The 114883-nt window shown below is 61.3% G+C and carries 96 protein-coding genes and 1 tRNA gene (1 of these 97 cut by a window edge); 35 read left to right on the forward strand and 62 right to left on the reverse strand.

The window, feature by feature from the left end; translation table 11 throughout:
• Nucleotides 1-733: 733 nt before the first annotated feature.
• Complete coding sequence (locus tag PRZ01_RS13650; protein ID WP_273597352.1) at nucleotides 734-1381, reverse strand: NUDIX hydrolase; 648 nt, start codon at nucleotides 1379-1381, stop codon at nucleotides 734-736.
• A gap of 240 nt (nucleotides 1382-1621) precedes the next feature.
• On the opposite strand from PRZ01_RS13650, the gene PRZ01_RS13655 reads away from it, so the two are divergent.
• Entirely contained in the window at nucleotides 1622-2560 is a 939-nt protein-coding gene (locus tag PRZ01_RS13655) for a metallophosphoesterase (RefSeq protein ID WP_273597353.1), read from the forward strand.
• Nucleotides 2557-3675: a hypothetical protein gene (locus tag PRZ01_RS13660; protein ID WP_273597354.1), complete on the forward strand. Its 1119-nt coding sequence runs from the start codon at nucleotides 2557-2559 to the stop codon at nucleotides 3673-3675. The genes PRZ01_RS13655 and PRZ01_RS13660 overlap by 4 nt, the downstream gene beginning before the upstream one ends.
• Before the next feature lie 99 nt (nucleotides 3676-3774).
• Here the strand turns inward: PRZ01_RS13660 and PRZ01_RS13665 are convergent, their stop codons facing one another.
• The 4 genes from PRZ01_RS13665 to PRZ01_RS13680 all read right to left on the reverse strand — a co-directional run bounded on the left by PRZ01_RS13665 (nucleotide 3775) and on the right by PRZ01_RS13680 (nucleotide 7411).
• A complete protein-coding gene (locus PRZ01_RS13665) occupies nucleotides 3775-4185 on the reverse strand; it encodes a hypothetical protein (protein WP_273597355.1) in 411 nt (136 codons plus the stop codon).
• A 326-nt stretch (nucleotides 4186-4511) separates the two neighbouring features.
• Nucleotides 4512-6329 (reverse strand): site-specific integrase, encoded by a 1818-nt coding sequence (locus tag PRZ01_RS13670; protein ID WP_273597356.1) that lies wholly within the window; start codon nucleotides 6327-6329, stop codon nucleotides 4512-4514.
• A gap of 65 nt (nucleotides 6330-6394) precedes the next feature.
• A tRNA-Ser gene (locus PRZ01_RS13675) sits at nucleotides 6395-6484 on the reverse strand.
• A gap of 99 nt (nucleotides 6485-6583) precedes the next feature.
• A complete protein-coding gene (locus PRZ01_RS13680) occupies nucleotides 6584-7411 on the reverse strand; it encodes a symmetrical bis(5'-nucleosyl)-tetraphosphatase (protein WP_273597357.1) in 828 nt (275 codons plus the stop codon).
• Between the two features lie 119 nt (nucleotides 7412-7530).
• Here PRZ01_RS13680 and PRZ01_RS13685 point away from each other — a divergent pair, with 119 nt between their 5' ends.
• Together PRZ01_RS13685 and PRZ01_RS13690 are read left to right on the forward strand one after the other, a co-directional pair.
• Complete coding sequence (locus tag PRZ01_RS13685; protein WP_273597358.1) at nucleotides 7531-8835, forward strand: hemolysin family protein; 1305 nt, start codon at nucleotides 7531-7533, stop codon at nucleotides 8833-8835.
• A complete protein-coding gene (locus tag PRZ01_RS13690) occupies nucleotides 8832-9578 on the forward strand; it encodes a SapC family protein (protein ID WP_273597359.1) in 747 nt (248 codons plus the stop codon). Before PRZ01_RS13685 ends, PRZ01_RS13690 begins: the two co-directional genes overlap by 4 nt.
• A gap of 80 nt (nucleotides 9579-9658) precedes the next feature.
• On the opposite strand, the gene PRZ01_RS13695 is transcribed toward PRZ01_RS13690, so the two are convergent.
• From PRZ01_RS13695 to ydiK, 5 genes are all read right to left on the reverse strand, one after another.
• Nucleotides 9659-11122 carry a polysaccharide deacetylase family protein gene (locus PRZ01_RS13695; RefSeq protein ID WP_273597360.1) on the reverse strand — a complete coding sequence of 488 codons (1464 nt, stop codon included), beginning with the start codon at nucleotides 11120-11122 and terminating at the stop codon, nucleotides 9659-9661.
• Between the two features lie 108 nt (nucleotides 11123-11230).
• Nucleotides 11231-12559 (reverse strand): cytochrome-c peroxidase, encoded by a 1329-nt coding sequence (locus PRZ01_RS13700; RefSeq protein ID WP_273597361.1) that lies wholly within the window; start codon nucleotides 12557-12559, stop codon nucleotides 11231-11233.
• Nucleotides 12556-13182, reverse strand: coding sequence for a PEP-CTERM sorting domain-containing protein (locus PRZ01_RS13705; RefSeq protein WP_273597362.1), 627 nt, complete (start codon nucleotides 13180-13182; stop codon nucleotides 12556-12558). Before PRZ01_RS13705 ends, PRZ01_RS13700 begins: the two co-directional genes overlap by 4 nt.
• A 20-nt stretch (nucleotides 13183-13202) precedes the next feature.
• The gene (locus tag PRZ01_RS13710) at nucleotides 13203-14429 is read right to left on the reverse strand and encodes a metallophosphoesterase family protein (RefSeq protein ID WP_273597363.1); all 1227 of its coding nucleotides are present in this window, start codon (nucleotides 14427-14429) and stop codon (nucleotides 13203-13205) included.
• A gap of 156 nt (nucleotides 14430-14585) precedes the next feature.
• Nucleotides 14586-15677: an AI-2E family transporter YdiK gene (gene ydiK / locus PRZ01_RS13715; RefSeq protein WP_273597364.1), complete on the reverse strand. Its 1092-nt coding sequence runs from the start codon at nucleotides 15675-15677 to the stop codon at nucleotides 14586-14588.
• 84 nt (nucleotides 15678-15761) lie between these two features.
• Here ydiK and PRZ01_RS13720 point away from each other — a divergent pair, with 84 nt between their 5' ends.
• From PRZ01_RS13720 to PRZ01_RS13735, 4 genes are read left to right on the forward strand one after another with little or no spacing between them, the layout of a single operon-like run.
• Entirely contained in the window at nucleotides 15762-16256 is a 495-nt protein-coding gene (locus tag PRZ01_RS13720) for an aminoacyl-tRNA deacylase (RefSeq protein WP_273597365.1), read from the forward strand.
• A gap of 6 nt (nucleotides 16257-16262) precedes the next feature.
• Nucleotides 16263-16997, forward strand: a complete 735-nt coding sequence (gene plsY, locus PRZ01_RS13725; RefSeq protein ID WP_273597366.1) for a glycerol-3-phosphate 1-O-acyltransferase PlsY — start codon at nucleotides 16263-16265, stop codon at nucleotides 16995-16997.
• Nucleotide 16998: 1 nt separating this feature from the next.
• The gene (locus PRZ01_RS13730) at nucleotides 16999-17355 is read left to right on the forward strand and encodes a RidA family protein (protein WP_273597367.1); all 357 of its coding nucleotides are present in this window, start codon (nucleotides 16999-17001) and stop codon (nucleotides 17353-17355) included.
• A 35-nt stretch (nucleotides 17356-17390) separates the two neighbouring features.
• A complete protein-coding gene (locus PRZ01_RS13735) occupies nucleotides 17391-17753 on the forward strand; it encodes a glutaredoxin family protein (RefSeq protein WP_273597368.1) in 363 nt (120 codons plus the stop codon).
• On the opposite strand, the gene PRZ01_RS13740 is transcribed toward PRZ01_RS13735, so the two are convergent.
• The 9 genes from PRZ01_RS13740 to PRZ01_RS13780 all read right to left on the reverse strand — a co-directional run bounded on the left by PRZ01_RS13740 (nucleotide 17740) and on the right by PRZ01_RS13780 (nucleotide 29960).
• Complete coding sequence (locus PRZ01_RS13740; protein ID WP_273597369.1) at nucleotides 17740-18378, reverse strand: L-threonylcarbamoyladenylate synthase; 639 nt, start codon at nucleotides 18376-18378, stop codon at nucleotides 17740-17742. The two genes, PRZ01_RS13735 and PRZ01_RS13740, sit on opposite strands and share 14 nt — an antisense overlap.
• Nucleotides 18379-18442: 64 nt before the next feature.
• Nucleotides 18443-19351 (reverse strand): 3',5'-nucleoside bisphosphate phosphatase, encoded by a 909-nt coding sequence (locus PRZ01_RS13745; RefSeq protein ID WP_273597370.1) that lies wholly within the window; start codon nucleotides 19349-19351, stop codon nucleotides 18443-18445.
• 140 nt (nucleotides 19352-19491) lie between these two features.
• Entirely contained in the window at nucleotides 19492-21387 is a 1896-nt protein-coding gene (locus PRZ01_RS13750; protein ID WP_273597371.1) for a methyl-accepting chemotaxis protein, read from the reverse strand.
• A gap of 360 nt (nucleotides 21388-21747) precedes the next feature.
• Nucleotides 21748-24387: a fused MFS/spermidine synthase gene (locus PRZ01_RS13755; protein ID WP_273597372.1), complete on the reverse strand. Its 2640-nt coding sequence runs from the start codon at nucleotides 24385-24387 to the stop codon at nucleotides 21748-21750.
• Complete coding sequence (locus PRZ01_RS13760; protein WP_273597373.1) at nucleotides 24388-25011, reverse strand: TIGR02466 family protein; 624 nt, start codon at nucleotides 25009-25011, stop codon at nucleotides 24388-24390.
• 11 nt (nucleotides 25012-25022) lie between these two features.
• On the reverse strand, nucleotides 25023-26039 hold the full coding sequence (locus PRZ01_RS13765; protein ID WP_273597374.1) for a HupE/UreJ family protein: 1017 nt from the start codon (nucleotides 26037-26039) through the stop codon (nucleotides 25023-25025).
• The gene (locus tag PRZ01_RS13770) at nucleotides 26036-26989 is read right to left on the reverse strand and encodes a peptidylprolyl isomerase (RefSeq protein ID WP_273597375.1); all 954 of its coding nucleotides are present in this window, start codon (nucleotides 26987-26989) and stop codon (nucleotides 26036-26038) included. Before PRZ01_RS13770 ends, PRZ01_RS13765 begins: the two co-directional genes overlap by 4 nt.
• Before the next feature lie 87 nt (nucleotides 26990-27076).
• Complete coding sequence (locus PRZ01_RS13775) at nucleotides 27077-29329, reverse strand: CehA/McbA family metallohydrolase domain-containing protein (RefSeq protein ID WP_273597376.1); 2253 nt, start codon at nucleotides 29327-29329, stop codon at nucleotides 27077-27079.
• A 154-nt stretch (nucleotides 29330-29483) separates the two neighbouring features.
• Nucleotides 29484-29960 carry a copper chaperone PCu(A)C gene (locus PRZ01_RS13780; RefSeq protein ID WP_273597377.1) on the reverse strand — a complete coding sequence of 159 codons (477 nt, stop codon included), beginning with the start codon at nucleotides 29958-29960 and terminating at the stop codon, nucleotides 29484-29486.
• A gap of 302 nt (nucleotides 29961-30262) precedes the next feature.
• On the opposite strand from PRZ01_RS13780, the gene PRZ01_RS13785 reads away from it, so the two are divergent.
• The gene (locus PRZ01_RS13785) at nucleotides 30263-30889 is read left to right on the forward strand and encodes a PEP-CTERM sorting domain-containing protein (RefSeq protein WP_273597378.1); all 627 of its coding nucleotides are present in this window, start codon (nucleotides 30263-30265) and stop codon (nucleotides 30887-30889) included.
• 264 nt (nucleotides 30890-31153) lie between these two features.
• Here the strand turns inward: PRZ01_RS13785 and recJ are convergent, their stop codons facing one another.
• Together recJ and PRZ01_RS13795 are read right to left on the reverse strand one after the other, a co-directional pair.
• Nucleotides 31154-32887 carry a single-stranded-DNA-specific exonuclease RecJ gene (recJ, locus tag PRZ01_RS13790; protein ID WP_273597379.1) on the reverse strand — a complete coding sequence of 578 codons (1734 nt, stop codon included), beginning with the start codon at nucleotides 32885-32887 and terminating at the stop codon, nucleotides 31154-31156.
• Entirely contained in the window at nucleotides 32887-33936 is a 1050-nt protein-coding gene (locus tag PRZ01_RS13795; protein WP_273597380.1) for a hypothetical protein, read from the reverse strand. Before PRZ01_RS13795 ends, recJ begins: the two co-directional genes overlap by 1 nt.
• A 118-nt stretch (nucleotides 33937-34054) precedes the next feature.
• Here PRZ01_RS13795 and PRZ01_RS13800 point away from each other — a divergent pair, with 118 nt between their 5' ends.
• From PRZ01_RS13800 to PRZ01_RS13810, 3 genes are read left to right on the forward strand one after another with little or no spacing between them, the layout of a single operon-like run.
• Nucleotides 34055-34966: a UDP-2,3-diacylglucosamine diphosphatase gene (locus PRZ01_RS13800; RefSeq protein WP_273597381.1), complete on the forward strand. Its 912-nt coding sequence runs from the start codon at nucleotides 34055-34057 to the stop codon at nucleotides 34964-34966.
• Nucleotides 34963-37041, forward strand: a complete 2079-nt coding sequence (gene ppk1 / locus PRZ01_RS13805; RefSeq protein WP_273597382.1) for a polyphosphate kinase 1 — start codon at nucleotides 34963-34965, stop codon at nucleotides 37039-37041. The genes PRZ01_RS13800 and ppk1 overlap by 4 nt, the downstream gene beginning before the upstream one ends.
• 16 nt (nucleotides 37042-37057) lie before the next feature.
• Entirely contained in the window at nucleotides 37058-37519 is a 462-nt protein-coding gene (locus PRZ01_RS13810; protein ID WP_273597383.1) for a SixA phosphatase family protein, read from the forward strand.
• Nucleotides 37520-37569: 50 nt separating this feature from the next.
• Here PRZ01_RS13810 and ppx read toward each other — a convergent pair whose 3' ends face one another.
• The gene (gene ppx, locus PRZ01_RS13815; protein WP_273597384.1) at nucleotides 37570-39096 is read right to left on the reverse strand and encodes an exopolyphosphatase; all 1527 of its coding nucleotides are present in this window, start codon (nucleotides 39094-39096) and stop codon (nucleotides 37570-37572) included.
• 172 nt (nucleotides 39097-39268) lie between these two features.
• Between ppx and PRZ01_RS13820 the strand changes: the two genes are divergently transcribed.
• Together PRZ01_RS13820 and PRZ01_RS13825 are read left to right on the forward strand one after the other, a co-directional pair.
• Nucleotides 39269-40129 (forward strand): dienelactone hydrolase family protein, encoded by an 861-nt coding sequence (locus PRZ01_RS13820; RefSeq protein WP_273597385.1) that lies wholly within the window; start codon nucleotides 39269-39271, stop codon nucleotides 40127-40129.
• A 119-nt stretch (nucleotides 40130-40248) separates the two neighbouring features.
• Nucleotides 40249-41022, forward strand: a complete 774-nt coding sequence (locus PRZ01_RS13825; protein WP_273597386.1) for a ZIP family metal transporter — start codon at nucleotides 40249-40251, stop codon at nucleotides 41020-41022.
• Between the two features lie 19 nt (nucleotides 41023-41041).
• On the opposite strand, the gene PRZ01_RS13830 is transcribed toward PRZ01_RS13825, so the two are convergent.
• From PRZ01_RS13830 to PRZ01_RS13840, 3 genes are all read right to left on the reverse strand, one after another.
• Nucleotides 41042-41476, reverse strand: coding sequence for a universal stress protein (locus tag PRZ01_RS13830; RefSeq protein WP_273597387.1), 435 nt, complete (start codon nucleotides 41474-41476; stop codon nucleotides 41042-41044).
• A gap of 149 nt (nucleotides 41477-41625) precedes the next feature.
• Complete coding sequence (locus tag PRZ01_RS13835) at nucleotides 41626-42477, reverse strand: sulfurtransferase (protein ID WP_273597388.1); 852 nt, start codon at nucleotides 42475-42477, stop codon at nucleotides 41626-41628.
• Nucleotides 42478-42539: 62 nt separating this feature from the next.
• Nucleotides 42540-43646 carry an aromatic ring-hydroxylating oxygenase subunit alpha gene (locus PRZ01_RS13840; protein WP_273597389.1) on the reverse strand — a complete coding sequence of 369 codons (1107 nt, stop codon included), beginning with the start codon at nucleotides 43644-43646 and terminating at the stop codon, nucleotides 42540-42542.
• Between the two features lie 519 nt (nucleotides 43647-44165).
• On the opposite strand from PRZ01_RS13840, the gene PRZ01_RS13845 reads away from it, so the two are divergent.
• The 4 genes from PRZ01_RS13845 to folE2 all read left to right on the forward strand — a co-directional run bounded on the left by PRZ01_RS13845 (nucleotide 44166) and on the right by folE2 (nucleotide 48235).
• Complete coding sequence (locus PRZ01_RS13845; RefSeq protein ID WP_273597390.1) at nucleotides 44166-44417, forward strand: exodeoxyribonuclease VII small subunit; 252 nt, start codon at nucleotides 44166-44168, stop codon at nucleotides 44415-44417.
• Nucleotides 44402-45316 carry a polyprenyl synthetase family protein gene (locus PRZ01_RS13850; RefSeq protein WP_273597391.1) on the forward strand — a complete coding sequence of 305 codons (915 nt, stop codon included), beginning with the start codon at nucleotides 44402-44404 and terminating at the stop codon, nucleotides 45314-45316. Before PRZ01_RS13845 ends, PRZ01_RS13850 begins: the two co-directional genes overlap by 16 nt.
• A 36-nt stretch (nucleotides 45317-45352) precedes the next feature.
• Nucleotides 45353-47314, forward strand: a complete 1962-nt coding sequence (gene dxs / locus PRZ01_RS13855) for a 1-deoxy-D-xylulose-5-phosphate synthase (RefSeq protein ID WP_273597392.1) — start codon at nucleotides 45353-45355, stop codon at nucleotides 47312-47314.
• A 117-nt stretch (nucleotides 47315-47431) separates the two neighbouring features.
• Nucleotides 47432-48235, forward strand: a complete 804-nt coding sequence (folE2, locus tag PRZ01_RS13860; protein WP_273597393.1) for a GTP cyclohydrolase FolE2 — start codon at nucleotides 47432-47434, stop codon at nucleotides 48233-48235.
• 36 nt (nucleotides 48236-48271) lie between these two features.
• Here the strand turns inward: folE2 and PRZ01_RS13865 are convergent, their stop codons facing one another.
• Nucleotides 48272-49207, reverse strand: a complete 936-nt coding sequence (locus PRZ01_RS13865) for a LysR family transcriptional regulator (protein WP_273597394.1) — start codon at nucleotides 49205-49207, stop codon at nucleotides 48272-48274.
• 105 nt (nucleotides 49208-49312) lie between these two features.
• Between PRZ01_RS13865 and lysA the strand changes: the two genes are divergently transcribed.
• From lysA to ahpF, 3 genes are all read left to right on the forward strand, one after another.
• Nucleotides 49313-50596 (forward strand): diaminopimelate decarboxylase, encoded by a 1284-nt coding sequence (gene lysA, locus PRZ01_RS13870; protein ID WP_273597395.1) that lies wholly within the window; start codon nucleotides 49313-49315, stop codon nucleotides 50594-50596.
• Between the two features lie 152 nt (nucleotides 50597-50748).
• Complete coding sequence (gene ahpC, locus PRZ01_RS13875; protein ID WP_273597396.1) at nucleotides 50749-51312, forward strand: alkyl hydroperoxide reductase subunit C; 564 nt, start codon at nucleotides 50749-50751, stop codon at nucleotides 51310-51312.
• A 292-nt stretch (nucleotides 51313-51604) separates the two neighbouring features.
• Nucleotides 51605-53164 carry an alkyl hydroperoxide reductase subunit F gene (gene ahpF / locus PRZ01_RS13880; RefSeq protein WP_273597397.1) on the forward strand — a complete coding sequence of 520 codons (1560 nt, stop codon included), beginning with the start codon at nucleotides 51605-51607 and terminating at the stop codon, nucleotides 53162-53164.
• A gap of 17 nt (nucleotides 53165-53181) precedes the next feature.
• On the opposite strand, the gene rarD is transcribed toward ahpF, so the two are convergent.
• Nucleotides 53182-54063: an EamA family transporter RarD gene (gene rarD / locus PRZ01_RS13885; protein ID WP_273597490.1), complete on the reverse strand. Its 882-nt coding sequence runs from the start codon at nucleotides 54061-54063 to the stop codon at nucleotides 53182-53184.
• 5 nt (nucleotides 54064-54068) lie between these two features.
• Entirely contained in the window at nucleotides 54069-54827 is a 759-nt protein-coding gene (locus tag PRZ01_RS13890) for a pseudouridine synthase (protein ID WP_273597398.1), read from the reverse strand.
• A 131-nt stretch (nucleotides 54828-54958) separates the two neighbouring features.
• Here PRZ01_RS13890 and PRZ01_RS13895 point away from each other — a divergent pair, with 131 nt between their 5' ends.
• Entirely contained in the window at nucleotides 54959-55408 is a 450-nt protein-coding gene (locus PRZ01_RS13895; RefSeq protein WP_273597399.1) for a hypothetical protein, read from the forward strand.
• Nucleotides 55409-55438: 30 nt separating this feature from the next.
• On the opposite strand, the gene PRZ01_RS13900 is transcribed toward PRZ01_RS13895, so the two are convergent.
• Nucleotides 55439-55843, reverse strand: coding sequence for a YchJ family protein (locus PRZ01_RS13900; protein ID WP_273597400.1), 405 nt, complete (start codon nucleotides 55841-55843; stop codon nucleotides 55439-55441).
• A 75-nt stretch (nucleotides 55844-55918) separates the two neighbouring features.
• On the opposite strand from PRZ01_RS13900, the gene PRZ01_RS13905 reads away from it, so the two are divergent.
• Entirely contained in the window at nucleotides 55919-58330 is a 2412-nt protein-coding gene (locus tag PRZ01_RS13905; protein ID WP_273597401.1) for a UvrD-helicase domain-containing protein, read from the forward strand.
• Between the two features lie 57 nt (nucleotides 58331-58387).
• Here PRZ01_RS13905 and PRZ01_RS13910 read toward each other — a convergent pair whose 3' ends face one another.
• The 4 genes from PRZ01_RS13910 to PRZ01_RS13925 form a co-directional block, all read right to left on the reverse strand.
• Complete coding sequence (locus PRZ01_RS13910) at nucleotides 58388-59329, reverse strand: class I SAM-dependent methyltransferase (RefSeq protein WP_273597402.1); 942 nt, start codon at nucleotides 59327-59329, stop codon at nucleotides 58388-58390.
• Between the two features lie 48 nt (nucleotides 59330-59377).
• Entirely contained in the window at nucleotides 59378-60193 is an 816-nt protein-coding gene (locus tag PRZ01_RS13915; RefSeq protein ID WP_273597403.1) for a BPSS1780 family membrane protein, read from the reverse strand.
• A gap of 62 nt (nucleotides 60194-60255) precedes the next feature.
• Entirely contained in the window at nucleotides 60256-61239 is a 984-nt protein-coding gene (locus tag PRZ01_RS13920) for a homoserine kinase (RefSeq protein WP_273597404.1), read from the reverse strand.
• Between the two features lie 105 nt (nucleotides 61240-61344).
• Nucleotides 61345-61683 (reverse strand): hypothetical protein, encoded by a 339-nt coding sequence (locus PRZ01_RS13925; protein ID WP_273597405.1) that lies wholly within the window; start codon nucleotides 61681-61683, stop codon nucleotides 61345-61347.
• 166 nt (nucleotides 61684-61849) lie between these two features.
• Here PRZ01_RS13925 and polA point away from each other — a divergent pair, with 166 nt between their 5' ends.
• Both polA and PRZ01_RS13935 read left to right on the forward strand, forming a co-directional pair.
• Nucleotides 61850-64630, forward strand: coding sequence for a DNA polymerase I (polA, locus tag PRZ01_RS13930; RefSeq protein ID WP_273597406.1), 2781 nt, complete (start codon nucleotides 61850-61852; stop codon nucleotides 64628-64630).
• Nucleotides 64630-67776, forward strand: coding sequence for a discoidin domain-containing protein (locus tag PRZ01_RS13935; protein WP_273597407.1), 3147 nt, complete (start codon nucleotides 64630-64632; stop codon nucleotides 67774-67776). The genes polA and PRZ01_RS13935 overlap by 1 nt, the downstream gene beginning before the upstream one ends.
• Nucleotides 67777-67804: 28 nt before the next feature.
• On the opposite strand, the gene PRZ01_RS13940 is transcribed toward PRZ01_RS13935, so the two are convergent.
• On the reverse strand, nucleotides 67805-68725 hold the full coding sequence (locus PRZ01_RS13940; RefSeq protein ID WP_273597408.1) for a J domain-containing protein: 921 nt from the start codon (nucleotides 68723-68725) through the stop codon (nucleotides 67805-67807).
• 124 nt (nucleotides 68726-68849) lie between these two features.
• Nucleotides 68850-71003, reverse strand: a complete 2154-nt coding sequence (locus tag PRZ01_RS13945) for a sodium-translocating pyrophosphatase (RefSeq protein WP_273597409.1) — start codon at nucleotides 71001-71003, stop codon at nucleotides 68850-68852.
• A gap of 259 nt (nucleotides 71004-71262) precedes the next feature.
• Here PRZ01_RS13945 and ppa point away from each other — a divergent pair, with 259 nt between their 5' ends.
• Nucleotides 71263-71802: an inorganic diphosphatase gene (gene ppa, locus PRZ01_RS13950; RefSeq protein WP_273597410.1), complete on the forward strand. Its 540-nt coding sequence runs from the start codon at nucleotides 71263-71265 to the stop codon at nucleotides 71800-71802.
• Nucleotides 71803-71921: 119 nt separating this feature from the next.
• Here the strand turns inward: ppa and PRZ01_RS13955 are convergent, their stop codons facing one another.
• The 11 genes from PRZ01_RS13955 to PRZ01_RS14005 form a co-directional block, all read right to left on the reverse strand.
• On the reverse strand, nucleotides 71922-72851 hold the full coding sequence (locus PRZ01_RS13955; protein WP_276598317.1) for a GNAT family N-acetyltransferase: 930 nt from the start codon (nucleotides 72849-72851) through the stop codon (nucleotides 71922-71924).
• A 247-nt stretch (nucleotides 72852-73098) separates the two neighbouring features.
• Nucleotides 73099-73809, reverse strand: a complete 711-nt coding sequence (locus tag PRZ01_RS13960; protein WP_273597411.1) for a M48 family metallopeptidase — start codon at nucleotides 73807-73809, stop codon at nucleotides 73099-73101.
• 9 nt (nucleotides 73810-73818) lie between these two features.
• Complete coding sequence (locus tag PRZ01_RS13965) at nucleotides 73819-77127, reverse strand: type I restriction endonuclease subunit R (protein WP_273597412.1); 3309 nt, start codon at nucleotides 77125-77127, stop codon at nucleotides 73819-73821.
• Between the two features lie 27 nt (nucleotides 77128-77154).
• Nucleotides 77155-78054: an OST-HTH/LOTUS domain-containing protein gene (locus PRZ01_RS13970; RefSeq protein WP_273597413.1), complete on the reverse strand. Its 900-nt coding sequence runs from the start codon at nucleotides 78052-78054 to the stop codon at nucleotides 77155-77157.
• Nucleotides 78055-78061: 7 nt separating this feature from the next.
• Nucleotides 78062-79345: a restriction endonuclease subunit S gene (locus PRZ01_RS13975; RefSeq protein ID WP_273597414.1), complete on the reverse strand. Its 1284-nt coding sequence runs from the start codon at nucleotides 79343-79345 to the stop codon at nucleotides 78062-78064.
• The gene (locus PRZ01_RS13980; RefSeq protein WP_273597415.1) at nucleotides 79342-80958 is read right to left on the reverse strand and encodes a type I restriction-modification system subunit M; all 1617 of its coding nucleotides are present in this window, start codon (nucleotides 80956-80958) and stop codon (nucleotides 79342-79344) included. Before PRZ01_RS13980 ends, PRZ01_RS13975 begins: the two co-directional genes overlap by 4 nt.
• A gap of 212 nt (nucleotides 80959-81170) precedes the next feature.
• The gene (locus tag PRZ01_RS13985) at nucleotides 81171-81467 is read right to left on the reverse strand and encodes an H-NS histone family protein (RefSeq protein ID WP_273597416.1); all 297 of its coding nucleotides are present in this window, start codon (nucleotides 81465-81467) and stop codon (nucleotides 81171-81173) included.
• 445 nt (nucleotides 81468-81912) lie between these two features.
• Entirely contained in the window at nucleotides 81913-82230 is a 318-nt protein-coding gene (locus PRZ01_RS13990; protein ID WP_273597417.1) for a hypothetical protein, read from the reverse strand.
• Nucleotides 82231-82398: 168 nt separating this feature from the next.
• Nucleotides 82399-83121: an HNH endonuclease family protein gene (locus PRZ01_RS13995; RefSeq protein WP_273597418.1), complete on the reverse strand. Its 723-nt coding sequence runs from the start codon at nucleotides 83119-83121 to the stop codon at nucleotides 82399-82401.
• Nucleotides 83121-84593: an ATP-binding protein gene (locus PRZ01_RS14000; RefSeq protein ID WP_273597419.1), complete on the reverse strand. Its 1473-nt coding sequence runs from the start codon at nucleotides 84591-84593 to the stop codon at nucleotides 83121-83123. Before PRZ01_RS14000 ends, PRZ01_RS13995 begins: the two co-directional genes overlap by 1 nt.
• Nucleotides 84594-84714: 121 nt before the next feature.
• The gene (locus PRZ01_RS14005) at nucleotides 84715-85245 is read right to left on the reverse strand and encodes an OB-fold nucleic acid binding domain-containing protein (protein WP_273597420.1); all 531 of its coding nucleotides are present in this window, start codon (nucleotides 85243-85245) and stop codon (nucleotides 84715-84717) included.
• A gap of 432 nt (nucleotides 85246-85677) precedes the next feature.
• On the opposite strand from PRZ01_RS14005, the gene PRZ01_RS14010 reads away from it, so the two are divergent.
• The 4 genes from PRZ01_RS14010 to PRZ01_RS14025 all read left to right on the forward strand — a co-directional run bounded on the left by PRZ01_RS14010 (nucleotide 85678) and on the right by PRZ01_RS14025 (nucleotide 95800).
• Nucleotides 85678-87825: a helix-turn-helix domain-containing protein gene (locus tag PRZ01_RS14010; protein WP_273597421.1), complete on the forward strand. Its 2148-nt coding sequence runs from the start codon at nucleotides 85678-85680 to the stop codon at nucleotides 87823-87825.
• Nucleotides 87822-88352 carry a hypothetical protein gene (locus PRZ01_RS14015; RefSeq protein WP_273597422.1) on the forward strand — a complete coding sequence of 177 codons (531 nt, stop codon included), beginning with the start codon at nucleotides 87822-87824 and terminating at the stop codon, nucleotides 88350-88352. Before PRZ01_RS14010 ends, PRZ01_RS14015 begins: the two co-directional genes overlap by 4 nt.
• A gap of 56 nt (nucleotides 88353-88408) precedes the next feature.
• Nucleotides 88409-92383, forward strand: a complete 3975-nt coding sequence (locus tag PRZ01_RS14020; protein ID WP_273597423.1) for a PIN domain-containing protein — start codon at nucleotides 88409-88411, stop codon at nucleotides 92381-92383.
• 189 nt (nucleotides 92384-92572) lie between these two features.
• Nucleotides 92573-95800 (forward strand): DEAD/DEAH box helicase, encoded by a 3228-nt coding sequence (locus PRZ01_RS14025; protein ID WP_273597492.1) that lies wholly within the window; start codon nucleotides 92573-92575, stop codon nucleotides 95798-95800.
• Nucleotides 95801-95833: 33 nt separating this feature from the next.
• Here PRZ01_RS14025 and PRZ01_RS14030 read toward each other — a convergent pair whose 3' ends face one another.
• From PRZ01_RS14030 to PRZ01_RS14050, 5 genes are all read right to left on the reverse strand, one after another.
• Complete coding sequence (locus PRZ01_RS14030) at nucleotides 95834-96214, reverse strand: hypothetical protein (protein ID WP_273597424.1); 381 nt, start codon at nucleotides 96212-96214, stop codon at nucleotides 95834-95836.
• Between the two features lie 482 nt (nucleotides 96215-96696).
• Nucleotides 96697-97851: a hypothetical protein gene (locus PRZ01_RS14035; RefSeq protein WP_273597425.1), complete on the reverse strand. Its 1155-nt coding sequence runs from the start codon at nucleotides 97849-97851 to the stop codon at nucleotides 96697-96699.
• A 26-nt stretch (nucleotides 97852-97877) separates the two neighbouring features.
• Nucleotides 97878-98432: an HAD domain-containing protein gene (locus PRZ01_RS14040; protein ID WP_273597426.1), complete on the reverse strand. Its 555-nt coding sequence runs from the start codon at nucleotides 98430-98432 to the stop codon at nucleotides 97878-97880.
• Nucleotides 98429-98920: an HAD domain-containing protein gene (locus tag PRZ01_RS14045; protein WP_273597427.1), complete on the reverse strand. Its 492-nt coding sequence runs from the start codon at nucleotides 98918-98920 to the stop codon at nucleotides 98429-98431. The genes PRZ01_RS14040 and PRZ01_RS14045 overlap by 4 nt, the downstream gene beginning before the upstream one ends.
• Before the next feature lie 33 nt (nucleotides 98921-98953).
• A complete protein-coding gene (locus PRZ01_RS14050; RefSeq protein WP_273597428.1) occupies nucleotides 98954-99322 on the reverse strand; it encodes a hypothetical protein in 369 nt (122 codons plus the stop codon).
• A gap of 178 nt (nucleotides 99323-99500) precedes the next feature.
• Here PRZ01_RS14050 and PRZ01_RS14055 point away from each other — a divergent pair, with 178 nt between their 5' ends.
• Nucleotides 99501-99764 carry a helix-turn-helix domain-containing protein gene (locus tag PRZ01_RS14055; RefSeq protein ID WP_273597429.1) on the forward strand — a complete coding sequence of 88 codons (264 nt, stop codon included), beginning with the start codon at nucleotides 99501-99503 and terminating at the stop codon, nucleotides 99762-99764.
• Between the two features lie 129 nt (nucleotides 99765-99893).
• Entirely contained in the window at nucleotides 99894-101033 is a 1140-nt protein-coding gene (locus PRZ01_RS14060) for a GNAT family N-acetyltransferase (RefSeq protein WP_273597430.1), read from the forward strand.
• Between the two features lie 5 nt (nucleotides 101034-101038).
• On the opposite strand, the gene PRZ01_RS14065 is transcribed toward PRZ01_RS14060, so the two are convergent.
• From PRZ01_RS14065 to PRZ01_RS14095, 7 genes are all read right to left on the reverse strand, one after another.
• Entirely contained in the window at nucleotides 101039-102367 is a 1329-nt protein-coding gene (locus PRZ01_RS14065; RefSeq protein ID WP_273597431.1) for a hypothetical protein, read from the reverse strand.
• The gene (locus PRZ01_RS14070) at nucleotides 102303-104243 is read right to left on the reverse strand and encodes a hypothetical protein (RefSeq protein WP_273597432.1); all 1941 of its coding nucleotides are present in this window, start codon (nucleotides 104241-104243) and stop codon (nucleotides 102303-102305) included. Before PRZ01_RS14070 ends, PRZ01_RS14065 begins: the two co-directional genes overlap by 65 nt.
• On the reverse strand, nucleotides 104240-104584 hold the full coding sequence (locus tag PRZ01_RS14075) for a hypothetical protein (protein ID WP_273597433.1): 345 nt from the start codon (nucleotides 104582-104584) through the stop codon (nucleotides 104240-104242). Before PRZ01_RS14075 ends, PRZ01_RS14070 begins: the two co-directional genes overlap by 4 nt.
• The gene (locus tag PRZ01_RS14080) at nucleotides 104562-105206 is read right to left on the reverse strand and encodes a hypothetical protein (RefSeq protein WP_273597434.1); all 645 of its coding nucleotides are present in this window, start codon (nucleotides 105204-105206) and stop codon (nucleotides 104562-104564) included. The genes PRZ01_RS14075 and PRZ01_RS14080 overlap by 23 nt, the downstream gene beginning before the upstream one ends.
• Nucleotides 105199-107406: a hypothetical protein gene (locus PRZ01_RS14085; RefSeq protein WP_273597435.1), complete on the reverse strand. Its 2208-nt coding sequence runs from the start codon at nucleotides 107404-107406 to the stop codon at nucleotides 105199-105201. Before PRZ01_RS14085 ends, PRZ01_RS14080 begins: the two co-directional genes overlap by 8 nt.
• Before the next feature lie 106 nt (nucleotides 107407-107512).
• Nucleotides 107513-109480, reverse strand: a complete 1968-nt coding sequence (locus PRZ01_RS14090; RefSeq protein WP_273597436.1) for a hypothetical protein — start codon at nucleotides 109478-109480, stop codon at nucleotides 107513-107515.
• Nucleotides 109481-109625: 145 nt separating this feature from the next.
• Nucleotides 109626-109922, reverse strand: a complete 297-nt coding sequence (locus tag PRZ01_RS14095; protein WP_273597437.1) for a peptidogalycan biosysnthesis protein — start codon at nucleotides 109920-109922, stop codon at nucleotides 109626-109628.
• 11 nt (nucleotides 109923-109933) lie between these two features.
• Here PRZ01_RS14095 and PRZ01_RS14100 point away from each other — a divergent pair, with 11 nt between their 5' ends.
• Both PRZ01_RS14100 and PRZ01_RS14105 read left to right on the forward strand, forming a co-directional pair.
• Nucleotides 109934-111622: an NAD+ synthase gene (locus PRZ01_RS14100; RefSeq protein WP_273597438.1), complete on the forward strand. Its 1689-nt coding sequence runs from the start codon at nucleotides 109934-109936 to the stop codon at nucleotides 111620-111622.
• 68 nt (nucleotides 111623-111690) lie between these two features.
• Nucleotides 111691-112029, forward strand: a complete 339-nt coding sequence (locus PRZ01_RS14105) for a P-II family nitrogen regulator (protein ID WP_273597439.1) — start codon at nucleotides 111691-111693, stop codon at nucleotides 112027-112029.
• A 52-nt stretch (nucleotides 112030-112081) separates the two neighbouring features.
• Here PRZ01_RS14105 and PRZ01_RS14110 read toward each other — a convergent pair whose 3' ends face one another.
• From PRZ01_RS14110 to PRZ01_RS14125, 4 genes are read right to left on the reverse strand one after another with little or no spacing between them, the layout of a single operon-like run.
• The gene (locus tag PRZ01_RS14110) at nucleotides 112082-112609 is read right to left on the reverse strand and encodes an RDD family protein (RefSeq protein WP_273597440.1); all 528 of its coding nucleotides are present in this window, start codon (nucleotides 112607-112609) and stop codon (nucleotides 112082-112084) included.
• Nucleotides 112606-113547, reverse strand: coding sequence for a DUF3106 domain-containing protein (locus PRZ01_RS14115; RefSeq protein WP_273597441.1), 942 nt, complete (start codon nucleotides 113545-113547; stop codon nucleotides 112606-112608). Before PRZ01_RS14115 ends, PRZ01_RS14110 begins: the two co-directional genes overlap by 4 nt.
• A 10-nt stretch (nucleotides 113548-113557) precedes the next feature.
• The gene (locus tag PRZ01_RS14120; RefSeq protein ID WP_273597442.1) at nucleotides 113558-114013 is read right to left on the reverse strand and encodes a DUF3619 family protein; all 456 of its coding nucleotides are present in this window, start codon (nucleotides 114011-114013) and stop codon (nucleotides 113558-113560) included.
• On the reverse strand, nucleotides 114010-114576 hold the full coding sequence (locus PRZ01_RS14125) for an RNA polymerase sigma factor (protein WP_273597443.1): 567 nt from the start codon (nucleotides 114574-114576) through the stop codon (nucleotides 114010-114012). The genes PRZ01_RS14120 and PRZ01_RS14125 overlap by 4 nt, the downstream gene beginning before the upstream one ends.
• A gap of 255 nt (nucleotides 114577-114831) precedes the next feature.
• Here PRZ01_RS14125 and PRZ01_RS14130 point away from each other — a divergent pair, with 255 nt between their 5' ends.
• Nucleotides 114832-114883: the beginning of an acetolactate synthase 3 catalytic subunit gene (locus PRZ01_RS14130; RefSeq protein WP_273597444.1), read on the forward strand. It continues 1742 nt past the right edge of the window; only the first 52 of its 1794 coding nucleotides appear in the window; its start codon is at nucleotides 114832-114834; its stop codon lies off the right edge, out of view.

The following is a 114883-nucleotide window of genomic DNA, read 5'->3' on the forward strand; positions in this document are numbered from 1 at the left end:
CTCAACGGCGCCATGGCCCACCAGAATGTCCGTCGCATTCAACTCGCTCCCTAACGGCGCAGACAGAGACGACCTCGTTCAGCCACACGCTGGGAAAAACGAATTTTGCAGGTCCGACTACGTCACAACACCGAACACAACACCGGATTTCGAGTTTCTGTGCTACATCGCCGGGGTCCTTTTGCTTAAACCCCGCGAGGGCGGGGACGCAAAATTCGGCCTGCACGGCCTCACCCCTCTTGAGCGCGCCGCTCCCTGCACTCCGTGCCGGGGCTACCCGGGGTATTTGCCCCGTCCTTGCCCCATTCGGGGCTCGTTCGGGACGTGTCCACTCGTCTGCGACTCGGGCACTGCAAAACCCCGGGTAGCCCCGGCCCTTGGCCGTGGCGGCGGGGAGCTAAGGCGCTCCCCCACTGGCGGCTGCGAGCGAAGCTCTTGCTCTTGGACACGTTCGTATCCAAGAGGGCCGCTGCTGTCGCAGCGGCTCCCTGGCGGCGCCCCCTCCGGTCTACGGGACCCAGCGAAGCCGGGCCTCGTCGGCTGGACGCCTCCGCCTGCTTTCGCAGCCTATTCTTTCGACTCTTCTTCAGAGCGTAAGCTCACCCACCAAGTAGACAACTGAATTCAGAGAATGCGGCCCAACCCGAAAGTAACCTTCCGCCGATTTGCCAACCCGCCGTCATCTAGCCAGGCAAAAAACCTCGCCACACCTGCTGTTTGAGGCCAAGCGATTTCATGCCTCCATGGCTCGCAAGCGGTGAAGCTGCGCCGGCCTGAATGCCCCGGTTCGCATCGCCCCTGGAACTTCACTGACCACACCGGCATCATCAAGCCTGCGCCGGAAACTCGACTTATCCAATCGTCGGCCGAGCAGCGCTTCACACATGGACTGCAATTCACCCAGAGTGAACTCGGCAGGCAAGTAGCCGGCCGGCAGCTGCAGGTTTTGCACCTCAGCGCGGGTTGAGGCGACAGCTTGGTCGATCAATTGCGCATGGTCAAAGGCTAAAGTCTGGTCGGCCATCGCCTCTTCAACCGGCACCCATTTCAGTGCTTCCACACGCTTGCCCGGCTCGGCCTCGAAGGAGCCCAGAGGAACCAGGGCTCGATAGACCACGCTGAGCGCCCAAGGCGCGCGGGGGTCGCGAATGGCCGAACCTTCTGCGCATTGCTGGCGCAGATAAGGCAGCGACACACCCAAGCGCTCTTGCGCCACCCGCTGTGCGGCAGCCTCCAAGTCCTTGTCGATATCGATGCGCAGCACGCCACCCGGCAAGGCCCAGCTGCCGGCATAGGGCGCTTGCTCACGCTTGATCAGCAATACGTGCAAGGCATCATTCAGCACCGACATCACCGCCAACTCGATACGAACGAAGGGCATGGGATGCAACGGCGGGGACGTCCCAGAGGAGCGCGAACTAACGAGCTGTGGTTGATGATTTGCACGCATAGTTGCACTGTACTACTAACCGGCATATACTTTGTTGCAAGATGCAACGAAGGGCGGGGTAATGCGGTAAGTTTCATCAGAACCGCTTAGTCGCTTGGAACTGCATAGGTGGAGGCGGCCGAGCTCTATTGCCGCAAGACTCGACAAATCAAGTAGCGAAAGGGACGAGATATGTACGACATCATTGGTGACATCCACGGCCATGCCGAGAAGCTCGAAGGTCTGCTGCTGCAAATGGGCTACGTGCCCGATGGATGCGCCTACCTTGCCCCCACCGGCCGCAAGGCGATCTTCCTTGGCGACCTGATTGATCGAGGGCCAGGGCAGATGCGGGTGTTGGAAATCGTGCGGCAGATGGTCGACAGTGGCAACGCTTTGTGCATCATGGGCAACCATGAATTCAACGCGATTGGCTGGGCAACGCCGGACCCGGCCAACGCAGGCCAATACCTGCGCCCCAGGTCGCCAAAGAACCTCGCACAGCATGCAGAATTTTTAAAGCAGGTCGGCCAAGACTCGGCCCTGCATGCGGAGTTGATTGCCTGGTTCAAGACGCTGCCGCCGTTTCTGGACTTGGGTGGCATCCGGGTGACGCACGCCTGGTGGGACCCCGAGCGCATCGCCTACATCGAGTCACGTTTCTGGGACGCCTCGGGGCAAAGCATGTGTGAGGAATTTCTGGTCGACGCCTACAGCAAGCATTCGCTCGCGTACGAGGCGATGGAGGGCGTCTGCAAGGGCTTGGAGCTGAAGCTGCCGGCGGAAGGCTTCTTCATCGATCACGAAGGCCACAAGCGCTACGACGTGCGCTGCCGCTGGTGGCAGAATGACGCGAAGAGCTATCGCGACTACGCCATCCTGGGGCCAAGCCAATCGGACTGCGTGCCAGACAAGGCCTTGCCGACCGGGCATCCACAGCCGGCAATTGAAGGCTCGCCGATTTTTGTGGGCCACTATTGGCTGCAAGGCACGCCAGGCCCCCTCGGTCCGAAGTTCGCTTGTCTGGACTACTCGGCCGCCAAGCGTGGGCCGCTGGTGGCCTATCAGTGGAGTGGCGAGTCGGAGTTGTCGGAAGCGAACTTTGTCGAGTTCGGCGCCGCTGAGTCATGAGCGCCCTGCGCATTCCCAGCGATGCGCGTTGCCAAGAGGGCTCGGTCGCGGTGCTGGTGGGCGGCCGGACCGATAACCTTGGACAAATGGTGGTGGTCACCCGTCCTTATGGTTACGTGTCCCAGCCGAGCGTCGCCCCGGGCCCCGTGTTTTGTTGGCGTGTCGAAACCATGGCCCAGCAGATCCAGTGTGATGCAGGCTCGCGCTGGAACGGCTTTACCCCCGACCAAACTCTGTGCCCCATCGGACACTTGCCGGCGCGCGCGATTCGGGCGCTGGTACGGCGCCATGCCAAGGCCGATTTCAAGGAAGCCCTGGGCGAGTTGGCGCAACTCATGCGCACCGCCGAGGCGGCTGGCTGGCCAGAAGCAGGGGCAGCCTCACTGCCATCGACGGCTAGTCCGATGCGTTTAAGCCAGCGAGGTGAAGCAATGAATAGGGACGAACTCAAATGGTTGCTCGACACGGCGCCGACTCGGCAGGTGTTCGCAGAAGTCGGTTTCACGCCGGACGGGCCGCACAGTGAATGCCTGAGCTGGGTGGCAGAGTGCCAAGGTGTAGCGCTCAAATTTGGCGTTGGCCCCGACATGTTTGGTGACTGGCAGGGCACGGCGTCGGCAGTGGGGAAGCGCAGCGCTGTATGGGGTGAATTGTTTTTCGCGACCGAGATGGTGCGCGGCGACGTGCTACTGCGTTTGGCGTCGGCATGGCGAGAGGCGTTTGGCGAGACGCCGCTGCCGATTGAACTGTCCGGTGCCGCGAAGTTTGCGGAACACAAGCGCATCGGCAAAAAACTCGACCCCGGCCATCCGCGCTTGCTGGTCGATGGTGGTTTCCTGCGCTTCACCTTGACCCGGTTGCGCGCACGGCTTGACCTGTATGCGTCGACACCGGTCTCCTTCGAAGCCTTGCCGGGTCAGCTGTCCATCACCGTCAAGGACGAAACCTTGCATTGCCCCGCGCGCGGCGTCTGGTTTGGCCATGCGACGGTGGATCTTGAGGCTTTGGTGGCCGGCGCGCCCAGACGCTTCAGCGCGAAGCATGTTTCGGTCGAGGCCAGGGCTGGGCGGCTGTGGATTGACCGGGTGGCGGTGCCGGCTGATTGGGCTGAATGACTTGGATAAGTTGAACAAGGCGAAGCAGTCCGCTCCAAAAGTAGCGACCCATCCCCATTCAAAATGGAAGCCCAATTCATTCAGAAAACTCGGATAGATTCAGTTCTTTTCCCTTGCCATTAGCTTGCTAGCTCGTTGCTGTGCCTCGTCTTTCAAGTCGCGTTGCATGGTTGCTGGCATGGCATTGAACATCATCGAAGCGTGTCTTATGCAGTACGTGGCTTGTTCGCGGAGTTGCTCTGAGCCTAGCGCCTCCACACGCCGCCTCCAATCCAGCGTTTCCGCTTGCGTAGCTTGCTCGCGCGCAGCCTCGCGCATCCATACGAGTGCCAGCCTCATTGCATCGGTTGCATTTGATCGGCTCGTCGCGTCGGAGCTATGCGCAGCGGTTGTCGCCAGGAATGTGGTGTGTACGGTGCACGCGAACGTGAGGTCGCGAGCGCTCAGCAGCTTGAACTCACGCGGAAGCTCCTGCGCTGAGACGAACGGAATGGAGGTCGTCAGGAGCATTGCTGTCACTGACCTTCTCAGTAGACCCAAAAGAGATAGAGGCGGCGGAACACGCCACGGTGGAAGCTTCATGTAATCCTGTTCGTCCGGGTGCGCGCCCCTGAGGGCGAAGTCCGAGACCGATTGTGTCGTCTGCTTATGACGCAAACGGTCGCGGGTCGCGCGAGGCCGACGCCAGCATTCGGCTGGTGGCGAAGGCTTGCGGCCACTCGCTGAAGTTGTGTGAGTGCATTTGGCTGAGGGGACCGCGCTGAAGCAAGCCAAGCCTTCTGACAAGGCTCTGCAGCCAAGTGCGAAGTGTAGGAAAACCATGCAGAGACCTCATCCTATTTGGGGTCAGTTTTTGGCTTTCCTTGCAGCCATTCGTCGTACGGCAAGGGTGGGGTGATGCCACTGAAATCTAGCCGGCTAACAAACGGCATCATCGCGGCGGGCTGGTAGCCCCCACCGTACAGAGCTTCACTTCCTTCCGACAGTACAAAGTCTCTGTCTACAGGGCGAGTTTTCTTTCGCCCTGAGTATTGTTGACTCATGCCAGCGGGCCAGAGCCCAGATTTGGACTGAGTTTCGCGGAGGTGGTCCTCCAGTTGATGCCTAAAAGAGTGATTTCCGTAGCCGTTGCCGAAGCACAATTTGTCGCGTACGAAGCGTAAAAACGATTGTTCGTATGCCCTGCCCAGCTTTGGCGCTTTGCTGCCTGGCTCGGGTAGGCTTGATGGAAACAGCAAGGCTTGGTTCCCTGACTCGCTACGGCGGGATTCGATGAATTCGGCGAATCCTAGGTCTGTCAACAGCGGGTGTACTGGCACAGTTCGCTCTGTGTGCTTGTTTTTCAGCCTTCGCAATCGTTCCAACTCGATCTCTTCTGCCGACAGGCCCTTTTCCGCGTTGACTGGCTCTGCTTTGTCTTCGTCGTCTTCTGAGTCAATTTCGACACGAAACGACAGAACCAATAGCCCGGCTCGATCATCGAAATCTGAAACGACCAGCTGTGCAGCCTCACTGACTCGATTTCCATGACAGAGACTGATCAATGGAATCCAGTAGCGTGCACCTAAATCAGTACGCATTTTCCCCCTGAACAATTGGCTTTCGTTGGGGTCGTACCATTCCGATGAGAAGAGCGTGTTGAGCTGAGCGGAGGTGAATGGATGGCGTGGCTTCTTCCTCGATGACTCTGTAGCTTTACTCAAAGAGGGGAAAACTTCGAGACTGTCCACGGGGTTCGGAATGGTCATCAGCCCTTTGGTTCGAGCAAGACCGAAAATTTCTCTTAAGGATCGTTTGCCGAAATTTCTCGCTCGCTCTTCGCTCCAGGGCTTCTTTTCAGCATGCATTCGCGCGAGCATGAATTCGAAAATGTGCGCTGATTTGATGGTGTCAAACTGGACATCGCCGACATAGTCGATGAAGAGGCGCCAAGCGTTGAGGGTCGTGTCGATGTGCTTGGTTCTGCCGTTGACTGCTTTGTGCGCCAGATAAGCATCTGTGACGGACGACAGCGTGTTAAAAGCCGCAGCGGGCGGCGATGGGGTCGAACAGTCGTCGCCCTTGTTCCGCAGGCGCATGCCTTCGCTGGCTTTGCGCTCCACCTGTGCAAAACGGCGCATCAAGGTTGGCATGAACGTGTCCGTCGGGCTCAGTTCAAAGCCAATGTCCCTTGCCCAGGTTAAAACCCTGTCGACCAGGTCGGGCCAATGTGCCGAAGCGGGGCCCTGCGCTAGCGCGGCGCGCATGGATGTGTCAGTGTGGCGGCAGAATTCTTCGAGGTTCTGCAGCTCTTCTTCCGTCAGTCCTGTTTCGCGGTCTTCCTCGTCCGACTTCATCCACGCGTAGAGCCTTGCGCTACAGATTCCATCGATGATGGTCTCTGTGAGGACAGTTGGCTTAGCTTCTGAAGGGGCGCTGAGTTCAGCAAGCATGGACCACTCGCTCAGCTTCGCTCCGATCAGTTTGAATCCGACTTCTTCCGCCTTTTTCAGATTTGAATGGCCGGTGGTGATTCGGAACGGGCGGACGCCCACAACATGTTGGACATGTTTGGGGGGCACAAGACGGACGTACCAGCAACTTGAGTTTGCTGGCTTGTAAAAATGTTTCGGCACGGTGAGTTTTTGATCCGGGTTGTCATACGTTTTTGACATACCTCTCTCCTACGAAGCCCCCTTGAACAGGGGAGTGTAGGCGAATCAACGACTTACCATGCATTTGGCGGAAGCTGTGAGATTCGAACTCACGGAGGGGATAAACCCTCGCCGGTTTTCAAGACCGGTGCCTTAAACCGCTCGGCCAAGCTTCCTTTGGGTATCTTCGTTGTCACGGCGGGCTGGTTTTGCCTTGCGTGAGACGAGCATTGTAGCCTTGAAATGACGGGGCTTTGGGCCTGGGCGTGCAGGGGTCAGCGGCCAGGCTTTTGCGCTTGGTCGCAGGTCACCTGAATGAGTTCCAGCGTTTTGCCGGCTTCAACGCGGGCCGCGCTCAGGTGGCCGCCCCAGACGCAGCCAGTGTCGAGGGCCAGGAGGTTGGGGCGTGAGATCAGGCCCAGGGTGGACCAGTGGCCGAAGGCGATGGGCGTACCCGCGGTGCGGCGGCCGGGCGTTGCAAACCAAGGGTAGAAGCCCTCGGGTGCGGCGTCGGCCCCGTCTTTGGTCTTGAAGTCGAGGCGGCCGTCGGCGTTGCAGAACCTGAGCCGGGTGAGGGTGTTGATGACGAAGCGCAGGCGGTCGTTGCCCTGCAGCGAATCGGACCAACGCGAGGGCTCGTTGCCGTACATGTGCTGCAGAAAGTCATTCAGATCGGGGCCGCGTAGCAGGGCCTCCACCTCACCGCTGAGGCTCAGCGTTTGGGCGAGATCCCATTGGGGCACCACGCCCGCATGCACCATCAGCCAGCCTTGCTCAAATACCGCCATGCGTTGCTGGCAAAGCCAGTGCAGCAGGGCCTCGCGGTCCGGGGCGGCCAAAATGTCTTGCACGGTGTCGCTGCGGTGCGCGGGCCGTATTTCCTGGGCCACGGCCAGCAGGTGCAGGTCGTGGTTGCCCAGCAGGCAGGTGGCGGCATCGCCCAGCGCCATCAAACGCCGCAAGGTCGCCAGGGAGGCCGGACCGCGGTTGACCAGGTCGCCCAGCAGGTAGAGCCGGTCCCGCGAGGGAGAAAAGTCGATTTTGGCCAGCAAACGCTCAAATGCGTTGCAGCAGCCCTGGAGGTCGCCGATCAAATAGTTCATTGCGGGATTGTGCTGTCAGAACTTTCATTGTGTTCTGATACCCTACGCGGCTCTTGCATCAATCAGCCTGCGCAAGCTGTAGGGCGGCTCGCGTCGCACTTTGCCCAGCGGCGCTTTTCATGGATACCGCGCTTCTTCTTTTCTTGTTGCTCCTCAACGCATTTTTTGCGGCTTCGGAGATGGCTTTGTCGGCCAGTCGCAAAGCGCGTTTGCAGGTGTTGGTTGAAGCGTCGGAGTCTGGCGCCCAGGCGGCCATGAATTTGCATGACGATCCGACCAAATTTTTGTCCACGGTGCAGATCGGCATCACCTCGATCGGCGTGCTCAACGGCATCGTGGGCGACGCAGCATTCTCGAAGCCGCTCTCTAACTGGTTGACCGCCACATTCGGCTGGCACGACCGGGTGGTGGACATCACCGCCACGGCGATGGTGGTGATCATCATCACCGTGCTGACTATCATTTTTGGTGAATTGGTGCCCAAGCGCCTGGGGCAGATTTACCCTGAAACGGTGGCGCGCAAAGTGGCGCCGGTGATGGAATTTTTGTCGGTGGCGGCACGCCCGCTGGTGAAGTTTTTGACCTTTTGTACGGAGACCACCCTGGGCTTGATCGGGCAGGGCGGCCACACGCCGCGCAGCGTGACGGAAGAAGAAATCGCCGCCAGCCTGGATGAAGGGCGCGAGGCCGGCGTGATCGAGGCGCATGAGCACCAGATGGTGCGCAACGTGTTTCGCCTGGACGAGCGCGAGATCGGCTCGATGATGATTCCCCGCGCTGAAATTGCCTGGCTCGATGAGCGTGACGACCCGCAGCAGGTGCTGGCCGTGCTCAAGGCCCACGGCTACAGCCGCTACCCGGTGTGCCGGGGCAGTTTGGCCGAAGTGCAGGGCGTTGTCTCCGCGCAGATGCTGCTTCAGCGTGCGCTCAGTGGCCAGCCCATGGCCTTGACGGAAGATCTTGAGGCGCCCGTGTTTGTGCCCGAAACCTTGTCGGGCATGGAGTTGCTGGAGCAATTCCGGGTGTCTGAAGTGCCGTTGGTTTTTGTGGTGGATGAATATGGTGAAGTGCAAGGAGTGATCTCCGTGCGCGACGTGCTGGAAGCCATTGCGGGCGAATTCAACGCGCCCAGTGATGGGGATGCCTGGGCGGTGCAACGCGAGGATGGGAGCTGGCTTTTGGATGGCTTGATCCCGGTGCCCGAGTTGAAAGATCGGCTGGGCCTGAAAGAACTGCCCGAAGAGGATCGTGGGCGCTACAACACCCTGGCCGGCATGATCATGCTGCTGCTGGGGCGCTTGCCGCGCACGGCCGATGTGGTGGAGTGGAACGCCTGGAAATTCGAGGTGGTGGACCTCGATGGCAAGCGTGTGGACAAAGTGCTGGTCAGTCGACTGGCTGTTGATGGAGTAGATAAGTCATGAGTACGCCCCCCCTTTACGGTAATTTGGTGCCCCTGGACCGCGAGGCCCACAAGCACCTGCGCCTGAAGACGGAACTGTCGACCGTGGAACGTGCGGCGGGCCTGAATTCGTTGTTCCTGGCCGTGGTGGAGTTTGCCGAAGCCTGCAAGGAATTCCCGATCGTGTTCGTTCGCGTCGGTGAAGTGCCGACGGACGGCAGCAAGCAATCGGTAGCGCCCCTGGCTGTGCTCGGCCTGAAAGCGGGCAGCAATCTGTTCGTCAAGGATGGCCAGTGGACCGGCAATTACATGCCCGCTTATCTGCGCCGTTATCCCTTCGCGATGGCGCGTGTGGGCGACGATCCCAACACGGTGGCCGTTTGCTATGACAGCGAATGGGCCGGCTTCTCGGTGACCGAAGGGCAGTCGCTGTTCGCCGCGGACGGCCAGCCCACCGAGTTCCTGGTGAACGCTCGCAACTTCCTCGAAAACTTCGAGCAAGAGTCCGAGCGTACTCGCAACGCCTGCCACGTGCTGATGGAGTTGGACCTGCTGCAAGACATGCGTTTTGAAGCCACCCTGGGCAACGGCGAAAAGCTGGATGTCGAAGGCTTCCTGGCTGTGGACGAGAAGAAGCTGGCTGCGCTGCCGGATGAAAAAGTGGTTGAACTGCATCGCAACGGCCTGCTGGCGCTGATCGAAATTCATCGCCTCTCGATGACCAACATGACTCGCCTGGCCACGCTGGAAATCAACAAGGCCTAACAATACGGAGTATGGGCTGAGCGCTCCGCGTTTTCGGCCTTTCGCACCGTCGCGCCCCCTTGATTGGGGGCGCGCTTGTTTCAGCGCTTCACTTTTTCTGGTTGGGCCGGTGACGACGCGGGTGCGGGTGCTTGGGCTGGGGCCAGGAATGAGGGCAAAGCGGCCGCTTCGGCCGGCGCAACTGGCAGTGGTGTGTTAGCGACCAGATGGCTGCCGTCCCAGTGCGCGAAGCGGAAACCGCGTTGCAGCAACTGCTCGATCACCTGCGGCAAGGCTTCAACGGTACGGGCATGGATATCGTGCATCAACACGATGCCGCGGCCATTTTTTTCGGCCTCGCTGACGATGCGGTGCGCGATAGAGCTGGGCAGGGGGTCGGCCCAATCTTCCGAGTCGATGTTCCAGATGACTGAGCGCAGGCCGTGCTGCTCGATTTCAGCCAACACCCGGTCATCACGCGCGCCAAAGGGCGGGCGGAAGGTGCCCGTGCGCGCAGGCCCCGTGGGCACATGGTGGTCGAGCAGTTTTTGGGTGTCTGCGATTTCTTGATCAACCTGAGGCGTGCTCAGCCGCGGCAGTTGCGGATGGGTGTAGGAGTGATTGCCGATGGCGTGGCCCTCGGCCACGATGCGCCGCTCAAGTGCCTCGTTACGTGTCGCGCTCACATGGCCGTCTTGTAGTTCGCCGAGATTGCGGCCCACCTGAAAGAAGATGGCTTTCAGGCCGTAGTGCTGCAGGATGTCGAGCACGGCGGGCGTGTGCACCGGGTGCGGGCCGTCGTCAAAGGTCAGCAGCAGGGTGCGCTCAGGCAATTCTTCGCCGTTCCACTCCAGCGCACGGGCCTTGAGGGCGCGTTGTTGTTCCGCCAGTTCAGGTACACCGGGCACGCCAGGGCCGGTAGCTTGGGTGGGCGCGCTGGCTGAGGCCTCGCCGCCGGGTTGCACCGTGTCTGCCAACTCACTCAAGATTTGCGTGCTGCTTTGCTGTTGCGCCAGGTGCTTGACGTAGTCCGTCCAACGCGGGCTGTAAGGGCGGGCTTTCAGGGGCACGGGATTGAAGGCGTCGAGAAAATCGGCGCCCAAGACGTGGCGCAGGGCGCTGAGGCGCTCCAACCTGGCGTCAGCGTCCTGATGCTCTTCGGCGCCCAGGCGGGGCAGGGCGGCTTCCAGGGGCCCGCGGAAGACGAGCCGGTCTTCATCGCTGAACTCCGGCTTGTCCATGGCCTCGGCCCAGCGCTTGAACTGGCGGGGCAGTGTGTCAGGGTTCTGGCCCAGTTCGGCCAGCAGGCTTTGGCCCAATTGGAGGTTGGTGAAATACAGGTACTGACCCGCGCGACGCGCCTCGCCGCGGTTGGCCGGCGTGGCGTCGTCACGCAAGACCCAAATCTTGCGCTGGTTGCCGACCATGGCGTCGACCTTGGCGGCGATGTCTGCCCACGCCGTAAGGTGGGGGCAGCAAATCAGCAGCAGCGCAGCGCCATGGCACAGGCGCTTTGCCGGGGAAAAACGGGAAGCGTTGAACAAGCGGGGCATCGGGAGCAGCATGAACGGCAGTGTGTGCGAGGCGCTGATGTTAACGGCGCCCGCATGTTGACCTTTGGCTGACTTTTGGCGGGCTTTTGCGCACATTTGCGGACGCAATGCGCCCCGCCTTCAGGGCTTGATCGCGCGCCGGCCGGGCTTGGGCGGCACGTAGCCATCTGACAAGGTGCCCAGAAAGGCGACGATGTCATCAATCTCCCGGCCTGTCAGGCGCGACTGCCCATTGGCCAAGGGCTTGAATGGAATGCCGGTGTACACATTGCCTTGGTAGGGCTGGGGCAGGTCGTTGAAAGCCTCGGCCTTGCCGCCGGCGCCGCGCGGATACCACTGCTGCGGTGCGGTGTCGCGGGTGGCATAAAACGCCACGGCCTCGCGCAAGGTGTGCACCGCGCCGTTGTGGAAGAAGTTGTGGCGCAGCGCCACATTGCGCAGGGTGGGGGTGCGAAACATGCCGCAGTATTCGGTGCGTTCCTTGAGGTCCACACGCAGCGGGCCGCACAGGCCGAGGTCGAAAAAGTCGGGCTTGCGGTTGGCGGGCAAAGCGACGTTGCGCGGCACGCCCAGGGCGTTGTAGCCCATGTCAGTGAACAGCGGAAACCGCACGCCCGCATTCTTGTGCGTGCTGGGGTGGCAGCTGGCGCAGTTGCCCTTCTTCATGTCGTTGAACACGGCCATGCCGCGCTGCTCCTGCGGGCTCAGCTGAACCTGGTCACGCAGATAGGCGTCAAACTTGCTGCTGAAGGGATGAAAGTCCGAAGGCGATTGCTCAAAGGTTTCCAGCGCCACGGTCATCCAGGCTACGGTGGCTTCCACATCGTCAAGTACGTTCTCGCCGTCGGGGCTGAGTGCCCTGGCAAAGTCGGCCGCATAGGGGCTCTTGCGCAGGCGGGCGGCGATGTCCTCATGGCTGGCATTGGCCATTTCATTGCCGTCCATCAAGGGCATCAGCGCCTGGTCATGGCCGCTGTCCACGCGCCCGTCCCAGGTGCGTCCGCCGGTGGGGCCTTGGTCGTCCTTGCCACCGGTGGGTTCGATCTCGAAGAAGTGCTCGGTGAACGCCATCGGAGAATGCAGATAGCGCAGCGAGGGCGTGTTGCGAAAGCCGAATCGGTCCATCTGCGGCCCGCCTGCTTGCACAGGCGCGCGGTTCGGCGGCCCGTAGGCTGAGGCCGGATCGTGGCAGCTCGCGCAAGACTGCCGGCCCGAGGCCGACAGGCTGGCGTCCGAGAAAATGCGCCGCCCGAGATCGGTCAATTGCGCTACGGTGGGCCGGTCGCCATAGACCCGCGGAAAGTGCGTGTCAGTGCCCGTTGGCTCCATCAGGTCGGAGCAGGCCTGAATCACACGCGAGGGCACGAAGGCCAACAGGGCCAGCGTGCCCGCCGCAGCGGCTGCACGAAATACGGCGGTCTTTCGAAAATAACTAACTTTCAATCTCAACGGCGCTTGACTCGGTTTGCACCTGCAAACAAGGCCATCAGGCCGATGCTCAACAAGGCGAGCGAGCCGGGCTCGGGCACGGCCGACACGGCGTCCACCTGCAGGCCGATGGACATCGGCACGGCGGTTGACTGATAGCCGCTGCCGCCGTTGAACGCAGTGGCAGCCACCGGCGTGGGCGCACCCGTGTCCAGCACGGGGCCAACGCTGTTGGTGCCCAGGGTGTCGCTGGCGCCCACTTCAAGGGCCACCCAGTAGCTGCCTGCCGTGACGTTCCAGCCCGAGAGGCCGGACACGCCGTTCCAGCCGTCAGCGCTGAAGGTGGCGGTGGCGGCATACAGCTGCTGGTCAGGCAGCTGGCTGGCGCTGTTGCTGAACAAGGCAATGGTGAAGGTCTCGCCGGCGGCACCGTTCAGCACGTGGGCGGCGATTGATTGCACCTGCGAGGCACTGGCGAAGTTCACCAGACCGGCGTAGCTGTCATTGCTGTCGAAGGTGTAGCCACCCACGGCCGCGCCGTTGGGCGTGCCGGTGTCCAGCAGCAGCGGCGAGGCACCTGCCGCGCCCACCGTCAGGGTGATCGCAGCTGCAACGAACAGCGAAGGCGTGTTGAATTTTTTCATATCAAGCGTCTCCACGGGGCTCAAGGCAGGTAGATCTGTTGCAGCAACTGGGTCGGGCCGAAGTGCTCGTCAAAGCCATAACCCAGAACATCGACGCCACCGTCCTGGTGCACCTTGACGGTGGCCCAGGCGTAGGAGCGGTCGGTGGCGGGGCTCTTGGTGACGTCGGTCGACTTGGCGTCGAAGGGCGAGCCGCCCGAGCCCACGATCACCTGATAGGCGCCGCCGCGAGGGCGCGAGATGTTGTAGATGTGCTCGTGCCCGCAGAAGTAGGTGGCGCCATTCGCTTCAATAACGTCCCAGAAGGCATCGCGCTCGGCGGTGCTGCCGGGGGCCGCGTCCAGGCCACCTGCGGCGGTGGCGGTGTTGGCGAGGTAGGCGTAGGTGTAGGCCGCCTTGTGGCCGAAGACAAAGCTCTTCTTCATGCCGCGAGCCTTGGCAGCAGCCAAGTCAGCGGACAGCCATTGGGTGGGTGCGCGGGACTCCATGCCCACCGGGTCGGTATTGATCACCGCAAAGTGCATGCCCTTGTAGTCGAAGCTGTAGGACAGCTTGCTTTGGTCGGTGCTCAAGCCGTCGGGGCTGCTGCCGACGGCGGGGCCGTAGTTCACGTTCTGCGGCGCGGTGCCGAGAATGCCGGTGAAACGGGAGGTGTCGAGCACGAGATCGCCCATATTGGCGGCCCAGGCGTTTTCGTTTTCAACCTTGGACTTCTTGCCGCAGGCCTTGCACTGCACCTCATGGTTGCCGGCCACCGGGAATACATAGGTGCCGGTTTCCATCATCGGGGCCATCAGGCCGCGCCAAAAACCGTACTGCTGGTAGAACTTGACCAGATCGCTGCTGACCACATCGCTCACCGAAGCCGGTGCCACTGGGCTGGCGTTGATGCTCGATTGCGCCGCGTTTGAGGTGTAGCCAAAGCCGGCCCAGCCGTAGCCGTGCACCATGTCGCCGTTGAAGAACAACATGCTGGCTTTTTGCGACTGGATGGTGCGCAGGATGCGGGTGGTGGCCTTGGTGTTTTGCAACCAGGTGGCGTCCTGGCCATTCAAGGTGCTGCCCACACTGGCTTTGTCGAAGTTGATCGGGTCTTGGCGCGAGTCGCCCACGGCCGAGAAGGTGAACACCACGGGCGTGGTGTTTTGTGCCCAGACCGAGCCTGCAAAGCTGGCTGCGGCCAAAGCCGCCAGCGTGAGGGCAGCGCGCAAGCGGCCTTGACCGGAGAAAACAGGTGCGTGAGACATGTTGGACCTTGAAATTGCCGATGGATGAAAGCCAGCAGGCAATCGGCGGATCGTCCAGGCGGACCGCTCATGTCTTGCGCTGCGTTCTGCTCGGCACTTTATGAAATCGAGGTGACAACTTGATGGCAGTGAGAGGCCCTGCCCGCCGCCGTGTGCTCAGGTCTTCTTTGAAATCGCCCGGGCGTTCTCAGGCATGGCATCGCCAATCCACGCCAGCAGCAGGGTATAGGTCACGGCCAGTACCACCGGGCCGACAAACAGCCCTACCAGGCCAAAGGCCAGGAGCCCGCCGATGACGCCCGAAAAAATCAGCAGCAGCGGCAAATCAGCGCCCTTCTTGATCAGCCATGGACGCAGAAAATTGTCGAGCGAGGTGATGACGACGGTGAGCACCAGCAGCACCGTGCCCGCGCTGTGCGCCCCCGACCAGTACAGCCAGGCCACGGCCGGTGCCAGCACCAGCACCGGGCCGATCTGCGCCAGGCACGACATGAACATCACCGCGCCAAGCAAGCCCGCAAACGGCACCCCGGAGACCCACAAGCTGATGCTGCCGAGCGTAGACTGCACGATCGCCGTGACCACAATGCCCAACGCCACACCGCGAATGGCCTGCCCGGCCAGCGTGACGGCCTCGTCGCCTTGCGAGCCTGCCAGCCGGCGGGCGAAGCCGCGCACGCCGCGCGCTGCATCTTCGCCATAGCTGTACAGCACGCCACTGATGCCGACCGTGATCAAAAACTGGAGGCCGATCATGCCGACATTGCCGGCCTGGGACGCCACCCATTTCAGCGAGATGCCGATGTAGGGCTTGATCTGCGCCATCACATAGGCCAAGCCGTCAATCGCCACGCGATGCCAGATTTCGGCCAGGCTATCGCCCGCCAAGGGCAAGGCGGTCAGCCAGTGCGGGGGCGGCGGCAATTGGGCGTCTGCCAGGTCGTTGGCGAAGGCGATGATGCTGTCTGCATGGGTGACCAGGGCGGTCAGCCCCACGCTCAAGGGCACGAACAGCACGAGCAGCAAGGCCGCTACCATCACGCCAGTGGCCAGGGCGCGGCGGCCCCACAGGCGCTGCTGCAGCGCCTTCATCATGGGCCATGTGGCCACCACCACCATGATGGCCCAGATCAGCGGGGCCAAGAATGGCCGCAGCACCCACAAGGAGGCAAACATCAGCAGCGCGATGCTCAGCAAGGCCAGCAGCGTGCGAGCCAGTTCGGGTTTGGGCGGCGTGGGCTGGGTCATGGCGTGGGGGCTCAGTCGTTCGGTGTTGGAGGGGGCGAAGGTTGTTGGAGCGGATTCTGCAGGCTTTCGGCGAAAATGCGCGCCATGTCCAAGAAAACAGCCCATGTCAGCGAGACGCCGGCCACGCAGTTTCTGCGCCAGCGCGGCATTGTGTTTACCGAGCATGTTTACGACTATGTCGAGCATGGCGGCACCGCTGAGTCTTCACGCCAGCTGGGGGTGCCTGAACACGCCGTGGTTAAAACCCTGGTGATGCAGGACGAAAAAGCCCAGCCCCTGATCGTCTTGATGCACGGCGACCGGCAGGTCAGCCTGAAGGAGTTGGCGCGGCAGATCCCCTGCAAAAAGGTTGAGCCCTGCAAGCCTGACGTGGCCCAGCGCCACAGCGGCTATATGGTGGGCGGCACCTCGCCGTTTGGCCTGCGCAAGGCGATGCCGGTGTTTGTGGAGCAGGGCATTCTTGACTTGCCCCGCATCTGCATCAACGGCGGGCGGCGCGGTTATCTCGTTGGCATCGACCCCCGGCTGCTGCCGGATCTGGTCGCGGCGAGGCCGGTTCATTGCGCCAGTGCAGAATAGCGCCCCATGCAAGAGACACTTCAAAACTTCCTCTACCCCGTTCTGGCCGCTGTTGCGGGCTATTTGATCGGTTCTTTGTCCTTCGCGGTGATCATTAGCCGCGCCATGGGTTTGTCTGACCCGCGCAGCTACGGCTCCGGTAACCCAGGCGCCACCAATGTGCTGCGCTCCGGCAACAAGGCTGCTGCGGTGCTAACGCTGGTGTTCGACGCACTCAAGGGTTATGTGCCGGTGCTGCTGGTGAGCTTGTTCGGCGAGCGACTGGGCCTGGGCGAGGGCACGGCGGCGCTGGTGGGCCTGGGGGCTTTTCTGGGGCATTTGTGGCCGATTTTCTTCCGCTTCGAAGGCGGCAAGGGCGTGGCCACCGCGGCCGGCGTGATCCTGGCGCTGAACCCGGTGCTGGGTGCTGCGGCCCTGGCCACCTGGCTGATCATTGCTTATTTTTCGCGGTATTCCTCGCTGGCGTCATTGACAGCGGCGGCCTTCGCTCCCTTCTACCAAATGCTGATCTGGGGCACCGGCCCCATCGTCGGGGCGTTGATTTTGATGGCGTTGCTGTTGGTGTGGCGCCATGAGGGCAATATCCGCAAGCTGCTCAACGGCACCGAAAGCAAGCTGGGCCAAAAGGCTGGCGCTGATGCCAACCCGGCGCCCGGCACGAGCAAGAAACATCCGCATGGCCAGGGTCCCAAGGCCCCTGGCCACTCGCACCATCATTCCACCAAAAAGAAAGGTTCTTGAAATGACAACAGCAGCCATCCAGCGCTTTGATGCCGGCGCCCGCATGTGTGAAATGTCCGTGCACAACGGCGTGGCCTATCTGGCAGGCCAGGTGGCCGCCGATGGCAGCCAAGACATCACGGGCCAGACCGCTCAGGTGCTGAAAGCCATTGATGACTTGCTGGCCCGTGCCGGTTCCGACAAGAGCAAAATCTTGCGTGCCCAGATTTTTCTGGCCAATGTGGCCGACTTCCCGGGCATGAACGCAGCCTGGGACGCTTGGGTGTCTGCGGGCAATCCGCCCGCCCGTGCCACTGTTGAAGCCAAGCTGGCCCGCCCGGAGTGGAAGGTTGAGATCGTCATCACCGCCGCAGTCTGACGGCCTCATCCCTCTCGCGATCAGCGCCTGCCGCCATGAAGCGCAAACCCAAGGCCGATCTATGGGCCTTGGCGCTGATCCTGGCGCTGGTGCTGGTGGCCAGCCAAGGTGCCGCGTGGTTCAGCTCGCGCACGCAGGCTGAGCAGATGCGCCGTTGGGCGGCGCCGGGCGACATCGCAATGCTGTCGTCCACCACCTGCATCTATTGCGAAAAAGCCCGGGCCTGGATGACCCGGGCCGGCGTGCCTTTTCATGAGTGTTTCATCGAGCAGGACGCGGCCTGCCGGGCCGAGTTCGAAGCCCGGGGCGCACGGGGCACGCCCACCCTGATCGTGCGCGGCCAGACCTTGGTCGGCTTTGACCGCCCTCGTGTGATTGAAATCCTCAGTCTTCGCTGAAGCTCAGGCCCAGCTTTTCGGGGTCGCCCTGGCCGCGCCGCACCAGCACCGGCTCGGGGCCGCTCAGGTCGATCACGGTGGTGGGCTGCAGCGTGCAGGCACCGGCGTCCACCACGGCTTGCAAGACCTTGTCGAAACGCTCGGCAATCTCCTGGGCGTCGTTCATCGGCTCGTCTTCACCCGGCGGGATCAAGGTTGTCGAAATCAGCGGCTCGCCAAAAAGCGCCAGCAGGTCTTGTGTCACCCGGTGATCGGGAACGCGCAAGCCGATGGTGCGGCGCGACGGGTGCGAGAGGCGCCGCGGCACCTCTTTCGTGGCTTCCAGAATGAAGGCAAAAGGCCCTGGCGTGGCCAGTTTCAACAGCCGGTACTGCTGGTTGTCGACACGGGCGTAGCTGGCCAACTCACTCAGGTCGCGGCACAGCAGGGTGAGATGGTGTTTGTCGTCCACCCCACGGATGCGGCGCAGGTGCTCAACTGCCGCTTTGTCGTCGAGCCGGCAGACCAGGGCGTAGCTCGAATCGGTCGGGATCGCCAACACGCCGCCGGCATGCAGCAGCTGCGCAGCTTGTTTCAGAAAGCGCGCCTGCGGGTTCTCGGGGTGAACTTCAAAATATTGAGCCATGCCGCATTGTCCATCGACACGGCCATTGCATGCCGGCGGGCGTGGGCGCCACGCGACGGTGGGCTCAGACGCACGCCGGCCAGTGCACCCGATGTTCCAGCACTTGCCAGATGGGTTTGAGCCGGCCGGAGAGGCCGTCCAGTCGGCCCAGATCGACGCGGCTTTCTTCGGGTGAATGGAAGTCAGAGCCGCGTGAGGCGAAGAGATCAAACTCCAGCGCCGTCTGCGCGTACTTGACCGCCTCGGCGGCTGAGTGGCTGCCGGTCACCACCTCGATACCTTGGCCGCCGTGGGCCATGAATTCGGTGATCAAGGCGTACTCTTCAGTGGGTGTGAAGGCGTAGCGGGCCGGATGGGCAATCACCGCCGCGCCACCGGCCTCGCGGATCCAGCGCACCGCATCGCCCAGGCGTGCCCATCGATGTTCGACATAACCCGGCTTTCCCTCGGTCAGGTAGCGGCGGAACACCTCGTTGACATCATGGCAGTGGCCCGCTTCAACCAGAAAGCGGGCAAAGTGGGTGCGCGAAATCAATTCGGGGTTGCCGACAAAGGTCAAAGCGCCTTCGAAAGTCCCGTGAATGCCCACTTGCGCGAGCCCGGCGGCCATGTCGCGCGCACGCTGCTCGCGCCCGCCCCGCGTGGCGTGCAGGCCTTCAATCAGCGCGGTGTTGTGGTGGTCGAAACCCAGCCCCACGATGTGCACGACGCGGCCCGCAAAGCTGACTGAAATTTCCACGCCCGTCAGGTAAGGCAAGCCCAAGGCCAGCGCAGCGTCCAAAGCGCGTTGCTGGCCGCCCACCTCGTCGTGATCGGTCAATGCCCACAAGGCCACGCCGTTGGCAACCGCCCGCTGGGCCAGGGCTTCAGGCGTCAGCGTGCCGTCCGACAGGGTGGAGTGGCAATGCAGATCGGCATTGCTGACCACGCTGACCGTGTGGGCGCGGGAGGGGATCGGGAGTGGTGTGTTCACACTCCCATTTTAGGTCGTTGTGTTTGAGACTGGGCTGGTGAGGGCCATTTTCAAGCCCAGCCCTGACGGCAAGACTGGACGGACTCCGTGATTCAGTCACCCAATGGCTTGGCGCGAGGGCTTGGCGCCGGGGCGTGGGGTCAGAGGCGAAAGGCCTGCACCGCCGTTTCCATCGCCGTGGCTTGCAGGCGCAGGGTGTCGGCCGACGCTGCGGATTGCTCCACCAGGGCGGCGTTTTGCTGTGTCATCGCGTCGATGGCACGCACGGCTCGACTCAGCTCTTCGGTTTGGCTCGCCTGTGTGCGTGCTTGCTGGTCCATGCCGCGCACCACGGTGCTCACCTCATGGACCTTGCTGACAATCTGCTGCATGGCTTGGCCCGCGTCGGCAGCCAGGACCGCGCCACTCTCCACCCGCTCCACAGAGCGGGCAATCAGGCTGCGGATCTCCCGCACCGCGGTAGTGCTGCGTCCTGCCAGGGCGCGCACTTCAGAGGCCACTACCGCAAAGCCGCGCCCTTGTTCACCTGCACGCGCCGCTTCCACCGCGGCGTTGAGCGCGAGGATGTTGGTCTGGAACGCAATGCCGTCAATCAGGCCGGTGATGTCGGCGATCTGACGCGAGGCGTCCTGAATGCCGCGCATCGTTTCGACCACCTGCCCGACGACGCTGTCGCCGCTGTTGGCCATGTCGCTGGCGGAGTCGGTCAGGGCGGCCGCGCTGGCGCGGGCTTGGGCGCTTTGCTGAACAGACTGATCCAACAAATCGACATTGGAAGTGGTTTGCTGCAAATGGCTGGCTGCCATCTCGGTGCGCTGGGCCAGGTCGAGATTTCCGCCCGAAATTTCCTCGGCCGCTGTGCGGATACTGCCCGCGCCTTGATGAATTTGTTCAACCAATTCGCGCAATCGGTCTTGCATGTTTTTCATCGCCGTGAGCACGCCGCCTATTTCATCACGCCGTCCTTCAGGTACCGGTTGGGTCAGGTCGCCGCTGGCGATGCGATCGGTCACCTGCAGAATCTGCCCAATCGCCGTCAGCAACTGCTTCATGCTGCGGTACAGCACCCCGCCCAGCAGGCTCAGCAGGCCGACGACACCACCCAGCAGCAGCACGCCTTGAACCGTGGCGACCTGGGCGCGATGCTGCAATTCAGACTCCAAAAAATGCAGCAGCTGCGCGGACAGTTGCGATTGAAGCTGCGCCGCCTTGGCAAAGCTGGCCGCCAATACCGGCAATGGATAGTTCACGTCATGGGCCGCCGCGCGCAGCGCGGTGTCCACCAATTCGCGCTGCTGGCGGGCTTGCTCGATCATGGGCGCCAGGGCCTTGTCTCTTGCGTGGTCTGCCCGCTGTGCGGCCAGCAGGGCCCGCAGCATGGCGTCGGCACGCTCGTGATAACGGGTTACGGCGGAGGCCACGGCATCCACATCGTCCACCGCCGCAGCGGTGGCGATGGTGCTCAACTCGGCCAGCGCGGCGTTGACCAGCGGGGCTGATTGCAGGCCAGCCATGAAGCCAAAGTAGCTGGCCCGGTCGGGGTCGTGCAGCAGGCCTGCGTCGTCGTTGAAATCGGTGATTGCGTCAACCGCTTTCACTTCAATAGCCTGCCGCTCGCGCATCAAATGGGCGACGTTGATGCCCGGCGTATTCAAGGCCTGATCCAGCGATGCGATTTGTTGGCTCAGCGCCTGAATGGCTTGGGCGTGGCGGGCGTCGAATTGGGGGGGTAGTTCGGCTTGCAAGACTTTCAGGGCTTCATCGCGCGCGTGGGCGGCGGCAGGGAGTTCGTCTTTAGCGGCTAGGCGTGTGGAGACCGATTCAGCGGCCAGGCTTTGATGCTTTTGCATCGCTGTCATGCTGGCTTGCCAGAGGCGATTGACGGGCAGGCCCTGGGCTTCCAGTTTGAGCTGTCCGATCTGTGTCTGCATGCCGCGCAGCAGCCAGATGCTGGGCAGCAGGCCCAGGACCATGGCCAGCGCGGCAACCAGCAGAAGGCGTGAGCGCAGGCTTGAGTTTGAAGTGGGGGACGGCATAGAAATACTGAATTCGGTAAGAGAGAACGACGAGGTCGGGCCGTGGAGGCTTTGAGCCGTTGCGATGTTGCGCGTGATGGTGCAGGGGTTCTCGTTGAATGATTAACTAACTAGTTATTTAAGCGGTAACTAAATCATCATCAAACAGCGGGATGGACACGGCAGATGTGGCGCGGTTACGCATGCGGCAGCGTATGGCGACGAATTAGAAAATTTAAATATGACAAAAGAGCTACAGCGGGCGTCGCCGCGGAGAGCCCCCAAGAATTAGGGGGTTCTTCCGTGAATTACTCACAAAAATCAGGTGCCGTGGCAACGAGTTGGATGACCTTGGCGGCCTGCGTTGCAGACCGCTGAATGTCAGGGCCTCAGGGATTGCTGAAGCAACGCTGCGGCCTCGGGGCGGGCGGGTTGCAAGGTCTGCAGGTCTTGCAGCAGAGTGAGCGCTGCATCGGGACTTTGCGCCGCCAGGGCGCGGGCCATGCGCAGGAGTGGGTCGTAGGCGGGCCGGAAATCGGGGCTGATGCGCAGCACGTCCAGCAAGGGCGCTCTGACCTGGGTCAGCATTTGTTGTACGTCGGTCGTAGGGCGCACCGTGCGGCCCGCTTCCAGAAAGCGTTGGCGGGCCTGCCAGTAGGCGGCGAGGCGGGCCGCAGACGGGTCATCCTTGATGACGTTAGCCGGCTGGATGGAGACGGCACGCAGCAAGGTCATCAAACGGTCGGCGGGTGTGCTGTCTGGCGCGTAGCTGATGCGCGGGGCAAGGTAGGCGACGATGGGGTGGTCATCGGTGTTGGCCGGGGCTTGATCAGCGAATTGTGCCAACGCCGCAGGCCCGGCCACAAACATGCCGAGCAAGGCCCATTCGTCCTCGATGCCAAAGACTGCCGGCGGTGTTGGGAAGGAATTGTGGGCCAAGCGGGCCCGGATGGTCGCCATGTCAAAGCCGTTGGCATTGGCCCGCCCGATCAGGCCCAGCGTGGGCGTTTCCAGGCTGTTGTTGGCCAGCAGGGCAGTTGCGTCGGGGAAAGCCTGCAGAAACGATTGCACGATGCTTTGCAGGGTCTGCAAATCGAGTTGATGCAGCGGCAGCCATTGGCAGAACAGGCCCCCAGGTGCGAGGCGTTGGCGCACGGCCTGAAAGTGTTCCACCGTGTACAGCGCCGCCGAGCCCGCCCGCGCCGGGTGAAAGTTGTCGGCGACGATCACGTCGTAAGGCGTTGGCGCATTGCGCACATAACGCCTTGCGTCAGCGTTGACGGTATGCAGCCGGGGCTCGCCCTGCTCGACGGCCTGGGTGAAATGCATGGAAGCGGCGATGACTTCGGGCAGCAACTCAACGGCGTCCACGTGCAGGCTGGGGTCTTGGGCGCCTGACGCCGCCGTCATGCCCGTGCCCAAGCCCAGAAACAATGCCGTGTGGGGTGCGGGGTGCAGCAGCAGGGGCAGCAACGCCTGGCGGGCGTCGAACAAGAGGCTTGAACTGCTGCCTTCCTGCTGGCGGTTGTTGATGCGCAGGCGCGATACGCCCTGGGCGTCTTCCACCACGCTCACCGCGGCCATGGCACCCTCGCGATAGCTGACGATGTGGCCGCCCTCAGGCAAGGTGATGAAGCGCAGCGGTGGGGCAATGGCGGCCAGGGCTAAGGTGGCGATCGCAGGCACCCACACCCGCGCCCGCAGCCAGGCCGCACCGCCGCACAGCCCAAGGTAGGCCAAAGGCAACAGCAGCAGGGTCAGTTTGGCGCCCAGGGCTGGCGCAAGCAGAACGCCGAAAATCAGCGGTGCCAGCGCCGCCGCCAAAGTGTTGATGCCCACGGCTTGCCCAAAGCTCAGGCCTGCGCGGTGCGCATTGGCGCAAAGCTGGCTGAATAAGGCACCCATCACCAGCGTGGGCAGGGCAAAGGCGGCGAGCGCGAGGAGGGCTTCGGCGCTAAGTGCCCAGGCCAGGCTCCCCTCGCCGTTGCCTATCCATTGGTCTTTGAGCGCTTGCGCCCCCCACAAGCTTGCGCCCCCCAGCAGGCCGGCGATGGCGAGCGCGACGAGCAGGCCTTGGGTGCGGGATTCAGCGCTTGCGTCGCTCTGCTGGAGGCGACTCCAGCGCTGCCAGGCAGCGGCGCCCAGGGCCGTGCCGATCAGGTACACGGCCAGCAGCATCGCAAAGGTGTAAACGGTGTCTTCGGTGACTTGGCTGAGTACGCGCAAGACCAGCACTTCATAGCCTACGCCGAGCAGGCCGGTAGCGGCCAAGCGGAGGACGGACCGGCTGCGTGCAGCTTGGGATGGCGCCGATTTCGCCAGCCCGATTTCATGGGTCTGCGCCACGCCGCGGGGCAGCGCAACCCAGGCCAGAGCCGCACACATCAGGTTCAGCGTTACGCACAAGCCGGCCGTGCGAGACAAACCGAATTGAGGCAGGGCATAAAAGGCGGTGACCAGCACCCCCAGTACGGCGCCACCGGTGTTGGCCGCGTAGAAAAGGGCGACTGAGCGCTGCCCGCTTGCCGATGCGGAGGGGTAAAAATCCGCCATCACCCGCTCCAGCGCTGGCAGTGTGGCGCCCATGGCGGCGGTGGCCGGCAGGAGCAGCAAGAAGCAGCCCACAAATGCCACGCTCCATTGCCACAGCGGCGAGGCGTCGATGCCGCCGATGGCTTGCAGCCGTGCCGTCAGGGTAGGCAATGCCACCAGCAGCAACAGGCCCCACAACGCAATCACCAACTCGAAGATGACATAGGCCAGGCGGGGTCGCCGGCTGCGTTCGATGCGGGGACCCAAGGCCAGCGCGCCGCAGGCCATTCCACCGAAAAACGCACTCACCACGGCCAGCACGGCGGCCGACTCATGCCCCAACCACAGGCCGCATTGCTGGGTCCAGACGATTTGATAGCCCAGGCCCGCAAAGCCCGAGGCGCCCATCACCAGCAGGGCTACGGCGGCCTGCCGCGCTGGGGCGGCATGGAGGGTAGGCGCAGCGCGCAAAGCAGCAGAATCTTGCATTCAGCCAGTGAATCCGATGGTGTAGCCCCAGGAATCGAGGCGTGCCGGGATGGCGTTGAAGGCCAGCGTGATGCGTTGGCCTCCCTCGTTAGGGGGCACGGCATGCATGAGATAGCTGGGAAACAGCACCAGATCGCCCGGGCTGGGCTGGGGGCTGATCCACTTGTCGGCATTGAAGGGACCGGTGACCATGCCGGGATGGTCGTTCTTGAACGCGAAGTCGTTGCCGCCGGGCGCTTTCATGAACACGGTGCGTGAGGATGCGTGGGTGGGTGTCAGGTAGAGCACGCCCGAGATGAAGCTGTTGGCGTGGTTGTGCATGGCCTGGCGGCCACCTTCATCCAGCACGTTGACCCACATCTCTTTCAGCGACCAAGGCATGCGCTCGCCAAACATGTGGGCGCCGAATTCGCTCAATTTTGGCGTTAGCAATTGGGCCAACTCGATCAGCAAGGGGCTGTCGCTAGGGCGCAGCATGCGGGTGTGGGAGAGCTGGCTTGAGGCGTTGTTCTCTTGCCGGGCCTCGGCGCTGAAATGCGCCAGAAGGCCTTGCCGCAAAGGTTCCGGCACCGCCCCGGGAGCGCGAAAGAAGGGCGTGGGAAACAGGCTGATGACTTCGTCCATGGCGACCGGGTTCAACTGAAAATGGTGACAACACGCAGCCAGGACCAATAGGCCGCCAGCGTGCCGATGAGGTAGAGCAGCACGGTGCGGGCCTTGCGGGTCTGCTCCGACTGCGGCCAACGCGTGCTCAGGCGCCACAGCAGCCAGGCGGCGCCGACCGTCAGCAACTGGCCGATCTCGACCCCCACATTGAAGGTCAGCAAAGCGACCAGCAGATGCTGCTCGGGCAGACCAATTTCTTTCAGCGCGCCGGCAAAGCCAAGGCCATGCACCAGTCCGAAGATGAAGGCCACCAGGGCCGGCCAGCGCCGCGCCAGGGTCTGGCGCTGATGCAGTGCCTCACCCGCCACAAGCACGATGGAAAGCGCGATCGTGGCTTCCACGGGGGGCGAGCGCAGCACCAGCCAACCCAGCGCGCTGCTGGCCAGCGTGAGGCTGTGCGCGGCGGTGAAGGCGGTGATGGTCCACAGCAATTGGCGGCCAAAGCCCACCAGCAACAGCAGGCTGATGACGAACAGCAGGTGATCGACACCGGTGAGGATGTGCTCAACGCCCAGCAGCGTGTAGGCGGAGGCAATCTCGCCCATGCCGCGCTGGTCTTGCGCCGAGCCGTACAGGTGCACGTTGGGCTGGCCGGCGGTGAGCGTGTAGACGCGCGACTGTTCGTCAAGCCAGAACACTTTCACCAACACGGCGGAGTAGGCTTTGCCCACGCCCTCGATGCGCAATTGGCCCTGCAGGCCTTTGGCGCCGCAATGCAGCACATTGACTTCGACCTGGCACTCTTCAGGCCAGACGGGGGTGAGTACATCGGCCGGTGCCGCTTTTTCGCTGGCGGTCCATTGCCACAGGAATTCGCCGTGCGCAACTTCGCGGAGCTGCATCTCGACCATGCTCATCTCGTGGGCGTGGGCAGGGTTTGCGGCCAGCAACAGTGTGAGCGCCAGCAGGCAGGCCGACCCAAGCTGGTGCTTGAGCAAACCTGCAGCGGCGGCGATGAGGCGGGCGATCATGGTGAGGCGGCTCATTGATCTTCTGCCTTGTTGGTAGGCTTGCTGCTCGTGCTGCTCGTGCTGCTCGTACCAGATTTGGCGTCAACGCTGGGCGAAGGGGCTTTGATCTTGTACTTCTGCGCCAAGGTGTGAACGGCGGCGCTGCGTTGTTCGGCCATCACCGTGTCGGTCCAGTCTTGCAGCACCACGCCGCGCAGGGATTCAAAGTCACCGGGCTTGCCGGAGGTCAGTGCGTCCAGGCGAATTGCGCGCCAGCCGTCTTGCGTGGGCTGGGCACGCCATTCGCCCACTGGTGCCGCCGCCAATGATTTGGCGAATTCGGCGCCGTAGCTTTGCAGCAGATTGGCTTGCGGGCGGCCCTTGAAGACGCGCAGGCCCGCCTTGGCGTCGCCGGGTGTGCCGGCATTCAGGGCGTCGACAAAGGCGCGCACCGCGGCTTCGGTGGGCGTGCCGTCCAGCACGGCTTCTTGAAAGTCATAACGCGGTGGCTCGTCGTACTTGACGCGATGGCTTTCGAACCAACTGCGCAGGGTCTTGTCATCGTATTTGGGCAATTTGACGTTGGCGTCCACCACGCTCAAGGCCTTGAAGATGACGCGCTCACGAATGCTGGCGTCGCCTTTGTCCACTTGCAGGGCGAGGCCTTCGCGATAGAGCACCTCGTTGTCCAGCCACACCTGACGCAGCGCAGCCAGTTCCTCGGCGTTGGGTGCGTGGCCACGCGTGGCGCTGAAGATCTGGGTGGCTTCGGCATCCACCTCGGGGCCCATGACGATGGTGCGTGGGTCGTCAGCGCGCGTCATCAGCCAGTGGTCCGCCAGAAACAGCATGCCACCCAGCAGCACAAAGTGCAGCAGAGGTTCGCGCAGCGCCGCCTGCAGGCGTGAGTGGCCTTGGCTGCGGGGTGTTGCAGGGGGCTTGGATGCGGTGGCCGGGGTTGCTGACGTGGAGAGGGAAGCGGACATGGAGGACTCAACTCGGTTCTTGAAACGGAAAAAGCGCCACGCGAAAACGCGTGGCGCTTGGCTGCGGGAACCCGCAGAACTAATGCCTTACTTGACGCCAGCCACCGTGGTGGAGCCGTTCACTTGGACGTAGATCGGGTTGCTGTAGAACCACAGGTCAGACCAGGCGGCCACGTCGTAGGCCACCATCTTCTGGCCATTGACCACTGGCAAATGGGCCGGGCAACCGTCGATCGAATTGCCGGTGTACGTCACACCTGCTGCCGGGACATTGCTGCCCACGGTGGTGCAGGGGATGCGCAACATCGTGCTGTCGTTGGCGTTGGTATAGACGTCGGCCAGCGGGTTGCCGTTGCCATCGGTCTCGTAAGGCACCGCGGCGGGCATGTTGGTGCCGCGCAGACGCACATACTGCGACGCTTGAACAGCCGGGATGCGGTAGCTCATCTTCAGGAAGGCGCTGTTGTCGACGCCCGACTGCACGGTGGTCCAGGGGGTGCTGCCGCTGTTGCTGAAGGTTTTGATCACAGCAGTGCTGGTGTTCTTGGCGGCGTCAGGCACAGCGGATAGACCCACGGTGGTGCCGTCAGCGCGCAGCCAAGCCGTATTGCGCGGCCATTCGCCCGAGTAGTCGCTGGCACCGGGCGTCTTGTAGCCGGTGACCATGCCGCGCACCAAATCCACGTGGTCCAGCACGGGCTGGTTGATCGGCTGGTTGATGCCCACTTGGAGCAGCGAGGGGTTGGCGAAGGTATAGGGCGAGTAGTTGGCGCCGTCAGGGTCACGCAGCACCACGGCCACCACGATTTCGGCACCGGGGCGAACCACGAGCTTTTCGCCCATGGTGGCGCAGCCGGAGACGTCGATGTCGGTGTTGTGGGTGGCGGCGGCCACGGCGATGGCTTCCACAGCGGCGTTGCTGCGGGCAGCGATGCCGGGGTAGGAGGCACAGGCGACGAAGGCCAGGCGGTCGATCAACTGGCCGTTGGCGACGAAGCTGTTGCCGGTGCGCAGACCATCAACAATGGTTTGCGGGCGCAGCTTGTCGGCACCGTTGCGCACCATCACGAAGTCGCGTGCATATTCGCCGGGGAAGAAGTCTTGCGACGAGCGGCGGTCATCCGGGCCGAAGCTGCCCCGGTTGTGCCAGTCGGAGCTGGCGAAGTACCACCAGTTGCGGCCTTCGCCCAGCAGCGCGTCCCAGACGCCGCCAACCTGACCGGCATACACGCCGGTGCCGCCGTAGGTGGTGCCACCGACCGAGTCGGTCAACACGCCGTTGATGTTGTTGCGCTTGACCTGGTATTCACCGCGGTTATTGGCCGCGCCGTGGCCGGGCTGCGATTCGAAGCCAAAGGCGATGTTCGGCGCGGTGTTGTTGAAGTTTCGCAAGTGCTCAATGTTGAAGCCGTTGTTGCCGTCCGGGTTAAAGGGGCCGGCGCGCTCCAGGTGGGCGGGCACGTAGTAGCTGGCATTGGTGTGGTTCTGGGCCATCCACTTGATGCCCTCCAACGTCTTCAGGTGGCCCTTGCTGCCGTTGCCGGTGCCGCTGGCGGGCATCAGCTTTTGGGCGGTGGCGTTCCAGCTGACGTCGCCACTGTTCAGGCTGCCGGTGACCGAGCAGTTCCAGTTGTTGCCAATGCTGGTGCCGGTGGTGTTGCCACGGCTGGTGTCGGTGTCGCCACGGTCGAAGCAGTAAGACCACTGAGCCAGGCCATTGGCATTGCCCAGCGCGGTATAGCCGGCGCTGGTGGGCAGCGAGGTGTTGTCGAGCGACAGGGGCATCTGGCCCGTAACGACCGACATGGAGGTGTGCTCATGGCCTGCGACGACCGATTCCATGCCGATGAACAGGGGCAGGCTCTTGGCGGCCGACAAGTATTCCAGCAAGGGGTACTGGAACTCTTGAATCGACTGCCAACGCCACATATTGCCTGTGCCGCCCACGCCGCCGCCCAGGCCCTTCAGATTGGCTGCGCCAATGCTGTTGGTCCAGGTGGTGGTGGGGCCAGTGCCGGCGGTGTAGGGATAGGCGGGGGTGCTCAGGGTGGCGTCTTCAACCAAGGTGCAGTTGCGGTTGCCGTTGCCGCCGTGGCCGGCTTGCACGAACCAATCCAGACCCCAGGGCGTGTCGTTTTTGTCGGTGGCCTTCTTGACCAGCTTCTGCATCGAGATGGAGCCGTCCGAGCAGGTGGTGTGGTTGTGGAAGTCACCGGTCACGTATTGGCCGGCCGTTTTACCGGCGGCCGTGGCCATCGTGGGCGCAACAACCAGGCTGGCGGTGCTGATGGCGGCCAGTGCGGCCAGTGCGAGAGGGGTTTTGTTGAAACCGAGTTTCATGGAGGTGTCTCCGGGGTTTGGATGGCGGTTCATGGACCGACAGCACAGCGGCTGGGCCGCTGCGGTCGGCGTTTGGATTCAGCGAGCATGCTAGGGACGGGCGATGACTGGGGCGTGACGAGGCGCCCCTGCCTGTCGGCTCATTCGTGGGGGGTCAGGCCGGCAATGCCTCGTAATCGATGCTGAGATCGGCCTCGACGACACCTCCGATCGCAAAGGTCAGGGTGAGCGGATAGCTGCGGGCGATTTCAAGCGGGTGGCGCAGCCCGGTGAGGCGCAGATGCACGCCCGTCTCGGTGAATTCAGTCACTTGGTCGGCTGAAATCAGGAAGTTGATGGGTACATCACCTCGCGAGTTGGCGGCGACTTGTGATGTGTTCGCCCGCTGGATCAGTGCGCCCGCAGCAACTGGTGTGCTGATGTGGATGAGCCGGTCAGCCTGAGTCACTTCGTCAAAGCGCATGCAGACCACGGCGTCGCTGTCGCCCGGGCGGGAGGCACGCGTCCAGGGATGAGTCACGCGCAGCGTCGTGGTGAAAAATTCGCAGGCGCGTGCCTCGGGCAGCACAAAGCCCAGGCCGCAGGCGAGAGTGCCTTGCAGCCAGCGGCGTCGAGGGAGGGTGAATGTCATGGGCGTTCTTCGTGCTTGATGCGGGGACTCCACGCGGCCTGAGCGCCGGGCGGGGCGCAGGTGCTGCAGGCGCATGGGCGTGCACATGGAGAGGGTGGGCGCAGGCTAAGGTGCAGCGGTGAAGGCTTGATGACAGGGGGCGGCGCGATCCCGCTGTACCCCCGCCTTTGGGGGGTGTGGTCTGAATAGCGGGGTTCAGACCTGGTGGCCGTCATCGTCCTGTCGCGAGTGCACTCATAGACTGCGCTGCATGTCGGCATGGGTGCCGTCGCAACGATTTAGATTCAACTGGAGAAACCTCGATGAAGCCGTCACGACTTGCCGCTCTTGCCTTGTTCGCCTGCGCACCAGCCTTTGCTGCCCCGGTGGCCTTCACGCTCGATTTCGAAAAAACCTGGGCCTTTGGCACCGGCGTGGCCGAGTATTACAACGGGGGGACGGCGGACGATGGATCCACTGCCAGCGCCAATGTGGGTGTTTCCTTCACGAACGTGTTCGGCTTTTCGAACGACGCTGCCAGCACCAACTTCGCCAATGCGCCCAGCTCCTTGGGCGTGGCCTACGCTGACAACACCAACGGCGCAGCCTACATGAACGTGGCCGCGGGTGTGGACAGCAGCCTGAGTTTCTACTACGCCGCCGTCGGTGACGCGGCGGGCGCCATCAAGGTGTATTCGGGCCTGAACGGCACCGGGACCCTGCTGGGCACGTTCGACCTGGCCGCCACCAGCACCACCGGCGCTTTTGACAGCTGGAAGCAGCAAACCATCAGCTTCAGCGGCGTGGCGCAGTCGTTTGACCTGAGCGGCACCACCGGAGTGGCCGCGCTGGACAATGTCTCGGCCGTGCCTGAGCCTAGCAGTGTCACCTTGATGTTGGCTGGCGTTGCCGTGCTGGTGGGCATGCGCACGGGCCGCCGCCAAGCTTGATTGATGCGTTGACCGGCGTCTGGTGCTGAACGCCGGGCGTGGTCAAAAATACAAAAAAAGCAGGGGTGGCTGTGGCCGCGCCTGTTTTTTTTTCGGGGATCAGCCCGTTGACCTGAGGGCTCCGTCCTGCCATGCGGTCAAAAATGACAATGGCCAAGTGAGAGCAGGCTGCTGTGACCGCATCCCGTTCATACCAGCGCGGCGTTGGAATCGTTGATTCAAGTGTGTTGATCTTCGCAATTCCGGGGCGCTATACCCAGAGATTTACACCAAAGCTTCTACCACCAGTTGCACGCGTTGTTGGCCTTGGTATTCATCCAGGCTCAATCGGTAGGCCAGCCTGCCGCTGGAGGGTACTGGGTCGGTGTGGCCGAACCAGATGGCGTCGCGCAGCAGGCCGGCTTGGCGGACGCGCAACTTCAAGTGGCGCTCGCCGACGATGCGCTGTGAAATCACGTCGACTTGATCGCAAAACAGTGGCGCTTCAAAGGCTTGGCCCCAGACCTGCGCTTCCAGGCTGCGCACGGTTTCTGCGGTGTGCTGATCTGGCGGGAGCGGGCCGTCGGTGCGCAGATTGCGGGTCAGCGCGGCGGTGTCCAGCCATTCGGCAGCAACTTGTTGCAGTGCGAGGTTGAAGGCCTCGAATTGGCCGTCTTCAAGGGTGCAGCCGGCGGCCATGGCGTGGCCCCCAAATTTTTTCAGCAAGTCGGGCTGGCGCTTGCTGACGAGGTCCAGCGCGTCGCGCAGATGAAAGCCGGGGATGGAGCGGCCCGAGCCTTTGAGCAGGCCGTCGGCACCGCGCGCAAACACAAAGGTGGGGCGGTGCACACGGTCTTTCAGGCGCGAGGCGATGATGCCCACAACGCCTTCGTGAAAATCAGGGTCAAACAGGCACAGCGCGGGCGGGGCTTCGCCGGAGAGGGCGCCCATCAGCGCGTCGAGCTTCAGCTCGGCCTGCTCTTTCATGCCGGCTTCGATTTCGCGGCGCTCGCGGTTGATGGCGTCCAGTTGCTTGGCGAGTTCCAGTGCACGGCTGGGTTCGTCGCACAGCAGGCATTCGATGCCGAGCGTCATGTCGGACAAGCGCCCGGCGGCATTGATGCGTGGGCCCAGCGCAAAGCCCAGGTCGAAGGCATTGGCGCGGCTGCAATCGCGGCCCGCTGCGGTGAACAAGGCGGCAATGCCGGGCTGAATGCGGCCGGCGCGCATGCGTTTCAGGCCCTGGGCGACGAGGCGACGGTTGTTGGCGTCCAGTCGCACCACGTCGGCCACGGTGCCCAGGGCGACGAGGTCGAGCAGGCCGTCGAGCTTGGGTTGCTGGGCGGCGTCGAAGCGGCCGCGGCGGCGCAATTCGCCCCGCAAGGCCAGCAGCACATAGAAGGCCACACCCACGCCGGCCAGATTTTTGCTTTCGAACGGGCAGTCGGGTTGATTGGGGTTGACCAAGGCGTCGGCGGCGGGCAGGGCGACCTGGCCGTCGATCAGCGCAGGCAGGTGGTGGTCGGTGACCAGCACCTTGAGCCCCAACGCTTTGGCATGGGCCACGCCGGCCAGGCTGGCGATGCCGTTGTCCACAGTCATCAGGAGTTGGGGGCTCAGGGGCAGGGCCATGTCGACGATGGCGGGTGTCAGGCCGTAGCCGTGAATCGCGCGGTCCGGCACGACATAGCTCAGTTGCTCGGGGCGGGCCCCAAGCAGGGCCAGGCCGCGCAGGGCGACGGCGCAGGCGGTGGCGCCGTCGCAGTCGTAGTCGGCCACCAGGCAGATGCGTGCGCCGGCGTCCAGCGTGTCGGCCAGCAGGGTGGCGGCTTGCGCCGCGCCCTTCAGTTGTTCGGGGGGCAGCAGGCGGGCCAGGCCGTCGTCCAGTTCGGCGGCTTCTTGCACGCCGCGTGCGGCAAACAGGCGCGCCAGCAGGGGCGGCAGGCCGGCTTGTTCTAAGGCCCATGCCGCACGGGGCGGTACGTCGCGGGTGAGCAGTTGGGGGCTGGTGCCGGGCATCACAGGGCCTCCAGGATGGCGGCCACGTCGGCGCGGGGCGGCAGCCAGCGTTGCAGGGTTTTTTGTAAGGTGCTGCGTTGTGGCAGTGCGTAGCTTTGGGCAAACCGTTCGCCACAGAGGGTCAGTCGCACGGATTCACCCAGGCTGGCTCGCTCACGCAGGGTCAGGATGGGCCCGGCGTCAAGCGCGGCCCAGGCATCGCCCCAGCTTGCCCAATCGCCTTCGATCATGGGTGTTTGCAGTCGCAAGTCGATGCAAAAGTTTTTGTCGGTCGGCGTTGCACTGGCTATGGCCGGGTCATGGTTTGGCAGCGGTGCGCTGAAAGGATGAAACGGCGGCAGCGCGGGAGCGGTGCTGCTGTCACTCCCGCAGCCGCTGATCCAAACCGAGTTCAGCGCCAGCTTGCCTTGGGCTTCTCTCGCTTCGTTGAGGGGTTGGCGGTGCAAGAGCATTTGCACTTCATTTTGCAAGGTGCGCAGGTGGCGGACCTCGGGCATCCATGCGTCCACATTGCGGTGTATCACGCGCTCCAGGCTGGCGCTGGCCACGCCTTCGAAACAGGGATGGGTCAGCAGCCATTGGTAGCGCGATACCCAGCGGGCCTGCCAGCCTTCGGCGGTGGGCCACAGCTCGGCCAAGGCATTGAAGTAGGCCTGGGATTCGTCGTCGGTCAAATTCAGCGCGCTGGGTGGGTAGGCGCTGATACCGTCGCTGCCGACTGTCAGGTGCAAGGGTGTCAGCAAGGCCCAGGGCAAGCGGGGGTCTTCACCTGCTGCTTGGGCCAGCCAAGCGGCTACCGGCAAATGGCCGTCGCTTATCGCTTGGGGCTGCGCCCGGCTCAGCCCTTTGTCAGGGGCCGATGGCGCGATGCGCAGGCGGGCCAGCATGGCTTCAAACGGCGTGTTGAAACAGGTCGCGTCGCCGCCCACCGGGGGGCTGTCTGGCGTCAGCAGCCCGAGCAGACCCGCGAGCTGGGGCAGCTTCAGGTGGCTGCGCGTATGTTGGCAGGCTTCGCCCAGGGCGCTTGCAGAGGGAATCATCAAATGCATGGGTGCATTATCCAGGGCCGCCGCGACGGCTTCGCGCCGCGCCTGAAGCCAAGATGCGTCACACAAGCTTCACGTAGCTGCCATGGCGCAGACACGGCGTTTGCTCAGACTCCCTCGCATGCAGAACGACCACGCCTTGATGCGCGCCGCCGCCACTGCAGCGGGTGCCTTTGTTGCCGAACCGTCTGAGCAGGACGCCGGCGACAAGCCCAGCCGTCACTACCGAACGGTGTGGATCTCTGATCTGCACCTGGGTACGCCGGGCTGCCAGGCTGCTGCCTTGCTTGAATTTTTGCGCGAGGTGGAATGCGAGCAGTTGTTTTTGGTGGGCGACATCATCGATGGTTGGCAGTTGCGACGCAGTTGGTATTGGCCGCAGGCCCATAACGACGTGGTGCAAAAACTCCTGCGCAAGGCGCGCAAGGGTTGCAAGGTGTATTTTGTGCCTGGCAACCATGACGAGTTCGCTCGCAAGTACTTGAATCACAACTTCGGCGGCATCGAGGTGGTGAAGGAGTGGATTCATGAGACTGCGGACGGCCGCAAGCTGTGGATCACCCACGGTGACTTGTTTGATGGTGTGATCCAGTGCGCCAAATGGCTGGCCCATGTGGGCGACACGGCGTATGAGTTCACCCTCAAACTAAATCGTTACCTCAACCACCTGCGTGCCAAGTTTGGTCTGCCGTATTGGAGCTTGTCCAAGTATCTGAAGCAAAAGGTTAAACGGGCTGTCAGCTACGTGTCGGACTTCGAGGTGGCCGTTGCCCGCGAGGCCCGCAAGCGCGGCGTGTACGGTGTTGTTTGTGGACATATTCACCATGCTGAAATGCGCGAAATCGACGGCATCCTCTATTGCAATGATGGCGACTGGGTGGAAAGCCTGACGGCACTGGTGGAACATGCCGACGGCCGGCTTGAAATTCTCGATTGGACGCAGATTGGGACGGTGCTTCCGGGACACCTTGGCGCGGTGCAGCCTGCGCTGGTCGCAGATGCGGCCCTGGCGCGGCCTAGAATCAATGCATGATTTCTGTTGATGGAACGACCCCTGATGTCTCGCCCGCCGTGGCGCTGTTGAATCGCGAACAAGCCATTCTTGAGTTCAATCGGCGGGTGCTGGCGCAAGCCCAGCGTCTTGATGTGCCTTTGCTGGAACGACTGCGTTATGTTTGCATCGTGTCGTCCAATCTGGATGAGTTCTTCGAGGTGCGCTTTGCCGACATGCTGGATGCGGCGCGTGATCCGCAGGCGCAGGTCGATAACCGTGACGTTGAGCGGGTTGCCCGTGCGGCCCACAGCCTGATTGACGAGCAGTACTCGATCTTCAACGAGCAGTTGACGCCACTGCTGGCTGCGCAGGACATTGTGGTGCTCAACCACGCGGACCGCAACGAGGTGCAACGCGCCTGGGTGGCCAAATTTTTCGAGCGTGAAGTTCGGCCCTTGCTGATCCCGGTGGGGCTGGATCCAGCACATCCGTTTCCGCAAGTGGCGAACAAATCGCTGCACTTCATTGCCCGGCTTTCGGGCAAAGATGCGTTTGGGCGCGACAACCGCATCGCCATTGTCAAGGTGCCTCGGGTCCTGCCCCGTGTTATTCGCCTGCCCGGCAATATCAGCGCCGGGCAGCAGGCGTTTGTGCTCTTGACCAGCGTCATTCGGGCGCATCTGGAGGAGTTGTTCTCCGGGCGCAAGGTGGAGGCGTTTTCGCAGTTTCGTGTGACCCGCGACTCCGACTTGGAGGTGGACGAAGAAGAAATCGCCAACCTGCGCAACGCCTTGCGATCCGGCCTGACCACGCGGCATTTCGGCCGGGCGGTTCGCCTGGAGGTGGTGAACACTTGCCCGACCGAACTCTCTGAGTTCTTGCTGGAGCAGTTCGATCTGCCGGTAGCGGCCCTGTACCGGGTCAACGGGCCGGTCAACTTGGTGCGCCTGAATGAGTTGATCGACCAGACCGACGCGCCGTCGCTGCGCTTCGAACCGCATGAGCCCGTATGGCCGCAGGCGACGCTGCCGCGGCAGAAGTCTATCTTCGAGCGCATTCGCAAGGGCGACGTGCTGCTGCACCATCCCTTCGAGAGTTTTGACCCGGTGGTGGAATTTCTGCGCGAAGCGGTGGAAGACCCTGATGTGCTGGCGATCAAGCAGACGATCTACCGCACGGGCAACAAGTCCGTGCTGGGCGATCTGCTGATTGAGGCGGCACGCCGTGGCAAGGAAGTGATGGCCGTGGTGGAGCTGAAGGCGCGTTTTGATGAAGAGGCCAACATCAATTGGGCGGAACGCCTGGAGGCGGTTGGTGCGCAGGTGGTGTACGGCGTGGTGGGGTTCAAGACGCACGCTAAGCTGCTGCTGGTGACTCGGCGCGAGGGCACTAAATTTCGGCGTTATGCACATTTGTCGACGGGCAATTACAACCCTCGCACGGCACGCTTTTATACCGATCTGGGCTACCTCACGGCAGACCCTGAGTTGACGGGCGATGCGGATTCGGTATTCCGCCAACTGGCTTCGCTGGGCAAGATCAAGACGCCCAAGCGGCTGCTGCTGGCGCCCTTCAATATGCACAGCCGCATGATGGAGCACCTGGCCCAGGTGGAAGCCGCTGCCCGCGCCGGCAAGCCGGCCCGTCTGGTCATCAAGATCAACGCCTTGACGGATGCCGAGTTGATTGGCGGCATTTTGCGCGCCGGTCAGGCCGGGGCGGCGGTGGACCTCATCGTGCGGGGCGCCTGCATGTTGCCGCCTGGCTTGCCTGGGGTCAGCGACAACATTGTGGTGCGCTCGGTGGTGGGGCGTTTTCTTGAACACACGCGGGTCTGCTATTTCAGCTGGGGCGCGGGCGAAGACGAGGTCGCCCTGTACCTTTCCAGCGCCGATTGGATGAGCCGCAACATGTTCCGGCGCATCGAGATTGCCTGGCCGGTGACCGATCCGAAGCTGCGGCAGCGCATCATCGACGAGGCTTTGGTGCCCTATCTGCATGATCGCCAGGACGCTTGGCAATTGGGACCGGACGGACGCTCCACCCGCATTTCAACGGAGGGGCCGAATGCGCAGCAAGCGTTGATGCTGCGCTACAAGGCCCATCGCGACTGACGAAGGGCCGCCAAGCATGGACTTGATTTTGTGGCGCCATGCCGAGGCGGAGTTGCTGCGCGAAGGCGGCAGTGATTTGACCCGCTGCCTGACCCGCAAGGGCGAACGTCAGGCCTTGCGCATGGCCGAGTGGTTGAACCATCGGCTGGCGGCCTCGACTCGTGTGCTGGTGAGCCCGGCGCTGCGGGCACGCGGCACGGCGGCGGCCTTGGGACGGGAGGTTCGCATCGTGGACAGCATTGCGCCCGATGCTTCGGTGGACGCCTTGTTACGCGCCTCACGCTGGCCCCATGCCACCGAGCCTGTGTTGCTGGTGGGTCATCAACCCACGCTGGGCCAGTTGGCAGCCCTGTTGTTGACCGGAGAGGCCAAGCCCTGGGCGATAAAAAAAGGCGCCGTTTGGTGGTTGCGCTCGCGCACTCGCGACGGCCATTCCGAAGTGGTGTTGCAGGCCGTGCAGGCGCCGGACTTTCTGTAGCTTAGGGGCGAGGATTCAGGCGCTTTAGACGAACGCAGCGGCCCCGGCGATTACCAGGCCAACCTCATGTCCAGCACCCCGCTGCGGCTCCAGGCGGCGGCTTCTTCTTGTAGCAAAAAGGCGGTGCGCGGGTTGAGTTGAGGCCAAGCCTTGGGCATCGACAGCGTGACCCGGCGGCTTTGCCGCGTGAGGTGCACGGCCTCGGAGTCAACCGCTTCACGGGCATGGCTCTTGATCACGGCCAGGCGCAAGCTCAGCAGTTGCCACAGCAGGCTCTCGTCGGCGAACAGGCCGTCCAGCTTGCGCAGCCCGCCGCGCTGACCCAGCGCCAGATCGCCCAGGCGCTTGAGCTGGCTTTGAGAGAAGCCAGCGGCATCCACATGCGCCAGCAGATAGGCACTGTGGCGGTGGTGGTCGTGGTGGGAGACCATCATGCCGATTTCATGCAGTGCCGCGGCCCAATCCAATTCGCGTTGGCGCTCGCGTGGGGCGCGGGGTTGCAGTTGCCGGTAGATGTTGGCCGCAATCGTCTGCACCCGCTCGGCTTGGGGAAGATCCACGGCAAAGCGCTTTTGCAGCGCGGCGACCGAGGCCTCGCGCATGTCCAGCCGGGTCTCGCCGTCGATGGCTTCGGCGGCTTCCAGGCGTTCTACCAAATCGAAAATCACCCCCTGGCGCAAGGCTCCCTTGGCCGGCACCAGCTCGTCAATGCCAAACTGGGTCAGCAGGGTGTAGAGGATGCACAGGCCCCCGCCAACCACCGCACGGCGGTCTTCCTTGAGCCCCGGCAGGTCGAGACGATTCATGCTGCCAGCCAGCAGGCATTGCTCGATGCACCAGCGCAGCGCAGCCGGGGTGATGCGGCCATCGGTCACGCCGGTGGCCGCGAGAATCTGCGCTACCGCGCCCACCGTGCCGGACGAGCCCAGCGCGCGTTTCCACAGCTCAGGCTTGAACAGCGTCAGGGCTTCTTCCAGTTCGGCCCCGGCAGCCACTTGTGCGGCGCGAAAGGCTTCGGCCGTGAATTGCCCTTCCGGGAAAAAACGCAGCGACAAGCTGACGCTGCCCACCTGGAAGGATTCGGCCGATATCGGGCGGCGGCCCCGGCCCAGGATCATCTCGGTTGAACGCCCGCCAATGTCAATCACCAGGCGCCGCTCGTCCGAGGGCTGAAGCCGCGCTACGCCGGCAAAGATCAGGCGCGCTTCTTCGCGGCCTGAGATGACTTCGATCGGGTAACCCAGCACTTCCTGGGCACGGGCCAGGAAGTCATTTCGGTTGCGGGCTTCGCGCAGCGTTTGCGTGGCAACCGCACGCACCCGCGCGGCAGGGAAACCCTGCAAGCGCAAGGCAAAGCGCTGCAGGCAATCCAGCCCGCGCAGCATGGCCGACTCGGTGAGCATGCCTTCACTGTCCAGGCCGGCACCCAGCCGCACGGTCTCCTTCAGGTACTCCATGCGCTTGTACTGGCCTCGCGCCATTTGCGCAATTTCCAGCCGAAAGCTGTTGGAGCCCATGTCGATGGCGGCAAGTGGGGCGGCGAGATCGTGCAGGACTGGGTTGGGCAACAAATTCATGGGCGCGATTGTCGCGGTAAATGGCGGCAATTTGAGGTCAACGTTGGGCCTGGGCTGTCTCTAAAATGCGCCGCTTTGGTCATCTCGGCACCTTCCTGTCTAACGAGGCGTTTCGGCTGCGCCGTTTGCCCGCCCGTGTTTCGGTTTGCCCACCTCTTGGAGTTTGTTGAAGATGGAAAAAAATAGTGCTGAACAACTTGTGGGCACGCGCGCGACACATGCCGGATTCGCGGCAGCGGTGCAGCCCGTCTGCGAACCGCAGATCGTCCACACCCCGACGGAGGGTCTGCAGGCGGATTGGGTGCACATTTCGGTCGACGGGTTCGAGGTGCCTGCTTATGTGGCCTATCCCCAGGGGGCGATTCCTCCGGCGGCGGGGGCCAAGGCGCCCCCTGTGCTTTTGGTGATTCATGAAATATTTGGCGTGCACGAACACATTGCCGATGTGGTGCGGCGTTTTGCACAGCAGGGCTATTTGGCCATCGCACCCGCCTTGTTGCTGCGGCAGGGCGATGCGGCGTCGTTCTCCAGCATCGAGGCCTTGATGTCGCAAGTGATCCGCAAAGTGCCGGACGCGCAAGTGATGCGCGACCTTGATGCGGTCGTTGATTGGGCGCACGCCCAGGGTGGCGACACGGGGCGCTTGGCCGTGACCGGTTTTTGCTGGGGAGGGCGCGTCACGTGGTTGTACGCCGCGCATCAGCCCGCGATCAGGGCGGGCGTGGCATGGTACGGGCGCTTGGTGGGGCCGGTGAGTGAACTGGCACCGCAGCATCCCGTGGATGTTGTGGGCCGCCTGGCTGGCCCGGTATTGGGCCTGTATGCCGGACAGGACAGCGGCATTCCGCTTGACACGGTTGATAAGATGAAATCGACCCTGCGTCGAGGGTCAGAATCGGCACGCCGCAGCGAGATTGAAGTCTATGCTGAGGCGTCGCATGCTTTTTATGCCGACTATCGCCCCAGCTATCACCCGGAAGCCGCCGCTGATGCATGGCGCCGTTGCCTGGCATGGTTTGAGCGGCATGTTTGACGGGCTCGCTGATGGCAGGCCCATTGAACGCTGGGGCGGTGCCTTTGAGGGTGTTTGTTGCGCTTGCGGGTTTTGTGTACTTGGAAGTTTTTTGAGCGCGTGAATCACGCGTCACTGAAATGACTCTTTTTTATATCGTGCTGGCAACCTTTATCGGTGGCTTGCTGTCGGTGGTGATCGCGGCGAGCCTTACGGTAAGCTTGCTGAGCCGCATCGTCCAGAATTTGGTCAGCCTGTCGACGGGCGTGCTCTTGAGCACCGCCTTGCTGCACGTGCTGCCTGAGGCCTTTGAAAGCAAGGCGAGCCCGCATGCCTTGTTCGCGGTGTTACTCGGCGGCTTGATGTTTTTTTTCTTGTTGGAAAAGGTGGAGTTGTACCGGCACAACCACCACCATGAGGGGGACGGGCACCATCATCATCACCATTTCGATGCCGAGCAGGCGGGGCGGGGGGGCTTGAGTGTGTTGGTGGGTGACAGCATCCACAATTTCTGCGACGGCATCATCATTGCCGCAGCATTTCTGGCCGACCCGCACCTCGGCTTGGTCACGTCGCTGGCCATCATCGCGCATGAAATTCCGCAGGAGGTGGGCGACTACATCGTGCTGTTGAACGCCGGTTTTTCACGCGCCAAGGCTTTGTTCTTCAACGCGGTGTCGGGCTTGGCGGCGGTCTTGGGCGGCGTGGTTGGCTACTTTGTGGTCGGCCCTTGGGAGAGCCTGTTCCCTTACCTGTTGGTGGCGGCCAGCAGCAGCTTTGTCTATGTGGCCGTGGCTGACTTGATTCCGCAACTGCAGCGCCGTCTGCCCTGGCGGGACACGGCGCTGCAACTGGCCTGGCTGGCCGCAGGCATCGCCCTGGTGGTTGTGGTGGTCAGGGTGTCTGCACACTGACCTTGAGCCTCAACCCAAGTTAGCGCACCACCAACACCGGCGTGGTGCAGTGCGTCAGCACTTTTTGGGTTTCGCTGCCCAGCAGCAGGGCCTGCACGCCGCGGCGGCCGTGTGAGGCCATAACGACCAAGTCGCACTGCTTGTTGGCGGCGTGGTCGATGATGGCTTCCCAGGCGTGGAGGGCTTCGACAGTGTGGCCTTCGCAAGAGACTTCGGCCTTGGCGGCTTCGTCCATGGCTGCTTTCACGCGGGCACTGGCAATGCGTTCTTGCGCGTCGAAGAATTCTTGCGGCGGCGTGGGCTGCATTTCGGACACTGCGCTGTACGGAAAGGGCTCTTTGACGCTCAGCGCGTAAATCTTGGCGCCGTGAACCCGGGCCATGCCGATGGCGGTGTTGAGCGCCTTGGCGCTGATGTCGGAACCGTCTGTGGGAACGAGAATGCGCTTGAACATGATGGAACCTCCTGTGCGTGGATGCAAGGCGTTGATCGGCGGATACCGATCAACTCATCCGTTATATGGACGGCTTCAGTTTGGCCTCGCTGACAGGTCTTGATCTTGCGCTAAATCAAGGTCTTTGGGGAGTGGGGTGATCGTGCAGATCAGCCTTGCGCCAGGGGGCGCCCGGGTGTGGATGACCACTCGCTCCAGGAGCCGGGGTAGAGCTGCGCGCCAGGTAGGCCCGCGTGCATCATGGCCAGCAAGTTGTGGCAGGCAGTCACGCCGGAGCCGCATTGGTGCACGGTTTGCTCAGCGCTGAAGGGCCCCAGCAGGCTCAAAAATTCCTCGCGCAAGCGAGCGGCGGGCTTGAACGTGCCGTCAGCTTGCAGATTGTTTTTGAAGAGGCGGTTGCTGGCACCGGGGATGTGTCCGGCTTTTGCGTCAAGCGGTTCAACATCGCCGCGGAAGCGCTCGGGCGCGCGGGCGTCGATCAGGCGCACGCGGCCGAGTTGTGCCTGCAGGTGATCGGCGTCGATCTGTGCGACCAGCGAGGGGCCAGTTTGAAATACGCTGGGATTCGCCGCCGGCGAGACGGTGTCCGCGACTGCGCCGCCTGCTGCCACCCAGGCCTGGAGACCGCCGTCCAGTACGGCAACTTCGGCATGGCCCACCCAGCGCAGCAACCACCAGAGCCGTGCCGCATACATGCCACCTTGGGCGTCGTAGGCGACTACTTGCTGCCCGGCCCTGACGCCCAGATTTGACAGACAACGCGCCCAGGCCTCTGGTGCCGGCAGGGGATGGCGGCCGTTGCGGCCAGTCTTCGCACCGCTGAGGTCGCGGTCCAGATGCAGGTAGTGGGCGCCCGGCAAATGGGCTGCGCGGTAGGCCCGCTCACCCGCGTCGGTCTCGCCCAGGTCAAAGCTGACATCGATGAGGAGCGGTGCCTGGCCTTGGGCCAACAAGCCCTTCAGTTCGGCGGCGCTGATCAGGGCTTGGTGGCTGCTGGGCATGATGGGGCAGGCTTTCGGTCAGAGAGGGGGCGGGTTGGCCGATGGATTACCGGGTTAGCGGGTTAGCGCTGCATTTCACGCCGGTACCATTCATGAAAGTGCTGCATGCCGTCTTCCATCGGGCTTTGGTAGGGGCCGACTTCGTTGTCGCCGCGTTGCATGAGGGCTTTGCGACCCATGTCCATGCGCAGCGCGATTTCGTCGTCTTCGATGCAGGTTTCCATGTAGGCCGCCTGGTGGGCTTCCACAAAATCGCGCTCGAAGGCGGCGATTTCTTCCGGGTAGTAGAACTCGACGATGTTGGCGGTTTTTTGCGGCCCTTGCGGAAACAAGGTCGAAACCACCAGCACATGCGGGTACCACTCCACCATGATGTGCGGATAGTAGGTCAGCCAGATGGCGCCCGACTTGGGGGGCTCGCCCGAGCGGAACTTCAGCAGCTGATCGTGCCAGCGCTGATAGACGGGTGAGCCTGGCCTTTCCAGGTCTTTATGGATGCCGACGGTTTGCACCGAATGGTTGCGCCCGAACTCCCAGGCCAAATCGTCGCAAGTGACAAACTGACCCAGTCCGGGATGAAACGGCCCGACGTGGTAGTCCTCAAGATAGACCTCGATGAAGGTCTTCCAGTTGTAGTCGCACTCGTGCACATGGACTTTGTCGAGCACGTAGCCGCTGAAATCCAGCTCGCTGCGCGGGCCGAGGCTTTGCAGGTGCGCGGCCACATCGTGCCCGTTGTCTTCGAACAGCAGGCCGTTCCATTCGCGCAGTTTGTAGCGGTTCAGGTTCAGGCAGGGATCGTGGTCGAAGTGCGGGGCGCCGATGAGTTCGCCCTTCAGGTCGTAGGTCCAACGGTGCAGCGGACAGACGATATTGCTGCGCGTATTGCCGCGCCCCCGCAGCATCACGGCCTGGCGGTGGCGGCACACATTGGAGATCAATTCCAGACCTTGCGGCGTGCGCACCAGCGCCCGGCCTTCGCCTTCTTGGGGTAGTGCGTAATAGTCGCCCACCTCAGGCACCGCCAAAGCGTGGCCGAGGTAGCGCGGGCCAGGTCGGAAAATCAACTCCTGTTCTTTGCGGAACAGGGCCTCGTCGAAGTAGGAGCTAACAGGCAGCTGCGTGGTGCTGCGTTCAAGTGCCGCGCGGGAAATACTCAGGTCGGACATGATCCAAGTGGGTCTCCAGGAAACCAATAGCGATCCCCATCATGCCAGTTCGCCTGACACGGTTGGGGTAACGCCCCGGAACGTCGGGTATGTAACAAAAGCCCGGCAATAGTTACCAATTGCTGTGCCGGGAAGGCGGTTCGCGAGCGGAGGGACTAAACAGGCAAAACGCCGCTGCAAAGTACGAAGGACTATGCACGTGAATGGCCTGTTGAACCTTGTTTCAGTTCAACGGACCGGGGCAGCGTCACTTTTCAGGGCGAGCCATTGAAGAACATGCCGGTGAAGCCATGAAGAACCCGTCACCGAGAACCCCTCATCGCCGCTTGCCTTGTTTTGCCTCGTTTTACCTTAACCTGCCCAGGTTTGAGTGAACCGCGCACGTCGCGAGCCGGGGATTGTACCCGTTGACAGCCGCAAGTCGGCGGGCTTGTCAAGTTGGAGTCCTGGGCGGGCGTGGTGCTGGGATGACAATTGCTGCGGTGGCACTGACTACAATCGCCGTTTTCGCTTGTAGTCATGACCAAAAGCAGCCTTTCCACCAAAAACGCGTCCAAAGACGCAGCGGCGCCCAGCTATGAGCAGGCGCTGGCCGAGCTGGAACGCTTGGTCATGGACATGGAAGCGGGCCAGTTGCCGCTGGATCAGTTACTTGAGAGCTATCGTCGGGGCGCAGAACTGCTGGGACTTTGCCGCTCTCGCCTTCAGGCCGTTGAACAACAAGTCAAGGTGCTGGAGGGCGAGGGATTGAAACAATGGGGAGATTCCTGAGCGTGGATGCAGGTATTTTTGAACAATGGATGCAGCGTTCGCTGGCGTCTTGTGAGCAGGCTCTGGATCAATGGGTTCCGGCAAATGCGCCTGCCGGCCTGGGTGAGGCCATGCGCTATGCGGTGCTGGACGGTGGCAAGCGTTTGCGGCCCTTGCTGGTGTTGGCTGCTTGTGACGCGGTGCGTGGCGATACCGAGGCTGCCATGCGCGCGGCCTGCGCCGTTGAGTTGATTCACGCTTATTCACTGGTGCACGACGACATGCCCTGCATGGACGACGACGTTTTGCGCCGTGGCAAGCCCACCGCGCATGTCAAGTTCGGCGAGGCCCAGGCCATGTTGGCGGGGGACGCCATGCAGGCGCTGGCCTTTGAGGTACTGACTCCGGAGCCTGCTGATTCGACCATGGCGCCCGCGCTGCAGGCCCGTTTGTGCTCCCTGCTGGCGCGTTCGGCCGGGCATGCCGGCATGGCCGGCGGGCAGGCGATTGACCTGGCCAGCGTGGGCCAGCAACTCGATGAATGCACGCTGCGGGACATGCATCGCCGCAAGACCGGCGTGCTGCTGCAGGCCAGTGTGATGATGGGCGCGGCTTGCGGGCAGTCGTCCAACAAAGCCACGCAAGCCTTGTCGGAGTACGGCGCGGCCCTGGGTCTGGCGTTTCAGGTGGTGGACGACATTCTCGACGTCACGCAAGACTCTGCCGTGCTTGGCAAAACGGCCGGCAAAGATCAAGATGCCAACAAACCGACCTACGTCAGTGTGCTGGGCCTGGAGCCGGCTCGCGAGTTGGCTGCGCAACTGCGCACCCAGGCGCACCAAGCGCTTGCGGCGAGTGGTTTGACCCATACGGCTTGGCTAAGCCTGTTGGCTGACATGGTGGTTGAGCGTCAAAGCTGAATGCTCCCGCCGAAAAATGCATGCAATCGATACGCGATGACCTATTCCCTTCTGCAGACGATCAACAGCCCGGCTGACCTGCGTCGCTTGCCGCGCTCCGAGTTGGTCAGGCTCGCCAGTGAGTTGCGCGCCTTTGTGCTGGACTCGGTGTCTCGCTCCAAGGTGGGGGGGCATCTCGGCTCCAACCTTGGCGCGGTTGAATTGACCGTGGCTCTGCATTACGTGTTCAACACCCCTCAGGACCGGTTGGTGTGGGATGTGGGCCACCAAACTTATCCGCACAAGGTGCTGACAGGGCGCCGCGAGCAAATGAATCTGTTGCGCCAATTCGGCGGCATCAGCGGATTTCCGCGCCGCGATGAAAGCGAGTACGACACCTTTGGCACGGGGCATTCTTCCACGTCCATCTCAGCGGCCCACGGCATGGCCATGGCCGCCAAGCTCAAAGGTGAAGACCGCAAAGCGGTAGCCATCATCGGTGATGGTTCGATGACGGCCGGCATGGCTTTCGAGGCCTTGAACAATGCCGGCGTGTCGCATGGCGGCTTGCTGGGCGATGTGCTGGTGATCCTGAACGACAACGACATGTCGATCAGCCCACCCGTCGGCGCGCTTAACAAATATCTGGCCCGCCTGATGAGTGGCAGCATTTATAGCGCCGCCCGCGAAGGCGCCAAGAGCGTGTTGAAAAACACGCCGCTGTACGAGTTTGCCCGCCGCTTTGAAGAGCACACCAAGGGCATGGTCGTGCCGGGCACGATTTTCGAAGAATTCGGCTTTAACTATGTCGGCCCCATCGACGGGCACGACCTGGACTCTCTGATCCCGACGCTTGAAAACCTGCGCGACAAAAAGGGTCCGCAATTCCTGCACGTGGTCACCAAAAAGGGCCAGGGTTACAAACTGGCTGAGGCCGACCCGGTCAAATACCACGCAGCGTCCGGCGTGTTCGATCCCGCCATCGGCTTTGTTAAATCGACGACCCCTGCCAAAACTACCTTCACGCAGGTGTTTGGCGAGTGGCTGTGCGATATGGCGGAGCAGGACAAACGCCTGGTGGGCATCACCCCCGCCATGCGCGAGGGCTCGGGCATGGTGGAGTTCCACAAGCGCTTCCCAACCCGCTACCACGACGTGGGCATCGCTGAGCAACATGCGGTTACCTTTGCCGCCGGCTTGGCTTGCGAGGGGCTCAAGCCTGTCGTTGCGATCTACTCCACCTTTTTGCAGCGCGCCTACGACCAAATGGTGCACGACGTGGCCTTGCAGAATTTGCCAGTGGTGTTTGCGCTGGACCGTGCCGGGTTGGTGGGGGCTGACGGTGCCACCCACGCGGGTAATTACGACATTGCCTACACCCGCTGCATCCCCAAGATGGCGGTGCTGACACCGGCGGATGAAAACGAGTGCCGGCAGGCCTTGTTCACCGCCTTCCAGCACGACGGCCCGTCTACCGTGCGGTATCCGCGTGGGGCTGGTGCGGGGGTGCCGATTCAAAAGGAAATGGCCGCATTGGCCTGGGGCAAGGGCGAAATTCGCCGGAGTTCGAGCCGTGCGCAACGTGCCGGCGGGAGCAACAACAGCGGTGCCGCCGGCGTCCAGGGGCAGGCGCGCGTGGCCATTCTGGCTTTTGGCACGGTGTTGTATCCCGCCTTGGTCGCTGGTGAAAGCCTGGACGCGACTGTCGTCAATATGCGCTTCGTCAAGCCGCTGGACCACGAGTTGGTCGCCGAAATCGCACGCACGCACGACGCCTTGGTCACAGTGGAAGAGGGCTGTGTGATGGGCGGCGCGGGTTCTGCGGTGCTGGAGTCGCTGATGGCGGCCGGCTTGAACGTACCTGTGTTGCAGCTTGGCTTGCCGGATGAATTCATCGAGCACGGTGACGCCGGCAAGCTCATGGCCCTGTGCGGCCTGGACGCTGACGGCATCGAGCAAGCCATTCTCAAACGCTTCGGCGCTCGGCCTGCGCTGGTGAGGCCTGCCGCCAATCAGTAAACTTCTTCGAAGACCTTGTCTGTGCAGGTCTACTGATTTGCTGTCATCCTTGCGGTGTCATGGGCTCATCGCCCACCTTACTTTTTTGCGGCGGCTGCTGCACGCTGATAATTTCGCATGAACCAAGTCACGAGCACCTTGCATATTCCCGACACCCAGAGTGAGCGCGACGAGCGGCATCTGCTCATCCAACGTGTGGGCGTCAAGGATGTGCGTTATCCCTTGCAGATTCAGGTTGGCAAGCAAGCCCAGGGCACGGTCGGCCAATGGACGCTCGATGTAGCGCTGCCTGCCGAGAAAAAAGGCACCCACATGTCGCGCTTCGTGGCGTGGCTGGATGCCTTGAAGACACCGCTCGATGCGCAAAGCCTGCGCAAGCTGCACGGTGAAATGCTGACCCGGCTGGAGGCTGTGGATGGCCGCATTGAGGTGCGTTTCCCCTTCTTCATCCGCAAGCGTGCGCCGGTATCGGGCATTGAGAGCATGCTGGATTACCAAGGTGCCTTGATGTCAGAAACTCGCGACGGGCGCACCTCGGTGTGGGCTGAAGTAGCGGTGCCGGTCAAAAGCCTGTGCCCTTGCTCCAAGGAGATCTCAGACTACGGCGCGCACAACCAGCGCTCGCTGGTGACGATTCGCGCTGAAATGTCCGAGTCGCCTGACGCAGCCGTTAGCTGGCAGGAACTGGTGCGTTATGCCGAAGAAAGCGCCTCCAGCGAAATTTGGCCGCTGCTCAAGCGCAGCGACGAAAAGTGGATCACCGAGCATGCCTACGAGAACCCCAAGTTCGTCGAAGACTTGGTGCGCGATGTGGCACTGCGTCTGAATGCTGACGCGCGCATTGCGCGTTATGCGGTGGATGTCGAAAACTTCGAATCAATCCACAACCACAGCGCCTATGCGCGCATTGAGCACAACTGACCTCAATGGCGTTGAGCCCGAGTTGAGCTGAACTGTTCAGGGCTTGTTGGGCCCCAAGGCGCTTTGCAGTGAGGCCTCCAGCGCGCTGATCTGCGCCCGCAAGCACCCCAGCATGTCGGGTACCAAGGCTTGCGCCGGGCGAAATTGTGGCAGCAAAGCGTTGACCTGAAAAGGCACGGACACGCTCAGCCGCCGCAGTTGCAACCCATCTTTCAAGCTCATCAAAGCGGTAAGCGGGTTGACGATGGCCAGGCCCAAACCCTCGCCCACCATGGCACACACCGCGTTGGCACTGTGGGTTTCCAGGCGCAACTGGCGTTGCACGCCGTGCTCGGCGAAGAGCCGGTCCAGCTGCTGGCGATAGGAGTCATCGGCAGCCAGGCTGATGAAAGGCTGACCCTCAAAATCAGCGGGCTGCAAGCGGCGCCGTTTCAAAAGCGGGTGGCCGGTGGGCAGCACGCACACCTCGTCCCAGCTCAGCAGCGGCTGCAGCGTGGTGCCCGGCGCTGCATGGCTTTGCTCGGTCAGGCCAAGGTCAAAGCGCTGGCCGCTCATCCATTCTTCCAGCAAGGGTGACTCTTGCGGCACCAGCGACAGGCGGGCGTTTGCGTGCTGGGCGAAAAAGCTTTTGCAGGCCCCTGGCATCAACGCGTGGCAGAGGGTAGGCAGGCACAGCAGTGAGAGTTCTGCCTGGTCCGAACGCCCCAACTGCACGGCGCGTTGATGAATCCGGTCCAGCCCTTGGTAAGAGCGCTGAACTTCTTCGAACAAGGCGAGCCCGCGCGCCGTCGGCTTCAGCCGCCCATGGGCTCGCTCAAACAAGGCGTAAGCCAGCAAGTGCTCCAAGCGCGCCAACTCCCGGCTGATCGTCGGCTGCGAGGTGTGTAGCAAGCCGGCGGCCCCCGTGACGCTGCCGGCCGTCATCACCGCCCGAAAAACTTCAATATGTCGGTGGGTGACGTTCAGGCTCATAGTTATTCATATCAAAATTGAATGATGTGAGTAATTTTAAGCATTTGAATGAATGATTGGTCTGAGGCATTCTGTGGGCCTTGATCGCTTCAATCGATACGCAACATGACAACCCCGCTTTGTTCCGCCGCGCCAGTGACCTTCACCCCTGCTCGACTGACGGCTCTGGCCCAAGGTTTTGGCACGCCCTTGTGGGTTTATGACGCCGACACGATCCGTTCGCACATCGCCGCACTGCGTGCTTTTGACCGGATTCGTTTTGCCCAGAAGGCTTGCTCTAATGTCCATATCCTGCGTCTGATGCGGGAGCAGGGCGTGAAGGTGGACGCGGTGTCGCGCGGCGAAATCCTGCGTGCGCTGGCGGCCGGTTTTCAAGGTGGCTTTGATGCGGCGGAGATTGTGTTTACCGCTGACTTGCTTGACCGTGAAACCCTGGCCACCGTGGTGCAACACCAGGTGGCGGTGAACGCCGGCAGCATCGACATGTTGGACCAACTGGGCGAGGCCTCGCCGGGCCATGCTGTGTGGCTGCGCATCAACCCCGGCTTTGGCCACGGGCACAGCAACAAGACCAACACCGGAGGCGAGCACAGCAAGCATGGCATTTGGCATACCGACCTGGGCGCGGCCCTGGCGACGGTTCGCCGTCATGGTTTGAAGTTGGTCGGTCTGCACATGCACATCGGCTCGGGCGTGGACTACGGGCATTTGTCCGAAGTCTGCGGCGCCATGGTGGGCCTGGTGCGCCAAGCCCACGCGGCGGGGCACGATGTGCATGCGATTTCGGCGGGGGGCGGCTTGTCGATTCCCTACCGTGCGGGCGAGCCCGTGATTGACACGGCTCACTACTTCGGCCTGTGGGACGCTGCCCGGCAAGAAGCGGCTGCCGTGCTGGGTCATGCCCTGCAATTGGAGATCGAGCCGGGGCGCTATCTGGTGGCTGAATCCGGCGGGCTGTTGACGGAGGTGCGCGCTACCAAGCAAGCCGGTGCCAATCATTTCACCTTGGTGGATGCAGGCTTTAGCGAGTTGATGCGCCCCGCCATGTATGGCAGTTATCACGCCATGAGCCTGTTGCCGCTTGACGGCACCAACGGCGCCAACGGCAACCCGCGCCCGGTGCGGCCCACCGTGGTGGCCGGGCCGCTGTGTGAATCGGGCGATGTGTTCACGCAGGGCGAGGGCGGCGTGGTGCTGCAACGCGACTTGCCTGAAGCGCGGGTGGCTGACTTGCTGCTGATCCATGACACCGGCGCATATGGCGCGTCGATGTCCAGCAACTACAACAGCCGTCCGCTGGCCGCCGAGGTGCTGCTGGACGGTGCAACCGAGCGCCTGATCCGCCACCGTCAGACGGTGGAGGCCTTGTTGGCGCTGGAAGACCTGTGACTACCTGGGGTGCGTGAATGACAGGGGGATGTCACACGGCACGCGTTGGATAGCCTGCGCCAATGACCGCGATTTGATTAATCAAAACTAAGACCTAGGTGTTATCGATATGATTCCGTCATCCCTTAACCACCACGGAAGAAAGAAGCACCATGTCTTTGATTAACACCCAAGTTCAACCGTTCAAGGCCTCCGCTTTCCATAACGGCAAGTTCATCGACCTGACCGAAGCCAGCCTGAAGGGCAAGTGGTCGGTTCTGATTTTCATGCCCGCGGCTTTCACCTTCAACTGCCCGACCGAAGTGGAAGACGCGGCTGAGCATTACGCCGAGTTCCAGAAGGCTGGCGCCGAGGTTTACATTGTCACGACCGACACGCACTTCGCCCACAAGGTGTGGCACGAAACTTCGCCTGCCGTCGGCAAGGCCAAATTTCCCCTGATCGGTGACCCAACGCACCAACTGACCCGCGCTTTCGGCGTGCACATCGATGAAGAAGGCCTGGCGCTGCGCGGCACCTTCATCATCAACCCTGAAGGCGTGATCAAGACGGTGGAAGTGCACGACAACGCCATCGCCCGCGACGTCAAGGAAACCGTGCGCAAGCTGGCAGCCGCCCAGTACGTGGCCAGCCACCCCGGCCAAGTCTGCCCCGCCAAGTGGCAAGAAGGCGCCAAGACGCTGACACCTTCGCTGGATCTGGTTGGCAAGATCTGAGCTTGCGGGACTGAGCCCGCACCTACAACAGCCCCTGGAGGCTGTTGTAGGGCTGGCAGATCGCCCCAGCGCAGCGAGCCGCTCTGACCCCAACTGAATAGATAGAGATTGCCCGTTCAAATTGATTGAACCAGCCGTCGCCAGTCCCGCCGCCCGGCGGGAGCTTGCGCGTCCCCAGCGTCGACCTCAGTCACGCTGAAAGCATCCCACAGGCCGTCTGACGGAATCTCGGGGTGTTTTCAGAGTGGCTTGAACTGCCACGCCTGATCATCACCGCCTAGGAGAACCGAATATGTTGGACGACACCCTGAAGACCCAGCTCAAAAGCTATCTTGAGCGCGTCACGCAGCCGTTTGAAATCGTCGCCTCGCTGAACGACAGCGAGTCTGCCCGCGAGATGCAAACCCTGCTGCAAGACATCGCCGCGATGTCGGACATGATCACCCTGAAGACGGATGGGCAAGACGCCCGCAAGCCCTCATTCAGCCTGCAGCGCACCGGTACCGAGATGAGCCTGCGCTTTGCGGCCATTCCGCTGGGCCATGAATTCACGTCGCTGGTGCTGGCGCTGTTGTGGGTGGGGGGGCACCCGCCCAAGGTCGAGCCCGAAGTGATCGAGCAGATCCAGTCGCTGGACGGGGACTACAACTTCGAGGTCTATATGTCCTTGAGTTGCCACAACTGCCCGGACGTGGTGCAGGCCTTGAGCTTGATGGCGGTGAACAACCCGCGTGTCCGAACCGTCATCATCGACGGGGCCCTGTACCAGGACGAAGTCAACGCCCGCGAGATCATGGCGGTGCCAACGGTTTATCTCAACGGGGCCGAATTTGGCGCCGGCCGCATGAATGTGGAAGAGATCGTGGCCAAGCTGGACACCGGCGCGGCGGCGCGGGATGCCGTCAAGCTGAGTGCCAAGGCGCCGTATGAGGTGTTGATCGTCGGCGGTGGCCCCGCAGGGGCCGCGGCAGCGGTGTACGCGGCGCGCAAGGGGATTCGCACCGGCGTGGCTGCCGAGCGCTTTGGTGGGCAGGTTAACGACACCCTGGCCATCGAGAACTACATTTCGGTGCTTGAAACCGACGGCCCCAAGTTCGCTGCGGCGCTCGAAGCCCATGTCAAGGCTTACGACGTGGACATCATGAATCTGCAGCGCGCCGACCAACTCGTGCCCGCCACCCACGAAGGCGGTTTGATCGAAGTGAAGCTCGCCAACGGCGGGGTGCTCAAGAGCAAGACCGTGATCTTGTCCACCGGCGCGCGCTGGCGCAATGTCAATGTGCCCGGCGAGCAAGAGTACAAGAACAAGGGCGTGGCTTACTGCCCGCACTGTGACGGCCCGCTGTTCAAGGGCAAGCGCGTGGCGGTGATTGGTGGCGGCAATTCAGGTGTCGAGGCCGCCATCGATCTGGCCGGTATCGTGGCGCATGTCACCTTGCTCGAATTTGGTGATGCGTTGCGTGCAGACGCTGTGTTGGTCAACAAACTGCGCAGCCTGCCCAATGTGGAGATTCACACCAGTGCCCAAACAACTGAACTCACCGGTGCCGACGGCAAGCTGAATGGCCTGAACTATGTGGACCGGGTCAGCAACGAGGCACATCGCATCGAGTTGGAAGGTGTGTTCGTGCAGATCGGCCTGGTGCCCAATACCGAGTGGCTGAAGGGCGTGGTTGAGTTGTCCAAACATGGCGAAATCATCGTCGACGCGCGTGGTCAGACCTCTGTGCCCGGCGTGTTCGCCGCAGGTGACGTGACAACCGTGCCCTTCAAGCAGATCGTGATTGCCGCGGGCGATGGCGCCAAGGCTGCTCTGGGCGCTTTTGACCACCTGATGCGCATGCCGGCTTGAGCGTCAGGCCTGAGTCATCAAGCCTTGGGCCGCGTGCGTTGGTTGAACCACAGCCCTTCGGCGCTGTACACCGCCAACGCGGCCCAGATCAAGGCGAACCCGACCAAGCGTGTGGGCTGCAAGGGTTCGTGAAAAATCCAGACCCCCAGCAGAAATTGCAGGGACGGTGAAATGTACTGAAGCAGCCCCAGCGTGCTCATCGGAATGCGCCGTGCGCCCGCAGCAAACAACAGCAGCGGAATCGCCGTCAACGGCCCGGCAAACAGCAACCAGGCGGCGGTGGACGGCGGGCCCTGCACCAGCACGCCCTGCCCGCGCAGGGTGAGCAGCGCCATCGCCACCAGCGCGATGGGGGTCAGCAACATCGTCTCCAACGCCAACCCTTCTAAAGCACCGAGACTGGCCACTTTGCGCATCAGGCCGTAGAAGCCAAAGGTGAGCGCCAAGGCCAAGGCCACCCAGGGCATATGGCCGGTTTGAATGCCCAGCCACAACACGCCGGCGCCGGCCAGCCCCACCGCCACCCATTGCAAGCGGCGTGGCCGCTCATGCAGCACGATGAAGCCGAGCGTCACGTTGACCAGCGGGTTGATGAAATAGCCCAGGCTGGCGTCCAACACGTGACCGTTTTGCACCGCCCAGACGTAGATCAACCAGTTGCAGGACAGCAGCAAGGCCGACACGCCAAACCCAGCCAGCAGGCGGGGATTCTTGAGCACAAGGGGCAGCCAGGCCCAGCGCTGGAGCACCAGTAGAACGCCGAAAACAAACACCATCGACCACAGGGTGCGGTGCATGATCACCTCCAGTGCTGGCACCTGACCAATCTGGTGGAAATAGAGTGGAAACAAGCCCCAGGCGAAATACGCCAAGCCGGCGCTGATGACGCCTTTGTTCATGTCTTTCATGGGCAGGATGCTTTCAGGGGGGGCGGTGGCGCGGGGTCGATAGGCAGTTCGGCATCTTGGCAGATGCCGTGCTGCGTCAGCAAAGCCCACTCCGGCCCCAGCGGCGCTTCAAGGAGCAAAGGCTCCTGCGTAACTGGGTGGGTGAGGGCCAGGCTGAGGCCATGCAGCCACAGGCGTTGCAGGCCCAGAAATTGGGCCACGCTGCGGTTCAACGGCCCTTTGCCGTGGGTGGCGTCACCCACGATGGGGTGGGCAATGTGCTTGAGGTGCCGGCGAATCTGGTGGCGGCGCCCGGTCAGGGGTCGGGCTTCGATCAGCGAAAAGCGCGTGTCGGCGTGCCGAGGGTCGCTGCTGATGGGCCAGCTCAGGCGCGCCAGGCGTTGCCAGTCGGTGTGTGATTCCAGCCGTGTCTGCCCCGCGGAGGGCAGGTCGGGATCGCGTGCCAGAGGGTGGTCGATATGCCCCTGCGCATCGGGCCATCCCCGCACCAGCGCTCGGTAGCGTTTGCGTGGCAATCCTTGTTCAAACTGCTGCCCCAGCGCGGAGGCCACCTCGGCACTGAGGGCGAACAGCAGCAGGCCTGACGTCCCTTTGTCCAGGCGGTGCGCGGGCCACACGGGGCGGCCCAGTTGGTCGCGCAGGAGTTGCAGCGCAAACACGGTCTCCTGCGCGTCCAGGTCCGTGCGGTGCACCAGCATGCCGGCCGGTTTATTGATGGCGACGAGGTGCTCGTCGCTGTAGATGATTTGCAACATTGAACTTGTGAACTCTTACCCTGCTGCGAGGCGAACCCCGTTGATTGAGTGCGCAATCTCACGGATACACATGCTGTTACTTGCGGCCCCCCAAGAGGTGGGGGTGGCATCGGCAGGGGGGGACCGAAAGAATGCTGACACAGACGCCGCGCATCATCCGCAGTGTCCACCCCCCGGAGTTGGCCATGCCGCAAGTTTTCAACGTTGGATACCGTTCGCCCCTCGTCAATGGTTTGGCGTGGTTGTTAATGATTCTGGGCTTGCTGGGTCTGGGGCTGTGCGGTTACTTGCTCGGCTTCTCTGCGGCGGGCCGCAGCCTAGCCGGCTTGATTGGCCTGCCGACGCTGACCGTTATTTCTGGCTTGGCAATCGCAGCGGGGCAAGCCCTGCTGCGGCGCTATGAATGGGGCCGCCGACTCAGCCTGGGCCTGCTGCTGGCTTGCGCGCCCAGTCTGCCTGCTTTGCCCTGGTTGACTGGCTCGCATCTCATGCTTGCTGTGGTCTACCTGGGCCTGAGCGCCAGTCTGCTGTGGGCCGCAGCCCGTTTGAATTCACGCGGGGTGCGGCAAGAGTTTGCTTGAGAGCCTTGCCCATGAAAGGGCGGCTCTCTGTCATTTGAGCAAGCCGTCCCGGTACAACCAGTCTGCGTTCACTCGCTCGAAGCTGCTCACCTCGTGCAGGCGGTGAGCCCGGCCGCCGAGCTTGCTGCGGGCCACGAATTCAACGAAAGCATGGTTCTCGTCTTGGCGAACATGTTTTTTCACGTCCAGCCCCAGCCACCGCAAGCCCGCCTCATTGGGCTGCAACAGGGCGGGGCGGGTGTCGGGGTGCCAAGTGGCACGCAGGTAATCCAGCAGGTCCAGTGCATAGGCGCTGTAGCGCGAGCGCATCAGGGCTTCGGCATCTGGGGCGCTGAGTTGCCCGGTCTGAGTAAACAGGGCGTGAAAGCGGCCGCAACACGCGGCGTAGGCGCTGGGGTGGCCGCAGGGGCAGGCATTCGTCTTGTCTTCTTTCATCGGCCGGCATCATGCCCGAAATCCAGGCCGCTTGCCCGCGCCGGACGGTCTCGCGGCAAGCCCTAAAATTCAGCCATGCACCTGCCTCCCCAAGACGATTTGTTCACCGCCCCGCCTGCTGTCGAGAGCCAGGGCCTGCTGAAAAACATCAATCCTGAACAATTGGCCGCCGTAACGGCGCCGGCCGAGCCGATGTTGATTCTGGCCGGTGCCGGTTCGGGCAAGACCCGTGTGTTGACCACGCGCATTGCCTGGTTGATGCAAACCGGCCAGGTGTCGCCCGGCGGCCTGATGGCCGTGACCTTCACCAACAAAGCCGCCAAGGAGATGCAGACGCGTCTGGGCGCGATGCTGCCGGTGAATGTGCGTGGCATGTGGATTGGCACCTTCCACGGGCTGTGCAATCGGTTCTTGCGGGCCCACTGGAAGCTGGCAGGCCTGCCGCAGGGTTTTCAAATTCTGGATTCGAGTGACAGCGTGTCTGCCATCAAGCGCGTCATCAAGGCGATGAAGCTGGACGAAGAGCGCTATGTCGCCAAGCAAGTCAGCTGGTTCATCGCCTCCGCCAAGGAAGAGGCGCAGCGCCCTGGCGACATCGTGCCGCACGACGAGCAGACCCGCACCATGGTGGCAATCTATCAAGCCTACGAGGACCAATGCAAGCGCGAAGGCGTGGTGGACTTCGCGGAGTTAATGCTGCGCTGCTATGAGCTGCTGCGCGACAACAAGCCGGTTCGCGAGCACTACCAGCAGCGCTTTCAGCACTTGCTGGTGGATGAATTTCAGGACACCAACAAGCTGCAGTACGCCTGGCTCAAGATGTTTGCGCCGCCCGGTCGTCAGCAGGCGGTGTTTGCCGTGGGGGACGATGACCAGAGCATCTACGCTTTCCGCGGTGCACGCGTGGGCAATATGGTTGATTTCGAGCGCGAATACCGCGTGAGCCGGGTTATCAAGCTGGAGCAGAACTACCGCAGCTTCGGCAACATCCTCGATTCGGCCAATGAGTTGATCGGCCACAACAGCAAGCGTTTGGGCAAGAATCTGCGCACCGACGCTGGGCCCGGCGAGCCGGTGCGCGTGTATGAGGCGGCCAGTGATTTCGCCGAGGCGCAATGGTTGATCGAGGAAGCCCAGGCTCTGCATCGCCAAGGCCTGGCCCGCAAGGAAATTGCGGTGCTCTACCGCAGCAACGCGCAGTCGCGGGTGATTGAGTCAGCGCTGTTCAATGCGGGCATTCCGTACCGGGTGTATGGCGGCTTGCGCTTTTTTGAGCGGGCTGAGGTGAAGCACGCCTTGTCGTATCTGCGCCTGCTCGAAAATCCCAACGACGACACCAGCTTTTTGCGGGTGGTCAACTTCCCAACCCGCGGCATCGGCGCGCGCACCATCGAGCTGCTGCAGGACGCGGCGCGCGCGTCGGGCCGCAGCCTGTACCAGAGCGTGGGCGCGGTGGCGGGCAAGGGGGGCAACAACCTGATGGCGTTCACTGGCCTGGTTGACAGCACCCGTAACTTGACACAAGGACTGACCCTGCGCGAGATCATCGAGCAGGTGCTGGAAACTTCCGGCCTGGCCGAGTTCTATCGCAACGACAAAGACGGTGCCGAGCGACTGGAGAACTTGGGCGAACTGATCAACGCGGCGGAAGCATTTGTCACGCAAGAAGGGTTTGGCAAGGACGCAGTGGCGCTGCCGGTGGATGAACTCTCGCCCGGTGCAATCGCCGAGGGCTTCCCGGCTGCGGTGGCGCCGGCCAACTTCACGCCAGATGCCGAGACGGGCGAAATCATGTCGCCCTTAGCGGCCTTTTTGACCCACGCATCGCTGGAGGCGGGTGACAACCAGGCGCAGGCCGGGCAAGACGCGGTGCAGCTCATGACCGTCCATTCGGCCAAGGGCCTGGAGTTCGACGCGGTTTTTATCACCGGGCTGGAAGAGGGGCTGTTTCCACATGAAAACAGCCTGACCGATCACGACGGCGTTGAAGAAGAACGCCGCCTGATGTACGTGGCCATCACCCGTGCCCGCCAGCGCCTGTACCTGTGTTTCAGCCAGACCCGCATGCTGCACGGCCAAACCCGCTACAACGTCAAGAGCCGCTTCTTTGACGAGTTACCTGAAGGGGCGCTGAAATGGCTGACGCCGCGCAATCAGGGCTTTGGGTCGGGCTTCGCCAAAGAGTATCAAGATGCCTGGTCACGCGGCTCGGGGCTCAAGTCGATGGTGGGCGCCGGTCGTGTCGAGAAGCCGGCCTATGTGGCCGCGCCCGTCCCGCGCAGCATGAAGGCTGCAGCGGCTGAAAAAGTTGCCGCTGAGTTTGGCGGTTTGCGCGTGGGCAAAGGGGTGTTCCACACCAAGTTTGGCGAGGGCATGCTGATGACGCTCGAAGGCACCGGGCAAGACGCCCGCGCGCAGGTCAACTTTGGGCGCCACGGCATGAAGTGGCTGGCGCTGTCGGTGGCGAAATTGACGCCGATTGATTGATGGATCGGGCGATCGCGCCTGGGCGCGATGTGCGCGATGTGCGCCTCAAGTATTGATTCAGTCCGGTGCCTTGTAGACCAGCACCTTCAGCGCTCGGTCGGCGTCCACGTCGGCAAAGGCGGGCGGATTGGCCAGGCGTTCCACAAAGGTCAGCTCGGGCGCCAGTTCCTGCATTTGATCCTGCAGAAAGCTAACGCCGAGTTTTGGCGTGTTCAGGCACAGCAAGGCGTGGCCGCCCGGCATGAGCAGGTTGGGCAGGCGGCGCATCAGGCGGGCGTAGTCTTTGGTTGCGACAAAGCTGCCTTTCTGGAAGCTTGGCGGGTCGAGAATGATGAGGTCGTAGGGCCCGCCGCGTGTGATCTTGCCCCAGGAGGTGAAAACGTCGTGTGGCATGAAGCTGGCGCCGGCCGTGAGGCCGTTGAGGGCATGGTTTTGTTTGCCGATGGACAGGGCGCCGGGGCTCATGTCCATATTCAGCACGCGCTCGGCACCGGCCTGCAGGGCTACCACTGAAAACGCGCAGGTGTAGGCGAACAGGTTGAGCACTTTGATGCCCCGTGGGGCCGGGTGCTGCGTGGTGAACTCACGCACCCAGCGCCGCCCCTCGGCCATGTCAAGAAACAGGCCGTGGTTTTGGCCCTTCAACACATGCACCCCGTATTGCGCGAGGCCTTCGCTCACCCGGTGTGGCGTGGGCACGCTGCCTGACATCAAGCGGGTTTCGGCCTCAGTGCCTTCTTCCCGGCACTGGTAGACCCAGTTCAGCGTGTCCAGGGGGGTGTCCGCGCTCAGGATCTTCCAGCGCGCTGCCAGGGCTTCGTGAATTTGGGTCAACTCGTCTTCGCTGACCGACTTGAAGCTGGTCAGCACCCAGACCGGGGGATAGAAATCGAGCGTCCAGTGTTCACATCCCGGGTGCAGGCCGCCCCGGCCGTGGAAGATGCGGGTGGCGTCGGTGGACAGCTCCGTGAGGGCGATGGCATTGAGCAGAGCTTGCATGGCGGCGGTTCGATAGGGGAGGGGGGCCGCCAGGGAGGCGTGGGCTGATCAGGCCTTGTTGTCGGGCAATTCGGTGGGCGCGCCAAACATGAAGCAGTCGATGAAGGTGAAATACAGCGAGGCATAGAACACCGTGGAAAGCAGCAGGCCGCAAGCCATGCCCAGCACCGGCAAGATCTGTGCGAGCCCGAGTACCTCGGCCAGCAGGCTTGCGCTCAGGCCCAGGCTCATCACCAAGGTGCCCCAGAGCAAGGCGTTGTACGCAAAGGCGCCGCGATTGCGCCACAGGGCGATGGTGCTGGAGAACAGCGCTTGCATCAGGCCTTGGCCACCCCAGTGCACCAGGGCAGGCGCATGCCAGAAGGGGATGGAAATCAGCGCCGCCAGCACCAGCCGCGTGATGGCGCCCCACAGCAAGGCGGGGTTGGCGGCAGCCTCGGCCAACTTTTCAGGCGCGGCACCGTCGGCCATCAATTGCTGCAATTGGTCCATGCTACCGCCGTCCACCCAGCCCGCCAGCAGGCTGATGCCCAGCGTCAGCAAGGCATAGCAGGCGCCCAGCAGCAATTGGGTGTTCCGGCGCTTCGGTGTGAGCTTGAAGGGCAGCAGGAACACCACCGCGGAGGGCGTCTGGTTCTGCAGCACCAGATGGGTGGCCAGCATGAAGCCCAGCGACAACTGCGGCAGCGCCATCAGCAAGAGCAGCACGCCTGCGCCCGGCACCATGAGCATCAGCATGGAGGCAAACAGGAACAGCGAAAACAGGCCGGCCAAGGCCACCGGGCGGCGCTGGAAGACCTTGAACCCGTGCCGTAACCACAACATGCCGTTGCGGGCGGGCACGGTTTGCAGGTGCAAGATCATGGGGCGAGTGTTCAAAGTCAAAGGGTTCAAGGGAAAGTTGGTTCAGGTGGCCGCGCGAAGCCTCAGGCTTGTGCCATAGCATGCCAAGGGCGTTGGATGCGTTCACGCAGCACGCGCTCGAAATGGCTGGGGTCATGGGGCTTGAGCAAGCTGGCCTCGCGCGGCAGGTGAAAGTCCCAAAGGCGCGAAACCCAGAAACGCAGCGCTGCCGCACGCAGCATGGCGGGCAGCAGGCGCCGCTCGGTGCCAGATAGCGGCCGCACCCGTTCATAGGCGCTGACAAAGGCCTGCGCGCGGGTTTCGTCCAGGCGGCCGTCGTCCAGGTTGATGCACCAGTCGTTCAGGCAGACGGCCACATCGAACAACCAAGCGTCCACACCCGCGAAATAGAAGTCAAAGAAGCCGGTCAGGCGTTCGCGGCCCGGCAGGCCGTGGTCCAGATCGAACATCACGTTGTCGCGAAACAGGTCAGCGTGAATGGGGCCCCGTGGCAATTCGGCGTAACTGGCCGACGCGGCGAGTTGCTGCTGGTAAAGCAACTCGCCCGAGATCAACTCGTTTTGCGTTTGCGTCAGATGGGGCAGCAGCACGGGCACCGTCTCGGTCCACCACGCCAAACCCCGTAAATTGGGCTGGTGCAGCGCAAAGTCCTGGCCGGCCAGATGCATACGGGCCAACGCTGCGCCGACTTGTTCGCAGTGAAACATGTCAGGCGCCAACTGGTGGCGGCCAGCCAATTTGTTGACCACCGCGGCGGGCTTGCCTTGCAACTCGAACAGAATCTGCCCGGCGGCGTCGGCTTGCGGGTCCGGCACCGCCAAGCCGCGCGCGGCCAGGTGCTTCATCAGCTGCAGATAAAAAGGCAGTTGCTCGAAGCTGAGGCGCTCGAACACGGTCAACACAAATTCGCCCGCGTCGGTGGTGAGGAAATAGTTGGTGTTTTCGATGCCGGCTTTGATGCCGCGCAAGGACTGCACTTGGCCCAGATTCAGGCGGGACGCCAGAGCTTGTGCCTGCGCGTCGGTGATTTCGGTAAATACGGCCATGTCAACAGCGGCTTATGGGCAACAAAAAAAGTGGGGGACGAAGCTTCGAGCTGGCTGGAGCGCCAAGCTGAGGTTCAGGCGAAATCCCGGCGGCGCATCAGAAGTTCAAAAGCTCAGCAGGCGCCAAACTCGGGCACCCGCAGAACCGCGGCTGGCGCCATTGCCTTGCGACAAGTCGTGTCCCGCGTCGCTCATGATGATTTCGTAGCCGGGCAGCGGGCTGTTTTTCGGGTGCACGGCGACTTTTTGGGTCTGGCCGCGAACGCGCGTTTCTTCGACACGGTTGCTGTCGTCTTCGATCACCGTTTGTTCGACTTTTGCGTCGGGCACTTTTTGGGCGCTCTGGGTCGGCTTATCCGCCTTTTTTTCAGCAGGCTCGGCGACCTCTGCTGCCTGAGCCGCAAACATCGTGCTGTTGAGGCAAAGGGCAAGCAGCAGTGCCAAGGGCCTGGCTGATCGAGTTGGGGTGGAGGTGCTGACCATGGCTTATTCTATTCTGCCCGCTGTATTCAGCCCGTTGACCCCGGGCGAGTGCATGCGCGAGCCTGCTGGTGCGGGTGGGGTGTGCATGTGGGGGCCGGAGACATCAGCATGAATGACAATGCGGCCCATGAGCAAACCCATTCTTTTGCTGGTCGACGGTTCCAGCTATCTGTACCGTGCCTATCACGCCATGCCCGATCTGCGCGGCCCTGCCGGGGTGCCTACGGGCGCCGTGCATGGCATGGTGGCAATGATGAAGCGGCTGCGGGAGCAGGTGGCGGCGGAGCACGCGGTGTGTGTGTTCGATGCCAAGGGCCCGACCTTCCGCGACGAGTGGTATCCCGAGTACAAGGCGCAGCGCGCGCCCATGCCCGACGCCTTGCGCGAGCAGATTGCGCCGATCCACGAGGTGGTCAAGCTGCTGGGGTGGCCGATTCTGGAAGTGCCCGGCATCGAGGCCGACGACGCCATCGGCACGCTCGCCCGCGTGGCGGTGGAGAGCGGGCACGCGGTGGTGGTGTCCACCGGCGATAAAGATATGGCGCAGTTGGTCAATGCCGACGTCACCCTGATCAACACCATGAGCAATGAAACGCTGGACGTGGCGGGCGTGACGGCCAAGTTCGGCGTGCCGCCCGATCGCATCATCGACTACCTGACCTTGATGGGCGACACCGTGGACAACGTGCCCGGCGTCGAGAAGGTCGGCCCCAAAACCGCGGCGAAGTGGATTGCTGAATATGGCTCGCTCGATGGCGTGATCGCCCAGGCTGACAAGGTCAAAGGCGTGGCGGGCGAGAATTTGCGCAAGGCGCTGGACTGGCTGCCCATGGGCCGTAAGCTGGTGACCATTCGCCTGGACTGCGATTTGACGGGCCATGTTCCCGCTTGGCCTCAGCTTGAGGCGCTGGCCCTGCAGGCCGCAGACCCTGTGGCGCTGCAAGACTTTTACACCCGCTACGGTTTCAAGACCTGGTTGAAGGAGTTGGCGGGTGGTGCCGCCAAGGTGGCCGCGCCCGCCGAGGTAGGCTCAACGACATCCGCCAGCGGTGATTTGTTCGCGGGGGCGTCTGATGCCGTGGTGCCCGTGCTTGCCGTGCAGGATCGCCATTACGACACCATTTTGGATTGGCCGAGCTTTGACGCTTGGCTGGCGCGGCTGCAGGCGGCGCCCCTCGTGTCGCTGGACACCGAGACGAACTCGCTGGACCCCTTGCAGGCACGCATTGTCGGCATTTCCTTTAGCGTCAAAGCGGGGGAGGCGGCGTACATCCCGTTGTGCCATGAAGGCCCTGATGCGCCTGAACAATTGCCGCTGGACGCGGTGCTGGCCAAGCTCAAACCCTGGCTGGAAGATGCGGCAGCCGCCAAGCTCGGGCAGAACCTGAAGTACGACACCCATGTCTTCGCCAACCACGGCATCGCTTTGCGCGGCGTGGTGCATGACACTATGTTGGAGAGTTATGTGCTGGAGGCGCACAAGACCCACGGCCTGGGGGCTTTGGGCGAGCGCTATCTGGGCCGTGCCGGTGTGAGCTACGAAGATCTGTGCGGCAAGGGCGTGCATCAAATCCCGTTTGCCCAGGTGGATGTGGCCAAGGCGGCCGAATACTCCAGCGAAGACTCGGACATGTGTCTGCAAGTGCACGAGGCCCTTTGGCCGCAGATCGAAGCCGACGCCGGTTTGCTGCGCGTGTACCGCGACATTGAGATGCCTACCAGCGCGCTGCTGGCCCGCATCGAGCGCACGGGGGTGCTGATCGAAGCCCCTCGGCTGCAGGCGCAAAGCCATGAACTGGGCCAGCGTTTGCTCACGCTGGAGCAGGAGGCTTACGTCATCGCGGGGCAGCCCTTCAATATGGGTTCGCCAAAACAAATCGGTGAAATTCTCTTCAACAAGCTGGGCCTGCCCATCGTCAAGAAGACCGCGACGGGCGCGCCGTCGACCGACGAAGAGGTGCTGGACAAGCTGGCGTTGGACTATCCCTTGCCCGCCAAGATTCTTGAGTTCCGCGGCCTGGCCAAGCTCAAGAGCACTTACACCGATAAATTGCCCCTGATGATCAACGCGCAGACCGGTCGGGTGCACACCAACTACGCGCAGGCGGTGGCGGTGACCGGGCGTTTGTCCAGCAATGAGCCGAATCTGCAGAACATTCCGATCCGTACCGCTGAAGGGCGCCGCGTGCGTGAAGCCTTCGTGGCGCCGCTTGGGCATTTGATCGTCAGCGCTGACTATTCGCAGATCGAGCTGCGCATCATGGCCCACATCAGCGAAGACCCGGGCCTGTTGCGCGCTTTTGGTGAGGGGCAGGACGTGCACCGCGCTACGGCGTCTGAAGTGTTCAATACCCCGCTGAACGAGGTCACCACGGAACAACGGCGCTATGCCAAAACCATCAACTTCGGCCTGATCTACGGCATGGGCGCCTTTGGCCTGGCCCAGTCGCTGGGGATTGAGCAAAAGGCGGCACGCGACTACATTGATTTGTACTTCAACCGATTCGCGGGCGTGAAGTGCTATATGGACAGCACCCGCGAGTCAGCCAAGGCCAAGGGTTATGTCGAGACGGTGTTTGGGCGGCGGTTGTGGTTGCCTGAGATCAACTCCGGCAACGGGCCGCGCCGTACGGGGGCGGAGCGCCAGGCTATCAATGCGCCCATGCAGGGCACGGCTGCTGACTTGATCAAGCTGGCGATGATTGCGGTGCAGGCGGCGCTGGATGCGCAAGGCAAGCGAAGCCGCATCGTCATGCAGGTGCACGATGAACTAGTGTTTGAAGTACCGCAGGACGAGCTGGATTGGATCAAGTCCGAAGTGCCCCGCCTGATGGCAGGCGTGGCGCAATTGAAAGTACCTTTGCTGGCCGAAGTGGGCGTGGGCAGCAATTGGGATGAGGCCCATTGATGCAGCACAAGCTTGCCAAGATGCTGGCTGCTTTGGGGGCAGCCCTGGTGGTTTCAGTTGTTCAGGCCAAGCCAGCACCCGGGGCTTCACCTTCGCCCCTGCCTGCCGGGGTCGTGCGCAGCGAGATGCTGGATGACTTCAAACCGGCCGGCAAGCTTGCCAAAGGAGCGCCCCCCGTCTCCCAGTGGTCCGCGCAGGGCTCTGATCAGGTGCGCGCCACGCTGAGCCTGGAGCGCGCCGGCGGCCTTTGCATGGACTACGATTTTTCAGGCGTTTCAGGATCTGCCGTGATGCGGCGCAGCCTACCGCTCAATTGGCCGGAACGTTTTGATCTGGTGGCGCGCATCAAAGGCAGCGGTGGGCCGAATGATCTGCAGGTCAAATTGATCGACGTCAGCGGCGAGAACGTTTGGTGGGCCGGCAAGCCCGCGCAGACGTGGCCGTTGAAGCCCCTGGATCTGCGCCTGCGCAGTCGCCAGTTTGAATTTGCCTGGGGCCCCGCCAAAGACAAACGGCTGCGCCAGACGCAGTTCATCGAGTTTGTGGTGTCAAACACGGGCAGCGAGCGTGCCGCCGGAAAAGGGCGCTTGTGCCTGAGTCAGCTTGAAATGCAGGAGCGCCAGCCGACGCCTCAGGTTTGGCCGGATCCCGTGATTTCGGTGGACAGCGGTTTCGTCGATTTCGACTTTCAGCGCTTGCGTGAGTTCAATGGGCTGGCCTTGCGTTGGCCCGCATTTGCCCGCGGGGTGAATTACGAAATCCTGGCCTCAGACGATGGCAAGGCTTGGCGATTGCTGAGGGCCGTGAAAGGCAGCGATGGCGGGCTGGACGCGGTTTTTCTGCCCGACAGCGAAACCCGTTATCTCCGCGTCAGATCGAATGTGATGGCGCAGCCCTTGGTGAGCTTGCGCACGGCCGCCCAGTGGCCGCACATGAACGCGGTGGTCGCCAGCCTGGTGCAAGATGCCCCACGGCCCGAAGTGTTGCGTGGCGATGTACCGCGCAGCTGGTTGGGTGAGCAAAATTATTGGACGCTAGTCGGCGTGGACGGGGGCGGATCGCGCTCCGCCTTGTTTAGCGAAGATGGGGCCTTGGAGGTGGGGCGCGGTGCCTACAGCGTGGAGCCAGCAGTCAAGCTGGACGACGGCACCGTGGTGACCTGGGCGGCGGTCAAGGCCCAGCAGAGTCTGCGTGACGGGTATTTGCCGCTGCCTTTGGTGCAATGGCAGCATTCGGCGTTCACTCTGGAGATGGAAGCTGCCGCAGATGGCCCGCGCGCCGCACCCGCTTTGATGGCACGTTATGTTTTGCGCAACACCAGTGATCGCAGGCAGATCTATACCTTGATGCTGGCCCTGCGACCTTGGCAGGTGAGCCCGCCGCAGCAACTGGGCTTGCCTGGCGGGGTGAGCGGTATTCACAGTTTGCGCTGGGTGAACAACGAAATGCAGGTCAACGGCACGCCCGGGCTGCGTCCGACCGAGGCACCGCAGGCAGTGACCGGGGTCACCTTTGATACCGGTTTGAATTTGAAGGTGCTGCAAAACGGCGCTGCATTGGGTAGCCTGAGCGATTCAGAAGATATGGCTTCAGGCTTGTTGCAGTTCCGCGTGAGCTTGGCCCCGGGCGAAGTCAAAACATGGGCATGGGCCGCACCCCTGGGGGGGGCAGAGTCCAAGGCGCCCAAGATTTCGGTAGGCAGCGTGGCTGATCTGGAGCAACGGATGGACCTGGTCGCTGCGCTGTGGCGAGAGCGACTCAATCGGGTCAGCATCACGGTGTCGGGGGCGGACCAACGGATTCCCAACACCCTGCGTTCAGCACTGGCGCATGTGTTGATGGCACGGGACGGTGCGGCGCTGCGCCCTGGGACGCGTGCTAACGCACGCACCTGGATTCGTGGGGGCGCCTCGATGGTGGAGGCGCTCGCGCGTTTGGGTGAGCTGGACGCTGCCCGCGAATTTGCGGACTGGTACGGCGAGCGGATTTTCGTCAATGGCAAGGTACCGTGTTGCGTTGACGGACATGGCGCCGACCCCACGGTTGAAAACGACAGTCCGGGTCAGTATTTGTACCTGGTGGCCGAAATTTGGCGACACAGCCACGACCATGAGTTTCTCGTTCACCACTGGCCGCGAGTGCAGGCGGTGCAGGCGTGGATGGAAGGCCTGCGGCAATCTGAACGTGATCAGGATAAGCGCCAGCCGGAGCGCGCCCATCTGTTTGGCTTGATGCCGCCGTCGATCAGCCATGAGGGCTATTCGGACCGGCCAGCGTATTCGTACTGGGATAATTTTTGGGCCTTGCGCGGTTACAAGGACGCCGTGGTGATTGCGCGCGCCTTGGGCCACCATCAAGTGGCGGAGCAGTGGTCGGCCCAGCGTGATGAGTTTCAGGGTGATTTGGTGGCGTCGGTTGCGGCGAGCGCTAAGCGCTTTCACATCGACACCCTCGCGGGGGCTGCGGACCGGGGCGACTTTGATCCGGCTTCTTCAGCCATCGCCTTGAATCCAGCCCAGGCGCAAGAGATCTTGCCGCCTGAGCTGCTGAAGGGTACCTTCGAGCGTTATTGGAGTGAAAGCCATGCCCGCAGCGAGGGTCAACGCACCTGGACGAATTATTCGCCCTACGAGTTGCGCACGATCGGGGCATTTGTGCGTCTGGGGGCGGTCGGCCGTGCACATGACACGCTGGAGTTTTTCTTCAAGGATCAGCGCCCGCGTGGCTGGAACCAGTGGGCGGAGCTGGTTTTGCCGGAGGCGCGGGAGCCGCGCTTCTTGGGGGATATGCCGCACGCCGGGGTGTCGTCCGAATTCATTCGCGCCAGCTTGGACATGTTTGGCTACGAGCGCGAATCGGCCGGTCAATTGTTGATTGGTGCAGGCTTGAAACCCGCTTGGTTGGCGCAAGGTGAAGTCGCTGTGCGTGGCCTCTCCACGCCTTTTGGGCCGTTGAGTTACAGCCTCGTCAAGATGGATTGGGGGTGGCGTCTGGACATGGAGCAAGCCGGTGCGCCCACGCGCCTGGTCTGGCCCGGCCAGCTCAGCTTGCCCCGGGCGGTGGCCGATGGCAAGCCATTAACCTGGCAAGGTCGGGAGCTGCCTTTGCCGGTGGCGCCTGCGACGATACAGTTGTCAGCAGATTGATTTGTTGAGTGGCTGGCCCGCTTGGCCGTCAGGCGGGCTGACGCGGCGTCTCAAAGGCTGCTGGGCTGACGCGAGGCGCAGCTCCCATGCGTTGAACCCGGCGATGCAAAAAGGCCTGGGCCAAACCTGATTCGGCTTGCAGGCGCTGGCCGATGTACAACTCGCGGCGGCGTTCCTGAATCTGGCTGCGCAGCCTGCTGGCCATCACGCACAAGGGGTCCAAGCCTTTTTGCTCAGCGCGGGTGATCGCCACCCACAGCTGGTGCATGGGGTGGGCTTGAAGGGCGACGCGGTAGGCCTGCACGACGCGCAGACGCCCTTGCACCAGATGTTCGCTGCGTGACAACCAGGCCTGCAGGGCGTCGGCGTTGCCGCCCATCACCCGCTGCGGCGGTTCACCGGCGGCGAGGAGCAGGGCTTCGAGCGGTGCCCGCTCGCCTTGCGCATAGGCGGCATTCACGGCCATCATGGCTTGTTCACGACCTTGCCGTTCGGTGTCATCGGCCGCAAAGTCCGGGTGCAGGCGCATGGCCGCGCGGCGGTACAAGGTTTTCAGGCTTGGAGGGCTCAGTTGAACCTCGCCAAGGGCCGCATCCACAGGCTCAGGCGGCAGGGGCGCGCAGGGCGGCAACTGCGGCAGGACGGGCAGTGCGGTGGCTTGGGGCGCCAGCGGCATCGGAGCCTCGATGCCATGGCGGCTCAATGCCTCTGCGAGGTAGCGGGTGGCCGTGTGCAACTGTGATTCCAGCGCGTCCAGTTCTTGGTAATGGCAGCCCAGGAGTTCGATATAGCGTTCAACAAAGGCCTGCAGTTGGGCAAGCAGCATGTTGAACGCCTGCTCTTCCTGGACCATGAACTGATGCAGGTCTTTGAATTGATGGCGACGCCGCTCCAGGCCGTGACGGGTCAGCGCGGTGTTCGCAGGCGTCGTTCTCGGCGGCATCGTCATGGGGTCGTGGTGTGTATAAAAGGACCAGTGCGTCAAGCCGCTATTGTGGCCGTCCGCAGACCTTGTTCAAAGTAGAAACAGCCCGCATGCGGGCTGTTTTTTTGTCAGATCTTGTGAACGGCAGTCAGGGCGCTGATGCAGTAGAAGCAGCCAGCCCCGCGGGGCCTGTTGCCATGCTGGCGGTGGACGCAGATACCGCCGATACCATCGGTGCCGCCGCCGGGTGGGCATTGACAGCGGGCAGCGGCAGCAGCGGCACGATCAGCAGCGCCACGATATTGATGATCTTGATCAGCGGGTTGACGGCAGGGCCGGCCGTATCTTTGTAGGGATCACCCACCGTGTCGCCGGTGACGGCAGCCTTGTGCGCGTCAGAGCCCTTGCCACCGTGATGGCCATCTTCAATGTACTTCTTGGCGTTGTCCCAGGCGCCGCCGCCGGTGCACATGGAGATGGCGACGAACAGGCCGGTGACGATGGTGCCCATCAGCAGGCCGCCCAGCGCAGCGGGGCCTAACAGCAAGCCCACCAGCACCGGTACCACCACGGGCAACAGCGAGGGGATGATCATCTCCTTGATGGCTGCGGTGGTCAGCATGTCGACCGCGGTGCCGTATTCGGGCTTGCCGCTGCCGTCCATGATGCCTTTGATGTCGCGGAACTGGCGGCGCACTTCCACCACCACGGCGCCGGCGGCACGGCCTACGGCTTCCATGGCCATGGCGCCGAAGAGGTAGGGAATCAAGCCGCCGATGAACAAGCCCACGATCACCTTGGGATCACTCAGATCAAACGCCACGGAGATGCCACGGCTTTCCAGCGAGTGCGTGTAATCGGCGAACAGCACCAGGGCTGCCAAGCCGGCCGAACCAATGGCGTAGCCCTTGGTCACGGCCTTGGTGGTGTTGCCCACGGCGTCCAGCGGATCGGTGACGTCGCGGACTTCTTTGGGCAGCTCCGCCATTTCAGCGATGCCGCCGGCGTTGTCAGTGATGGGGCCGTAGGCGTCCAGGGCCACCACAATGCCGGCCATGCTCAGCATGGAGGTGGCTGCGACGGCAATGCCGTACAAGCCACCCAGCTGATAGGCGCACAAGATGGCCGCGCAGACAAACAGCACCGGCCACGCCGTGGAGCGCATGGAAACACCCAGGCCGGCAATGATGTTGGTACCGTGCCCGGTGGTCGACGCTTGCGCAATGTGCTGCACCGGCGAGTACTGGGTGCCGGTGTAGAACTCGGTCACCCACACCAAGGCAGCGGTCAGCACCAGGCCGACGGCGCAGGCGCCGAACAGGCGCATCTGTGTACCAGCGCCCAAGGCGTCGTCAGGGATGACATGGGCCGTGACGAAGTAGAACGCCACCAGCGAGAGCAGGCCTGATACCGCCAGCCCTTTGTAGAGCGCCGGCATCACGTTCTTCATGCCAGGCGAGGCCTTGACGAAACCGCAGCCGATGATGGAGGCGATGATAGACACCCCCCCCAGCATCAAGGGGTAGAGCACCGCCGCCATGGGCGCTGAAGTCACCATCAGTGCGCCCAGCGTCATCGTGGCGATCAGCGTGACGGCGTAGGTTTCAAACAAGTCGGCGGCCATGCCGGCGCAGTCACCGACGTTGTCACCCACGTTGTCGGCGATGACGGCGGGGTTGCGCGGGTCATCTTCAGGGATGCCGGCCTCCACCTTGCCCACCAGGTCGGCACCCACATCGGCGCCCTTGGTGAAAATGCCGCCGCCCAGGCGGGCGAAGATAGAAATCAGCGAGGAGCCGAAGGCGAAACCCAGCAAAGGCTTGAGCGAGGCTGAATCGACCCGCTCACCGCCACTCAGGTACCAGAAGAAGAGGCTGACACCCAACAGCCCCAGCCCCACCACGAGCATGCCGGTGATGGCGCCTCCCTTGAAAGCGACCGCCAGCGCCGGGCCGATGCCCTTGGTGGCAGCCTGTGCGGTTCGCACGTTAGCGCGCACCGACACATTCATGCCGATGAAGCCGCAGGCGCCTGACAGCACCGCGCCCAGCACGAAGCCCACGGCCGTGGTGTGGTCCAGGAAGATCGCAATCAAGATCGCCAGCAGCACACCGACCATGGCAATGGTCTTGTATTGGCGGGCCAAATAGGCGGCCGCGCCCTGCTGGATCGCGTTTGAAATTTCTTGCATGCGGGCGTTGCCCGCGTCCTGACTCAAGATCCAGCTTCGTTGGATGAAGCCATAAAGCACTGCGGCAAACCCGCAGGCCAAAGCAAAGTACAGCGCCAAACTCGTCGACATGTAGCTGACTCCCGTTTTAGTGTTTGCTCTGATGAGCTTGAAGGTTAGGACTGGATTGGGGCACCAAGCCCCTGCGTCAAGTCACGCGAATGAGCTTAAGGGATGGGCTCGTGCCAATGCAATTGACGTCTGTGGGTGTTTACCCAGTGTGTGCGGGTAAACAAGGGGTCGCCCTGATAAGCGTCAAGCTCGTGTCAGCTGTTTGCAAGTGCAGCCCTTAGAATCCGGGTTTCCCCGTGCCAAGAATCTACGGAGTCCCATGAGCCTGCACAACGTGACCCCCGGCGCCAAAGCGCCCGAGCAATTCAACGTCATCATCGAAATTCCGATGAATGCCGATCCGATCAAGTATGAAGTGGACAAGGAAAGCGGCGCGCTGTTCGTCGACCGCTTCATGACCACGGCCATGCACTATCCCTGCAACTATGGCTACATTCCCCAGACCCTTTCGGACGACGGCGACCCGGTGGACGTGCTGGTGATCACCCCCTTCGCCCTGACCCCGGGTGTGGTGGTGACCTGCCGCGCCATTGGCGTGTTGAAGATGGACGACGAGGCCGGTGGCGACGCCAAGCTTCTGGCCGTGCCGATCGACAAGATCTTGCCGATGTACACGCACTGGCAAAAGCCAGAGGACGTCAACAAGATGCGCCTCAATGCGATCCAGCATTTCTTCGAGCACTACAAAGACCTGGAGCCCAACAAGTGGGTCAAGGTTCAGGGCTGGGAAGGCCCCGAGTCGGCGCGTGCTGAAATCGTCTCTGGCATGGAAGCCTACAAAAAGGCCAACCCGGTTTGATGCTTGAGATTTGATGCCTGACTGCGGGCAATGAGCCCGTAGCGATCAAGCGCCCCGCGAAAGCCGGGCGCTTTTTTTCCAAGCCGAACGGGCTACTTTCTTCGGGCGGAGCCTCAGCCTTAGCCGGGCGCTTTGAAGGGCTGATGTGATTCCAGTTCATTCACATAAGCCGTGATTGCCTGACCCTCACGTGCCAAAAATTCTTCCACTGCGTGGCTGAATTCGGGCTGCGCCAGCCAGTGGGTGGATTGTGTGCCCACCGGCAGCAAGCCGCGGGCCATCTTGTGCTCCCCCTGTGCGCCGCCTTCAAAGCGTTGGTAGCCCTGAGTGATGCACCACTGCAGGGGCTGGTAGTAGCAGGCGTCGAAATGCAGGCAGGAGATGGGCTCCAAAGCGCCCCAATGGCGCCCATACGCAGCCCCTTGCTGCGGATCAATCGCCACCAAAGAGGCTGCCACCGATGGGCCATCCCCGCGTTTGGCGATAAAGAGCAGCCAGTTCTCCGGCATGCGTTGGCTCATTTGCGCAAAAAAATCGCGTGTCAAATACGGTGTGCTGTGATGGGCACGGTAGGTCAGTTGATAGCAGCGGAAGAAGAAATCCCAGTCTGCTTCGGTAATTTCACGGCCTTGGCGCATCTCGAAGTGGATGCCCGCGTCCCGCACCCGGCGTTGCTCTTGCTGAATCTTCTTGCGCTTTTCGCGCTGCAGTGAAGCCAAAAACTCTTCGAACGACGCATAGGGCTGGGACGTGCGGTTCCGCCAATGAAACTGGACACCGTTGCGCACCATCCAACCCTGAGCCTGGGCGGCTTGGTGGTCTTCAGCCGTTGCAAACAGCAGATGGGCCGATGAAAGCCCGAGCCTTTGCGCCAAGGCCTGCAAGCCCTGCATCAGCAGGCTGCGGGTGCGCGCGTTGGTGGCCAGCAAGCGAGTTCCGGGTACCGGCGTGAAGGGGATGCCCACCAAGAGTTTGGGGTAATAGTCCAGGCCGTGCCGCTGGTAGGCATCAGCCCAGGCCCAGTCGAAGACATATGTCGCAAGGGGCATCCTAGCGAATTCTGGCGGACTAGGTGTAACTGCCAATTCCCAAAGGGAGGTGCTGTTAGAGGTCTTTTGTATTACTAGGGTAAACCCGTATTTGTTGGCGCCACGGTTTTTGCATTTCTGTGGATAACTTTTTTGGGTCCAGCCGAGCGGCCCTCCACAGCTCCGTGAATATCTTCGATGCACGTCGAATGCTCAGCGTATGGGAGCGCGCGGCTTTACATGTTTCGAGGACGTGCCGTGTTTTCGCCTACACGGCATCGCCCAAGGCTGCCCGTTCCAGAACCTCATGCTGCCGCCGCCAGTCCGGCATCTGCCGGGCAACCAACGCCCAGAACGCACGCGTATGACTTTTTTCCACCGTGTGGCAGAGCTCGTGCACAACGACATAGTCCTGCACGCTGGCTGGCAGCTCCATCACGCGAGGGTGGAACTCCAGCACGTTCTGCGCATTGCAACTGGCCCAGCGGCTTTGAAAGTGCCGGATGCGGGCGCCGCGTGCCTGCAAGCCTGATTGGCGTTCCCAGTGGCGCACGCGTGCCAGCAGCTTCTCGTGCGCACGGTCTCGGTAAAAGCCGGCGAGTAGAGGGGCGAGGGCGTCGAGCCCGATGCTGCGTCCGGCTGGGGTTTCAATCACGAAGCGCGAGGCGGTGAAGCGCAGCGTGGAGTAGGCAAGTTTAGGCACATGCCTCACCTCGGTGAAGTAAGTCCGTCCGCAGTAGCGCAGGCGGCTGCCCGTGACGATGAGCTCCTCGGCGAGCGGCATCTCAACCAAGGCCTGCTTCTCGCGAATCCAGCGCGCGCGTCGGCGCACCAGAGCCTCTTGCTCCTCCAGCCCCACGGCTGGCCCGCGCAGCAACACCGGGTGTCCGCGCTCCACGGTCACGTAGTGCCGCTTGAGCGTGGCGTCAGCCTTGAATCGCCATTCGATGGTCGTCTGACCGTACTGCAGCCGAGGCATAGGGATTCGTCAGTTCTTCAGCAAGATGTCCAGGATGCGCCCCGCGTGCTCACGCGCTACAGAACGCTCCCAGCCGGCCAGCGGCATGAGCAGCTTGCGCAGCAAGTCCCGCACCTCGGGATGCAGGTCAGGCATCTGCTTCCAGTTGCCCGCCGCCAGCGTGTGGCTCAGTTCCTTGTCCTCAAACAGCTGGGTGCAGGCCACGCGGGCGGTCTCTTCGCCCAGCAACGTGGCGAGATAGCGATAGACGGCGGAATGGGCCGGCTTGTCGAAGCCGGTCTTGTCCTTGTCGACAACGCGCTGCCCAAACAATTCCAACTGCTCCAGGAACTGAGCCTGGCTGATGCGGCCGGCTTTTTCCTCTTCGAGCAACTTTTCCAGCTCGGCCGCCAGCTTGTCGAAGAAGGCCGGGTCCTTGTCGCGTCCGGTGGCGATGGTGTGCTTGAGCTGGTTCTTCATCACCAACGCCTGGCTGCCGGGGCTGGCCAGCTGTTTGAGCCGGGCCATGTCGCTGGCGTCGAGTATCGACACCTCGCGACCGAGCAGGCTCCTGGCTGGGCTGGCCGCAATGTACTCATCCAGCAGGCGCTGCAGCAACGCTGACTCCAACCGGGTGATGCGCTCGCGGTAATTGCTGTCGGGCAACTTGTCGCGCAGCATCAGGCGGATTTCGCCAAACAGGGTGAAGTAGGGCTTGAAGGGCACGCCGCGAACATCGGGCAGGATGATGTCGACGCTGCGGTTGAACTGCTTCGCCAGTTCCAGAAAGTCCTCCACCGCATCCAGACGTGAGGCCGGGTCGAGGAAGCGTTCGGCATCGTCCTTGTAGTCTTCCCGCTGGCTCACCGGGTCATGCTTCTTCGGCAGCAGCTTGAGGATGCGCTCCAGAGTGCTCTGCAGCTTGGGCAACTCGCTCTCCACGCCTTGCCAGACCTGCGCAGGTTGCACCTCGCCGCCATAGACCTTCAGCGCCTGGTCCAAATGGTCCACCACGCCGTGGTAGTCCACGATATAGCCAGCGTTTTTGCCAGGCAGTGTGCGGTTCACCCGCGCAATCGCCTGCAGCAGCGTATGTTCCCTCAGCGGCTTGTCTAGGTACATGGTGCTGACGATGGGCGCGTCCCAGCCGGTCAGCAGCATGTCCGACACGATGATGAGCCCCACGTTGTTGGCGTGCGGTCGACCATCCTGGCCCTTGGCCTCGTTGCCATAGGGCAGCGGGAACAACTTGCTGATGAAGGGGCCGACCTGCTCGGACGGCATGGCGACCGGCTCCTTGCCGGCTTTGACTTCGTCCCGCACCCGCTCTTCGATGCGCTGCACTTTGGCGATGTCCAGCTTGTGTTCGGCGGCCTCTTCCTCGACCGTGGCTCCGGTGCGTGTGCCGGTAATGCCGGCCAGCGAGATGACCACTTTGCTCTGGAACGTCGGCAGCCCCTGCTGGGCTCGCTGCGCCATCAAGTCATCGAGCAGGTCCTTGTAGCGCACGGCCATGTCGCGGCCGTCGCATACCAGCATGGCCTTCACCCCTTTGGCCTGCACGTTGCTGACGAAGTGCTCCACCAGATGCGCGGCCACCTGGTCCATGCGGTCGCCGGCCTTGCGCCAGTGGGCGAGCAGTTCCTTCTTCAAGGCCTGCTGTCGCGCTTCGGGCTTCTTGGCAAACTGGGCGTCGAAGGCCGCATCAAGCTGGGCATCGGCTGCCAGCTTGACCCAGGCGTCCTGGTACTTGATGGGCAGCGTCGCGCCGTCGGCCACGGCCTCGTGCAGACGGTACTCGTCGATGTAGGTGTCACCGCCGAACTCTGACAGCGTGTGCTTGTCGTCGTTCAGCAGCGGCGTGCCGGTGAACGCGATGAACTTGGCGTTCGGCAGGCTGGCACGCATGAAGGCGGCCAGAAAGTCGTACTGGCTGCGGTGCGCTTCGTCCACCAGCACATAGAAATTGGGCTTTGCGCTCAACACCCGGAAGTTCACCTTCTCGCGCTTCAGCTCCACCCACTTGGCATCGAGCAATACGCCGTCCTCGTCATGCCGGCCGTAGTGCTCGTTGCGCTCCTCCACCATGAAGAAGTCTTTCTCCACCCGCACCCGCCGGTGCCGGGTCGCCAAAAGCAGTTCGTCCCCATCATCTGGGGCGCCGTCTGCCGCATCGTCTGCCACTGCGCCAGGCTCATCGCCCTCCTGGAACTTCTGCACGGTGCTGGTGAACACGCTGCCGTAGTCGTTGCCCAGCATCCGCACTAGGCCCGCCACGGACACCGCCTGGATGGCTCGGATGCCCACCGCGTGGAAGGTGTCGAAGATTTGCTTGTCTAGGTCTCGGCGGTCGGTCAGCACCAGCACGGTCGGGTTGGCTAAGCCGGTGCTGTCGGCCCTCAGCAGCCGCGCCAGCAAGGCCATGGTCAGTGACTTGCCGCTGCCCTGCGTGTGCCAGATGACACCGCCCACGGGCTTGGCCGCCGTCAGCCGGGTGATGGTCTTGCGCACCGCGCGCCACTGCTGGTAACGAGGCAGCTTCTTGACCGTCTTGCCTTCTCGCGTCTCGAACAGCACAAAGTGCGTTACCAGCTCCATAAAGCGGCTGGGCTCGAACAAGGCCCACAGCAGTTTCTCCTGCTCGCTCGGCTCGTGGCCCAGCAGGGCTTTGACGGCAGTCAACTCCGCTTCCTGCAGGCGGTAGCGCGCGTAAAACGCTGGCTTGGTGAGGATGGCGCCATACAGGCCTTCGCGCCGATTCAAGCCCACGCAGACCTGGTTGAACACGAACTGCGTCGCGAAGCTGCGCTGGTATCCGTCCAGCTGCGCCAGCGCCTCGTCCAGCCGGTGGTGGCTGCCCTTGCACTCGATGATGGCCAGAGGCAGGCCGTTGACGAAGAGCAGCAGGTCGGGCCGGAACAGGTCGCCGTCGGCATTGCGCCCCACGTACTGGTCGACCACATGGAAGTCGTTGTGAGCCACGCTATTGGTCGAGTCTGTGGCATCGAAGAAGCGCACGCTGCGCGGCGCGCCGTCGGCGTCCTTGACCTGGATGTCCGAGCGATGGAGCACTTGCTCCCAGAACGCCTTGTTCGCCGGCAGAAGCTCGTCGTTGACGCGCTTGCGCATCTCCAGCAGCGCGGCGTCTACACCGCCCGGTGCCTCGGCCAGCCACGGGTTCAGCGCCAGCAGGCGCGGGCGCAGCACGTCTTCCAGCACGGGGGCCAGATGGCGGTACTCGACCTTCGCCTCGCTGCCTGGCAGATGCGTGTAGCCCAGCTTGACAAGCCACGCCAATGCCGGGGTTTCTACTCCGGTCTTCTCGGGTGACTGGCTCATGAAGGCTCTTGCTCGCGTGTCATGTTTTCATTCCTCCCTGAGGCTACGGTAACAAACAACCGTGCCGTTCATTGCTGGGGCACCTTCTGCGGGCACCTGCTTCTTGACCTCGAATTGCCTGGACTCGTGCAACACCTGCCGCCAGCTACTACATCCGTACCGCTGGGGCGTCTGCTCGGGAGCGTGCTGCCTCTGCCATGCTATTGCCGCGTTCAGCTCGGTCCAGCCCTCCGGCCTACCTTGGCTCAATGCCGCCTCGGCCTCACGCAGGCTGTCCACGATGCCGCTCATGGGCCAATGCACCTGACCGTCCGGCGCAATGCCGTCGATGAGCATGTCCTTGAAGCTCGGACTGTCCATCAAAGAAGCCGCGATAGCTCGTGTCCGTTCCATCTGCTCGGCCCATTCGCGCAGGGTCAGGTAGTGCGCGTCGATGGTTCCTCGGCTGCGGTCGAGGTAGGCCACGGCGGCTTCGCAACGCTCCATCTGGCCGAGGTCGAAGCGCTGCAGCAGGTGGTGAACCAGTTCGTTGCGCAGGTCGACGAGCTCCTTCAGCCCGGCCTTGGTCGACTCATAGCGCTCGGCGTCCATCACCATCCGGTGCTGAAAGCTAAACCAGATACCGTTGCCAGGTGGCTCCTCCGATGCGGGCGAATCGGCAACCGCGCTGTCGTCGCTACTCAGATAGCCGCCGGTCAGCATGCCGACAAGGCCGCCCAAGGTATTCTTCTGGGCGCAAGCGATTTGCTCTTCGCGAAGGGACTCCAACTTCGCCGGCGGGCCGGCGACTTCGGTATTTGCCACCATGGCCTTGAGGAGCAGCTCATACTGCTGCAGGCGCAGCAGGCAGCCACCCAGCTTATTTTGGGCTGCACGCTGAAGCTCAGCGAGCCCGCCAGCTTGCTCAGGGGTGGCAGCCAAGTCCATAGCTAGGTCATACCGCCATACTTGCGTCAGCGTTGATACGCCACTCGCCGGTGAGCAGCTTTTGCATCAGGCCGCGCTTCAGAGTGCCGTAGTTCGCTTGCTTGAGGCGAAGTGACGCAAGCTTCGATTCAGCGGTGGCCAATATTGAACCTATCCGTTGCTGCTCCTCATAAGGGGGCATTGCGAAACGTAGTTGATTCAAAGCTTGTTGTGTGATTTTTGGTTGGGCGGTTCCGCTTGCAAGGGACGAGTAGTCTATTGATTCAAGCAGTTCGACCAAGAATTGAATGTCGCAACCAGTCTTGGGGCGAAATACATGCGCGTGGTTGTTCACCCATATCTTCCCCGTTGCCCTGAATGCTAGGGGCAGGTTCCTAGAGAGCACGTTCTCCCCATCTTCTCCGAGAAGAATGAAGTCGCCATCGAAGATGAAGCCATCAATCCAGTCGATAACCCCTGATGCTCCGTAATAGGGGTAGGCGCCTCGGCGAAGGGCTCTGTCCGCTTGCTTAAGGGGAATTCGTTGTCTGTCTAGGTTATCCACAACCTCATTTAGCGAACGAACATCCCAGGTCATCGGAATCGAGCCCAGTTCACTGGCTTTGAACTCGACATGCTGCACCCAACGGCCATCGGCACCCCGAGTGCCAACGCCTCGACTGAATAATGTCTGCATCAAGCCCTGCTTAAGGGTCTGGGTGGCTTCAATCTGCCGGGCAATCACATCCAGCTTGTCGTCCATAGCCGTGAGGATTGCTGAGATTTTTCTCTGCTCGTGAAGTGGCGGAAGTGCGATTGGGGTACCACGAACTTGCTGCAGACTAATCTGCGGATACGCTTGCCCAGTGAGGATGGCGCGGTAGTAGGTTGCGTATCCATCGTGCTTCAGGCACTGATAGACATAGTCGACATCTGCGCTGGCTTCGCCTAAGACTCTGATGCGGGCAATGTGCTGATTGATATTTGCCGTGGTGTAACGTTCCGGAGCCTTTGCAACGCGGCCAACGTTGCCCGTAATCGTCATCAGCAAGTCACCAGGCTTCACCTCGGAGCGACTCATCTGACGATGGGCTGCTGCTGAGATGAAGTTCATACCTTTTGCGTTGAACCCGTTATCGGTCACGCATTCGCTGCGAAGAAAGGGAACTCCGGTGGCTTCATCAGCCCAGTCATGGCCATAGGTCGTAGGAGTCCCTCCCTTCGTAATGAAGTCGGCAAGGCTTTCTAAAGCTTGAATTGCCCAGGACGCGGGCACATGGCCGACGACAGCCTCTATGCGCTCGTTCTTCATTTGGCGAAACCTAGCTCTGCCAGATAGGCATTGAGCCTTGTATCAATCTGCGCCTCTTCCGCAGCCAATGCGTCCAACCGTGCCAAGGTCGCAGCGACATCCACGACCTCTTCGGATTCACCGTTGTCGATGTAGCGGGCAATATTGAGGTTGCCTCCGCTGCTGCGAATTTCGTCGAGCGCTACTAGCCGGCAGAAGTTCTCCACCTCAGTCTGACGCTCAAACGCTGCCTTGTGGGTGCCGGCAATGTGAGCAATGTCTTCGGGCCTCAAGGTGTTCTGCGCCTTGCCCTCCGCGTAGTCGCGGCTGGCGTCGATGATGATGACCTTGCCCTTAAGCGCAGCGGGCTTCCGCTTGTTGAGAATCAGCACGCAGGCGGGAATGCCGGTGTTGTAGAACAGCGCCGAGGGCAGGCCAACGACGGCCTCGATGAGGTCGCCCGGCTGGCTGCCGCTGGCGGCATCGGTGCCAAACAGCAACCCTTCGCGAATCCTGCCTTCCTCGCCGCTTCGGAACAGCACGCCGTGCGGCAGGATGATGCCCATGCGGCCATCGGCCTTCAGGCTGGCCAACATGTGCTGGGCGAAGGCGAGGTCGGCATAGCCGCGCGGCGGCACACCGTAGGAAAAGCGGCCAAACGGGTCGCTGACTTCCTTGTAGCTTGGGGTCTTGGGTTTCTTGCCGTCGCGGCCTTCGCTGTCCTGTGCCGCTTCGCTTTCCAGCTCAAGCGGCGTCCACCAGGCTTTGGCGGAAAACGGCGGGTTGGCAATTACCCGGTCAAAGGTCTTGAGGTAGCCGCCGTCCAGATGCTTGGGCTCCACCAGCGTGTCGCCGCGCTCAATCTCGGCCCGCATGTTGTGCAGGTAGAGGTTGAGCTTGGCGATGGCCCATGTGCCCAGGTTCTTTTCCTGGCCGTAGAGCAGCGCGTTGGGCCGGTCGCCAATCAGCGTGCCACCGGGCAGCTTGGCGACGTGGTGCGCGCTTTCCACAAGCATGCCGCCGCTGCCGCAGGTGGGGTCGTACACGCTGTGCCCAGGCTGTGGGTCGATGAGCTCCACCACCAGTTGCACCACGGCCTTGGGCGTGTAGAACTCGCCGCCCTTCTTGCCCGCATCGTCGGCAAATTGCTTGATGAGGTACTCGTAGGCGTCGCCCAGCATGTCGGCCTTGTAGAGGTCCGCATTGCCCAGCTTGTACTGATTGAAGTGGCGCAGCAGCCGCTGCAGCGTGGCGTCCGCCAGCACACGCTTGTCGCCGTACTGGGTGGCGGTCAGCACATGCTGCAGTTCGGTATTGTTCGCCTCGATGGTGGCGAAGGCCTTGTCCAGCGCCTCGCCGATGTTCTCGGTGCGGGCAATCAGGCTGGGCCAGCGGGCGTCCGGCGGGAAAGCTCCCCATTTGTCCTGCACCTCGGCCAGGGCGTCCAGCTTGCTCAGGCCGTCAACGTCTTGCAGCTGCTGGACGCGCTCCTCAAACACGTCGTTGAATCGCTTGAGGAACAGCAGGCCAAAGATGTAGTTCTTGAAGTCCGACGAGTCGATGGAGCCGCGCAGGATGTTGGCGGACTCCCAGAGCCAGCCTTCTAGGGTTTCGAGAGTCAGTTGATTTGCCATGGGGCTTTGTCGGTATATGCGGCCGGCCTGGAATCACTCGGCCAGTACCACCTGTTGTAAGTCGCCAGCGAGGCCGATGCCCTCTAGCCGCCAGCGCTTGAGTTATTTGATTTTTTGGAATGCCAGCAAGATTCCGACATGACCGCGCATGAGCGCAGCTCAATTTTCCACCAAGGACCGAATCCACCTCGGCGGCGCTTGGTGAAGCGCTTCTAGACCCTGAAGCTGTCCAGCGACGCTCCGGCCTCGACAGCGGCCCGCAGCCACTTCGGTTGAAGACCTCGGCCGGACCAAGTGTTTCCCGTGGCGGGGTCGCGGAACTTGGCGGCAACGGTGCTGACCTTGCGTTCCTTCCGAGACGACGCTGCCAAATCCTCTGTAGTGAGGCCGTATTCAGCCATGAGCGCTTTCACTTGGCCAATCGCGTCATTGCGGGCGCCGTTTTGCATTTCGGCGATTTGGGCCTCAAGGGCTTCGCGCTGTTTCAGAAGTTCGCTCAGGTTTGCCATGGATATACGGGCGCAGTGGAGATTGAAGGGCTCTAGGATACCCGCGAGCCAATCGACGTGCGGGGATGGAGCGCTACTGCCGTGTACCCTACCCAGACAGCTTTTGATGGCCTTGGGGAAGCCGGGCGCTTCCGGACGACAAAAATCGGACCCGCGATGGGCTGAGCCGAAACCACCGCCGAAGATTTGGCGTTGACCTATATCGCCGCTTCGTCGCCGTGCTGCTCAGCGGATTACACTGCCCGCGGGCTTCGGCTCTGCCGTAGCCTCCTGCTTTTCCTCCCTGAGCAGGAAGCTCTACGCGATGACAGCGAACGGGCTTTTGGCCCCGACCGCATGGTCGGGGTCCTTCTTTGAAAGGGTGTCCCGGAAGGGCGTTGTCCGCACTGACTGTCCCCGGGGCATCGATGCCGCAGAGCTTTTCGCTAGGCTCCGCCTCCGACATCTACGACGCCCGTAGGGCGGAGGTAGGGTCGAGGGCGTATCGCCAAGCACTAGACGCTTGAAGTGCCCTGCTCAGAGCCGAGGACGTGAGGTCGATTGGCTTCATCGACTCGGCGTCGTAGATGCCGCAATCAAGCGTTGCTGCGACGTCGAGAAGCACAAGAAGAAACTGGTCTGCCTCCGACCTTGCATCGATGCGAGCGCTGAGTTCGAAGCGCAAGTCGTCCGCCCACGCGAGGTCGACGCGGTTGCCGTCGTCGAGACCGTAGACCAGCCCCTGGTCCAGCATGGGCCAAGGGCGCCCCATGTGTATGAGCAAGGCTGCCTCCGCACGCGACCTCATAGATGCCGGCAAGGCGATGTCCTCTGGCCTTCTCGCGAGGGTTACGTCGTACTGCCACGTGGCCATTGAGTGAAGCTTCTATCTTTTGCTATGCCGTCCTGTCCCAAATGGCTCGTGAAAACCAGGGTCGCCGACTGGGGCCAGTTAGACATCAAGCAGGGCGCGCAAATCGTCAATTAGTGCCGCTGACTCCAATGAATGCTGCGCCAAGCCTTCAAGCGCGGTCAGGATTTCTTGCTGCTTTCTCTTGGTTTTGTAATCGTAGAATTTCACAAGCAGTTTATAGGCCTGTGACCTTTGATTTGCGCTAAAGCGCCTTGCAAGCCTGGTCGCATTTATGGCTTTGATTCCGCAAATTTCAATTGTCTTCTGCCCCTTCGCGTTTTCAGGGATAGCAACAACGCGGTCATACACATCGTATGTGAGATAGTCACCCCATTCGTCCAAATGTGGATGAACCAATAGGTAGTCAGCTGATGCCTTGGGGACGGCCCCAGGCTTACCCGCAGCTACAAGAACGTTCTTGTTCGACTTATGACCGTTGCAGACGATGCACGATGCCGCAATGTTATCAAGCTCAAACATCAGATGAGGGTGCTCATCCTTGTCGATTATGTGCTCGGCGTCGTACCCTCGCTTATTCGGTTGAATTTCACTACTGCAATAGCAGCACATCGCGTTTTGCTGCCAGAAATAATGGTCTTTGACTTCGGTCTTGTAGGCTGAAATGAGAGCTTTGTCTACGGCTTCGGTAGTGCCCCAGAACTTATTGTCGGCAGCACCTTTCGACTTTAATTGCAAGTGTTGAGCGTTTGAAACTGTATTAAGTGCAGCGAGCACCGCAGCTCTTTGGCGAACATCAGGCATTACGATGCTCCTCCAGCGCGGCCATTTGGTAGGTCGGTTGTTTCAACGGCGCGCAGCGCTTGTCGGATTGAAGCAAGAGTTTTGCCGTTGTCTTGTTTGTACTCCGAATACAACGACTGCAATTCGTGTAGTCGAATCATGGCGGCGGCGCGTTCAACTGGGGTCCCGCACTCCGCATCCACTATCGAATTGAAAATTTCGTTCGCAACGTGGGTGCTTCCTTCAAGAGGGGTTGCGAAAACGTCAATCAGTGTTTGCTCGACCGAAATTGCTTCCGGCTCACCAGCTACTGATTTCTCGACGATTGAAACTGTCGGCTGTGCACTTCCGTCGCTAAGCTGTTTTAACTGATTGATGTTTGCATGCAGTTCCTGCGCACGTTGCACGATAAGAGGTGAGTGCGTGGCCACGATGACATGACACTCTTCAAATGGCGAAAGCGCCGCGGCTAGGTGGTCAATGTATTCCGCCTGCCATTTGGGGTGAAGACTCAGCTCGGGCTCGTCAATTAAGACAAGCGAGTTATTGTCTAGAGATGAGGCTAGCCCAATTATTGAACACAGCATTTGTTGTTGCCCGGAGCTTGCCTCTGAAATGTCAAGCCGCGGCATGTCAAATGGATGTAAATGGAATGCTTCGAGGTCTACAAGGTTTAGTTGCCTTAGCACCGAGATGGCTTGAAATACTGCGTACTCGCGCGAAATGCTGTCGATTTCGAGGCGAAGTTCGATATTTTGATTTGAATTTCCCTTTAAGCCGATAGCTTGCCTAAGGGCTTCGTTGAGTAGGTCCGAAAATGGCTCAATATTCTTCTCGTTGAGTTCTCTAGTAAATCCACGAAGTGTTCTGTCTATCCTCAATTCTTCGGAATTCTGTTGAAGATATGGCAACACTGTGTCGTGCCGTTGCAGTTCTTCGAAAAGCTTGTTGAGGAGTGGATGCCTCTCGTATTCCAGGTCGATTCTGGGGTGAAACTTTAGCTCGTGCAGAACTCGTAAAATTGAGCCTGTGGATTTGGTTGACTCACTCAATCGAATAAGAGCATCTTCCAGGATTCTGCTGGAGGTTTCGTGGCCTACCGAACGAGAGCCTCTATGCAGTCCGACGCATACATAATTGCTTTGTCGACGTTTGGATTCTCCGTAGTTTTGCGCAAGGCTTGTCCGGCCAACAATAGGCGCTGGGAACCGACTAAATGGACTAAACGTTTGAGCTATTGTTCGGGCCGGTCCATCCTTGTATGCCTCGCCACTGCGTTGACTGAATAGATGTCCCGACCCAAGCCAACTTATTTGTACTTCCTTCTTGGGGTGGCTTGCGGACGGGCGAAAGAATTGAGCAAGTGATTCGAGTATTTCAGTCTTGCCTGTACCATTTTCGCCAGTCAGCAAGTCGACCTGATTACTATGCCATTGCTTCCCGTCCGGAAAAGTCAAGTGGCCTCGCCCTGTTTCTATATCTAGTACTCTCATTTGTATTCTCCCTTCGACCACTAATTTCCGTTAGGAATGTGGTCTTATTTCTGTCGTCGTCAATTGCTCAGCTTGAACGACATTCTATGTACTAAACATACCAAGTTGGTCCCGCTTAAGCCTAGTGAAAATCCCTGCTGGGCGTGCTGAGGCTTCCGAGCATCGGCGTCAGGTCTTTCGCAAAGGTGACGATGATGTTCCTGACCTCGCCTTCTCGCTGCCAGCGGCCCTTAACCGCCAGTAGCTTGGCGCCGAGGATGTCCGGTCGCTGCCGTTCTAGGACATCGCGCCAGACGACCAGCTGTACGTCTCCGGTTTCGTCTTCAAGGCTGATGAACGTGACACCGCTCGCTGTTTCAGGCTGCTGCCGCACCGTAACCAACCCCGCATGGCGCTCCGCGCGGCCATCAGGTAGGTCGTGAAGGTCCGCAGCAGTGCTGAATTTCAGCTCCGCAAGCTGCCCCCGAATCAGAGCCAACGGATGGCTTCTCAGCGAAATTCCGAGAGCCGCATGGTCCCAGAGCACCTCTTCTTCCTCTGGCGCAGTGTCGAGCGCGAGGTAGTCCTCTTCAATGCGTGCGTCGCGTTGAAGCTCAGGTGTGCAGGTCCATCCGGCTGCATCCCACACCTGTTGTCGACGTTGGCCCGACAACGCCAGCCTTGGCCTGGCAATTCGGCATCGAGCGCCGAGAAGCCTGTCGGTATGGTTAGCTCAGCAGCACGCCCGAGTTGGTCGCCTCTCCAAACGGCGGCTTCCACCTCAGGCGGCAGAGCTCTAAGTGCGGGTGGTGACTGCTTGGCGTTTTGCGACGGCGAAGCTGCAGACAGTTCCGGCACCGCTGGCGGAATGCGGAACACGAATGCTCACAAAATACTGTATGCACATGCAGTATTTCGAGGCAAACAGGATGTCCAGTCCAAAGTGATGCGTCTGTCTCGTTCCGATGGCTGCAACCATTTAAAGCAAGATTTCTAAGAATTTCATTAAATTTGAGAAAGATTGCAATAGTCGATGTGAATGTCTATGATTTCTTTCATGGTCTTGCGTGGATATGACGCCAGACCGACGAAACGGAGCACGCGTATGGCCACTGATGAAGTCTTATCTGCAGTCGAACTCGGACGACACCTGATGCAAGTGCGAGAGCGCAGCGGCATCAAGCAGGCCGAGTTGGCGAAGCGCGTCTCGCTCAGCGCGGCCGTTCTGTCCCGCATCGAAAGTGGGGACCGTCCTGTCACCCGGGAGGAAGTCCAAGACATCCTTGTTCAGCTAGGTACGCCGGAGGCGGCTGAACTGGCAAAAGCGGTTCAGCGGACATGGAAGGTGCTTCCCCGGCCTCCACTGGACCATCCAGACCAAGACCTACTCTGGGACGCTGACCTGGTCGCCCATGAGCTAGTCGAACTTCGAGAGCGGCCTGACACGCCCCATGCGTTTGAGCGCCGGCTTTCTGAGTACATCGACGAGCTCGGCCGTGGCGCCACCATGCTGCTCAAGCGCGAACATCAGGTTGCTTTCATTGGCAGCATTGGCGTTGGCAAGTCCACGGCCATTTGCAAGATGACGGGGCTCGAAGTTCAGAAGGATGACGGGACGATGACACCCGTCCTCGAAGTCGGTGGCGGTGGCATCACCGTATGCGAAGTCCATCTGCGCACCGGCCCTGAGTTTGGCCTTATCGTCGAGCCCAAGGGCGATGATGAATTGCGGCAAGACGTCCTGGACCTGGCCGATAGCATCCTCAAGGGGGTGCCAGCACCTGACGAAGACGGCCCCAGCGGGCAGGAGTCACAGGGTATCTCGAAGGAAGTCGCGAGGGCGCTGCGCAATATGGCGGGCTTAGCCGTTCAGCGTCCTAAAGGGGCGGACGGCAAGCGGACAACCGTCGACCCGGCCAAGCAGCTCGCACAACAGTTCCCCACCCAGCGCGAGTTCGTGGTGGAGGTGCTCAGCCGCATGGACCTGCATCGCCGTGACAAGCGGGACATCTGGTATGACAGCGCGTCTGGCAAGGCGCCTAAAACTTGGCTGCGGGAAACGTTCGCCGCCATCAACAACGGCAGAAGCTCGGAGTTCACGCTGCCACGCCGTATCGAGGTTGTGGTACCTGAGAAGCTGCTCCAGGTCGCGGACCTGACGGTGCGCTTCATCGACACCAAGGGCATCGACCGGAACGCAGCGCGTGAGGATATCGAGTGCCACTTCGACGACCCGCACACGCTGGCGGTCCTCTGCTCCCCCTTCAACAATGCGCCAGCAGCCGAAGCGCGGCTGCTGCTTGAACGAGCCAAGGACGCTGGCATTCGTACGCTGGATACCAACGCGGCCTTGCTCGTTCTTCCTCGACCGACCGAAGCACTGGCAATGAAAGACGACGCCACCAGCGCGCCTGTCGAAAGTGCCGAGGAAGGCTATGAACTGAAGGGCGAGCAGATTGCGCTTGCATTGGAACCCCTTGGTCTGCAAACGCTCGGAGTCGCGTTTTACAACGCGAACGAGGACCCCGCAGCCTCCGCCCAAGAGTTCCTGCTCGAGCGTCTGACAAAAGCGCGTGCCGCCTTCCGCACGCGCATTGCCGAGGCTACGACTGGTGCCCAGGCACTGCTGCGCAATCACGGGGAAGAGCGTATTCATGCAGTCCTGCGAGACGCCGGCGAGACGCTGCACACGTGGGCATTGCAAAACGCAGCGGTTCAACCCGTGCAGGGCCACGTGCAAGAAAGCTTGATGGCGCAAATCCAGGTCGCCTATGCAAGCACGGTGCGGGCGGCAGTTCGCCGCGAAGGAGAGTGGCCGCAGCTCAGCTACTCGCACCACATTGGCTACGGCGCTCGGCGCCTTGCGGTAATGGCACTGGAGAAGCCCGTCGAGCAGTTCACTGGACACTGCAGGCTGATGGCGGCAACTCCCAGCTACGCTGAGGCGGCTGACTTGCTGGTCCAGGCGGAGCGTGTGCTGACCGTTTCGTATGAAGAACTGCTGCGGAAGGTCCAGCTGATGGGTCAGACGGTTTTCAAGGACGCCTTGAAGGCCGACCCGATGCTTTGGCAGGCTTGCATGGACGAATGGGGTCAAGGCCCGGGCTACAAGAGCCGCGTCGCTGGACACAACCGCGACTGGTTCAACGATGGGGCTCGACGGAAGCTGCAGGATGAACTTCAAGCCCTCATTGCGCGGGAATGGACCCGCGCGTTGGCCAACGTGACGGCGCTGCTGGAGCCTCAGCAATGATTAGCCAGCTTCTTGCCGTCGTTGAGGTCGACAAGGCTGACCGCGTCGTCTGTCAGGCCGTGGGCTGTGGCCATGGCGTGTTCCGTCGCATCCACGTCGTTCGCCACGGCGACGGAAGCCTGGGCGTGTACGGCTCCGATTGCTTCGGCAAGTTGTTCGGGCAGCTTGCCAACAAGGCTCCGCAATATGGCAGTGGGGACGGACGTGAGCTGACGCCCGAAGAACGGCTGATGCTGGCCGAGAACACCGAGCGTCTTGTCGCGCAGTTCGAAGCGGAGTACCAGGCGCTCGCTGCGCAAGAACGGCTTCGGCGCGAGCAGCAAGAAATGGTCGAACGTGCCGCTCAAGAGCGTGCCGAACGACTGCGGGCGGAAGCCGAGCGACGACGGCCGCCGGCGCCGGCGGAAATTGCCAGCGTCGAACGTGCAGCCAAGGCACTCGTGCGTCAGAAGTTCAATGTCGACCCCGACGCTCCAGGTTGGCGTGGGCTGGTCCTAGTGGAAGCTCGAAAGTTGCTCGGTCGGTAATCGGCGGGGAGAGCGTTTTAGGTCTATCGAGCCCGCAAGCAAGGGAGAAGAACAAGATGGCGGTTACGAACGAGTTGGCTTTCCCGGAAACCGAGGAACGCTTCGAAGAGATGTGCTTCCACCTCTATCGGATGGAGTGGAAGGACCCGGGATGCACGCGCCTTGGCGGGGTGGGCCAGGGGCAGTTTGGCCTGGACATCATCGGAACTCACGGCGCGCAGCAGATTGGCGTGCAGTGCAAGCACTACGTCAAAAAGGCGTTCACGCTCGGCACTGTGGAGAAAGACGTCAAGCTGGCTGACGAAGCTGGCATTGCCGTGGACCACGTCATCTTCGCGACGACGGCGGCCAACAAGACTGAACTCGTGCTGAAGGTTCGTGAGCTGAGCAATGCCCGGAAGAGGGCAGGCAAGTTCACCGTCTCCGTTGCGTTCTGGCAGGAACTGTCCGGCATGCTTCGCCTGAACAAGGAAGTGGCACGCGAATACATTCCCGGATTCCCGGGCGGCACTCTCTTGCTGGTCAAAGAGGTTGCTAAAGAAACGCTGGCCATCGTTCGAAGCAGCAGCGAAAGCGATGTTGAATTTCAGGCGGACATGCGTGGGCAACTCACCGGCATAACTGACCGCATGTCAAGCATGGCAGCAGCGGCGAGTCTTCCCGAGTCGCGCGGCACCGAAGCAGAACCGCTGATTGCGAAGAACCTGGACCTTGTTCGGGCCAAGTTGCTGGAATGTCGCCCGAAAGAGGCATTCGAGCTTTTGGATTCTCTGGGAAACCCAGACCGTTTCAGCGACACCTACTCGCAGTTTCGTTGGCACACCAACCGTGCCGCCGCTCTCCTGCTCGACGGAAAGAAGTCCGACGCCGCACGCGAGTACTTGGCTGCGGCTGCGATAGAGCCCAAGCTGGAAAAGGCTTGGAGCAATCGCGCGCACGGTCATCTGCTTCTCGACGATGCGAACGCGGCACTGGAGGCCACCCGCGAGGGGCTGGCCGCCTATCCTGAAAGCAGTCCGCTGTGGGCCTTGCATGTCGCGGCAAAGCAGCTCTTGGGCGATGCTGAACCCGACCGCGACGTGCCGAAGCACATCCTGGACACCGCAGATGTCAGGTTCACGCTTTCGCACGTGCGCTACAAGCAAGGTCGGCTCGAAGAGTCGCTCGACCTGATTCGTCTTTGTGCTGAAGGCGAAGCTCCGTCGCTCGAGGTGAGGCGTTGCTATCTCGCAGCGGCACTTTCCTGGGCCATCGTGGACCCGGCGGCAGCTCATCACGACCAACTGTTGCCGAAGCAGCGCAACGCGCTTGCTGATGCGCTTCGTCTCTTGGAACCTCTTGAGGCGACACTCGGTGCTCTCCAGGTTGATATTGTCTCGGACGAGTTGAGCAACAACGTGTGCATGGCTCTGCTGTTGACCAGGAACTCCGTTCGGGCACGCGCTATTGCGGTGACCGGCCTTGCGCGACACCCGAACTCTGAAGGGTTGCTTCGGATTCGGATGCACGAACTGGCAGACAAGGAGGATTTTGCGGGCCTGCATCAGTTGACCCAAGGCCGATACTGCGAGCTACCGACATCTACCCTAGCTTCGTTGGCTGAGATGTCTGCGAACGAAGGCGATTTGGCCTGGCACCAGTCGGTGATGGTGGTCCTCGATACACGCCAACACAGCGAACAGCAGACTACGGAACTCAGGGCTCTCACCAGCCATGCACACTGGCAAGCGGGCGATAAGGACAAGGCGCTTCAGCTCTCCCGTGAGTTGTTGGCGGAACATCCACACCATGTCTTGACGCATGCGATGCTGGCCAGGCGACTGATGCAGAAGGGCGAGCTCATCCCGGCTGCTGAACAGGTCGAACTCGCGGTGCAATCGCTGCAGCCAGGCAGTCCGATGGGCGAAGTCCTTTACGTCGCGGACTTGCTGTATGACCGGCACCTGTATCCGGAAGCCGCTGGTGTCTACGAACGGGTGGTGACGTCGCCGGCCGGAAACGGTCTTACGCAACGGTTTTTGGCATGCCTCATCGAGAGCGGTCAGCGCCGCAAGGCGCGTGGAATCCTTGATGCATTGGCTCCCGAGGTTCGAGACTCGCCAAGCTTCCGCCGCATTGAATCCAACCTGGCACGGCAAACAGGCGACTGGCCGCGAATGCGCGATGTCCTCAAGCAGGAGCTTGACCGAGTGCCGACCGATTCCGGCGTTGCCGTCGGCTACATCGGCGCGCTGCATCGCATACCCGCCGAGAAGAACACGCTGGAGGCATACCTGGCCGGCGACCCGACCTTTGACGGGAAGCAGCCGTTCAACGAGGTCGAAATCGCCAAATACCAGCGGGAGCATGGGCTTCCTGGGCTGGCGCTCAAGCGCTTGTACAGGCTGTTCCGTTCACACCCGAACGACTCGGCAATCGGGGGCTATTTCCTGGCGCAGGTCCTGATTGGGACGTTGGCGCCCGAACTTGCGCAGGCGCCCACGGTAGTGGCTGCCGGTGTTGTTATCCATTTGCGCTCGGACGCCGAAGCTCGCGACATCGCCATCGACTTCGATGACGCCGTCGTGGGCGCAAGCTGGCCGGAATTGGTGACGCCAAGTTCGGACTTGGCGGCGAAGCTTATCGGCAAGGTCGTTGGCGACAAGGTCTCGCTGTCGAGAGGCATCGGCGACGTCGAATATGAGGTCGCTGGGCTTTCGTCCATTTATGGTTTTGCGGCATCGAAAGTCCATAAGCTGCTCGCAGAGACCGCCAACCCAGGCGGTCCAATGTGGAGTGTCAATCTTGCAAAGGCAGATGGGTCATTCGACTTCGAACCATTGTTTGCAATGGCAAAACACAAGTCGGAGGGCATGGCCGACGCCCTGAAAAACTATAAGCAGACCCGCTTTCCCTTGGCGTCGCTGGCCCAGATGGTTGGCACTGAGCCACTGACCTTAATGGTGGATTGGCCATATTCAAAGGCGTCCCTCTTCGTCAGCCTCGGAACGCAGGAAGAGCGCGACGCGGCACTGCAGCTTCTCGAAGCCGGGGGCAAGCGATTCGTGATTGACCTCCCAACCTTGGGTGAGCTGGTTGGGACCGGTGTATTCCGAAAGGTGGCTCCGCTACTGGGTCCGCCCTTGGTGTCGCAGACCGCGAGGGAAGAGCTGACCACCATCATTCAATCCCAGGAGACCTCGCCATCGAGCATGTCCCTGAGGGAGGAGGATGGCAAGTACATCCGTGAAGAAGCAACACAGGAGCAATTGGATGTTCGCCTGGCTTTTCTTCGAGAAATGTTGGCCTGCATTGACGAGCTTTGCGAGGTAACGCCCGTTCTTGGGCCGAAAGACATCACGGACAACCACCGGATACTGGAGAGGCTTCTCGACAGCGCGACTCTGGACGCGGTCTATCTGGCCCTAGAGCACGATGCCGTACTGCTGAGTGACGACGGCGGGCTGCGTTTGGCGGTGCCTGCCGTCGGGCTGACCAACGCAATCGCTGTACAGCCACTGCTCATGTTCGCCCGAGCGCGCGGTGCGATTGACCATTCGCTCTACGTCGATGTGGTTATGGGCAAGCTCGCGCGCAACCACGACTTCATCAGCGTTCGCACGGAAGACTTGGTGGCCCTTGCGCGCCGCGACACCGCCAAAATAGCGGCGAGCGTCGTGAACGCCTTTGATACTTTCCGAAGTCAAACCCTGGACCTTGCGTCCGGCGTGCTGGTTGCTGCCGAATTCTTGGCCAATGTGGTGCCGTTGTGCCCGCCTGCAATTACTGCGGAGTATTTCAGGATAGCCTTGAAGGCACTGCAACAAGACCGTCCGGACCTAGCCGATACCGTTCATCGTTCGTTGGTTGCGGCGGTGGAACATGGAATGGCAAGCCTTCCAAAGAAGCAGGTCAGTCCGCTTCGCCGTCAGCTGGGCGCACTCTTGAATCCTCCCGAGAGGGAGCCTCAACGCATTGAGCTGACGGCAGTGGCTCGAGCATCCAAGGAACTCATCATTCGTATGCAGCGGCTCGCTGAGCGTACGCGGTAATCGGTATGTACTCGGAGTGCCAAATAAAGGCATCTGACTCCCACGCCGGCGCATATGCTCGTTGCCAAAATTATGAGCAACCAGCCGCATAAGACGGCGATGCCCACTCAGGGGAGGTCAACGTTGAAGCTAATAGTTCCGCCAGTATTTGGTGTCAACGAAAAGTACCGGCACGGCGCAATACGCCAAGTGCTCTTGGAGAAACAAGAGCTGTTCGGCCGGTTCGTAAGGTTCACAACCGACCAGGCGACCTGGCTTCGGTTCACGCCAGACGCCGGCGGGCCAGGCATCCTCCTTTTCAAGAAGGTACCCGACGGCTTCGCGATGCCGCCAGACGTCGCGGTCTTGGTGAGGTCGAGCCTCCCCGCGGAGGTACTTCCGGAGATTGACGCGCAAGAGGCCCAGTGGGCCCTGCACCCGCTCTTGACCGCAACGGCCGCATTGGACATTGCGGGCAGGGCGCAACGTGCTCGCGAGTCCTGGCGGGGAGCGTTCCGTTACGCCGACGAGGACAGCGTCGTAAACGGCGCCATTGCGCTTCGGCGCCCTCAGGTTGGAGCGTTGCACGCCATTCACGCACATTGGTCGGTAAGCGACGGGGTGGCGACCGTCGTGATGCCAACGGGAACGGGCAAGACCGAGACGATGCTCGCGACCACAGTCTCCAGCCAGTGCCAGCGCATCCTCGTTCTCGTGCCGACGGATGCGCTCCGAAGCCAGGTCGCTCAAAAGTTCGTCTCCCTTGGCGTGCTGAAGCTGGAAGGCAGCGTCATTCTTGACGCGGCGGTTCAGCGTCCGGTAGTCGGCATCATGACCTCGGCGCCCCGTGACATTGGCGAAGTCGACGCCCTGTTCACCACCTGCAATGTGGTCGTCACTACCAGCCAACTCGCGAGCAGATTCACGCCGGTGGTCAAGGCGCGCGTTGCATCTCTGTGCAGTCACTTGTTCATCGATGAGGCGCACCACGCGGAGGCACCGACCTGGAAGGAGTTCAAGGAGCACTACGCTGACAAGCGCGTGCTGCAGTTCACGGCCACGCCTTTCCGAGAAGATGACCGGCGCATCGACGGGAAAATCATCTACGTCTACCCATTGCGCAAGGCTCAGGCAGAAGGCTACTTCAGGCCCATCCGCTTCAGCCCAGTCTCTGAGTTCGGGTTCAAGAAGGCAGACCGGGCAATCGCTCAGCAGGTGCTGAAGGAACTTGACCTCGACGCCACTGGAAAGCACGTGGCCATGGCCCGGGTCTCCTCAACCGACCGAGCAAACCAGGTATTTGCGATTTACCAGGAACTCGGCCGCTTCAACCCCGTTGTCCTTCACACAAAGATTTCCACGACGGAGCGCAAGGCTGCCCATGCAAAGCTGCGCACAGGGGAGTCGCGTATCGTCGTTTGCGTGGACATGCTGGGGGAAGGCTTCGATATGCCGGAGCTGAAGATTGCCGCGTTCCACGACCTGAGGAAGAGCCTAGCGGTAACGCTGCAGTTGGCAGGCCGGTTCACCCGCGCTCGAAGCGACCTGGGCGACCCTGTTTTCATCGCGAACACCGCGAGCGTCGACCTGACCGAAGAACTCGAAAAGCTCTACGCGCAGGACCCCGACTGGAACGAGCTCCTGCCGGAACTCAGTGAAGCGGCCATCGCAGATGAAGTCGGCGCGCAGGACTTCATGGCAGGGTTTGTGGGCAACCTCGGCGGCATCCCTATGAAGGAGTTGAACCCGTCCGCGAGTACCGTCGTCTTTCACACCGCCTGTGCGAACTGGACACCGAAGAAGTTTCGGAAGGGCATCCGCGGAGCGACCAAGTACGAGCAGGTGCACTCGACCCTCAATGAGAAGGACAACACGCTCGTCGTCATCACTGCAAACCGGCACGCAGTGCCGTGGACCGAAGTAGCGATTGTTCAGGACTACTCCTGGGAGCTGTTCATCGCCTACTGGGACCGAGAGCGCCAGTTGCTATTCATCCACGGCTCCAGCAACAGCAGCGAATTCAAGGACCTGGCGAAGGCCTTGGCCGGAGACGACGTCACGCTCGTCGTTGACCCCATCGTGTACCGAACCTTCCACGGCATCAATCGCTTGCTGCTGACAAACGTCGGGCTTGACGAGCATTTCGGCCGACAAATTCGGTACACGGGACGAATGGGCGCCGACGTTGGGTCACGGCTGTCGGAAAGCACCAAGCAAGGCGCGCGGAAGGCTGTGCTGGCGGGCGTGGGGTTCGAGAATGGCTCGCGCACCACGATTGGTGCGGCCAAGCGTGGTCGCGTTTGGTCTGCGCAGCGCCTGCGCGTTGACACCTTCACGGCATGGTGCCGCAACATTGGCGGCAAGATTGTTGACGAGACTATCAATCCGGAGGAGGTCCTCAAAGGGACGCTTATCCCGCGCCAAGTCGATGCTCGTCCGGGCGTCGTGGCCATCGGCGTCGACTGGCCATCCGATGTCCTTGACGTCATTGAGTCGATGACGACAGTGGTTTGGCAGTACGGCGCAGAGAACCGACTGACAGACCTCGGCATCGAGCTTGTCGAAACCAGCGCCGACAAGCCCCTTGTCTTCCGAGTCTTTACCGACGGGCGTGAGGTGCGCATCCGGCTGGAGTTGTTCCGCGTTAGCGATACGTCGACTGACTTCAAGTTCGTCTACGAAGGAAAAGACACCGCTCGAATTCGGCGTGGCGGCGAGCGCGACCTCTGCGAATATTTCACTGAGAAGGCGCCTACTATCTGGTTCGCTGATGGTTCTTCCTTGGAGGGCAACCTGTACGTCGAGCTTGTGAAGGCTTTGGAGCTGTACCCCGTCGATAAGTTGGAAGTAGTCGACTGGACGGGCATCGACATCACGAAGGAATCACAGCGCGACGAGAAGCGACAGGACTCAGTCCAGTACCGCGTCATTGAGCTCCTGCGGAAGAAGGGCGGCTACGACGTTGTCTTCGACGACGACGGCTCTGGCGAGGCGGCGGATGTCGTTGCCATTCGCCTCGATGACCCGAGCAACCCCAAGCGAATTGAGGTGGAGCTGTATCACTGCAAGTTTTCGATGCAGCCCGAAGCGGGCGCCCGAGTTGACGACCTGTATGTGGTGTGCGGCCAGGCCCAGCGCAGCATCGTGTGGCTCCACAACCGAGACCGCCGTAAGGACCTGTTCAGCCACCTGTTGAAGCGCAACGAACAGCGAGTGGATGGCGGGCGTCCTACGCGGTTTGAGGTCGGCAATGACACGAGGCTCATCCAGCTTCGCGACCTGAGCAAGCGGTGCGAGCTGCGACTGTCGGTGTTCGCGGTGCAGCCCGGTGTCTCGCAGGCCAAGGTCAGCCCAAGCCAGCTAACGCTGCTCTCGGTAGTGGACCGGTACCTCCAGGAGACGTACCAACTTGACTTCCAGCTATGGTGCAGTGCCTGACGCGGAGCGGTGCCTTCGATAACGATGCGCGCTCTAGAGGTTGGCCAGAGCCTTCCAGCCAAGCTGCTCTTCGAACGCAGTTCTGAAGGGCGTGCAAACCTGGGCCGGCGCACGCTCAACGTATTCCCGCGCCGCGGCGCCCGCCTCCGAGCTCAGGCCCTTCAGGTACGCGACGGCCATGTCTGCCGACTCCGGCGCTTTGCCGTTCACACCGGCGAACTTCGGCCGCAGTGCAGTCCATACCACTGTATCGAACCCCTTCGCTTGCGCCCATTCGGCTATCTCGCCGGCGCCGACCGAGTGACGCGGTGCAGGACCTGGCCACAGACCAATTGCTTGCAGGTCGCAGCTTTCACGGCCAGCGAGCGCCGCACGGGCACTGTCTACGGTCGCGTAGTCGAGTTCAGCCCACAAGGTGGGCACCGGTGGGACGTCTGGCGTCAATACAAGCGTTAGACGCCCATCTCGAGAAGTTCGAGCGAACTCAAGAGGCAGGGCAGGGCCGCCCAACTGCCATTGCCCCGAGCAACGCAAGACGCCTGGCTTCCAGACCAACGAACCCCAACCGATGCACGCAATACGCATGGCGGCAGCTTACCTGCTTAGTTGCGTGACTAAGCGCCGCTTGCGGCTGTGGGCGGTTCTCAGTTCGCGTTCGGGAGCAGTGCGAGCGGTCTACGCCGCTTAGTCATGAAGCCAAGGCACGACCGCCGCCGGATAGCCCAACTCGTCGGGCTGTAAATCTCGTTCATTGGGCAGCTGGACGAAGTTCTCGGTCGGAGATTCGCAAAGTCGGCAGTGCGTGCAGTTGTAGACCTGTTTCTCGTCTAGACCGGCGAGGATGGTTGCTCTAGCGGCCTCGTGCAAGACACCGCAAGTCGGACATTTACAGACCTTCATGGACTGACCCTCTCGGCACTGGTTTCCGAAGCCTGCCCTCCGCTAATCAACTCCGCACGCACCACGACATCGAACTTGCGGCGGACCCAACAGCGATACCGCTGCCCTTCCGTGACTGTTTGAAGCGAGGCGATGCCTGGAGTGCGTGCGGTCAGGCTGAGTATGGTGCCGCCGTCCGTCATGAGATGCACCAGGCCGAAGCCTGGCAGCAGTTCGAACACGTCTGCCTCAGTCACTCTCTCGTGGTCGTGCAGGTCTCCTCCAACGCCAATGGTGGAGAAGGCATCTAACGTTGCGGCCGCGAGTGCCAGCGTGTCGTTGGACGGAACGCGACTGTGCCGCATGCGCTGCAGCTCAGTCTCTGTTGGAGACCTTCCGTCTCTGACCTCGACAAGTTCGCAAAGCAGCGCGTCTTGGTCGTTGAGGTCCACGAAATCAGCTTGTGGGAACGCTCTCAAAACCTTCTCGACCGCGTTTGTCATCGCCGCGTCCAGCGTCGTCGCCTGCTGCGAAAACTCGAGCAACATCACATGCCTCGGGGCCCTGAAGACTGCTGCGCTAATACATGTGGGTGCGTCTAGACGCTCCTCCAAATTGCCACCGGTCAGCGGTTCATTGACTGCGGCTGCCAAGACGAAACGAAACTCCACGGAAGCATGGTCCGACGTCTGGAGATTCTCTGTAAGTGAACCCTCGGCAGTCATCCGGGCCACAAGTTCGTCGGGGGGATGTCCTCCAGACCGATTTGCTTTCGCGCCTTCCTCGATGGCCTGCTTGATGACTTTCCTCTGGCGCTCGGTCGGTTCGAAGTTGGCGGGCTCCAAAACACTTCCTTCCCCATCCCTGCTGCTCGTTGCGGACCGCTCGTCAAGGAGAAGGTCGTGTCGGTTCTCGTCTGACAATTGGTCCAGCAGGTTCTGAAGCACTTCTCCGCCGGTGTTGCCCGTCGAGGCTGTTCTGGTCTCCAAGTGCGACTGGGCCTTTGGCGAGTGATGACGCGCTTGAGTCTTGGCATTGGTCAAATCGGCGAGCGCGGCGTCCAGCCGTTCGACGGGTCCTTTCGCTGCCCGACGCTTCATCAGGTACTGAAGTGTCCTGGCAACGGCGTTGCGTAGTGGGCTGCTCGAGCGGGTAGCTAGGTTTTTTTTCATCTGAGGCGCCCGGGTTGAACGAACAACTATCGGTCAGCGCGCGATGGCCGCTGGTAGATGGGGCGGCGCAAGGCGCTCCGCGCTGCTTCGAGATGGGAACGCCTGAGACAGCCATCGACGTCGCAGAGCACCACCCTTCCCGCCGTCTCAAGAGTGGACCCTTGAAGACTCTCGCCTGACTCGACGTCGTCCAGAACGAGAATTGCCTCGCCGTTGTGATGCTGCTCAAGCCATCGCTTGATAGCTTCCAGTCTTGTCACTCCACGATTTGTTGGCGCGTCCCATTGCTCGTGCAAGCTGCTTGCGACTTGGCTCAGCCCGCACCGGCCGAACACGTCGACGAAATGGTGACGGTCGAGCAGGGCTAGCCACGTTGTTGTCAGGACGAAACGTGGCTTGAATTGCTCCGCCAGCACGTTCAAGACCTCGATGGCCTCGGGTGCAAACAGCCTCTCATACAGGTCTGGGGCCGCATCTTCAAGGCGATACAAGGCGCGATAGACGTGCATCCCTCCAAACGGCAAGTTGGGACAGACGACCCCGTCGATGTCCAGAAAGACCGTAGGTTGCGGCGTAGTCATGGAATGCACTCTGAAAACGCCTGGTTGATTCGGCGGGCGACCAAGGGGTTGCCTAGACCTGTCCTGCCATCGCACGCCACCAAGTGACGCCGTAACTCGGAGTCTGCTGGCCATCCATCTGTGTCGTCGTCCAAGGCTACCCAATGCTGAAGCTGATGCTCCTGCACGTATCGCCGCACAACGCCGTAGGAGGTGTTGACCTTCCTTGGCTCAAAGAGGGCGATGTACCGGACCACATCCCCGCAGGCACCCACTATTCGGGTGTGCAACCACTCGGGTGCGAGCCCTGCCACTGGCTCCAATCCGAACATCATGGTCGAACTGGACCGAAGTACGACCTGTGCATCCCAGTCTTCTAGGACCGGCCGCAGCGGCTCCGCCCAGCAGAAGTGCGGTGGACCAACATGCGGATAGCCACGGAGTACTGCGTATTGAATGGACTTCGGATGGCAGGTGCCATCGAGATTCAAGAATAGCGTGGGGCGCATGCGATGCAACAGAAGGGCAAGTCTGGGCGCACTTCAGTTCCCGAACGGCGGATATACCAAGATGCATGGCTCTAAGCCAGCTTCTGTCGGTTCGCCATCGATGCGGACCAGCAGCGTCGGCGCATTGGCGAACTGAACGGAGTAGGAGTTAGATGTCTGCGACGCGAAGGCCTTCTGCACGGTGCCGAACATGACGCTGTCCGTTGACTGGCCAATCGGCGAGAAGAACGCGGAAATGCGAGATGGCTTCTTCCCGGCAAAGGCCAGAGCCTCGCCAAAGTCCAAGAAGGCGCGGCGGAGGGTGTCGACGCGGTCTCCCATCTTCTCGTCGATGTCCACGATGAACAAGTGTGTCGCGGGGTCGAGGCTGATGCCGCCCTTGGGCATGGCTTGAGTTTCCATGAAATGTCCTCCTCGCTCCTGGTTGTGAACCCTACGTGGAGGACCTGATGGAGTCGCTCCGGCAACCCCATAACGGGCGCTGCTATTGGGGAAAAAAAGATATGAATAGCCAGTATACGAAAAGCCGGTAGATAAATCGACTGTAGACGTTTCGACTGCGTTCTAGCACCGTGCGCGCATGGATGAAACGAAGCTGGAGGGGTACGCCCTTCGAAAGATATTTGCAGCAGCTGTACAGGCGTATCGCAAGAAACTGGGCCTGTCCCAAGAGGCATTGGGCAGCAAGGCCGGGCTGCATCGGACGTACGTCAGCCAGGTCGAACAATGCCGCCAGGCGGCTACCTTGGACAGCATCGAGCGAATGGCGAACGCGCTCGGCGTCGCGCCGCATCTTTTGCTGAAGGCGCCACGAGAGAAAAAGGATGTCGACGACGCGTCATGAGCGGGCCGCCTCAGTGACAGCGCATTTGCCGTTCGTCTCCAACCCTAACCGCAGCCGGGGGGCGATTGGGCATCTTCGGGATGCAGCCCTTCAACGGACGGGTGAAGCGGTTGCTGTCAAACTCTCGCCATGGCAGAAAAAAGACGATACATCGCGACCGTCGTCGACACGCTCGACGAGGTCGACGAGAACGATTGGCAGAGGCTGGCGGGGACTAATCCCTTCGTGAGCTACCAGTTCCTCAAGCTGCTTCAGACAGCTGGCTGTGCCACAGGCGCCACGGGCTGGCATCCCAGCTTCCTGCTCCTCCATGAAGGCGAAGAGCTCGTCGGCGTCGCGCCGGCGTACCTGAAGACCCATTCCCGCGGCGAGTTCGTATTCGACCAGGCATGGGCACAAGCCTTCGAACAACACGGCCTGCGGTACTACCCCAAGATTCTGGTTGCCGCGCCATTTACGCCCGTCCAAGGGCCGCGGTTGCTCGCCAAGGATGAGGACGCTCGCCGAGCGCTTGCGGAAGCGTTGGCCGCCCTCTGCAACGCAGCCCAAGGCTCTTCTGTCCATGTCCTGTTCACCGAGCCTCAAGACCAAGCAGCGCTCGTCGAAGCCGGCTTCATGCTTCGCGAGGGTGTTCAGTTTCACTGGGAGAACGATGCCTACGGAACTACAGAGGACTTCCTGGCCAAACTGTCCCATGACAAGCGCAAGAAAATTCGACAGGACTCGAAGTACGTTGCCGCCGCCGGGCTCACCTACCGATGCCTCGAGGGCGATGAACTGCAACGCGAGCACCTGGAGTTTTTTTACGCCTGCTACGTGAATACGTACCAGGAGCACTGGTCCCGGCCGTATTTGAGCTTCGAGTTCTTCCTGCGGGCCCATGAGGAGCGAATCCTCCACTTCGTCCTCATCTTGGCCGAGCGCGGGAGTCAGCCGATGGCAGTCGCCCTGAACGTTCGGGCCGGCGACTCCTTGTACGGGCGCCACTGGGGCGCGTTGGAGTTCGTCAAGGGCATTCACTTCGAGACCTGCTACATGCAGTCCATCGCGTACTGCATTCGAGAAGGCCTCAAGTACTTCGAAGGCGGCGCACAGGGTGAGCACAAGATGTCGCGAGGCCTTATGCCTGTGAAGACGTACTCGGCCCACTGGGTCGCCGACCGGCAGTTCGCTGTCGCCATCGAGGACTTCTTGCATCGCGAGACGCAGGCCGTGGATGGCTATGTCGACCAGCTGGCGAAGGCGAGCCCGTTCAAGCGCGTCGAGTAGCGCACTCAAGCAGCGCGCAACAGGACGCTTCTCTCCGTTTCGAGCCGTCGCACTTTCAGACCCATGTCCATGAGTTGAATTCGAAGCATCGCTACTTCGGTGCGCAGTTCACTCTCGACGCTTCGCGAGAAGAAGGAACTCATCACTCGCATATAGGTCTTGTAGGCCAGACTGGACGCCCATCCAAATCTTTGAGAGACCGCCGCGACCACGTCTTCGTGGGCGGTCGAGCGGCCGTCTCTGATGCGGGATTGGATTTCAATGCGCATCGCCTCATCCGCTGTCCCACGTCGTAGCGCGTGATAGCCGGCTCCCTTTGGGGCTCCGATTTGCCGAAAGACGGTGCTGAAGATGGTGGAGAGTGTCTTGCCTTTGAGCGGATGCCCAGTGGTTGAGGACAAGAAGATGCGTCCGTCGGCGAAGTTCGGCTTGAGACCCAGCCGCTTGAGGATGGCCTTGGGGCCGTAGAGTGGGTCATCGATGTAGGCCTTGATTCGATGTGCCAACGGCCACGGGATGCCGAAGAAGTTCACGCGGCTGAATTTTTGGGAGTCCGGTTGGACGGGGAACGACTCGTCGCCGGCGTTCATCGCAGCCTGCATTCGTTCGTCAGAGAAGTCCTCCTCATGCAAACTCAACGCGGAGGCTCTGCGCCAGCCCACGTGGTTGCCTATCAGCGCGAGGATGTTGTTCCGCAAGGCTGCCCCAACGTCCGGTTGCCGGTTGAAGATTTCGATTGCCTCGTTCACGTGGCTGGTCGTCGCCCAAAACTGCGGGAGAGCCGTTCGACTGCCTTCGCCTACGCCTTGAAAGAGGAGGGGGAATTTTTCTTTCGATGACCGTAGGTGTGGGTGGTCGTCGATGTCGGGCAAAGAAGACGCCACCTTGCAGTCTTTGCGTCCGAGCGTGCCCTTTGCAAGCACGCCATTGGTCTGCGCCCAATGCAGGAAGTGGTAGATGTGGCGGAGGTTGACGTTGGTGGTCCGGCGTGCCGTCAAGTCTCCTCGACTGTTCCGGTTCGCCTTCGTGCGCGCGTGCGCCCAATTGCGGTATTTCGCGAGCAGAGCGTCATCAACCAGAGTCAGCAGTTGTTCAATCGACTCCCTCGCCTTACGCTTGGTCAGAAGGAATTCGATGAAGCTGTTCAGTGCGTTCGCAGGCGGCTCGATATTCGATGCGACAACGGTGGGTTTTGAGCCGAATGTCGTCAATTCAGAATATTTCTCCCGAAGGTATGTGTTAACGGAGCCTATGAGATTGTGCTGGTCGTCACGAAGCGACGGAAATGGTCCGCTTTCCCTCCTTTCCCAATGTGTCGTTACTCGAATCTTCAAGATTGTCCTCCGGTTCTACCCGCTCATCCTCGTTGAAATATTCAGCGGGTATTTCCTCGCCGACGAATACACAGATGACTTTCTCCGTGCTTATGCCAATGGCCAAGTCAACGCACGACTTGCCCGATTTCCAATCCTCTAGTACGATGATTACGCAATCCCATATATCGCTATGCCAATCATTAATCGTTGAGGCATACCCCAGCTCGAGCGCCTTTCTCTCACTGGCAGGAACGAAAACTTCATTTCGCTCGTCCACTCCAACAGTGAACAAAAAATAATCTCTGGCCTGCCCGGGAATTCCTTCAGGTGTTACGAAGACCTTGGAGATTTGTCCGGTCATGCCGGCATTTGCCCCCAGATGCAAATGGCTCGAATTCCAACGCACCGGGTCCCCTATGGTCGCGTGTTGGCCCCTTGAAATCTGTACTTGAACAAATTGTTGTTTCTGTTGTTTTAGATAATCGACCCTCTCTAGATGTAGTTTCTTGTTTAGCTCATCGGCATCCTCAGCCGATTGGCAGAGTATTAAAGTTGGTCCATCTAGTTCGTGAGTCCGATACAAAAATAGTGCTTCATCAATTAATGCCTCGCGCGTTGGGATTGGTATTGATGAAATGGCCTTTTCGGCGCCTGCTGCCTTCCAACACTTCAGACGTGTGGGGCCGACGGCGCAGCCCATGACGGAGTTCGGATGGGCCTGATGCGCAGCGCCCATCAGGGTGAAGCGGTCGGCCGAAACCCGACTCAGGATGCGCAAGAGCGCGCAGAAGTCGATGCCGTCGGTGCCGTGGATGACCGCCGTCTGCCGTGACCGGGGTTTCGCATCACTGGCTTCGGCAAAGAGGTCGCCCCAAGTCGCCCAATCGCTAGCCTTTGTCGCCTTGGCCCACCGATGGCTGGGGAACACGTGAAAGGCGTCAGGTGCGTCCGCGACGGCTTCGCTGGATGCGTGGAATCTGCGGCGCGGCGATGCAACCGTGAATCGCGCCCCGCGAGCCGAGCGCAGCGACAAATGCCGGGCGGCAGCATTAGATAGACGCATGCCTGCGTGGTCTTGGTACACGTCAACTTTGCCTCGCGTGAGCGTCAAGTTCTGAACTTGCAGGCTGTCCTCGATTGCTATTTCGGCGAGGCGACGCTCCAGAACCAAGCTCACAAGGCGAGATAACAACTCGTCCTTCTCGAAAAACCAGCGGTAGCGAGTTCCATCCTGGAAATATGCAGCGGTGACCGCCCCGCGGAGACGCCGAACGTCGTCTTCGGCGATGGAAGCCGACCGACCTTTTGCGTCAAGCCGGTGCCATTCGACAAGGGGAGCCAAGCAGTACGGGTTCGCCTTCACTCGCTCGGAAGCGTCTGGCCACATGTCAACGAGTGTCCGCAGATTCCGTGGACTCACCTTCATGCCGAGCGTCTCATCCATGAGGCGGAGTTCCTCGAGATAGGCCTGCCACTGCAGACAGAGTGCACCTGCCGCGCTCTCGGAGACGCCGCAAGCGACGAGTCTGTCCACTTCATTCGTACCGAGCCAAGACGTGAGCTCGTCAAAGCTTGCGGCTTCAAGGCTACGAATGTCAGCGTTGCTGAGGAATGAGAACTGAGGTTGACCCGCCAGGAGCTGGCGCAACGCCGCGGCAGTATGCGGAGGAATAATGTGGCCCTTCTTCGCGACAAAACCGACGCCGGCGGACTCTGACTGCGCTACGTGGCCAATGGCGGCAAACGACTCGCCGCGCCGGGGCGGATGCTCAAAAGCATCTTTGACGGCCCGAAATCTATCGAGTCGATTGCTCGCGTCCAGATAGGTGATGAAGAAACTGACCTCGTTCGACAGCGACTCAGTTCGGGCGACAGTGCCTTCGATGGAGTTCAAGGTGCCTCCAACGACATGCCGTCATTCAACAGCAGGCGAAGCGCCGTTAGCTCGCTGTTGAGCGCGCGAATCTGGAGGTCCCTCCCGAGGACGGCAATTGCGACCGAGCCCTCAGCCTTCTTGTCGGGCGCAGGGACCTTCTTCAATGACGCGTCGAGCCCATTGAAGAGTTCGCCGATTTTTGGATTTGAGGTGACGGTCGACCGAGAGATTTCCAGCTCAGCGCAAATCGTGGACCGGCACGCCCCGCCGACCCGATTCCGTGGAACCTTGTTCAGCGGCGTCTTCTTGACCCACTCGGTTAGGCGTTCGAAGTTGTTATTGCCTTTGGCTTGGGACATTTTCGGATTCCTTGATGAGGCGGAGTGAGTTCGCGTCGTAGAGCGCCTTTGTAAGCGCGGCCACGCGTTCCTCGAGCTTGGTGACGTGATAGAGGGTCACCTCGTCGTTGTTCTGAATGGTCCGAGTCAATGTCGAGACTAAGCTGCCGAGGGATTCAGTCTTGTCGGTAAGCGAATTTATGTCGCGCTCCTGAATCTGGGTGAGATTGGTGAGCAGCTTAATAGTCAGCTTTTGCGCCGAGATGATGTCCGCATGGTTTTCAGCGTTCAACTGAGGCGTGGCAATGTCCTGCACTTTAGCGATGGCAGTGGTCACATCTTTGAGCAGGTCCTTATGGTAGGTTTGTGCCAATGTCCCTTTGCTGATTCGTTCGAAATGCTTGATGCTTTCTTTGACTGAGCAAGTGAAGTTGTCTTCCGATATCCACTTGGCGAACTCCGCAGGCGTGGTGGGAAAGTATTCAAGAATTCTGCGCCCCTTGCGGTCAAGCAGGTAGCCGTCGCCAAGCTTCCGCCACGGAATGCCCCCCTTCTGAGTGGCCCACGCTGTCAAGACTCGAATCTTGGCCTTGGCCTTGCGTTCGGTGTCTTCTTTGGCGGTCTCTGCAGAGTGTTTAGTCATCCTTGCCCTCGCTCGATTCTTTGCCCGGGAACGCAATTGAGGCCGCCCAGAAAATCTTCTTGAAAGTGGCCTGGGTCACATTGGCCATCTGGCTCTCTGCATCGATGAGCTCTTGCATTCGAGCTGCGGCATCGGCAGATTGGGCCCGTGCCGCAGCCGGGAGGCGCATGTTCTTGGACTGCTTGAGCATGAGCTCCCGCTCATCAACGTAGATTGATTGGACCGACTCGGAAGTCGCATGGTTGATGCAGCCGCTACAGACGGACGGACTCTTCCGGTCGGGCTCCGGTCCTGATGCTCCTGTGCAGTGGGCTTGCTTGCGGGTATGACGAGCGGAACCGAGCATGCAGGGCCCCGGCCCTGGCTCCGCACGGTATCCGCGTTTGATGAGTCGTGTGGACAGAAGGTCCGCGCGTTGGTCGAGTGTTCCTGCCCGGAATCTGGCTGAGCGTGCCAGCCCTTTGCACAGCGCCGCAACGAGCAATGGGAACTTTCCGCCAACTCGTTCGCCCGAAAGTAGGCGTCGGACGTAGTGGGCGAGCAGCTCCTGGCCCCCCTCTTCGGCCAGCAGATTGATTTCCGCCTCTTCGCGCTTGCGCCAGAGGCGATATGCCCTGCGGTCTTCCGGCCGGCCCGCCGGGTCTGTGTAGTAGGGGGTCAGATGGTCCAAAGAGAACTGACCGACCTGCCGATTTAGAGAGAGCAGGCTCTTGTGTTCAAAACGGAACATGTGGACCAGAATGAAGATTCGTCGGAACGGAGGGTGTGTTCCATCGAAGAGCTCCTTTCTCAGGCCTGCACGGCTCAGAAGCAAGGTGCAGTCTCGGGTCCAGTCGAACTCCCAAGTCGGAGGCTCACGAACGTCCGCGCTGTAATCTCTATAGCGGAAGAGCCAATGTGTTCGACGACGCTTGGCCAGCTTCTTTCGTGCTGGAAGGACTTCGTCGGTTCCGCTAAGGAGCCTGTCGAGGCTCTCCAGAAGCATGACGCAATCCGATGTGGAGTCGTTGCAGGGAAAGTCGTGCCAACCAGGTAGCCCAGACTTCTTCTGCAAGTGCGAATCTAAGCGATGCGTGCCGCTCGACTCACCCGCTTGCGTTACGCAGCCGTGATAAAAACCATATTTCTTCTTATGCCCAACAACTTCATTTATTCTGCGACCGTTGTATGTGGCGGAAAGTGCGGCGACAGCGGAGAAAAGGGTTTTGACTAAACAATTAATAAATTGGCTATCGTTTAAACCGATGCCCACGCCAGCCAGTCCGACGGAGTTCAGAATCTTCTCAAACTTCGGGCGATATTCGGGCAGTTGTTCAATGGCGTTAAATTTCCCGGCTGATACCGCGCTTTTCGATGCGATTCTGCATAGCTCCAAGATTTGGACGACGCCCCTGCCGTATGTGTAAACCCAATGGTTGCATTCGGTAAACAGGGCTGTGGCCTCTTCTGGCGAAATGTTCGCAGTCCCCCCTGCCGTGCCCGCGAAAACATCGTTTCTAATCTTTTGCAGTTCCCGCATTGGGATAGAGGGAATCGATTGGACGCTCGGCGACATCGGGCTGAACGCCCGAAGAGTATTGTTGAGTGTTTTTGACTGTGCCGCACTGGTTGCAGAAGGGACGTCCGTGACTTGTCCGAGCCCAGGCCGTTTAAACTTCTCGGCGAGCGCTTGCCTGAACCACAGAGGGATATCAAAGTTTGCAACCGGAATTCCGATGAGTTCGGAAAGTGCTGTGGGCACCAAGACGTCATTTCGACCAACCAGAAGTCCGCGAAAGGTCTCCAATTGGGGGGACTTCAAGAGCGCCTTGAGCGCATCATTCAGCGCCAAAATTTCCGACCATCCCTTTAGGGCAACATCGGTACCAAGCTCAATCAATTCCCCTCGAGAAATCGTGCCTGGAGAGTAGTGACCCCGTCGAATTGCCCAAATCGCAATTCTGGTGCATGCCATAAAAACCCTGGGAACATCGCTTGTGGAGACGTCAGAATCTGGACTAGGGAGGGCGGCATTGATTGCTCCTTTGATGCCGTTGACCCAGTCCGGAAATTCAGTCAGAAAGACAATCCTTTTCAACGGAAATGCGCCAGTCGAAAGGTTTATTTTCGTCTTGCCCAAATGAAAGTGGCGGATGCGTTCGCCCTTTGTGCTTGGGCCGGACAAATCTACTGTAATGACGTCCGCTTCGAAATCGGACATGTAGCGAGGATGAAGGGGCAACTCGCCCAGCCCTGGGAAAGGCGATTCCGGCCGGTCGGCAGTGCCTGCCTTCCGGGTTGACGCTTCAGAGACCTGGAAAATATCCTTAGCAGGCTTGTGCATCAATGTCCCTTTCGCATTCTGCGAGCACCGCTGCTGCTTCGCTGGCTTTCAAAAATCTATACAAGCTTTCGCAGAATGCAATTCGCGGCTTATGTATCGTGTGGAAGCGGGCCATGTTTGCCTGCAAGAGAGTTTTCGAATAGTCTCGATAGATTTGCCGCTGCAGAACACAGTGGTAAATCTCCTCTTTCCCAATGTCGAGTCTCAGAGTTCCAGCGCTTTGCATCCACGCATCAGCAACGCAACCCATTGCTTTGGCATCAAGGATGTCGCTTGAAAATAGCAGGTTGCCGGACTCTGCTCTGGCGGAATGTGACTTCTTGGCCCGGTCACGATGACCGGAAACAAGATGAACGGACGCCTCGAGCAACATCATGTAGTCAAGGATGCTTGCTTCCTCAAACAGGCGCGTGGAGGCAGTGGCGGTGTAATTGACCGTTGTCTGCTCGTTCGCATGCCCGGCTGAAGCCTGCGCAGTATGAATTGAGCCTTTGGGGCGCAGTTCGTCTAAGGAAAGTCCATGATTTCGCAGAATCCGGTTGTCGAGGCCGGGGAACTTGAACCTTTTTCGAAACCTGTGATATAGGCCGCGGGGAGTGAAAGTGAGGAATCCTTCTGCATGGGTCTTGAAGTGCGTCTGAGCATGCAGAAACAGCGATTGGTCTTCAATTTCAAAGAGACTATCAATTGTTTCTCTTTGCACCAGCAGCAATTTGATAGCAGCTATAGCCGTCGAGCCGATGACCAGTCTGTCCTCGTCTTGTTCCGAAGCATCGTCCTCATATTTCTCGTCGCTAGACTTTGCCGAACTTATTGTTGACTTAATATCAAACAGCTCGGCAGTTTGAATTTGGCCCGTCTTTGATTTTATTGCGGTAAGAAGAAATCCTGCCCCGTGCGGCTGAATCATCTCCTTTGTGAGTGCCAGGCACGTATATGAGTTCCACGAGGTTTCTGCTTGAATTGCAAGCAAGCAGCAGTATAGTGTCGGGGCCGTCAGAAAATAGTCTGAAATTAGAATCTCTTTGAGTTCGTGCGAGGGGCATCGAAAAACAAGTGTTTCATCCCACGATTGTGGCCCCGCCATATTGGCGTACTTAACTGTTGTGTAGTTTCGATGCAGATGCAACTCTTCGCGCTTGGCAATGAGCGCGGCCAAGCGCAATCTGATTTCTGGGTCATGCTTTGCAAGTGGCTTGTGGGCAGGGAATTTCCCCGCCATGACTGAAGCTGCCAAGCGCGGGGGGAGCATTGAAACTGGCTCCCGCTTCAGGTTGGATATCCGCGATTTCAGTGCCTCGTATGCCCGAAATGTCTGCTCGATGATTGTTTGCAGGCTATTGAGGCGCGCTTGGTGATGACGATAGGCAAAGTCTCTCCATTGCGCCTGCGGGATGGTCGGCAATAAAGCTGGTAACGGCTCCTTGAAGCCCTCTGGCGCTCGCGCGTCATAGAAATCGCTGAGCGTTTTCGGGCGTTTTGGGCGTGGGGAGCCCTTGCGCTTAAACAGCACATCTGCAATAAAACCGCCCGTTTTAAGCGGCACGGTGCACTTGCGGAGATAGCCGATGGCCGTGTTGGGGACCGACGCAGCGCTGTCCACCGTCGTAGTGGCGGTGTAGGTGCTTAGGCATTGAAAGAGGTGCTTTACGTCAGCTCCGGTGAGCGCATCAGGTGCGGTGTTCAAGACCGCCAGTGCCCGAGGGTCGAGCGACGCATGTGTGAGCGCCGCGGAGAACCGGTTTGCCGCGGACGGATGGACTGGGCTGGCCATGTCCCGGAGGACGACCTCAAGAAGGCCGCCTGGTTGGAGGCCCAGCGCCTCCGTATGAAGAAACACTTGAGAGACCGACCTCCTGTGATGGAGGGTCTCCTCGGTCGCAAAGGAAACCGTTCCGCCTTGCCAGCTGTGCTTGCGGGTGACCAAAGCTAACGGCGAATTCGTGTCCATGCACGGACCATATCGCACACTCAGTCAGGCGGATAGATGGTGTGACTGAGTGTGTCAAATCCTCTACGCTCGGCGCGGCAGACCGCCGCGTCCCGCCCCCCCCTCCGCACCACCCCCATGGATAGCCGAATGCCGTTCGTCTCAGTCAGTCGGCCAGTTGTTGGTTGCGACACAGCGCGACATATTCACCGTAGGAGTGGCTCTTTAAATAGGCGGGGCAGGCAGCGACCAAGGTGTCATCCAACCAGACGCTCAAGAATTGAGGCTGCCAACCCGTGGCTGCCGTGGCGCTGAGGCTGTTTGTCAGGGCTTGCAGGTAGTCCAGGCGCATAAAGGGCGTGGGCTGCGACTGGATTGAAAGCAATTCGTTCCAGGCGGGAACAGGGAGTTCAGAGGGGTCGCCGTGGACCCGAATGACATAATCAGGCAGCCTCGTTTTCAATCCAAATCCTCATGTCCGTCAAAGTCGCGCTGGCGCAAATCAATGTCACTGTCGGTGATGTCCAAGGCAACGCTCAAAAGATGGTGGCCTGGGGGCGGCGCGCGCATGCAGCGGGCGCCCGATTGTTGCTCACTCCGGAGTTGAGCCTGTGCGGTTACCCCCCGGAAGACCTCTTGTTGCGGCCGGCCTTTATCGAGGCCTGTGACGAGGCGCTGGCCTGGATTGCGCATGAGTTGCGCGATTGTGTCGGCCTGCGCGTGGTGGTGGGCCACCCCTACCAAGCCGCCGATGCCGTGCCCCTGAAGACGCGCAGCATGGCGGTACCGGCGCGCTTCAACGCTGCATCGGTGTTGGGCGATGGGCAAGTTTTGCAGACCTATTGCAAGCGGGAGTTGCCGAATTACCAGGTGTTTGACGAACGCCGTTACTTTGTTTCAGGTCGCGATGCGGGCGCGGGCCCGGTGGTGTTCGAGGTGGACGGGTTGCGCTTTGGCCTGAATATCTGCGAAGACGCGTGGTTTGATGAACCCGCGCGTGCCGCCAAGGCGGCTGGTGCGCAGGTGCTGTGCGTGCTGAATGCGTCCCCCTTCCATGTGGGCAAGATTGAAGAGCGTGAGCGGCACATGGCCCGGCGGGTGGCCGATGTGGGCCTACCCTTGTTGTACGCCCATTTGGTGGGCGGGCAAGACGAGGTGGTGTTCGACGGGGCCTCCTTTGCCCTCGATGCGCAGGGGCAGCTCGCCGCACGCGGGCCGCTCTTTGAAGAAACGCTGATGATCGTGGACGTTGACACCCAAGGCGCCGTGCAGGGCGAGGTGCAGCCCCTGCCAGCGCTTGAAGCGCAGGTGTGGTCGGCGCTGGTCGTGGGCGTGCGGGACTACATGGGCAAGAACGGATTCCCGGGCGCGCTCATTGGTTTGTCCGGTGGCATCGACTCGGCTTTGGTCTTGGCCATTGCGGTGGATGCGCTGGGCGCGGACCGAGTGCGGACGGTGATGATGCCTTCGCCCTACACCGCCGATATTTCCTGGATTGACGCCCGCGACATGGCCGAGCGGCTGGGCGTGCGTTACGACGAAAAATCCATTGTGCCGATGTTCGAGGCCTTCAACGCCAGTTTGGCAGATGAGTTCGTCGGCCTGCCTTTGGATGCCACTGAAGAAAACATTCAGGCCCGTATCCGCGGCACCCTGCTGATGGCGTTGTCCAATAAATTCGGCTCCATCGTGCTGACCACCGGTAACAAGAGTGAGATGGCAACCGGCTATTGCACGCTGTATGGCGATATGGCGGGCGGGTTTGCGGTGATCAAGGATGTGGCCAAGACCTTGGTCTTCAGGCTCGCCGAATGGAAGAACCGGCAGCCGACCCGCCGCGCCGATGGCACGATTGGCCCGGTCATCCCTGAGCGCATCATCACGCGCCCGCCTTCGGCGGAGTTGCGCCCCGATCAGAAAGACCAGGACAGCTTGCCGCCCTATGAGGTGCTGGATGCGATTTTGGCCCGCTACATGGAAGAAGATCAATCCATCGCCGAGATCATCGCGGCGGGCTTTGCGCCGGCCGATGTTGAACGCGTGACTCGGCTGATCAAGATCAACGAGTACAAGCGCAGGCAATCACCGGTGGGGATACGCATCACCCACCGCGCATTCGGGCGCGATTGGCGTTATCCGATCACCTCGAAATTCCGTGCTTAAATCGCCTGACTTACCGACCCGAACGTGCATTTCGGTCGATCATCAAGCCTTACCTCTGGAGCATTGCCATGAAGCAAATCACCGCCATCATCAAACCGTTTAAGCTCGACGAGGTGCGCGAGTCCTTGGCAGAGGTGGGTGCATCGGGTTTGACAGTGACTGAAGTCAAAGGTTTTGGCCGCCAGAAAGGCCATACCGAGTTGTACCGCGGTGCCGAATATGTGGTCGACTTCCTGCCCAAAGTGAAGGTTGAAGTCGTGGTCAAGGACGACGATGTTGAGCGCTGCATCGACGCCATTCTCAAGGCCGCCAAGACCGGCAAGATCGGCGATGGAAAAATCTTCGTCTCCCCGGTGGAGCAGGTGGTGCGCATCCGCACAGGTGAAACCAACGAAGAGGCGGTTTAAGAACCCAGCCACCCATCGCAAGGATGGGTGGGCTATAACCTCAGAGTCAGCCTCAGGTTTTGACCGGCCACTGCGTGATCAGTTCTGTGCTGCACAGCACGTCATGCAGAAACTGTTGCCGGGGCAGAAACAAGGCCAGTAAAGCGTAGGCCGCTACGCCGGAAATTAAGGCGCCAAAGATGGTCGTTGTACTGTGCAGCCCCAGCGCCCAGGCGCAGGCCAGGGCGGGCATGAACCACAGCCAACTCAATACATAGCGGGCGAGGGCGCGTATCTGCGTGAGCGGGCGGCCCTGGCGGTCCAGCACACGGATGTGCCAGGCTTTCATGGCGACCGTTTGGCCGCCATGGGTCCAGAACCAGATGAAGTAGATCCCCAGGACCACAAAAATAAAGGCCTGTAGGCCATGCTGCCCCTGCATGGCATGGCGCTGCTGCGTTATGGCCGAAAAGAAGTAGCCTGACACAAAGACCACGCCGAACAAGAGCACGCCCTCATACATGAATGCCGCCAAGCGACGCCAAAGGCTGGGTCTGGCGTTGTCTTGTGTTGGGTGTTGAAGGGCTGGGCTGCGGGTCATGGCTTCACGGCGCTGGCTGGGCTGGCCCCGGCTTCAGGTTTTACCGATGCCATGGCTGGTGCCACGGGTGCATTGGGCGCAATGGGCGTTGCGGGTAGGGTGACATGCTTTGGCAGCAAAGTCTTGCTATCAACCAGGCTGGGGTCGGCCAGCACTTTGGTCTGACCGGCTTGCAGGTGTGCAGGCTGGCCGGAGACTTGATTGATCAGTACCGTGCTGGCGCCTGCTTTGGCGCGCAGCACCGAGGGGGCCACCGACCGGATGGGCGCGTTGATGCTGGCGACGGGAACCCGGTTGGACTTGAGTTGGCTGTCGCCGGGGTGGCCTGCCGGAGCCGTAGCACTTGCTTCGGGTTGGGCCTTTTGCTTGGCGGCCGCTTTTTCGGTCAGGGCTTGGCGTTGCTCGGGCGTCAGAGCTTGGTAGGCTTCCCATTTGGCCTTGCGGTCATCCGGTTTGATTTGTTGTGCCACTTGAAAGCCGACTCGCGCCCGCTGGCGCTCTGCCGGGCTCATGCGCGCCCAGTCGTGCATGCGCTCCTGCAGCCGGGCCTGCTCCTGTGCCGGAAGGTCCGGGTAACGGGCGGCAATTTGCAGCCATTTGTTTTTGCGGAACTCGTCCAGGCCGTTCCAGTCCTTTTCCAGGGGCTTTAGCGCTGTTTGTTGTGCACGGTTCAGGCTTTGCCAAAGTGGGGTGGAAAGCAAGGTCGGTGGTGCAGCGCGTGGGCTGCCCCCAGTCTTCGCCGCTGGCGCTGCAGCACTGGCCGTCGTCGTGGGGGTCAGGCTCGGGGTCGCGAGTACTTGACCCGCTGTAGGTGTTGTGCGCGTCAGATCGGCTGCGCCGGCATCCACCATCGGGGCAGATGGTGGGGTCTGGGCTTGGCAAAAGGGCGGGGTGACGAGCAGGGCCAGCAGCGTAGGTGCAACGGAAAAAACTTTCATGCAAGACCCATCATTGTTGCGGCTCGCTCAAAAATTCCGAGAAGCCGGGGTCGCTATAGGCGGCGGGCGGCAGATGGTCTGCCAGCAAGGCAGTATCGACTTCGGCGGATGCTGTGATCTGTTGATACCACTGGCTGTGCTGAATCAAGGCGAGGCCCAGCACCAAAATCAATAGTGGCAGAACGGAGGCGAGCTTGAGCCAGCGGCGCGAACCACCAAAACCTCCGCCCAACGCCAAGCTGGTGCCCATTTGCACCGCTTGTGTGCTTGGGGTGAGTTGGGTCTGGGCTTGGGCATTGCGTGCCGCGCGGGCTTTCAGCAAGGCTTGGTCACGGGCGACACGCAGGCGCTCGGAAATATCGTGGGGCAGGGTTTCACTGGACTCAGCCAAGCCGCCCACCACCGCCAGATTGAAACGGGTGACCCGGGCGTCGAGTGCCTGCGAAAAATGGCCTGTTGTGCTCATAGTGTGATCCCCCGTGCCTTCAGCGATTTTGCCAATGAATGGGTTGCCCGCGAGCAGTGTGTTTTGACGCTGCCTTCAGAGCACCCCATGATTTCGGCCGTCTCAGCGACGTCCAACTCCTCCCAGTAACGCAGCAGGAAGGCTTGGCGTTGACGTTCGGGCAATTCGGCCACTTCAGTTTCAATCGCTTGCAAGATTTGGGCCCGGGAAACCTCGTCCGCCGCACTCAATGTGCCCAGGCTGCCTTCTTGCCCTTCCAGCATCTGCATCAGGTCGAAGTCGTCGTCGGGATCGTTCGATTCGAAGTCCGACATGTTCTGCATGATGGCCGTGCGCACCTTCTTGCGCCGGAACCAGTCCATCGTGGCATTGGAGAGGATGCGCTGGAAAAGCAGGGGCAATTCCGCCGCAGGGCGATCGAAGTACTTCTCTGCCAGCTTGATCATCGCGTCTTGCACGATGTCGAGGGCGCCGTCGTCGTCACGAACCAGATAAGCGGTACGTTTGAAGGCGCGCCGATCGACGCTTTTCAGGAAATCGTTGAGTTCTTTGTCGGTGGCCAAGGAGAGGACGGGCGAACCCGATGCTGGCAAAAAGAGCCTGCAGTATCGCATTTCGCGCGAATCCGCTGGCTACTTCGGAGTATTGGCGCACATTTGATGCATAATGTTGGTTCCCACAATGAATTTTCTGGTCTCAAGCTGGTCGCCCAACCGGGGCGCCATGTTTTTTGATTGCGCAGGTTCCGAGTCCACCTCATAAGGGTGCGAGTAGGGGCACCGATGGTTTTTCGTTAGAGAAATTCACAAAGGTTTTATATGGATTTGCAAAGCGCGGAAGTCAAACGTGCCCCCGCGGCACATTCGCACA

This window comes from Roseateles koreensis (genome assembly GCF_028595305.1).
GTDB classification, from domain to species: Bacteria; Pseudomonadota; Gammaproteobacteria; order Burkholderiales; family Burkholderiaceae_C; genus Paucibacter_A; species Paucibacter_A koreensis.

Coding starts and splice junctions, on each gene's coding strand:
- PRZ01_RS13650 (WP_273597352.1), bottom strand. CDS start 1,381: ATGCCCTTCGTTCGTATCGAGTTGGCGGTGATGTCGGTGCTGAATGAT.
- PRZ01_RS13655 (WP_273597353.1), top strand. CDS start 1,622: ATGTACGACATCATTGGTGACATCCACGGCCATGCCGAGAAGCTCGAA.
- PRZ01_RS13660 (WP_273597354.1), top strand. CDS start 2,557: ATGAGCGCCCTGCGCATTCCCAGCGATGCGCGTTGCCAAGAGGGCTCG.
- PRZ01_RS13665 (WP_273597355.1), bottom strand. CDS start 4,185: ATGCTCCTGACGACCTCCATTCCGTTCGTCTCAGCGCAGGAGCTTCCG.
- PRZ01_RS13670 (WP_273597356.1), bottom strand. CDS start 6,329: ATGTCAAAAACGTATGACAACCCGGATCAAAAACTCACCGTGCCGAAA.
- PRZ01_RS13680 (WP_273597357.1), bottom strand. CDS start 7,411: ATGAACTATTTGATCGGCGACCTCCAGGGCTGCTGCAACGCATTTGAG.
- PRZ01_RS13685 (WP_273597358.1), top strand. CDS start 7,531: ATGGATACCGCGCTTCTTCTTTTCTTGTTGCTCCTCAACGCATTTTTT.
- PRZ01_RS13690 (WP_273597359.1), top strand. CDS start 8,832: ATGAGTACGCCCCCCCTTTACGGTAATTTGGTGCCCCTGGACCGCGAG.
- PRZ01_RS13695 (WP_273597360.1), bottom strand. CDS start 11,122: ATGCTGCTCCCGATGCCCCGCTTGTTCAACGCTTCCCGTTTTTCCCCG.
- PRZ01_RS13705 (WP_273597362.1), bottom strand. CDS start 13,182: ATGAAAAAATTCAACACGCCTTCGCTGTTCGTTGCAGCTGCGATCACC.
- PRZ01_RS13710 (WP_273597363.1), bottom strand. CDS start 14,429: ATGTCTCACGCACCTGTTTTCTCCGGTCAAGGCCGCTTGCGCGCTGCC.
- ydiK (WP_273597364.1), bottom strand. CDS start 15,677: ATGACCCAGCCCACGCCGCCCAAACCCGAACTGGCTCGCACGCTGCTG.
- PRZ01_RS13720 (WP_273597365.1), top strand. CDS start 15,762: ATGTCCAAGAAAACAGCCCATGTCAGCGAGACGCCGGCCACGCAGTTT.
- plsY (WP_273597366.1), top strand. CDS start 16,263: ATGCAAGAGACACTTCAAAACTTCCTCTACCCCGTTCTGGCCGCTGTT.
- PRZ01_RS13730 (WP_273597367.1), top strand. CDS start 16,999: ATGACAACAGCAGCCATCCAGCGCTTTGATGCCGGCGCCCGCATGTGT.
- PRZ01_RS13735 (WP_273597368.1), top strand. CDS start 17,391: ATGAAGCGCAAACCCAAGGCCGATCTATGGGCCTTGGCGCTGATCCTG.
- PRZ01_RS13740 (WP_273597369.1), bottom strand. CDS start 18,378: ATGGCTCAATATTTTGAAGTTCACCCCGAGAACCCGCAGGCGCGCTTT.
- PRZ01_RS13750 (WP_273597371.1), bottom strand. CDS start 21,387: ATGCCGTCCCCCACTTCAAACTCAAGCCTGCGCTCACGCCTTCTGCTG.
- PRZ01_RS13755 (WP_273597372.1), bottom strand. CDS start 24,387: ATGCAAGATTCTGCTGCTTTGCGCGCTGCGCCTACCCTCCATGCCGCC.
- PRZ01_RS13760 (WP_273597373.1), bottom strand. CDS start 25,011: ATGGACGAAGTCATCAGCCTGTTTCCCACGCCCTTCTTTCGCGCTCCC.
- PRZ01_RS13765 (WP_273597374.1), bottom strand. CDS start 26,039: ATGAGCCGCCTCACCATGATCGCCCGCCTCATCGCCGCCGCTGCAGGT.
- PRZ01_RS13770 (WP_273597375.1), bottom strand. CDS start 26,989: ATGTCCGCTTCCCTCTCCACGTCAGCAACCCCGGCCACCGCATCCAAG.
- PRZ01_RS13775 (WP_273597376.1), bottom strand. CDS start 29,329: ATGAAACTCGGTTTCAACAAAACCCCTCTCGCACTGGCCGCACTGGCC.
- PRZ01_RS13780 (WP_273597377.1), bottom strand. CDS start 29,960: ATGACATTCACCCTCCCTCGACGCCGCTGGCTGCAAGGCACTCTCGCC.
- PRZ01_RS13785 (WP_273597378.1), top strand. CDS start 30,263: ATGAAGCCGTCACGACTTGCCGCTCTTGCCTTGTTCGCCTGCGCACCA.
- recJ (WP_273597379.1), bottom strand. CDS start 32,887: ATGCCCGGCACCAGCCCCCAACTGCTCACCCGCGACGTACCGCCCCGT.
- PRZ01_RS13795 (WP_273597380.1), bottom strand. CDS start 33,936: ATGCATTTGATGATTCCCTCTGCAAGCGCCCTGGGCGAAGCCTGCCAA.
- PRZ01_RS13800 (WP_273597381.1), top strand. CDS start 34,055: ATGCAGAACGACCACGCCTTGATGCGCGCCGCCGCCACTGCAGCGGGT.
- ppk1 (WP_273597382.1), top strand. CDS start 34,963: ATGATTTCTGTTGATGGAACGACCCCTGATGTCTCGCCCGCCGTGGCG.
- PRZ01_RS13810 (WP_273597383.1), top strand. CDS start 37,058: ATGGACTTGATTTTGTGGCGCCATGCCGAGGCGGAGTTGCTGCGCGAA.
- ppx (WP_273597384.1), bottom strand. CDS start 39,096: ATGAATTTGTTGCCCAACCCAGTCCTGCACGATCTCGCCGCCCCACTT.
- PRZ01_RS13820 (WP_273597385.1), top strand. CDS start 39,269: ATGGAAAAAAATAGTGCTGAACAACTTGTGGGCACGCGCGCGACACAT.
- PRZ01_RS13825 (WP_273597386.1), top strand. CDS start 40,249: ATGACTCTTTTTTATATCGTGCTGGCAACCTTTATCGGTGGCTTGCTG.
- PRZ01_RS13830 (WP_273597387.1), bottom strand. CDS start 41,476: ATGTTCAAGCGCATTCTCGTTCCCACAGACGGTTCCGACATCAGCGCC.
- PRZ01_RS13835 (WP_273597388.1), bottom strand. CDS start 42,477: ATGCCCAGCAGCCACCAAGCCCTGATCAGCGCCGCCGAACTGAAGGGC.
- PRZ01_RS13840 (WP_273597389.1), bottom strand. CDS start 43,646: ATGTCCGACCTGAGTATTTCCCGCGCGGCACTTGAACGCAGCACCACG.
- PRZ01_RS13845 (WP_273597390.1), top strand. CDS start 44,166: ATGACCAAAAGCAGCCTTTCCACCAAAAACGCGTCCAAAGACGCAGCG.
- PRZ01_RS13850 (WP_273597391.1), top strand. CDS start 44,402: ATGGGGAGATTCCTGAGCGTGGATGCAGGTATTTTTGAACAATGGATG.
- dxs (WP_273597392.1), top strand. CDS start 45,353: ATGACCTATTCCCTTCTGCAGACGATCAACAGCCCGGCTGACCTGCGT.
- folE2 (WP_273597393.1), top strand. CDS start 47,432: ATGAACCAAGTCACGAGCACCTTGCATATTCCCGACACCCAGAGTGAG.
- PRZ01_RS13865 (WP_273597394.1), bottom strand. CDS start 49,207: ATGAGCCTGAACGTCACCCACCGACATATTGAAGTTTTTCGGGCGGTG.
- lysA (WP_273597395.1), top strand. CDS start 49,313: ATGACAACCCCGCTTTGTTCCGCCGCGCCAGTGACCTTCACCCCTGCT.
- ahpC (WP_273597396.1), top strand. CDS start 50,749: ATGTCTTTGATTAACACCCAAGTTCAACCGTTCAAGGCCTCCGCTTTC.
- ahpF (WP_273597397.1), top strand. CDS start 51,605: ATGTTGGACGACACCCTGAAGACCCAGCTCAAAAGCTATCTTGAGCGC.
- rarD (WP_273597490.1), bottom strand. CDS start 54,063: ATGAACAAAGGCGTCATCAGCGCCGGCTTGGCGTATTTCGCCTGGGGC.
- PRZ01_RS13890 (WP_273597398.1), bottom strand. CDS start 54,827: ATGTTGCAAATCATCTACAGCGACGAGCACCTCGTCGCCATCAATAAA.
- PRZ01_RS13895 (WP_273597399.1), top strand. CDS start 54,959: ATGCTGACACAGACGCCGCGCATCATCCGCAGTGTCCACCCCCCGGAG.
- PRZ01_RS13900 (WP_273597400.1), bottom strand. CDS start 55,843: ATGAAAGAAGACAAGACGAATGCCTGCCCCTGCGGCCACCCCAGCGCC.
- PRZ01_RS13905 (WP_273597401.1), top strand. CDS start 55,919: ATGCACCTGCCTCCCCAAGACGATTTGTTCACCGCCCCGCCTGCTGTC.
- PRZ01_RS13910 (WP_273597402.1), bottom strand. CDS start 59,329: ATGCAAGCTCTGCTCAATGCCATCGCCCTCACGGAGCTGTCCACCGAC.
- PRZ01_RS13915 (WP_273597403.1), bottom strand. CDS start 60,193: ATGATCTTGCACCTGCAAACCGTGCCCGCCCGCAACGGCATGTTGTGG.
- PRZ01_RS13920 (WP_273597404.1), bottom strand. CDS start 61,239: ATGGCCGTATTTACCGAAATCACCGACGCGCAGGCACAAGCTCTGGCG.
- polA (WP_273597406.1), top strand. CDS start 61,850: ATGAGCAAACCCATTCTTTTGCTGGTCGACGGTTCCAGCTATCTGTAC.
- PRZ01_RS13935 (WP_273597407.1), top strand. CDS start 64,630: ATGCAGCACAAGCTTGCCAAGATGCTGGCTGCTTTGGGGGCAGCCCTG.
- PRZ01_RS13940 (WP_273597408.1), bottom strand. CDS start 68,725: ATGACGATGCCGCCGAGAACGACGCCTGCGAACACCGCGCTGACCCGT.
- PRZ01_RS13945 (WP_273597409.1), bottom strand. CDS start 71,003: ATGTCGACGAGTTTGGCGCTGTACTTTGCTTTGGCCTGCGGGTTTGCC.
- ppa (WP_273597410.1), top strand. CDS start 71,263: ATGAGCCTGCACAACGTGACCCCCGGCGCCAAAGCGCCCGAGCAATTC.
- PRZ01_RS13955 (WP_276598317.1), bottom strand. CDS start 72,851: ATGCCCCTTGCGACATATGTCTTCGACTGGGCCTGGGCTGATGCCTAC.
- PRZ01_RS13960 (WP_273597411.1), bottom strand. CDS start 73,809: ATGCCTCGGCTGCAGTACGGTCAGACGACCATCGAATGGCGATTCAAG.
- PRZ01_RS13965 (WP_273597412.1), bottom strand. CDS start 77,127: ATGAGCCAGTCACCCGAGAAGACCGGAGTAGAAACCCCGGCATTGGCG.
- PRZ01_RS13970 (WP_273597413.1), bottom strand. CDS start 78,054: ATGGACTTGGCTGCCACCCCTGAGCAAGCTGGCGGGCTCGCTGAGCTT.
- PRZ01_RS13975 (WP_273597414.1), bottom strand. CDS start 79,345: ATGAAGAACGAGCGCATAGAGGCTGTCGTCGGCCATGTGCCCGCGTCC.
- PRZ01_RS13980 (WP_273597415.1), bottom strand. CDS start 80,958: ATGGCAAATCAACTGACTCTCGAAACCCTAGAAGGCTGGCTCTGGGAG.
- PRZ01_RS13985 (WP_273597416.1), bottom strand. CDS start 81,467: ATGGCAAACCTGAGCGAACTTCTGAAACAGCGCGAAGCCCTTGAGGCC.
- PRZ01_RS13995 (WP_273597418.1), bottom strand. CDS start 83,121: ATGCCTGATGTTCGCCAAAGAGCTGCGGTGCTCGCTGCACTTAATACA.
- PRZ01_RS14000 (WP_273597419.1), bottom strand. CDS start 84,593: ATGAGAGTACTAGATATAGAAACAGGGCGAGGCCACTTGACTTTTCCG.
- PRZ01_RS14010 (WP_273597421.1), top strand. CDS start 85,678: ATGGCCACTGATGAAGTCTTATCTGCAGTCGAACTCGGACGACACCTG.
- PRZ01_RS14015 (WP_273597422.1), top strand. CDS start 87,822: ATGATTAGCCAGCTTCTTGCCGTCGTTGAGGTCGACAAGGCTGACCGC.
- PRZ01_RS14020 (WP_273597423.1), top strand. CDS start 88,409: ATGGCGGTTACGAACGAGTTGGCTTTCCCGGAAACCGAGGAACGCTTC.
- PRZ01_RS14035 (WP_273597425.1), bottom strand. CDS start 97,851: ATGAAAAAAAACCTAGCTACCCGCTCGAGCAGCCCACTACGCAACGCC.
- PRZ01_RS14040 (WP_273597426.1), bottom strand. CDS start 98,432: ATGACTACGCCGCAACCTACGGTCTTTCTGGACATCGACGGGGTCGTC.
- PRZ01_RS14045 (WP_273597427.1), bottom strand. CDS start 98,920: ATGCGCCCCACGCTATTCTTGAATCTCGATGGCACCTGCCATCCGAAG.
- PRZ01_RS14050 (WP_273597428.1), bottom strand. CDS start 99,322: ATGGAAACTCAAGCCATGCCCAAGGGCGGCATCAGCCTCGACCCCGCG.
- PRZ01_RS14055 (WP_273597429.1), top strand. CDS start 99,501: ATGGATGAAACGAAGCTGGAGGGGTACGCCCTTCGAAAGATATTTGCA.
- PRZ01_RS14060 (WP_273597430.1), top strand. CDS start 99,894: ATGGCAGAAAAAAGACGATACATCGCGACCGTCGTCGACACGCTCGAC.
- PRZ01_RS14075 (WP_273597433.1), bottom strand. CDS start 104,584: ATGTCCCAAGCCAAAGGCAATAACAACTTCGAACGCCTAACCGAGTGG.
- PRZ01_RS14080 (WP_273597434.1), bottom strand. CDS start 105,206: ATGACTAAACACTCTGCAGAGACCGCCAAAGAAGACACCGAACGCAAG.
- PRZ01_RS14085 (WP_273597435.1), bottom strand. CDS start 107,406: ATGTCCGATTTCGAAGCGGACGTCATTACAGTAGATTTGTCCGGCCCA.
- PRZ01_RS14090 (WP_273597436.1), bottom strand. CDS start 109,480: ATGGACACGAATTCGCCGTTAGCTTTGGTCACCCGCAAGCACAGCTGG.
- PRZ01_RS14100 (WP_273597438.1), top strand. CDS start 109,934: ATGTCCGTCAAAGTCGCGCTGGCGCAAATCAATGTCACTGTCGGTGAT.
- PRZ01_RS14105 (WP_273597439.1), top strand. CDS start 111,691: ATGAAGCAAATCACCGCCATCATCAAACCGTTTAAGCTCGACGAGGTG.
- PRZ01_RS14110 (WP_273597440.1), bottom strand. CDS start 112,609: ATGACCCGCAGCCCAGCCCTTCAACACCCAACACAAGACAACGCCAGA.
- PRZ01_RS14115 (WP_273597441.1), bottom strand. CDS start 113,547: ATGAAAGTTTTTTCCGTTGCACCTACGCTGCTGGCCCTGCTCGTCACC.
- PRZ01_RS14120 (WP_273597442.1), bottom strand. CDS start 114,013: ATGAGCACAACAGGCCATTTTTCGCAGGCACTCGACGCCCGGGTCACC.